Source organism: Streptomyces noursei, from assembly GCF_016917755.1.
Taxonomy (GTDB): domain Bacteria; phylum Actinomycetota; class Actinomycetes; order Streptomycetales; family Streptomycetaceae; genus Streptomyces; species Streptomyces yunnanensis.
The window spans coordinates 5,473,105-5,585,557 of record NZ_CP070326.1 but is presented as its reverse complement, the minus strand read 5'-3'; the positions used below and the strand labels follow the sequence as shown (position 1 = coordinate 5,585,557).

General features: G+C 71.6%; 111 protein-coding genes and 2 pseudogenes (2 of these 113 running past the window's edge). 34 read left to right on the top strand and 79 right to left on the bottom strand.

The window, feature by feature from the left end:
- Positions 1–702, bottom strand: a pseudogene (locus JNO44_RS24760) (class I SAM-dependent methyltransferase) (it extends 139 nt beyond the left edge of the window).
- Positions 703–939: 237 nt separating this feature from the next.
- Here JNO44_RS24760 and JNO44_RS24755 point away from each other — a divergent pair.
- Positions 940–1,911: a hypothetical protein gene (locus JNO44_RS24755; RefSeq protein ID WP_205366142.1), complete on the top strand. Its 972-nt coding sequence runs from the start codon at positions 940–942 to the stop codon at positions 1,909–1,911.
- Here JNO44_RS24755 and JNO44_RS24750 read toward each other — a convergent pair.
- Both JNO44_RS24750 and JNO44_RS24745 read right to left on the bottom strand, forming a co-directional pair.
- Positions 1,908–2,471, bottom strand: coding sequence for a hypothetical protein (locus JNO44_RS24750; protein ID WP_205366141.1), 564 nt, complete (start codon positions 2,469–2,471; stop codon positions 1,908–1,910). The genes JNO44_RS24755 and JNO44_RS24750 overlap by 4 nt on opposite strands.
- A 112-nt stretch (positions 2,472–2,583) precedes the next feature.
- The gene (locus JNO44_RS24745) at positions 2,584–2,991 is read right to left on the bottom strand and encodes an SH3 domain-containing protein (RefSeq protein ID WP_420882677.1); all 408 of its coding nucleotides are present in this window, start codon (positions 2,989–2,991) and stop codon (positions 2,584–2,586) included.
- Positions 2,992–3,201: 210 nt separating this feature from the next.
- Between JNO44_RS24745 and JNO44_RS24740 the strand changes: the two genes are divergently transcribed.
- Positions 3,202–5,523 (top strand): serine/threonine-protein kinase, encoded by a 2,322-nt coding sequence (locus JNO44_RS24740; RefSeq protein ID WP_205366140.1) that lies wholly within the window; start codon positions 3,202–3,204, stop codon positions 5,521–5,523.
- A gap of 411 nt (positions 5,524–5,934) precedes the next feature.
- On the opposite strand, the gene JNO44_RS24735 is transcribed toward JNO44_RS24740, so the two are convergent.
- The 5 genes from JNO44_RS24735 to JNO44_RS24715 all read right to left on the bottom strand — a co-directional run bounded on the left by JNO44_RS24735 (position 5,935) and on the right by JNO44_RS24715 (position 12,258).
- Positions 5,935–6,780 carry a DUF4097 family beta strand repeat-containing protein gene (locus JNO44_RS24735; protein ID WP_205366139.1) on the bottom strand — a complete coding sequence of 282 codons (846 nt, stop codon included), beginning with the start codon at positions 6,778–6,780 and terminating at the stop codon, positions 5,935–5,937.
- A gap of 83 nt (positions 6,781–6,863) precedes the next feature.
- Positions 6,864–7,382, bottom strand: coding sequence for a toxin-antitoxin system HicB family antitoxin (locus tag JNO44_RS24730; RefSeq protein WP_067348317.1), 519 nt, complete (start codon positions 7,380–7,382; stop codon positions 6,864–6,866).
- An 824-nt stretch (positions 7,383–8,206) separates the two neighbouring features.
- Positions 8,207–10,057: a dihydroxy-acid dehydratase gene (gene ilvD, locus JNO44_RS24725; RefSeq protein ID WP_205366138.1), complete on the bottom strand. Its 1,851-nt coding sequence runs from the start codon at positions 10,055–10,057 to the stop codon at positions 8,207–8,209.
- Between the two features lie 196 nt (positions 10,058–10,253).
- Positions 10,254–11,066 (bottom strand): sugar phosphate isomerase/epimerase family protein, encoded by an 813-nt coding sequence (locus JNO44_RS24720; protein ID WP_205370423.1) that lies wholly within the window; start codon positions 11,064–11,066, stop codon positions 10,254–10,256.
- Between the two features lie 265 nt (positions 11,067–11,331).
- Positions 11,332–12,258 (bottom strand): Ppx/GppA family phosphatase, encoded by a 927-nt coding sequence (locus tag JNO44_RS24715; RefSeq protein WP_205366137.1) that lies wholly within the window; start codon positions 12,256–12,258, stop codon positions 11,332–11,334.
- 57 nt (positions 12,259–12,315) lie between these two features.
- On the opposite strand from JNO44_RS24715, the gene JNO44_RS24710 reads away from it, so the two are divergent.
- Entirely contained in the window at positions 12,316–13,182 is an 867-nt protein-coding gene (locus JNO44_RS24710; RefSeq protein WP_039634085.1) for a DUF3109 family protein, read from the top strand.
- Between the two features lie 24 nt (positions 13,183–13,206).
- Here JNO44_RS24710 and JNO44_RS24705 read toward each other — a convergent pair whose 3' ends face one another.
- Positions 13,207–14,964 (bottom strand): sigma-70 family RNA polymerase sigma factor, encoded by a 1,758-nt coding sequence (locus JNO44_RS24705; protein ID WP_205366136.1) that lies wholly within the window; start codon positions 14,962–14,964, stop codon positions 13,207–13,209.
- Positions 14,965–15,191: 227 nt separating this feature from the next.
- Between JNO44_RS24705 and radA the strand changes: the two genes are divergently transcribed.
- Both radA and disA read left to right on the top strand, forming a co-directional pair.
- Positions 15,192–16,604: a DNA repair protein RadA gene (gene radA, locus JNO44_RS24700; protein WP_205366135.1), complete on the top strand. Its 1,413-nt coding sequence runs from the start codon at positions 15,192–15,194 to the stop codon at positions 16,602–16,604.
- A gap of 132 nt (positions 16,605–16,736) precedes the next feature.
- The gene (disA, locus tag JNO44_RS24695; RefSeq protein ID WP_205366134.1) at positions 16,737–17,858 is read left to right on the top strand and encodes a DNA integrity scanning diadenylate cyclase DisA; all 1,122 of its coding nucleotides are present in this window, start codon (positions 16,737–16,739) and stop codon (positions 17,856–17,858) included.
- A 43-nt stretch (positions 17,859–17,901) separates the two neighbouring features.
- Here the strand turns inward: disA and JNO44_RS24690 are convergent, their stop codons facing one another.
- The 3 genes from JNO44_RS24690 to JNO44_RS24680 form a co-directional block, all read right to left on the bottom strand.
- A complete protein-coding gene (locus JNO44_RS24690; RefSeq protein WP_205366133.1) occupies positions 17,902–18,900 on the bottom strand; it encodes an NAD-dependent epimerase/dehydratase family protein in 999 nt (332 codons plus the stop codon).
- Between the two features lie 128 nt (positions 18,901–19,028).
- Positions 19,029–19,841, bottom strand: coding sequence for a hypothetical protein (locus tag JNO44_RS24685; protein WP_205366132.1), 813 nt, complete (start codon positions 19,839–19,841; stop codon positions 19,029–19,031).
- Between the two features lie 311 nt (positions 19,842–20,152).
- Entirely contained in the window at positions 20,153–20,812 is a 660-nt protein-coding gene (locus tag JNO44_RS24680) for a pyridoxamine 5'-phosphate oxidase family protein (RefSeq protein WP_235094015.1), read from the bottom strand.
- Positions 20,813–20,992: 180 nt separating this feature from the next.
- On the opposite strand from JNO44_RS24680, the gene JNO44_RS24675 reads away from it, so the two are divergent.
- The 5 genes from JNO44_RS24675 to cseC all read left to right on the top strand — a co-directional run bounded on the left by JNO44_RS24675 (position 20,993) and on the right by cseC (position 26,017).
- A complete protein-coding gene (locus JNO44_RS24675) occupies positions 20,993–21,952 on the top strand; it encodes an HhH-GPD family protein (RefSeq protein WP_235094014.1) in 960 nt (319 codons plus the stop codon).
- Between the two features lie 628 nt (positions 21,953–22,580).
- Complete coding sequence (locus JNO44_RS24670) at positions 22,581–23,132, top strand: SigE family RNA polymerase sigma factor (protein ID WP_018540435.1); 552 nt, start codon at positions 22,581–22,583, stop codon at positions 23,130–23,132.
- Positions 23,133–23,298: 166 nt separating this feature from the next.
- A complete protein-coding gene (locus JNO44_RS24665; protein WP_420882676.1) occupies positions 23,299–23,970 on the top strand; it encodes a hypothetical protein in 672 nt (223 codons plus the stop codon).
- 20 nt (positions 23,971–23,990) lie between these two features.
- Positions 23,991–24,704, top strand: coding sequence for a two-component system response regulator CseB (cseB, locus tag JNO44_RS24660; RefSeq protein WP_205366131.1), 714 nt, complete (start codon positions 23,991–23,993; stop codon positions 24,702–24,704).
- 8 nt (positions 24,705–24,712) lie between these two features.
- The gene (gene cseC / locus JNO44_RS24655; RefSeq protein WP_039634101.1) at positions 24,713–26,017 is read left to right on the top strand and encodes a two-component system sensor histidine kinase CseC; all 1,305 of its coding nucleotides are present in this window, start codon (positions 24,713–24,715) and stop codon (positions 26,015–26,017) included.
- Between the two features lie 21 nt (positions 26,018–26,038).
- On the opposite strand, the gene JNO44_RS24650 is transcribed toward cseC, so the two are convergent.
- Together JNO44_RS24650 and JNO44_RS24645 are read right to left on the bottom strand one after the other, a co-directional pair.
- Positions 26,039–26,413, bottom strand: a complete 375-nt coding sequence (locus JNO44_RS24650) for an ATP-binding protein (RefSeq protein ID WP_205366130.1) — start codon at positions 26,411–26,413, stop codon at positions 26,039–26,041.
- Positions 26,413–26,607 carry a hypothetical protein gene (locus tag JNO44_RS24645; protein ID WP_039634104.1) on the bottom strand — a complete coding sequence of 65 codons (195 nt, stop codon included), beginning with the start codon at positions 26,605–26,607 and terminating at the stop codon, positions 26,413–26,415. Before JNO44_RS24645 ends, JNO44_RS24650 begins: the two co-directional genes overlap by 1 nt.
- A 116-nt stretch (positions 26,608–26,723) precedes the next feature.
- Between JNO44_RS24645 and JNO44_RS24640 the strand changes: the two genes are divergently transcribed.
- Positions 26,724–27,578, top strand: a complete 855-nt coding sequence (locus JNO44_RS24640) for a helix-turn-helix domain-containing protein (RefSeq protein WP_205366129.1) — start codon at positions 26,724–26,726, stop codon at positions 27,576–27,578.
- On the top strand, positions 27,556–27,855 hold the full coding sequence (locus JNO44_RS24635; protein ID WP_205366128.1) for a DUF397 domain-containing protein: 300 nt from the start codon (positions 27,556–27,558) through the stop codon (positions 27,853–27,855). Before JNO44_RS24640 ends, JNO44_RS24635 begins: the two co-directional genes overlap by 23 nt.
- A gap of 80 nt (positions 27,856–27,935) precedes the next feature.
- On the opposite strand, the gene JNO44_RS24630 is transcribed toward JNO44_RS24635, so the two are convergent.
- The gene (locus JNO44_RS24630) at positions 27,936–29,462 is read right to left on the bottom strand and encodes an MDR family MFS transporter (protein ID WP_205366127.1); all 1,527 of its coding nucleotides are present in this window, start codon (positions 29,460–29,462) and stop codon (positions 27,936–27,938) included.
- A 283-nt stretch (positions 29,463–29,745) separates the two neighbouring features.
- On the opposite strand from JNO44_RS24630, the gene JNO44_RS24625 reads away from it, so the two are divergent.
- Complete coding sequence (locus JNO44_RS24625) at positions 29,746–30,363, top strand: TetR/AcrR family transcriptional regulator (protein WP_205366126.1); 618 nt, start codon at positions 29,746–29,748, stop codon at positions 30,361–30,363.
- Here the strand turns inward: JNO44_RS24625 and JNO44_RS24620 are convergent.
- Positions 30,345–31,034 carry a M23 family metallopeptidase gene (locus tag JNO44_RS24620; protein ID WP_205366125.1) on the bottom strand — a complete coding sequence of 230 codons (690 nt, stop codon included), beginning with the start codon at positions 31,032–31,034 and terminating at the stop codon, positions 30,345–30,347. The two genes, JNO44_RS24625 and JNO44_RS24620, sit on opposite strands and share 19 nt — an antisense overlap.
- Positions 31,035–31,535: 501 nt before the next feature.
- On the opposite strand from JNO44_RS24620, the gene JNO44_RS24615 reads away from it, so the two are divergent.
- Positions 31,536–34,724 carry an NACHT domain-containing protein gene (locus JNO44_RS24615; protein ID WP_205366124.1) on the top strand — a complete coding sequence of 1,063 codons (3,189 nt, stop codon included), beginning with the start codon at positions 31,536–31,538 and terminating at the stop codon, positions 34,722–34,724.
- Positions 34,725–34,801: 77 nt separating this feature from the next.
- On the opposite strand, the gene JNO44_RS24610 is transcribed toward JNO44_RS24615, so the two are convergent.
- Positions 34,802–37,327 carry an ATP-dependent Clp protease ATP-binding subunit gene (locus JNO44_RS24610; RefSeq protein WP_205366123.1) on the bottom strand — a complete coding sequence of 842 codons (2,526 nt, stop codon included), beginning with the start codon at positions 37,325–37,327 and terminating at the stop codon, positions 34,802–34,804.
- A 497-nt stretch (positions 37,328–37,824) separates the two neighbouring features.
- On the opposite strand from JNO44_RS24610, the gene JNO44_RS43670 reads away from it, so the two are divergent.
- Positions 37,825–38,505, top strand: coding sequence for an SCO3374 family protein (locus JNO44_RS43670; protein ID WP_240167995.1), 681 nt, complete (start codon positions 37,825–37,827; stop codon positions 38,503–38,505).
- On the opposite strand, the gene JNO44_RS24605 is transcribed toward JNO44_RS43670, so the two are convergent.
- The 10 genes and pseudogenes from JNO44_RS24605 to JNO44_RS24560 all read right to left on the bottom strand — a co-directional run.
- A complete protein-coding gene (locus JNO44_RS24605; RefSeq protein WP_205366122.1) occupies positions 38,436–38,768 on the bottom strand; it encodes a histone-like nucleoid-structuring protein Lsr2 in 333 nt (110 codons plus the stop codon). The genes JNO44_RS43670 and JNO44_RS24605 overlap by 70 nt on opposite strands.
- Positions 38,769–38,925: 157 nt before the next feature.
- The gene (locus JNO44_RS24600; RefSeq protein ID WP_205366121.1) at positions 38,926–39,444 is read right to left on the bottom strand and encodes an amino-acid N-acetyltransferase; all 519 of its coding nucleotides are present in this window, start codon (positions 39,442–39,444) and stop codon (positions 38,926–38,928) included.
- Positions 39,445–39,453: 9 nt separating this feature from the next.
- Positions 39,454–39,924 carry a BlaI/MecI/CopY family transcriptional regulator gene (locus tag JNO44_RS24595; protein ID WP_235096068.1) on the bottom strand — a complete coding sequence of 157 codons (471 nt, stop codon included), beginning with the start codon at positions 39,922–39,924 and terminating at the stop codon, positions 39,454–39,456.
- A 169-nt stretch (positions 39,925–40,093) separates the two neighbouring features.
- Positions 40,094–40,273, bottom strand: coding sequence for a hypothetical protein (locus JNO44_RS24590; protein ID WP_073444463.1), 180 nt, complete (start codon positions 40,271–40,273; stop codon positions 40,094–40,096).
- Between the two features lie 59 nt (positions 40,274–40,332).
- On the bottom strand, positions 40,333–41,076 hold the full coding sequence (locus tag JNO44_RS24585; RefSeq protein WP_235094010.1) for a hypothetical protein: 744 nt from the start codon (positions 41,074–41,076) through the stop codon (positions 40,333–40,335).
- A 122-nt stretch (positions 41,077–41,198) separates the two neighbouring features.
- Positions 41,199–41,996 (bottom strand): type III pantothenate kinase, encoded by a 798-nt coding sequence (locus JNO44_RS24580; protein WP_073444461.1) that lies wholly within the window; start codon positions 41,994–41,996, stop codon positions 41,199–41,201.
- 5 nt (positions 41,997–42,001) lie between these two features.
- Positions 42,002–43,030 carry a carboxylating nicotinate-nucleotide diphosphorylase gene (gene nadC / locus JNO44_RS24575; RefSeq protein ID WP_205366119.1) on the bottom strand — a complete coding sequence of 343 codons (1,029 nt, stop codon included), beginning with the start codon at positions 43,028–43,030 and terminating at the stop codon, positions 42,002–42,004.
- Complete coding sequence (locus tag JNO44_RS24570) at positions 43,027–44,790, bottom strand: L-aspartate oxidase (protein ID WP_205366118.1); 1,764 nt, start codon at positions 44,788–44,790, stop codon at positions 43,027–43,029. The genes nadC and JNO44_RS24570 overlap by 4 nt, the downstream gene beginning before the upstream one ends.
- Entirely contained in the window at positions 44,787–45,974 is a 1,188-nt protein-coding gene (panC, locus tag JNO44_RS24565) for a pantoate--beta-alanine ligase (protein ID WP_205366117.1), read from the bottom strand. The genes JNO44_RS24570 and panC overlap by 4 nt, the downstream gene beginning before the upstream one ends.
- Positions 45,975–46,225: 251 nt before the next feature.
- Positions 46,226–47,185 (bottom strand): annotated as a pseudogene (locus tag JNO44_RS24560) (Rossmann-like and DUF2520 domain-containing protein); the annotation flags it as partial.
- Positions 47,186–47,492: 307 nt separating this feature from the next.
- Between JNO44_RS24560 and JNO44_RS24555 the strand changes: the two are divergent.
- Positions 47,493–48,656, top strand: coding sequence for a threonine aldolase family protein (locus JNO44_RS24555; protein ID WP_235096067.1), 1,164 nt, complete (start codon positions 47,493–47,495; stop codon positions 48,654–48,656).
- Between the two features lie 175 nt (positions 48,657–48,831).
- Here JNO44_RS24555 and JNO44_RS24550 read toward each other — a convergent pair whose 3' ends face one another.
- On the bottom strand, positions 48,832–49,149 hold the full coding sequence (locus tag JNO44_RS24550) for a hypothetical protein (RefSeq protein ID WP_205366114.1): 318 nt from the start codon (positions 49,147–49,149) through the stop codon (positions 48,832–48,834).
- A 100-nt stretch (positions 49,150–49,249) separates the two neighbouring features.
- On the opposite strand from JNO44_RS24550, the gene JNO44_RS24545 reads away from it, so the two are divergent.
- Positions 49,250–50,359, top strand: coding sequence for a DUF5937 family protein (locus tag JNO44_RS24545; protein WP_205366113.1), 1,110 nt, complete (start codon positions 49,250–49,252; stop codon positions 50,357–50,359).
- A gap of 39 nt (positions 50,360–50,398) precedes the next feature.
- Here JNO44_RS24545 and JNO44_RS24540 read toward each other — a convergent pair whose 3' ends face one another.
- From JNO44_RS24540 to JNO44_RS24530, 3 genes are all read right to left on the bottom strand, one after another.
- On the bottom strand, positions 50,399–51,106 hold the full coding sequence (locus tag JNO44_RS24540) for a glycoside hydrolase family 75 protein (RefSeq protein WP_205366112.1): 708 nt from the start codon (positions 51,104–51,106) through the stop codon (positions 50,399–50,401).
- A gap of 164 nt (positions 51,107–51,270) precedes the next feature.
- A complete protein-coding gene (locus JNO44_RS24535) occupies positions 51,271–51,954 on the bottom strand; it encodes a response regulator (RefSeq protein WP_205366111.1) in 684 nt (227 codons plus the stop codon).
- A gap of 187 nt (positions 51,955–52,141) precedes the next feature.
- The gene (locus tag JNO44_RS24530) at positions 52,142–53,347 is read right to left on the bottom strand and encodes a sensor histidine kinase (RefSeq protein ID WP_205366110.1); all 1,206 of its coding nucleotides are present in this window, start codon (positions 53,345–53,347) and stop codon (positions 52,142–52,144) included.
- A 276-nt stretch (positions 53,348–53,623) separates the two neighbouring features.
- Between JNO44_RS24530 and JNO44_RS24525 the strand changes: the two genes are divergently transcribed.
- The gene (locus tag JNO44_RS24525; RefSeq protein ID WP_205366109.1) at positions 53,624–54,802 is read left to right on the top strand and encodes an SAM-dependent methyltransferase; all 1,179 of its coding nucleotides are present in this window, start codon (positions 53,624–53,626) and stop codon (positions 54,800–54,802) included.
- 123 nt (positions 54,803–54,925) lie between these two features.
- The gene (locus JNO44_RS24520) at positions 54,926–56,068 is read left to right on the top strand and encodes an NADH-quinone oxidoreductase subunit D (protein ID WP_205366108.1); all 1,143 of its coding nucleotides are present in this window, start codon (positions 54,926–54,928) and stop codon (positions 56,066–56,068) included.
- A gap of 142 nt (positions 56,069–56,210) precedes the next feature.
- Here JNO44_RS24520 and JNO44_RS24515 read toward each other — a convergent pair whose 3' ends face one another.
- The 4 genes from JNO44_RS24515 to JNO44_RS24500 form a co-directional block, all read right to left on the bottom strand.
- On the bottom strand, positions 56,211–57,299 hold the full coding sequence (locus JNO44_RS24515; protein WP_205366107.1) for a hypothetical protein: 1,089 nt from the start codon (positions 57,297–57,299) through the stop codon (positions 56,211–56,213).
- Positions 57,300–57,489: 190 nt separating this feature from the next.
- Entirely contained in the window at positions 57,490–58,464 is a 975-nt protein-coding gene (locus JNO44_RS24510; protein WP_205366106.1) for an ABC transporter substrate-binding protein, read from the bottom strand.
- A 24-nt stretch (positions 58,465–58,488) separates the two neighbouring features.
- Entirely contained in the window at positions 58,489–59,247 is a 759-nt protein-coding gene (locus JNO44_RS24505) for an ABC transporter permease (protein ID WP_205366105.1), read from the bottom strand.
- 2 nt (positions 59,248–59,249) lie between these two features.
- The gene (locus tag JNO44_RS24500) at positions 59,250–59,978 is read right to left on the bottom strand and encodes an ABC transporter permease (RefSeq protein ID WP_073444545.1); all 729 of its coding nucleotides are present in this window, start codon (positions 59,976–59,978) and stop codon (positions 59,250–59,252) included.
- Between the two features lie 208 nt (positions 59,979–60,186).
- Between JNO44_RS24500 and JNO44_RS24495 the strand changes: the two genes are divergently transcribed.
- Entirely contained in the window at positions 60,187–61,356 is a 1,170-nt protein-coding gene (locus JNO44_RS24495; protein WP_205366104.1) for an ABC transporter ATP-binding protein, read from the top strand.
- A 65-nt stretch (positions 61,357–61,421) separates the two neighbouring features.
- Here the strand turns inward: JNO44_RS24495 and JNO44_RS24490 are convergent, their stop codons facing one another.
- The 6 genes from JNO44_RS24490 to JNO44_RS24465 form a co-directional block, all read right to left on the bottom strand.
- Positions 61,422–61,910 (bottom strand): DUF3180 domain-containing protein, encoded by a 489-nt coding sequence (locus JNO44_RS24490; RefSeq protein ID WP_205366103.1) that lies wholly within the window; start codon positions 61,908–61,910, stop codon positions 61,422–61,424.
- 212 nt (positions 61,911–62,122) lie between these two features.
- Complete coding sequence (gene folK, locus JNO44_RS24485) at positions 62,123–62,770, bottom strand: 2-amino-4-hydroxy-6-hydroxymethyldihydropteridine diphosphokinase (protein ID WP_039634152.1); 648 nt, start codon at positions 62,768–62,770, stop codon at positions 62,123–62,125.
- Positions 62,767–63,126 carry a dihydroneopterin aldolase gene (gene folB / locus JNO44_RS24480; RefSeq protein WP_016574864.1) on the bottom strand — a complete coding sequence of 120 codons (360 nt, stop codon included), beginning with the start codon at positions 63,124–63,126 and terminating at the stop codon, positions 62,767–62,769. The genes folK and folB overlap by 4 nt, the downstream gene beginning before the upstream one ends.
- Before the next feature lie 365 nt (positions 63,127–63,491).
- Entirely contained in the window at positions 63,492–63,974 is a 483-nt protein-coding gene (locus JNO44_RS24475; RefSeq protein WP_205370389.1) for a nuclear transport factor 2 family protein, read from the bottom strand.
- Between the two features lie 5 nt (positions 63,975–63,979).
- Entirely contained in the window at positions 63,980–64,903 is a 924-nt protein-coding gene (gene folP, locus JNO44_RS24470) for a dihydropteroate synthase (RefSeq protein ID WP_067348430.1), read from the bottom strand.
- A gap of 145 nt (positions 64,904–65,048) precedes the next feature.
- Entirely contained in the window at positions 65,049–66,890 is a 1,842-nt protein-coding gene (locus JNO44_RS24465) for a phosphatidylglycerol lysyltransferase domain-containing protein (RefSeq protein ID WP_205366102.1), read from the bottom strand.
- A 140-nt stretch (positions 66,891–67,030) separates the two neighbouring features.
- Between JNO44_RS24465 and JNO44_RS24460 the strand changes: the two genes are divergently transcribed.
- Positions 67,031–68,146, top strand: coding sequence for an alpha/beta hydrolase (locus JNO44_RS24460; RefSeq protein WP_205366101.1), 1,116 nt, complete (start codon positions 67,031–67,033; stop codon positions 68,144–68,146).
- A 149-nt stretch (positions 68,147–68,295) separates the two neighbouring features.
- On the opposite strand, the gene folE is transcribed toward JNO44_RS24460, so the two are convergent.
- From folE to dacB, 6 genes are all read right to left on the bottom strand, one after another.
- Positions 68,296–68,901, bottom strand: a complete 606-nt coding sequence (folE, locus tag JNO44_RS24455; protein ID WP_205366100.1) for a GTP cyclohydrolase I FolE — start codon at positions 68,899–68,901, stop codon at positions 68,296–68,298.
- Between the two features lie 106 nt (positions 68,902–69,007).
- A complete protein-coding gene (gene ftsH, locus JNO44_RS24450) occupies positions 69,008–71,014 on the bottom strand; it encodes an ATP-dependent zinc metalloprotease FtsH (RefSeq protein WP_205366099.1) in 2,007 nt (668 codons plus the stop codon).
- Positions 71,015–71,297: 283 nt separating this feature from the next.
- Complete coding sequence (gene hpt, locus JNO44_RS24445; RefSeq protein WP_039641113.1) at positions 71,298–71,837, bottom strand: hypoxanthine phosphoribosyltransferase; 540 nt, start codon at positions 71,835–71,837, stop codon at positions 71,298–71,300.
- A gap of 114 nt (positions 71,838–71,951) precedes the next feature.
- Positions 71,952–72,959 (bottom strand): tRNA lysidine(34) synthetase TilS, encoded by a 1,008-nt coding sequence (gene tilS, locus JNO44_RS24440; RefSeq protein WP_205366098.1) that lies wholly within the window; start codon positions 72,957–72,959, stop codon positions 71,952–71,954.
- Between the two features lie 193 nt (positions 72,960–73,152).
- Positions 73,153–74,298: a zinc-dependent metalloprotease gene (locus JNO44_RS24435; protein ID WP_205366097.1), complete on the bottom strand. Its 1,146-nt coding sequence runs from the start codon at positions 74,296–74,298 to the stop codon at positions 73,153–73,155.
- A 114-nt stretch (positions 74,299–74,412) separates the two neighbouring features.
- Complete coding sequence (gene dacB, locus JNO44_RS24430) at positions 74,413–76,029, bottom strand: D-alanyl-D-alanine carboxypeptidase/D-alanyl-D-alanine endopeptidase (protein WP_205366096.1); 1,617 nt, start codon at positions 76,027–76,029, stop codon at positions 74,413–74,415.
- 86 nt (positions 76,030–76,115) lie between these two features.
- On the opposite strand from dacB, the gene JNO44_RS24425 reads away from it, so the two are divergent.
- A complete protein-coding gene (locus JNO44_RS24425; protein ID WP_039634169.1) occupies positions 76,116–76,607 on the top strand; it encodes an inorganic diphosphatase in 492 nt (163 codons plus the stop codon).
- Between the two features lie 165 nt (positions 76,608–76,772).
- On the opposite strand, the gene JNO44_RS24420 is transcribed toward JNO44_RS24425, so the two are convergent.
- The 11 genes from JNO44_RS24420 to JNO44_RS24370 all read right to left on the bottom strand — a co-directional run bounded on the left by JNO44_RS24420 (position 76,773) and on the right by JNO44_RS24370 (position 88,715).
- The gene (locus tag JNO44_RS24420) at positions 76,773–77,099 is read right to left on the bottom strand and encodes a hypothetical protein (protein WP_205366095.1); all 327 of its coding nucleotides are present in this window, start codon (positions 77,097–77,099) and stop codon (positions 76,773–76,775) included.
- 152 nt (positions 77,100–77,251) lie between these two features.
- Positions 77,252–77,977: a hypothetical protein gene (locus JNO44_RS24415; protein WP_240167651.1), complete on the bottom strand. Its 726-nt coding sequence runs from the start codon at positions 77,975–77,977 to the stop codon at positions 77,252–77,254.
- Between the two features lie 286 nt (positions 77,978–78,263).
- Complete coding sequence (locus tag JNO44_RS24410; RefSeq protein ID WP_159030869.1) at positions 78,264–78,461, bottom strand: linaridin family RiPP; 198 nt, start codon at positions 78,459–78,461, stop codon at positions 78,264–78,266.
- Between the two features lie 128 nt (positions 78,462–78,589).
- Complete coding sequence (locus JNO44_RS24405) at positions 78,590–79,171, bottom strand: hypothetical protein (protein ID WP_235093994.1); 582 nt, start codon at positions 79,169–79,171, stop codon at positions 78,590–78,592.
- Positions 79,168–80,073, bottom strand: a complete 906-nt coding sequence (locus tag JNO44_RS24400; protein ID WP_240167650.1) for an alpha/beta fold hydrolase — start codon at positions 80,071–80,073, stop codon at positions 79,168–79,170. Before JNO44_RS24400 ends, JNO44_RS24405 begins: the two co-directional genes overlap by 4 nt.
- Before the next feature lie 189 nt (positions 80,074–80,262).
- Positions 80,263–80,610 carry a transposase gene (locus JNO44_RS24395; RefSeq protein ID WP_102926629.1) on the bottom strand — a complete coding sequence of 116 codons (348 nt, stop codon included), beginning with the start codon at positions 80,608–80,610 and terminating at the stop codon, positions 80,263–80,265.
- 38 nt (positions 80,611–80,648) lie between these two features.
- A complete protein-coding gene (locus JNO44_RS24390) occupies positions 80,649–81,407 on the bottom strand; it encodes a class I SAM-dependent methyltransferase (RefSeq protein ID WP_205366092.1) in 759 nt (252 codons plus the stop codon).
- A 464-nt stretch (positions 81,408–81,871) separates the two neighbouring features.
- Positions 81,872–83,356, bottom strand: a complete 1,485-nt coding sequence (locus JNO44_RS24385) for a phytoene desaturase family protein (RefSeq protein WP_205366091.1) — start codon at positions 83,354–83,356, stop codon at positions 81,872–81,874.
- Positions 83,353–85,290 (bottom strand): ABC transporter ATP-binding protein, encoded by a 1,938-nt coding sequence (locus JNO44_RS24380; protein ID WP_205366090.1) that lies wholly within the window; start codon positions 85,288–85,290, stop codon positions 83,353–83,355. Before JNO44_RS24380 ends, JNO44_RS24385 begins: the two co-directional genes overlap by 4 nt.
- A 372-nt stretch (positions 85,291–85,662) precedes the next feature.
- On the bottom strand, positions 85,663–87,375 hold the full coding sequence (locus tag JNO44_RS24375; RefSeq protein WP_420882675.1) for a threonine/serine exporter family protein: 1,713 nt from the start codon (positions 87,373–87,375) through the stop codon (positions 85,663–85,665).
- Positions 87,376–88,004: 629 nt separating this feature from the next.
- A complete protein-coding gene (locus tag JNO44_RS24370) occupies positions 88,005–88,715 on the bottom strand; it encodes a DedA family protein (RefSeq protein WP_205366089.1) in 711 nt (236 codons plus the stop codon).
- A gap of 260 nt (positions 88,716–88,975) precedes the next feature.
- Here JNO44_RS24370 and JNO44_RS24365 point away from each other — a divergent pair, with 260 nt between their 5' ends.
- The 4 genes from JNO44_RS24365 (at position 88,976) to gad (ending at position 92,349) form a co-directional block, all read left to right on the top strand.
- On the top strand, positions 88,976–89,344 hold the full coding sequence (locus JNO44_RS24365; RefSeq protein ID WP_067348468.1) for a YbjQ family protein: 369 nt from the start codon (positions 88,976–88,978) through the stop codon (positions 89,342–89,344).
- A 125-nt stretch (positions 89,345–89,469) separates the two neighbouring features.
- A complete protein-coding gene (leuE, locus tag JNO44_RS24360) occupies positions 89,470–90,183 on the top strand; it encodes a leucine efflux protein LeuE (protein WP_205366088.1) in 714 nt (237 codons plus the stop codon).
- A gap of 110 nt (positions 90,184–90,293) precedes the next feature.
- On the top strand, positions 90,294–90,917 hold the full coding sequence (gene wrbA / locus JNO44_RS24355; RefSeq protein WP_205366087.1) for an NAD(P)H:quinone oxidoreductase: 624 nt from the start codon (positions 90,294–90,296) through the stop codon (positions 90,915–90,917).
- 16 nt (positions 90,918–90,933) lie between these two features.
- On the top strand, positions 90,934–92,349 hold the full coding sequence (gad, locus tag JNO44_RS24350) for a glutamate decarboxylase (RefSeq protein ID WP_205366086.1): 1,416 nt from the start codon (positions 90,934–90,936) through the stop codon (positions 92,347–92,349).
- 35 nt (positions 92,350–92,384) lie between these two features.
- Here the strand turns inward: gad and JNO44_RS24345 are convergent, their stop codons facing one another.
- From JNO44_RS24345 to JNO44_RS24330, 4 genes are all read right to left on the bottom strand, one after another.
- Complete coding sequence (locus JNO44_RS24345; protein ID WP_039634194.1) at positions 92,385–93,059, bottom strand: PadR family transcriptional regulator; 675 nt, start codon at positions 93,057–93,059, stop codon at positions 92,385–92,387.
- A gap of 88 nt (positions 93,060–93,147) precedes the next feature.
- A complete protein-coding gene (locus JNO44_RS24340; RefSeq protein ID WP_205366085.1) occupies positions 93,148–93,696 on the bottom strand; it encodes a DinB family protein in 549 nt (182 codons plus the stop codon).
- 160 nt (positions 93,697–93,856) lie between these two features.
- Positions 93,857–95,314, bottom strand: coding sequence for an aldehyde dehydrogenase family protein (locus JNO44_RS24335; RefSeq protein ID WP_205366084.1), 1,458 nt, complete (start codon positions 95,312–95,314; stop codon positions 93,857–93,859).
- A gap of 64 nt (positions 95,315–95,378) precedes the next feature.
- Positions 95,379–96,242 carry a helix-turn-helix domain-containing protein gene (locus JNO44_RS24330; RefSeq protein WP_205366083.1) on the bottom strand — a complete coding sequence of 288 codons (864 nt, stop codon included), beginning with the start codon at positions 96,240–96,242 and terminating at the stop codon, positions 95,379–95,381.
- Positions 96,243–96,556: 314 nt separating this feature from the next.
- On the opposite strand from JNO44_RS24330, the gene JNO44_RS24325 reads away from it, so the two are divergent.
- The gene (locus JNO44_RS24325; protein WP_205366082.1) at positions 96,557–97,066 is read left to right on the top strand and encodes an ATP-binding protein; all 510 of its coding nucleotides are present in this window, start codon (positions 96,557–96,559) and stop codon (positions 97,064–97,066) included.
- A 110-nt stretch (positions 97,067–97,176) separates the two neighbouring features.
- On the opposite strand, the gene JNO44_RS24320 is transcribed toward JNO44_RS24325, so the two are convergent.
- The 7 genes from JNO44_RS24320 to rpmG form a co-directional block, all read right to left on the bottom strand.
- Positions 97,177–97,416, bottom strand: coding sequence for a DUF397 domain-containing protein (locus JNO44_RS24320; protein WP_039634203.1), 240 nt, complete (start codon positions 97,414–97,416; stop codon positions 97,177–97,179).
- 117 nt (positions 97,417–97,533) lie between these two features.
- Positions 97,534–98,016, bottom strand: a complete 483-nt coding sequence (locus JNO44_RS24315) for an SRPBCC family protein (RefSeq protein WP_205366081.1) — start codon at positions 98,014–98,016, stop codon at positions 97,534–97,536.
- The gene (locus JNO44_RS24310; protein WP_235093990.1) at positions 98,013–98,384 is read right to left on the bottom strand and encodes a metalloregulator ArsR/SmtB family transcription factor; all 372 of its coding nucleotides are present in this window, start codon (positions 98,382–98,384) and stop codon (positions 98,013–98,015) included. Before JNO44_RS24310 ends, JNO44_RS24315 begins: the two co-directional genes overlap by 4 nt.
- Before the next feature lie 99 nt (positions 98,385–98,483).
- A complete protein-coding gene (gene rpsR, locus JNO44_RS24305; RefSeq protein WP_039634206.1) occupies positions 98,484–98,720 on the bottom strand; it encodes a 30S ribosomal protein S18 in 237 nt (78 codons plus the stop codon).
- A 112-nt stretch (positions 98,721–98,832) separates the two neighbouring features.
- Complete coding sequence (locus JNO44_RS24300) at positions 98,833–99,981, bottom strand: CobW family GTP-binding protein (protein ID WP_205366080.1); 1,149 nt, start codon at positions 99,979–99,981, stop codon at positions 98,833–98,835.
- Positions 99,981–100,235, bottom strand: coding sequence for a type B 50S ribosomal protein L31 (locus JNO44_RS24295; RefSeq protein ID WP_039634210.1), 255 nt, complete (start codon positions 100,233–100,235; stop codon positions 99,981–99,983). The genes JNO44_RS24300 and JNO44_RS24295 overlap by 1 nt, the downstream gene beginning before the upstream one ends.
- Before the next feature lie 5 nt (positions 100,236–100,240).
- Complete coding sequence (gene rpmG / locus JNO44_RS24290; protein ID WP_205366079.1) at positions 100,241–100,405, bottom strand: 50S ribosomal protein L33; 165 nt, start codon at positions 100,403–100,405, stop codon at positions 100,241–100,243.
- 76 nt (positions 100,406–100,481) lie between these two features.
- Here rpmG and rpmB point away from each other — a divergent pair, with 76 nt between their 5' ends.
- The 3 genes from rpmB to tatA all read left to right on the top strand — a co-directional run bounded on the left by rpmB (position 100,482) and on the right by tatA (position 101,329).
- Positions 100,482–100,718, top strand: coding sequence for a 50S ribosomal protein L28 (rpmB, locus tag JNO44_RS24285; RefSeq protein WP_205366078.1), 237 nt, complete (start codon positions 100,482–100,484; stop codon positions 100,716–100,718).
- Positions 100,718–101,023 carry a 30S ribosomal protein S14 gene (rpsN, locus tag JNO44_RS24280; protein WP_039634217.1) on the top strand — a complete coding sequence of 102 codons (306 nt, stop codon included), beginning with the start codon at positions 100,718–100,720 and terminating at the stop codon, positions 101,021–101,023. Before rpmB ends, rpsN begins: the two co-directional genes overlap by 1 nt.
- A 108-nt stretch (positions 101,024–101,131) precedes the next feature.
- Positions 101,132–101,329 carry a Sec-independent protein translocase subunit TatA gene (gene tatA / locus JNO44_RS24275; protein ID WP_039634219.1) on the top strand — a complete coding sequence of 66 codons (198 nt, stop codon included), beginning with the start codon at positions 101,132–101,134 and terminating at the stop codon, positions 101,327–101,329.
- A 15-nt stretch (positions 101,330–101,344) separates the two neighbouring features.
- Here tatA and JNO44_RS24270 read toward each other — a convergent pair whose 3' ends face one another.
- The 8 genes from JNO44_RS24270 to JNO44_RS24235 all read right to left on the bottom strand — a co-directional run bounded on the left by JNO44_RS24270 (position 101,345) and on the right by JNO44_RS24235 (position 106,724).
- Positions 101,345–102,190, bottom strand: coding sequence for a nitrilase-related carbon-nitrogen hydrolase (locus tag JNO44_RS24270; RefSeq protein ID WP_205366077.1), 846 nt, complete (start codon positions 102,188–102,190; stop codon positions 101,345–101,347).
- A 322-nt stretch (positions 102,191–102,512) separates the two neighbouring features.
- On the bottom strand, positions 102,513–103,013 hold the full coding sequence (locus JNO44_RS43665) for a chaplin (RefSeq protein ID WP_235093987.1): 501 nt from the start codon (positions 103,011–103,013) through the stop codon (positions 102,513–102,515).
- A 141-nt stretch (positions 103,014–103,154) separates the two neighbouring features.
- Positions 103,155–103,610 (bottom strand): rodlin, encoded by a 456-nt coding sequence (locus JNO44_RS24260; RefSeq protein WP_205366076.1) that lies wholly within the window; start codon positions 103,608–103,610, stop codon positions 103,155–103,157.
- Between the two features lie 390 nt (positions 103,611–104,000).
- Positions 104,001–104,414 (bottom strand): rodlin, encoded by a 414-nt coding sequence (locus JNO44_RS24255; RefSeq protein ID WP_205366075.1) that lies wholly within the window; start codon positions 104,412–104,414, stop codon positions 104,001–104,003.
- A 290-nt stretch (positions 104,415–104,704) separates the two neighbouring features.
- Positions 104,705–105,007, bottom strand: coding sequence for a hypothetical protein (locus JNO44_RS24250; RefSeq protein ID WP_205366074.1), 303 nt, complete (start codon positions 105,005–105,007; stop codon positions 104,705–104,707).
- 270 nt (positions 105,008–105,277) lie between these two features.
- Positions 105,278–105,511, bottom strand: coding sequence for a chaplin (locus JNO44_RS24245; protein WP_205366073.1), 234 nt, complete (start codon positions 105,509–105,511; stop codon positions 105,278–105,280).
- A gap of 295 nt (positions 105,512–105,806) precedes the next feature.
- A complete protein-coding gene (locus tag JNO44_RS24240) occupies positions 105,807–106,223 on the bottom strand; it encodes a rodlin (protein WP_205366072.1) in 417 nt (138 codons plus the stop codon).
- A 249-nt stretch (positions 106,224–106,472) separates the two neighbouring features.
- The gene (locus JNO44_RS24235) at positions 106,473–106,724 is read right to left on the bottom strand and encodes a chaplin (protein WP_205366071.1); all 252 of its coding nucleotides are present in this window, start codon (positions 106,722–106,724) and stop codon (positions 106,473–106,475) included.
- Positions 106,725–107,112: 388 nt separating this feature from the next.
- Between JNO44_RS24235 and JNO44_RS24230 the strand changes: the two genes are divergently transcribed.
- From JNO44_RS24230 to JNO44_RS24215, 4 genes are all read left to right on the top strand, one after another.
- A complete protein-coding gene (locus tag JNO44_RS24230; RefSeq protein WP_205366070.1) occupies positions 107,113–108,792 on the top strand; it encodes a bifunctional 3'-5' exonuclease/DNA polymerase in 1,680 nt (559 codons plus the stop codon).
- Between the two features lie 120 nt (positions 108,793–108,912).
- Entirely contained in the window at positions 108,913–109,929 is a 1,017-nt protein-coding gene (locus JNO44_RS24225; protein ID WP_205366069.1) for an alpha/beta hydrolase, read from the top strand.
- Positions 109,930–110,076: 147 nt separating this feature from the next.
- On the top strand, positions 110,077–110,916 hold the full coding sequence (locus JNO44_RS24220) for a DeoR/GlpR family DNA-binding transcription regulator (protein WP_205366068.1): 840 nt from the start codon (positions 110,077–110,079) through the stop codon (positions 110,914–110,916).
- A complete protein-coding gene (locus tag JNO44_RS24215; protein WP_205366067.1) occupies positions 110,913–111,341 on the top strand; it encodes a RidA family protein in 429 nt (142 codons plus the stop codon). Before JNO44_RS24220 ends, JNO44_RS24215 begins: the two co-directional genes overlap by 4 nt.
- Before the next feature lie 10 nt (positions 111,342–111,351).
- On the opposite strand, the gene JNO44_RS24210 is transcribed toward JNO44_RS24215, so the two are convergent.
- A complete protein-coding gene (locus JNO44_RS24210; protein WP_205366066.1) occupies positions 111,352–112,179 on the bottom strand; it encodes an arylamine N-acetyltransferase family protein in 828 nt (275 codons plus the stop codon).
- Positions 112,180–112,280: 101 nt separating this feature from the next.
- On the bottom strand, positions 112,281–112,453 hold the final stretch of the coding sequence (locus JNO44_RS24205) for an acyltransferase family protein (RefSeq protein ID WP_240167649.1). Its footprint extends 1,111 nt past the window's final position; 173 of the gene's 1,284 nt are visible here — the last part of the coding sequence; its start codon lies beyond the right edge, outside the window — the gene reads right to left on this strand; its stop codon occupies positions 112,281–112,283.

Here is a 112,453-nt window from a genome sequence, read left to right as displayed (position 1 = left end):
GAACGGCTGCCGAGCATCGCGAGGTGGGTGGCGAGCGGGACGGTGCGCGTCCAGCGCAGCACCCGGGTCTCCAGGCGCAGCCCCAGCCCCAGGCCGCGGATCAGGCCGGCGGCCTGCGAGGTGATGCCATGGGCGTAGTAGCCGGGCAGCCGGCGGGCGATCCGGGCCTCCTGGGCGGCGGCCCACGGGACGTCCGGGTCGGGCACGTTCCACCACAGCGCCAGCGCACCGCCCGGCCGCAGCACCTCCCTCGAGCTCTTAAAGAGCAGGGGGGACCCCCACCGCCTCCGGGACCGAGCGGGCCGGGTCCGTCCAGTGCCACGCCTGGGCGTAGCCGACGAGGTCGAAGGCGGCCCGGTCGGCGAACGGCAGGGCGTCGCCGCTGGCCCGCACGAGCGGGATCCCGGGGTGCCCGGCGCGCAGTTCGGCGGCCATCGCCGCGCTCGGCTCCACGGCCGTGACCCGCGCGCCGCGCGCCCGGAGCAGCCCGCTGGCGATCCCCGTACCGGCGCCGACGTCCAACACCCGGGCCCCGGCGAGCGACCGCCCGGCCAGCTCCTCGACCGCGTCGAACAGGGCCGGCGGATAGCCGGGCCGGGCCGCCGCGTACTGCCCGGCGACCGCGCCGAAGGCCCGGGCGAGCGTGGTGTGCCCCGGAGATTGCGGAGGCTGTGGGGGCTGCGGGAGTTGCGGGGACGTCATGTCACGGATCCTGCCCGTGCCGCCCGTTGACCGAACGCCGACGCGGACGCGGCCGTCGACGCGGACCCCGACATGGCCCCCGGCATGGATGTGGACGTGGGCACCCGGGCGGGTGTGCCGATCCCGCCGTATATGCCTCCGCACGCACCGGTCCCGCCGTACGCACCGGAACCGGGCATTCCTCCCGGAGAATGTGCCGACAGGCACCACATCCGACGGGGGAAACGAGGAACAGCCATGCGCGCACGCGGCATCAACTACGACACCGGGTTCCTGCCGGCGGAGGACCTCTCGCGCAAGAGCTTCGACGAGGCGGTGGTGCGCCGCGACATGGGGGTGATCGCCCGGGAGCTGCACTGCAACGCGGTGCGGATCTCCGGCGGGCGGCCCGAGCGGCTGAGCACCGCGGCGGGGTGCGCGGCGGAGGCCGGGCTGGAGGTGTGGTTCGCGCCGTTCCCCGTGGACCTCACGCCCGAGGAGCTGCTGCCGTTCTTCGCGGAGTGCGCCGAGCGGGCGGAGCGGGTCCGGCGATCCGGGGCCGAGGTGGTCTTCGTCGCCGGGTGCGAGCTCAGCGCGTTCTGCAAGGGCTTCCTCCCCGGGGAGGGCTACGGCGACCGGCTCCGGGCGATGACCACCGCCGATGTGGACTGGTGGATGTCGCTGGGCCCGGTGGCGGAGCGGCTGAACGCCGTCCTCGCCCAGGTGGCCACGACCGTGCGGGCCCGCTTCGGTGGCCGGATCACCTACGCCTCCGGGCCCTGGGAGGCGGTCGACTGGACGCCGTTCGACCTGGTCGGGGTGGACGCGTACCGGGCCGCGTACAACGCCGACACCTTCCGGGAGGAGCTGCGCGGGCACGCGGCGCACGGCAAGCCGGTCGCGGTGACCGAGTTCGGGACGTGCCCCTACGCGGGCGCGGGCGAGCTGGGCGGCATCGCCTGGCAGCCACCGGCCGACGCGGTGCCGGACGAGGGCGAGCAGGTGCGGTACTTCCACGAACTCCTCGACGCCTTCGAGGCGGAGGGGGTGGACACCGCGCTGTGGTTCACCTTCGCCGGCTTCGGCAAGGTGGACCGGGATGCCGACCTCTCCTCCTACGGCGTGGTGCGGATGACCGACGAGGAGGCGCACTGGGAGCCACGGGAGGTGTTCCGGGCCATGGCCGAGCGCTACGCCGGCCGGGGCGGACCCGCCCGGAGCTTCTCCTAGCGGCGCTTCTTGCCCGCCTTCGTCCCTGATCCCGCGCCCGTCCCGTTCGGCTTCGGCTTCGGCTTCGACTTGCGCGCCGCCGGGTTCCCGGCGCGGGATCCCCGGCGCCGGGAGTACCGCTCCCGCGCCGCCTCGTACTCGGCCCGGCGCAGCTTCTCACCGGGCGCCTCGGCCAGGCTGCGGCAGAAGTAGGCGAGCAGGGTGCCGATGAAGCCGATCATCATCAGGCTCTGCATCGACCGCTCGGCACCGCTGTCGGCCGACGGGTCCGCGCGGCGCACGAACCCGTCCCAGGTGCGGCGGAAGGCCAGCGCGCTGCAGACGGCGAAGCCGGCCACCACGAGAACGTTGACGAACGAGCCGACGTCGGCGATCTCCAGTCCCTGGAAGGCGAACCGCAGCACCGCCGCCCCGGCCGCGGCGAGCAGCAGCGAGCCCACCGCGACGCCGACCCGGCGCAGGCCGTACCCGCCGTCGTGCTCGACCCAGGTGGTGCCGAAGAAACGGATCTCCTCCGGCTCCGGGCCGCCCTGGGCCGCCGTCCGCTGCGCATCGCTCATGGTGTCGATTATCCCCGGGGCCCGGCGGCCGGCCCGTAGAGCCCGCCGGGCCGCCGGGCCCCGGCCGCCATGGCGGGTCGGCTCACGCCCGGCCCGCCCAGGTCGGCCCGGGTCAGCTCATGCAGCTGGGCGCGACCATGCCGTCACTGCCCGTGTGGACGTAGGTGTCGGAGATGTACTCGCCGGGCGCGATGTTGTCCCAGATGTTGGAGGAGCCGTAGGGGCCGGCCACCCACTGGCCGCGCGTCTGGCAGCGGATCTGGACCTGGGCACCGGCCGGGAGCTGGCGGACCAGCGCGGTGTTGGTGCCGGCCCCCTGACGGACGTTGACGCGGTAGCCGGGCGCGAGGGGGTAGGTGGTCCGGCCGGCGAGCGCGGCGGCGAGCGGTGCGGCGCCGGCCGCCGCCTCGGTCGCCGCCCCCGCCGTCGCGTCCGTCACGGCGCCGTTCGCGGCCCCGTCGACGTCCGTGGCCGCCCCGGCGTCCGGCCCGGCGCTCCCGGCGAATTCCTGTGTGGTCATTTCTGCTTCCCCCCGTGTGGTCGATGCCTTGAGTGGCTGGTTTCGGTCGTCGGCTGCCCGCGGTTGCCGGGCAGCGCGTCTGCGGGCGCCTGTTCGACGCCCGCGACGCGCACGCTAGCAAGCCTCACCCGTCCCGGACGTGCCATGGACTAGGCTCCGCGCGTCGCACCTGCGACCGATTTGGCAAGGGGAAGACTCGGGGGTGGAACGATGCCGCCGCTGCGCGATTCCGGGCCCGGCCCGGAAGCGGAGCGTCCGGAATACGCCGGGCACTACCCTCTGGAGGCGCGGCTGGGCTCCGGGGGAATGGGCGTGGTCCACCTGGCCCGGTCCTCCTCCGGACTGCTGCTCGCGGTCAAGGTCATCCACGCCGAATTCGCCCAAGACCCGGAGTTCCGGGGGCGATTCCGACAGGAGGTGGCCGCCGCCCGACGGGTCAGCGGGGCCTTCACGGCACCCGTCGTCGATGCCGACCCGGACGCCGAACGGCCCTGGATGGCGACCCTCCACATCGCCGGCCCGACCCTCTCCGAACACGTCAAGCGGAACGGCCCGCTGACCCCCGGCGAGGTGCGCCAGCTGGGTGCGGGCCTCGCCGAGGCGCTGCGCGACATCCACCGCGCGGGAGTGGTGCACCGCGATCTCAAGCCCGGCAATGTGCTGCTCGCCGCCGACGGCCCGAAAGTCATCGACTTCGGCATCTCCCGGCCGTCGGACAGCGAGATGCGCACCGAGACCGGGAAGCTGATCGGCACCCCGCCGTTCATGGCCCCCGAGCAGTTCCAGCGCCCGCGCGAGGTCGGACCGGCGGCGGACGTCTTCGCCCTGGGGTCGGTGCTGGTGCACGCCGCCACCGGCCGCGGCCCGTTCGACTCGGAGAGCCCCTACCTCGTCGCGTACCAGGTGGTGCACGACGACGCGGATCTGTCGGGCGTGCCGGAGGAACTGGTGCCGCTCGTCGGGAGCTGCCTGGCCAAGGACCCGGCGGACCGCCCGACGCCGGACCGGCTGATGCAACTGCTGCACACGGACGCGCCGATGACGCTGCCGGCCACCCGTCCGGCCCCCGGCGAGGCGCTGCCGCAGACGGTGCAGGGCACCCGGATACCCGTCCAACGGCAGCCGATCCGTGCCGAGGCCACCCCGCCGCGCGCCGAGACCACCCATGTCCGCGCCCGCACCCCGGACGTGGCCCGCGCCCCCGACGTGCCGCACACGCCGGACGCGAACCGCGAGCCCGACGACCCGCCGCCCCCGCCACCCGCTCCCGAGGACGCCCCCGGCGCAGCCCCGGCCCCCCGAAGGGCACGCACCCGTCGCCGCCTCCTCTGGGCCGCCGCGGCCCTCGCCGTCGCCGCCGCCGCGATCGGCGGCACCTGGGCCCTCACCTCGGACGCGCCGGACGATCCGGCCCTCCAGACACACGCCCAGCGCACCCCTCGCGCCGCCTTCCATCCCTGGCGCACCACGATCGTCGAGCGCCCCGCCGGTCATGACGCCGAGATGCCGTACTGCACGGCCGGTGCCGGCGCGGTCTTCTGCGGCCAGTCCGGCCTGCCGGCCGCCCGCCTCGCCCCCGGCACGGGTGCGGTGACCTGGCGTCACACCGGTGCCCCGGCGGGCCCGGAGGCCGTCTCCCCCACCGCCCCGGTCCTCTCCGGCGGCCTCCTGTACGTCTTCACCGGCGACGGCAAGCGCCTGCTGGCCCTCGATCCGTCCCCGGACGGCAAGGGCGCCCTCCGCTGGAGCCTGGACGTCTCCCGCTACGAGGGCGGCGCCGCGGTCGTCGCCGACCGCATCCTCCTGACCGCCGCCGACGGCACGGTCACCGCCCTGGACACCACCACGCACGCCCAGCGGTGGAGCAAGCGCTTCCCCGGCCACCGGCTCCCCCACTTCACCAGCCACGGCGACCCGCACACCGCCTACGCCGCCGAGACCCTCACCACCGGCCCCGCCCCCGCCACCCAACTCACCGCCATCGACCCGGCCGACGGCTCGGTCCACTGGTCCCACCGGCTCCCCGGCACGCTCACCCTGGCCGGCCCCACCGCATCCGGCGCCCTCTTCCTCACCGTCGGCGACCCGACCTACGACGGTTACGTCTCCGGCGTGCTCCGCTACGACCCGGCCACCCGCCGGAGCCGGAAGTTCCCGCTGGCCGCGCCCCTGCCCGGGGTCTCGTCCGCCGTCCACGGCGAGACGGTGTACGTGTTGGCCGAGGGCGGCGCCCTCCAGGCCATCGGCGAACGCAGCTGGGACACCGAGACCTCCGTCAGCCGCGGCTCGACCCCCGTCGTCAGCGGCGACCGCCTCTACTTCACCGCCGCGGACGGCCGGCTGCTCGCCGTCGACACCACCACCGGCGCCCTCCTCGGCCAGACCCCGCCCCGGCTCGCCGCGTCCCGCCACAACGGCTTCCTCCAGGCCGTCCCCGCCCCGACCCTGGACGCCGCCCACGGCCGCGTCTACGCCGCCTCCCCCGACGGCACGGTCTTCGGTGTGAGCACGGAGAAACCGGAGCGTTGGTGAGCCGACGGGGGTGAGGGCACGAGGGTGAGGGCACGAGGGCCGGCGGCGGCCTCTCCCTCCCCCGGCGTCGGCATCGGCATCGACCTATTGCCCGCGGCATGGCCGGATGCGTTCGGTGCCCGGCCGGCCGCCGTCGTCCCAACTCCCCGGCCATCAAGGGTTCGTGAATTCCGCGGCCGGTACGCCCCATCCGTGGGGCCGGTCTGCCTAGCCTCCCTGGGCACATTGATCACACGCGACATCACCACGGGGGCCAGCTGTGCCGCACCAGCTCTTTTCCTTCCGTCCCGAACCGGTCACCGCGCTGGCCGAGGGCTTCACCGCCGCCGCCGACCATCTCGACGACCGGGCCCGCCCGGCAGACGCCTTGGCGTGATCATGACATCGCGGGTTCGGCGGGTTGGCGGACGCTCAGACCCGGGCGCGCAGGATGTCGATGTTGCCGTGCCGGGTCCGGGCGCGAACCTCGACGGTGTCCTCGGCCCCCTCCGGGGCCTCGGACGCGGCGAGCGTGTTGCGCACCTGGCCGGAGCCGGCGCTGACGTCGAGCCAGGCGGCCGTGCCCTCGCGGATGCCGACCTCGATGGCGCCGTAGGAGGTCTCCAACTGGACGGTGCCGCGGGCGACTTCGGCGACCCGCAGGGTGCCGTGGGCGGTGGTGGCGGCCACCGAGCCCTCGGCGCGCGCGATGTCGATGTCGCCGGTGGCGTTCTTCACCTTCAGGTCGCCGGTCACGGCACCGACGGTCGTCGTGCCGTGCGAGTTCTTCAGGACGGCGGGGCCGTCGACGGTGCCGACGCGCAGGCTGCCGGTGCTGGTGGTGATCTCGGCCAGGCCCTCGACCCGGTCCACCGCGATCGAGCCGTGCGACGCGGTCAGTTGCAGCGGTCCGGTCGCATCGAGGCGGACGTCACCGGACGAGGTCTTCACGCGGACCTCGCCGAGCCGGCCCTCACCGAGCACCTGCGCCCAGGCGCCGGTCATGTCGACGCGCGAGCCCGCGGGCAGTTCGACCGTCACATCGACGGTGCCGGGGCGACGCAGCGAATTGCGCAGCTTGGGGGTCCGGACGGTCAGGGTGCCGCTCGCGTAGGTGACCTCGGTCTGCTCGGCCGACCGCACGTCCCGGTCCTGCTCGGGGTCGCGGGGCCGCACCTCGACGACCGCGTCGGAGCGGTCGCCCGCGGTGAAGCGGATGGAGCCGGCCTCCACGTGGGCGGTGACGGCGATCGGTCCGGAGGTGTCGAAAGAAGGCATGGCTGTACCGTCCTCTTGGGTCCTGGGAGCGTCCCTGCTGGTGGGACGTGGTGTGAAAAGAAGTGGTGTGGGGGCGGGTGCGGCTAGCGCACCCAGCCCGTGAAGCTCTGCCCCATGGTCTGGGTCTGCTGCGTCGCACGCGGCTGCGTGCCGCCGGAGACCGCGGCCGAAACGGCCCGCACCAGCCATGCGTTGACCGACAGGCCCTCACGGCTCGCGGCCTCCTCGGCGCGCGCCTTGAGGTGGGCCGGCAGCCGCAGATTGACGCGGGCGGTGCCGCCCTCGTCGCCGTCGGCGGGCGCCTGCGCCCTGAGCGGTTCGACGGGCAGGGCGGCCGCTTCCGCGGGGCCGCCGCCGGTGGGCGGCGGCGTCACCACGAAGTCGGGGTCCAGCCCGCGCAGCCGTACGTCGACCGAGCCGGGGGCGAGCTCACGGGTGATCTCGTCCATCGCGGCGGAGAGCACGTTGAGCATGGTCAGGCGGGTCGCCGACTCCAAAGGAGCGGTGAGTCGCTCGGCCATCTCACGGGCGTCTTCCCCGCCGGCTTCGGCGGCCACCGCGAGTTCACGGCGGAGAGTGTCGACATACGGGGTGAGATCCATGACGCCATCATGGCACCATCATGGTGTCACAGGCAAGCCCAAGCGCTGCCGCACCTGGATTCCCCCTCAAGGGAACCGCCCTGACCTGGGAAAACATAAAGAAATCAGCCTGAGTCACCGCGACACCATGTGCGCCCACACGCGCTCGACAGCACGCAATGGCACCACGTGACACCACGTGACGCCACATGGCGCCACTCGGCACCACTCGGCACCACGGCAATGCCGTGACGATGTCACGCCCCGCCCCGACGCGTCTGCCGCATCCCCCGCCACCCCACCCACAACAACAAAACCCCCACGGTCCGGCGCTCCTCTTCGGAGCGGCGACCTGGGGGTCGTTCGTCACGGCCTTCACCCGGGGCGAGTTGGCGGGTCGATGGCCACAACGGCCGGGCGACGGCTCCCGTCTCGGCGGGCAACCGTCGCCGCTCTCACTTCCAGTCCGCGTAACCGGGCTCCGCCTGCCATCCTTGCGGCGGCTCCAGATACGGCGATACGCGCCCGCAGGCCGTGCACGCCCACCTGCCGTGCAGCCCTTCGACGACGGCACCGCACTCGCAGACGTGCGACGTCACCACTGCCAACGCGTCGGCAGGACCAGGCTCGGCAGGACCAGGTTCGTCAGCCATCATGCCCTCAGTATCTCACTGGGTATGGCCACAATTAGGGCACACGTTCTGTGAACCTCGACTCCGCATCATCGCGCCATATTCCGGACAGTTCACGCCTCCTGCTCCCCCCTCCTCGGGAGAGGGGAGACTATCGGGGGCGTTCGCCGCGGGGAAGGGCGCCGCGTGACGCTCCTGGCCGGTGGGCCGGGCTCAGCCCAGCTTGCTCACGTCGCGCACCGCGCCCTTGTCCGCGCTGGTGGCCATGGCCGCGTAGGCGCGCAGGGCCGCGGAGACCTTGCGGTCGCGGTTCTTCGGGGCGTAGACACCGCCGAGGGCCTCCCGGCGGGCGGCCAACTCCTCTTCGCCGACGAGGAGTTCGATCGAACGGTTCGGGATGTCGATGCGGATGCGGTCGCCGTCCTCGACGAGGGCGATGGTGCCGCCGGAGGCCGCCTCGGGGGAGGCGTGGCCGATGGAGAGGCCGGACGTGCCGCCGGAGAAGCGGCCGTCGGTGACCAGGGCGCACGTCTTGCCCAGGCCGCGGCCCTTCAGGAACGAGGTCGGGTAGAGCATCTCCTGCATGCCCGGGCCGCCCTTGGGGCCCTCGTAGCGGATGACGACGACGTCGCCCTCCTTGACCTGCTTGTTGAGGATCTTCTCGACGGCCTCGTCCTGGGACTCGCAGACGACGGCGGGACCCTCGAAGGTCCAGATGGACTCGTCGACGCCGGCGGTCTTCACCACGCACCCGTCGAGGGCGATGTTGCCCTTGAGGACGGCCAGGCCGCCGTCCTTGGAGTAGGCGTGCTCGACGGAGCGGATGCAGCCGCCGGCGGCGTCCACGTCCAGGGTCTCCCAGCGCTCGGACTGGGAGAAGGCGGTGGCCGAGCGCTTGCAGCCGGGGGCGGCGTGCCACAGCTCGACGGCCTCGGCGGACGGCGAACCTCCGCGCACGTCCCAGGTCTTGAGCCACTCGGCGAGGGTGGTGGCGTGGACGGAGTGGACGTCCTCGCTGAGCATGCCGCCGCGGTACAGCTCGCCGAGGATGGCCGGGATGCCGCCGGCGCGGTGCACGTCCTCCATGTAGTACGTGCCGCCGGGGGCGATGTTCGGGGCGACCTTGGCCAGGCACGGGACGCGGCGGGAGACCGCGTCGATGTCCCTGAGGTCGTAGTCCAGACCGGCCTCCTGGGCGGCGGCCAGCAGGTGCAGGATCGTGTTGGTCGAGCCGCCCATGGCGATGTCCAGGGCCATGGCGTTCTCGAAGGCGTCGCGGGTGGCGATGTTGCGCGGCAGGACGGACTCGTCGCCGTCCTCGTAGTAGCGCTTGGTGATCTCGACGACCGTGCGGCCGGCGTTCTCGTAGAGGGCGCGGCGGGCGGTGTGGGTGGCGAGGACCGAGCCGTTGCCGGGGAGGCTCAGGCCGATGGCCTCGGTCAGGCAGTTCATGGAGTTGGCGGTGAACATGCCGGAACAGGAGCCGCAGGTGGGGCAGGCGTTCTCCTCGATGCGGAGGACGTCCGCGTCGGAGACGCTGTCGTTGGAGGCGTCCACCATCGCGTCGATCAGGTCGAGCTTGCGGACCGTGCCGTCGACGAGGGTGGCCTGGCCGGCCTCCATCGGGCCGCCGGAGACGAAGACCACCGGGATGTTGAGGCGCAGCGCGGCCATCAGCATCCCGGGGGTGATCTTGTCGCAGTTGGAGATGCAGATCAGCGCGTCGGCGCAGTGCGCCTCGACCATGTACTCGACCGAGTCCGCGATCAGGTCGCGGGAGGGCAGGGAGTACAGCATGCCGCCGTGGCCCATCGCGATGCCGTCGTCGACCGCGATGGTGTTGAACTCGCGGGGGACGGCGCCGGCGGCGCGGATGGCGTCGGAGACGATCCGGCCGACCGGGGCGAGGTGGGTGTGGCCGGGCACGAACTCGGTGAAGGAGTTGGCGACCGCGACGATCGGCTTGCCGATGTCCTCGCTCGCTACGCCCGAGGCCCGCATAAGGGCGCGGGCGCCCGCCATGTTGCGGCCATGGGTAACGGTGCGGGACCTCAGCTCGGGCACGATGGTCACTCCCTCGGGATACGGACGTACGGCGCGGCGCCATACAACAGGCACAGCAGGTACGGCAGGCCATACAGCAGCTGATCCCGAGATTACGCTCTTGATCCAAGATCCGGACACCGACTCCGGTATGTGAGATGACCGACCGGAGTGCGGACGGGCGGTGCCACCGCGCGACACCCGGCGGGGCGGTCGGCTACTTGCCGGGGACCCAGGTCGGGGACGCCAGGTGGAGGCGGGTGAAGGCCAGCGCCTCGGCCAGGTCGGCCTCGCGTTCGGCGGCGGACATCGCCCGGCGGGTGTTGACCTCGACCACCACGTGACCGTCGAACCCGGTGGCGGCCAGCCGCTCCAGCAGCTCCGCGCAGGGCTGGCTGCCGCGGCCCGGCACCAGGTGCTCGTCCTTGGCGGAGCCGTTGCCGTCCGCGAGGTGGACGTGGGCCAGCCGGTCGCCCATCCGCTCCACCATCGCCAGCGCGTCGTGGCGGGCGGTGGCGGTGTGCGAGAGGTCGACGGTGAAGTGCCGGTAGTCGTCGTTGGTGGGGTCCCAGTCGGGGGCGTAGGCGAGCATCTCGCGGTCGCGGTAGCGCCAGGGGTACATGTTCTCCACCGCGAACCGGACGTCGGTCTCGCCCTCCATCCGCCAGATGCCGCGGACGAACTCCCGTGCGTAGTTGCGTTGCCAGCGGAACGGCGGGTGCACCACGACCGTGGAGGCGCCGAGCTTCTCGGCCGCGATGCGGGCGCGCTGGAGCTTGACCCACGGGTCGGTGGACCAGACCCGTTGGGTGATCAGCAGGCAGGGCGCGTGGACGGCCAGCACCGGCACGCCGTGGTAGTCCGAGAGCCGGCGCAGCGCCTCTATGTCCTGGCTGACCGGGTCGGTCCACACCATGACCTCGACGCCGTCGTAGCCCAGGCGCGCGGCGATCTCGAAGGCCGTCGCCGTCGACTCCGGATAGACCGAAGCCGTGGACAGCGCGACCTTCGCATCGGGGATGCGCACCACTGGCTCTGTCACGAGGGACAGCGTACGGGCCGGAAACCGGCACGGGGCAGGACGTGAGAACCGCCACGGCCACCCGACGGGACGCCTGTGACGCACGAGGCCCCGTGCAACGCCTGTGGCACCCCGGCTCCACGGCGCACGATGTGATCTCCACCGCATTCGGGCAGGCCGGGCGCACCCGCACGCTCCGGGGCGCGCCCGGCCGCGCCGCCGCGGGGGACGGGCCCCGCGCAGCCGTCCGCCGTCGCGCAGGCCGGGCAGCCGCCTACGGAAGGTGGTCCAACCGCCGCAGGATGACCCCTTCCCGCAGCGCCCAGGGGCAGATCTCCAAGGTCTCCACCCCGAACAGATCCATCGCCGCCTCGGCCACCAGCGCCCCCGCCAGCAGCTGCCGCGAGCGCCCCTCGGACACCCCCGGGAGCCCGGCCCGCTCCCGGGAGCTCATCTGGGCCAGCCTCGGCACCCACTCCTCCAGCTTCTTGCGGGACAGCTCGCGCTGGACGTACAGCCCTTCCGCCGAACGCGCCGCGCCCGCGATCCGGGCCAGCTGTTTGAAGGTCTTGGAGGTCCCGACGACCTGGTCGGGGGTGCCGTGCCGGGAGAAGTCGCTGACCGTGCGGGCGATCCCGGCACGCACCCGACGGCGCAGCGCCCGGATGTCCTCCGGGTCCGGCGGATCGGCCCGCAGGTCGGCGCCGGTCAGCCGGCCCGCGCCGTACGGCAGCGAGACCGCCACGTCCGGGTCCTCGTCAAGGCCGTAGGCGATCTCCAGCGAGCCGCCGCCGATGTCCAGGACGAGCAGCCGGCCGGCCGACCAGCCCAGCCAGCGGCGGGCGGCCAGGAAGGTCAGCCGCGCCTCGTCCTCGCCGGAGAGGACCTGGAGGGTGACCCCGGTCTCCTCGGTGAGGTGGCGCAGCACCTCCTCGCCGTTGGTGGCCTCGCGGATCGCGGAGGTGGCGAACGGGAGCACGTCCTCGACGCCCTTGTCCTCGGCGACCTGCATCGCCTCCCGGATGGTGAGCACCAGGCGGTGGACGCCGGCCTCGTTTATGGCGCCGCCCTCGTCGAGGAGTTCGGCCAGGCGCAGTTCCGCCTTGTGCGAGTAGGCGGGCAACGGGCGCGCGCCGGGGTGTGCGTCCACCACCAGGAGGTGGACGGTATTCGAACCCACATCGAGGACACCGAGTCTCATACGTGGAAACCTACTGCCGCGACAGGGCACACTCGGTGCCGGCCGTACGCTGGACCCGTGGCAAAGACGAAACAGGCGAAGCACGAAAAGGCCCTGAAGAAGGAAGAAAAGCGGCGTGCCAAGGCCGCCGCGGCCGCGCAGTCCGGCGACGGGGCCACGGCCGACGAGGTCGGCCTCGACTTCGCCCGCGCCTGGGTCACCTTCCCCGACCCGGGCGACGACGAGCAGCTCTTCCGCTGCGACCTGACCTGGCTGACCTCCCGCTGGACCTGCATCTTCGGCAGCGGCTGCCAGGGCATCCAGGCCGGCCGCGCGGACGACGGCTGCTGCACGCTGGGCGCGCACTTCTCCGACGAGGAGGACGAGGAGCGGGTCGCGCAGCACGTGGCGCGGCTCACCCCCGACCTGTGGCAGTTCCACGACGTCGGCACCGGCACCGGGTGGATCGAGGAGGACGAGGACGGCGAGCGGCAGACCCGCCGCTGGCAGGGCTCCTGCATCTTCCAGAACCGCCCCGGCTTCCAGGGCGGCGCCGGCTGCTCGCTGCACATCCTCGCGCTCCGCGAGGGCCGCGAGCCGCTGGAGACCAAGCCGGACGTCTGCTGGCAGCTGCCGGTCCGGCGCACCTACGACTGGATCGACCGGCCGGACGACACCCAGATCCTCCAGGTCACCATCGGCGAGTACGACCGCCGCGGCTGGGGCCCCGGCGGCCACGACCTGCACTGGTGGTGCACCTCCGCGACCTCCGCGCACGGCGCCGGCGACCCGGTCTACGTCACCTACAAGCCGGAGCTGACCGAGCTGATGGGCAAGGCCGGCTACGCCAAGCTCGTCGAGCTGTGCGAGCAGCGGCTGGCCTCGCAGCTGCCGCTGGCACCGCACCCGGCCGACCCGAAGCCGAGGGCCGCCGACGCGACGTAGTCGGCGGCGCGGCGGCCCGCCGAGTCAGTCCGGCGGGCGGGTGGTGTGCTTCGGCGTCGGCGGCGGGGTGGGTCCCGTGGTCGGCGCCGGGGTCCCGGTCGGGCCGGGGCGCGCGGGCGTCGGGGACGGCGCCGGTGGCGTCGGGGCGGGCCTGGTGGGCCGCGGCGACGGCTGCGGTGCCGGGTGGCTGGGCCGCGGGCGCGGAGTGCCGGACGAGGGCCGGACCGGCCCGGGAGCGGGCTCGGTCGCCCCGTGCCCCTTCAGGGTGACGACGCGGCCGCCGGGCTCGATGGCGATCGCGGACCGCCAGTTCCCGTCGGGCTCCCGGTCGTGGTCCACCGAGACCGTGATCCTCGCGACCTGCCCCGGCTCCAACTGCCCGGCGGTGTGGCTCAGTTGGAGCCAGGGCGCATCGGCCGCCGCCCGCCAGCGCACCGGGGTGCCGCCGGAGGCGCGGATCGTGACGACCGTGGTGTCCTCGACCGGCCGCGCGTCGATCGTCAGCCGGCCCGGGCTCTTCTCCTCCCGCCCGTCGGGCGGCGTCGGGCCGTCGTCCACGCCCAGCACCGCGACCGAGACGTCCGGTGCCTCGTCGTCGAGCGGGAGGTCCGGGCGCGGGTGCCGCGACCGGGTGTTGCCCGCGTTCTCGTAGGGACGGCCGTCGAGCCTGTCGCCCGGCATCGCCCCCACCTCGTTGGCCGCCACGGTCGGCATGACGTCCGTCTCGCCGGTCTCCGGGGCGCCTCGGTACGCCGCCCACAGCGCGAGCACCGGCGCCGCCAGCACGGTCGCCACGACGGTGGTGGTCAGCGCGCGGTTGCGCAGCCGCCGGCGACGGGCGGAGCGGTCCGTAGGGGCGACCGGGAAACCCTTGCGGTCATAGCGTGGAGAACCGTTTGCTCCACCGCTCCGGCCGGCCGTGGCGAGGGCGGCCCCCGGCACGCCCTCGGCCCGCCCCGACCGGGACGTCCGGGCCGCCACCAGCGCCGCGCAGACCGCCGCCCGGTCCGCGGTGACCAGCGGCAGCCCGCCCTGCTCGGCCGGTGCGGTGCCCGGCCAGGGCCCGGCGGCGGTGGCCCGCTCGGCCGTCCGGCGGCACTCCGCGCAGTCGTCGACGTGGCGCACCAACTCCCGGCGGAGCGCCGCGCCCAACAGCATCTGGCTGTCCCCGGCCAGCCGGGCCACGTCCGGACATCGCCCGAACTCGACCACCGCCAGCGCCGCCCGGGTCCGCTCCACCTCGCAGGAGGCGGCGGCCAGCCGCGTGCGGGTGGCCGCCGGGTCGGCCCCGGTCACCGCGGCGATCTCCTCCGGCGCCAGCCGGTGCCGGACCGACAGCTCCAGCACCTCGCGCTGCTCGGGCGTGGTGCCGGCCGCCTCCGGCCAGGCCAGTGCGGCCAGCTCCCGCTGCCGGGCCGGCGTGCGCCCGGAGTCGGGCGGGCCGATCGCGTCCGGGGCGGCCTGCTCGGCGAGCCGGCGCAGGCACGCCCAGCGGGCCAGGGCGTAGAGCCAGGGGCGGAAGAGTGCCGGGTCGCCGGGGCGGCGGCCGTACTGGCGCTCGGCGAGCGCCAGGGTCTCGCCGAGGACCACAGCTGCCGTGTCGTGCTCGCACAGCACGGACAGGCAGTAGGTGAACAACCCGTCCAGATGGGGCTCGTAGCGGTCCTGGTGCTCGGGGCGGGTGGGCCGCCCGTCGGTCTGCGTCCGGTGCCGGCGCGGCGCGGCGGTGCGCGACCGGAGTGCGCCGGTGGTGTGCGTAGGGTGCTCGGGCCTGCTGCTCATCACCCCGGCGACGGTAGGCGGATGATGCAGCCGCTCCTGTGTAGCGGGGTCACTTTTAACCCTTACGGGTGACCATCTCCCTCAAAAGGGGACACGGATCTGCTAAATGCCCGTCGTCTGCGCGCGGCGCACGCCACCCGGTCGGTGCAACGGCCGCCGGTGGGGGTCCCCGCTCGTCGAGAGCTCGGGGGACGCCCGCTGTCACACCCCGCCGCTACGGTGGCGGCATGGCAACTCGTAAAACGTCGGCCAAGGATCGCCCCTCGTACCGCTGCACCGAGTGCGGCTGGACCACCGCCAAGTGGCTCGGCCGCTGCCCGGAGTGCCAGGCGTGGGGCACGGTCGAGGAGTTCGGCGGCGCCCCCGCGGTGCGCACCACCGCGCCCGGCCGGGTCACCACCGCCGCCCTGCCCATCGGCCAGGTCGACGGCAAGCAGGCCACCGCCCGAACGACCGGCGTGCCCGAGCTGGACCGCGTCCTGGGCGGCGGGCTGGTCCCCGGCGCGGTCGTGCTGCTGGCCGGCGAGCCCGGCGTCGGCAAGTCCACCCTCCTGCTGGACGTCGCCGCCAAGGCCGCCTCCGCCGCCCACCGCACGCTCTATGTGACCGGCGAGGAGTCCGCCAGCCAGGTCCGGCTGCGCGCCGACCGCATCGGCGCCCTCGACGAGGATCTCTATCTGGCCGCCGAGACGGACCTGTCCGCCGTCCTCGGCCATCTGGACAGCGTCAAGCCCTCGCTGCTGATCCTGGACTCCGTGCAGACCGTCGCCTCCCCCGAGATCGACGGCGCCCCCGGCGGCATGGCCCAGGTCCGCGAGGTCGCCGGCGCCCTGATCCGGGCATCCAAGGAGCGCGGCATGTCCACCCTGCTGGTCGGCCACGTCACCAAGGACGGCGCCATCGCCGGCCCCCGCCTCCTGGAGCACCTGGTCGACGTCGTCCTCCACTTCGAGGGCGACCGGCACGCCCGCCTCCGCCTCGTCCGCGGCGTGAAGAACCGCTACGGCACCACCGACGAGGTCGGCTGCTTCGAACTGCACGACGAGGGCATCACCGGCCTCGCCGACCCCTCCGGCCTCTTCCTGACCCGCCGCGCCGAGCCGGTGCCCGGGACGTGCCTGACGGTCACCCTGGAGGGCCGCCGCCCGCTGGTCGCCGAGGTCCAGGCGCTGACCGTCGACTCCCAGATCCCCTCCCCCCGGCGCACCACCTCCGGCCTGGAGACCTCCCGGGTCTCGATGATGCTCGCCGTCCTGGAGCAGCGCGGCCGGATCAGCGCCCTGGGCAAGCGCGACATCTACAGCGCCACGGTCGGCGGGGTGAAGCTCAGCGAGCCGGCCGCCGACCTCGCCGTCGCCCTCGCGCTGGCCAGCGCCGCCAGCGACACCCCGCTGCCCAAGAACCTCGTCGCCATCGGCGAGGTCGGGCTGGCCGGGGAGGTCCGGAGGGTCACCGGCGTCCAGCGCCGCCTGTCGGAGGCCGCCCGGCTCGGCTTCACGCACGCCCTGGTCCCCACCGACCCCGGCAAGATCCCCGACGGAATGCGGGTCATGGAGGTCGCCGACGTCGGGCAGGCGTTGTCCGTGCTGCCCAAGCGGGTCCGCCGGGAGGCCCCGCGGGAGGAGGAAGTGCGCCGGTAGACTTTGCCCCGGTCTCGCCCGTCACCACCGTCCCGCCGCCGGCTGCGTAGCTCCTGGGTACTCTCCGTGTGGTACGCACCGCGGCACCGGCCGGGCGGCCCGGACCGACAGACCATGCGACGGAGGAGTGCAGTGGCAGCGAACGACCGGGCGTCGTCTCCCGGCAGGTCCGCAGGGACCGGCACCGAGAGCCTGATGCGCGCCTCGCTGAGCGCCGTCGCGCCCGGTACGGCCCTGCGGGACGGCCTGGAGCGCATCCTCCGCGGCAACACGGGCGGCCTGATCGTCCTCGGCTTCGACAAGACCGTCGAGTCCATGTGCACCGGCGGCTTCGTCCTCGACGTCGAGTTCACCGCGACCCGCCTGCGCGAGCTGTGCAAGCTCGACGGCGCGCTGGTCCTCGACAAGGACATCACCAAGATCCTCCGGGCCGGGGTCCAGCTGGTGCCGGACGCCTCGATCCCCACCGAGGAGACCGGCACCCGCCACCGCACCGCCCAGCGGGTCTCCATCCAGACCAACTTCCCGGTGGTCTCGGTCAGCCAGTCCATGCGCCTGATCGCGCTCTACGTGGACGGCGAGCGCCGCGTCCTGGAGGAGTCCGCCGCGATCCTCTCCCGCGCCAACCAGGCGCTGGCCACCCTGGAGCGCTACAAGCTCCGCCTCGACGAGGTCGCCGGCACCCTCTCCGCCCTGGAGATCGAGGACCTGGTCACGGTCCGCGACGTCTCCGCGGTCGCCCAGCGCCTGGAGATGGTCCGCCGGATCGCCACCGAGATCGCCGAGTACGTCGTCGAACTGGGCACCGACGGCCGCCTGCTGACCCTCCAGCTCGAAGAGCTGATCGCCGGGGTGGAGCCGGAGCGCGAGCTGGTCGCCCGGGACTACGTCCCCGAGCCCACCGCCAAGCGCTCCCGCACGGTCGCCGAGGCACTGGCCGAGCTGGACGCCCTCACCCACCCCGAGCTGCTCGAACTCCCCATAGTGGCCCGCGCGTTGGGCTACAGCGGCTCGCCCGAGACGCTGGACTCGGCGGTCTCGCCGCGCGGCTTCCGGCTGCTGGCGAAGGTCCCCCGCCTCCCCGGCGCCGTCATCGACCGCCTGGTCGACCACTTCGGCGGCCTCCAGAAGCTCCTCGCCGCCAGCGTCGACGACCTCCAGGCGGTCGAGGGTGTCGGCGAGACCCGCGCCCGCTCGGTCCGCGAGGGCCTCTCCCGCCTGGCGGAGTCGTCGATCCTGGAGCGGTACGTCTAGGAGGTTTCCGCCGTGGGGCCCCCGGGCCCCACGGCCCCGCCCCCTACGCCTCCCGCCCCAGCACCGCCGCCTCCTTCTCCGTCGGCAGCCCCAGGACCGGCCGGTCCGGGCGTTGTGGTGCCACCCCGCCGATGCCGCGCAGCCACTCCCAGGTGTCCGCCACCGTCTCGCCGACCGGCCGGCAACGCAGCCCCGCCGCCAGCGCCTTGGAGACGTCAGCGCCGTGCATCGCGTCGTGCAGCTCGCCCGGCGGCAGCCAGACCGGCAGCTCCGTCCACGGCTCGATGCCCGCCGCCAGCACGTCCTCCGGCGCCGTCCACCGCAGTTCGGCCGACGAGCCGGTGACCCGCGCACAGCTCTCCAGCAGCTCGCCCATGGTGGCGTGCCCCGACTCGCTCACCAGGCTGTACGCGCCGGACCGCCGGTCCCGTACGGCGTCCAGGGTCCACTCCGCGAGGTCGCGGGCGTCGATGTACTGCAACGGCAGGTCGCGCGGGCCGGGCGCCAGGACCGGTCCGCCGCGCGCGATCCGGTTCAGCCACCACGGCAACCGGCCGATGTTCTCGTACGGGCCGAGGATCAGCCCCGCGCGGACCAGCAGCGCCCGGTCCTCCCCGAACGCGTCGACAGCGGCGAGTTCACCGCCCCGCTTGGCGCGCGCGTAGTCGTCGGCGTCGGCCGCGGCCGGGTCGGCGCCCGCCACCACCGGCGCGGACTCGCTGATCCGCCCGGTGGGCGGGAAGGCGTAGACCGAGCCGCTGGAGAGGTACGCGTACACGCCCGCCCGGTCGGCCAGCAGGCGGGCCGCGTCCCGGACCGCCACCGGTGCGGCGCTCCAGGTGTCCACGACGGCGTCCCACGCGCCGCCCTCCAGGGCGGCCAGCCCGCCCTCCGCCAGCCGGTCGCCGTGCAGCACGGCGACCCCCTCGGGTGCCGTGTGCCGCCCCCGGTGGAAGACCGTGACGTCCCAGTTCCGGGCCAGCGCCGCCTCGGCCAGCGCCCGCCCCACGAACTCCGTACCGCCCAGAATCAGTAGCCTCATGGCGGCGACTGTGCCCCAGCGGCCGGACCGCCACCAGTGGTGCACGCTGTGAGCGGATCACCTACGGGCGGAACTTCCGGAGGCGGCTCTTCCGTGCACCGCCGCGCCGCACCGTCCCGCGCCGGGCGTCAGTCCTTGGCCAGGGCGAACGACGCGTGGACCGCGGTCAGTCCCGGCACCTTCGCCTGGACCAGGTACGTGCCGGCCGGCACCGCGGCCGCGCTCGGCGTCTGGCACTGGGGGCCGCTGGCCCGCCGGTCCCACTCGACGGTGCGGCTCACCGTGGCCTTGGCGGGCACCTGGAGCAGCGCCGGGCCCGCGCCGGTCGCGCAGTCGTCGGAGGCCCACACCCGGTCGTCGCCCGCGGTGTCGGTGATGGTGAGCACCGCCGCCTTGCGCCCGAGGTCCACCTTGCACGCCGCACCACCGGTGTTCTGCACGGCCAGCTGGAACTTCGGCTTGTCGTCGGGCGCGTAGGAGTCCTTGACGCTCTTCAGCGTCAACTTCACTGTCTCGGGGCGGCAGTTGGGGAGCGACGGGCCCGCCGCGACGATGTCGCCGCCCGCGGGCTGCCCGATCGGCGCACTGCCGGAGCCGGCACCGCCGCCGGAGCCCCCGCTCCCGCCGCCCGACCCCGCACCGCCCCCGGAGCTCGAACCGCCGCCCGATCCCGAACCACCGCCGGACCCCGACTCATCGCGGCCGCCCGGCTTTTGGCTGATCGCGGGGCCACTGGGCGCGGGCCCGGGCGTGATGGAGGCGGCGGGTCCGGATCCCGCTGCGCCCTTGCCCTCGTTGCCCGACTTCCCGTCGCTTCCGCCCATGGTGAGCACCCACACCACCAGGGCGGTGAGGAGGATGACGACGGCCAGCGCAATTGCCCTCCGCCGCCAGTAGATGGAGGAGGGAAGCGGCCCGATCGGATTGCGCAGTGATCCCACGCGAAAACTCTACGAGAGATCCGCACCGGCACCGGCCAGTACCCGCCGCATCAGGCTGCAACTTTTCCCATCATCAGCCCGGTGACCGTCCGTGGCCGTCCACCCCTGCGCCTTTCCGCCCGGACCACGGCGCGCACCGCGCGGCGCGCCGCTCGTCGCCAACCCCTCCCACATGCCTGACATTTCGTCAGATTCCGCCCCCGGTAGCCGACTCCGCCCTCCCCATCACCACGGAACGGCGCTCTCACCACGGAACGGCGCTGTTCCCCTCCGACCACGGGACGCCCACCGGCACACGCCCCACGCCGGCGTCACCGCTCTCCGGCCGAGCCCTCACCGGTCCGCCCGGCAGCACCGGCCCCGCCCTCAGAGGCGCGCTGCGACCGCCACTCCTCCTTGTGGCCAAATCCCTGCGCATTGTCGATCAGCCGTAGCCAGTCCGGGCGCAGTTCCCACAGCGCGGTCCGCTCCAGGGCCGCGCGCAGTCGCTCGTCGGCCGTGACGAAGGGGAAGCGCGCGGTGTAGGCACGCCATCCGGCGGCCCGTTCGTCGCCGTCCAACCGGCGGCAGCTCCCCCGCCCCTGGATCCCGGTCAGTCCGCTCCACTCCTGGCCGTCCCGCTGCACCGTGAACGCCGCCCGTGCGCCGGGCTCCCCCAGGGCCCGGCCGTGCCGGGTGCTCGCGGCGGTGACGAAGTACAGGACCGGCGCCCCGTCGGCGGCCTCCCCGGCGGCGTAGAGCACCGCGCACGCCTGCGGCCCGTCCTCGTCCGCATACGCCAGCGTCATCGTGGTGTGCCCGTCCAGCGCCCGCCGGATCCCGGCCGGACAGGCCGCGTCGCCGGCCGCCCCGCCGGCCGCCCTTCCTTCCGTTCCCACTGCCGCGCCGGCCTTCCCGACCGCCGTCCCGGCCGCGTCACCGGACTCCGCCGCCCGGCCCCCGACGCCCTGTGCACCGCTCGTCTCCTCCATATCTGCATCCTCGTACGCCACCGCCGCGCCCGGCGCACCGGCCCGTGGCCCGGTGGTGGTGCGACCGCCGGTAGCCCCCGCCCGCCGCCGGCCTGCCTTCCTGCGTGTGGGTGGGCGTGCGGCGGGGCGGGGCCGGTGCGTTTCCTGGGGGCGGGCGGGCGTGCCAGGATCGGCAGTGCCATGACTTCCACGCCTGCCATTTCCAGTGCCATGACCGCCGTCGCCGAGAACGCCTCCGCCGCCGCATCGGCCGCGGAGGCCACGGACGGGACCGGGCTGCACGGCCCGGTCACCGACTGGTTCGCCGAGCACGCTCGCGACCTGCCCTGGCGCCGCCCCGAGGCGGGCGCCTGGGGGGTGATGGTGAGCGAGTTCATGCTCCAGCAGACGCCGGTCAGCCGTGTGCTGCCGGTGTACGAGCAGTGGGTGGCCCGCTGGCCGCGGCCCGCCGACCTCGCCGCCGAGCCACCGGGCGAGGCGGTGCGCGCCTGGGGCCGGCTCGGCTATCCGCGGCGCGCGCTGCGGCTGCACGCCGCGGCCTCCGCCATACAGGAGCGCCACGGCGGCGACGTCCCCCGTGAACACGCCCAGCTGCTGGCGCTGCCCGGCGTCGGCGAGTACACCGCGGCGGCCGTCGCCTCCTTCGCCTACGGGCAGCGGCACGCGGTGCTGGACACCAACGTCCGGCGGGTCTTCGCCCGCTCCGTCACCGGCCGCCAGTACCCGCCGAACGCCACCACCGCCGCCGAACGCAAGCTCGCCCGTGCCCTGCTCCCCGACGACGAGGACCTCGCGGCGCGCTGGGCGGCGGCCACGATGGAGCTGGGCGCCCTGATCTGCACCGCCCGCGGTCCGGAGTGCCATCGCTGCCCGATCGCCGCCCAGTGCGCCTGGCGACTGGCGGGGGCGCCGGCCCACGACGGTCCGCCGCGCCGCACCCAGGCGTACGCCGGCACCGACCGCCAGGTGCGCGGCAAGCTGCTGGCCGTCCTGCGCGAGGCGGTGGCGCCGGTGCCGCAGGGCGCGCTGGACGCGGTGTGGGACGAGCCGGTGCAGCGGGCCCGCGCGCTCGACGGGCTGGTGTCGGACGGCCTGGTGGAGCCGTTGGGCGGTGGCCGCTACCGGCTTCCGCACTCCTGAGCGGTGGCCGGCAGCTCGCTCCGGTGGTCACCTGGGCGAGTGACCGGCGCGGCGGCGACATGGGTGCGGCGGCGGTGACCGCCCTCGGCGGCGCCCGCCGACCCGGGTCGTCGTCACGTCGCCGTCATCTATGTCACGGTGCCGTCATGTAACGCCCGCGCCGTTCCGCGCATCTTCACGGGCGCGATCCCTCTTTTCTGGGGTCGCGCCCGTCGGCTTGCCGGCGCCGCACGGCCACCGGATCGGCGACCGCGACGGCCCGCGCAACGGCGGTCGGGTGCGGTTGCCGACCGAAACCGAGCAATCGGCGATCTGGCCGAAAAGCGCCCCGATAAGGCGGGTTCTGTCCCTCCGTAGCGGTCTCGGGCTTCTCACGAGCCCTCCGCGGGACCTTCGTCCCTCCTGGTGGGGGCCGCTCATCCGCCGGGAGTATGACGCCGCTCCGGCCCCTGTCCGTCCGAGGTATGACCCCCAGCGGGCTGTTACACAACCGACGGTTTTCCGTGCACTCCCTGAGGGGCCGACGCACATTACGCCGCAACACCCCCTCCGTAGCGTCATTCCCGTGCTGGAGATGACCGCCGGCACGGACAACGTGGGGAAACGAAAGCGGATCGGAGGCGTCGGGATGGCGACCAGCGGCGGCAAGGTACTGGACTTTGAGGAGTACGTGCGGACCCGGCAGGATGCCCTGCTGCGCAGCGCCCGGCGCCTGGTGCCGGACCCGGTCGACGCCCAGGACCTGCTCCAGACGGCCCTCGTCCGCACCTACGGCCGCTGGGACGGCATCGCGGACAAGTCGCTGGCGGACGCCTACCTCCGCCGCGTCATGATCAACACCCGCACCGAGTGGTGGCGCGCCCGCAAGCTGGAAGAGGTGCCCACCGAGCAGCTCCCGGACGCCAGCGTCGACGACGGCACCGAGCAGCGCGCCGACCGCGCCCTGCTGATGGACATCCTCGGCGTGCTCGCCCCCAAGCAGCGCAGCGTCGTCGTGCTGCGGCACTGGGAGCAGATGAGCACCGAGGAGACCGCCGCCGCGCTCGGCATGTCGACCGGCACCGTCAAGAGCACCCTGCACCGGGCCCTCGCCCGGCTCCGCCAGGAGCTGGAGAACCGCGACATAGACGCCCGGATCCTGGAGCGCGGGGAGCAGGAGCGGGAGCGTTGCGCGGCCTGACCGGCGGCGCGACGGGGAGCACTTCCGCCGGCACGGCCGGCGACGTAACCAAGCCCACAGCCCGGCTCACGGCCCGGCGCGCGACAATCTCCTCAGGAGCAGCGGTCGAGCGCGCGGCGACAAGGGGAGCGGCGGCTGTGCGAGCGGCACGGTGAGCAGGAGCGGATTGTCCAGATACAGGCTGACCAGGGGCCTGGCCAGAAACGGTTGGACCAAGGGCGGCACGGCCACAGCGGGCGTGGCCGCCGTTGGTCTTCTGCTCGCCGGATGCACCCCTGGGGGCGAGGGCATACGCAAGGAGGGCACGGCCAGCAGCACTCCCGCGCCCCGGGGCGCAGTGAGTTCCACGCCGGCGCCCACGCCCAGCACGCACTACAAGAAGGTCAACGCGGTCAAGCTGCTCGCCGCGGACCCGAAGGTCAGCGCGGACGTGAAGCGGGCCGTCGCCAAGCCGTGCGCGGCGGACGAGTACCCGATCGAGGTGACCTACGCCTCACTGACCGGCAGCAAGTCCTCCGACATCATCGTCAACGTGATGACCTGCGCGGACTCCGTCGGCCTCGGCGCGTACGTCTACCGCGAGCGCGCCGGCTCCCAGGACGGGTATGACAACGTGTACGCGAACGAGCAGCCGTCGGTCTACGCCGGAGTGAGCAAGGGCGAGCTGGAGGTCTCCAAGCAGACCTATGACACGGGCGACAAGGTGTGCTGCCCCTCGGGGGAAGATGTGATGACGTACCGCTGGGCGAACGACCACTTCACCGAGTACGACCGGTACCACACCGACTACAGCAAGACCACCGTCGACGACGAAACCACCGTCGACGGAACCATGTGAGCGGAGGGCAAGAGAACCGCATGGCCGACACCCACGTGCTCTTCGTCGAGGACGACGACGTCATCCGTGAAGCCACCCAGCTCGCACTGGAGCGGGACGGCTTCGTGGTCACCGCGATGCCCGACGGGCTCGCGGGCCTGGAGGCGTTCCGCGCCAACCGTCCCGACATCGCCCTGCTCGACGTGATGGTCCCCGGGCTCGACGGCGTCAGCCTCTGCCGCCGCATCCGTGACGAGTCCACGGTCCCCGTGATCATGCTGTCGGCGCGCGCCGACTCGATCGACGTGGTGCTGGGCCTGGAGGCCGGCGCCGACGACTACGTCACCAAGCCGTTCGACGGCGCGGTGCTGGTCGCCCGGATCCGCGCCGTGCTGCGCCGCTTCGGCCACGCCAGCGGCCCGGACGACCGTGCCGGCGCCGGCACGGCGGACGGCGACGGCCTGGCGGAGGCGGTGCTGCGCTTCGGCGACCTGGAGGTCGACACCGAGGGCATGGAGGTCCGCAAGGGCGGCGAGACGGTCGCGCTGACGCCGACCGAGATGCGGCTGCTGCTGGAGTTCTCCACCGCCCCGAACACCGTCCTCTCCCGCGACCGGCTGCTGGAGCGGGTGTGGGACTACGGCTGGGGCGGCGACACCCGGGTCGTGGACGTCCATGTCCAGCGGCTGCGCGGCAAGATCGGCCAGGACCGGATCGAGACGGTCCGCGGCTTCGGATACAAGCTGAGAGGCTGACACCTCCGGTGGTCAGGCTGGCCCTGCGAACGGGTCTGAGATGGAAACTCAGCGCCGCGATCGCGCTCGTCGGGGCGCTGGTCGCGGTGGCGTTGAGCCTTGTCGTACACAACGCCGCCCGGGTCTCCATGCTCGACAACAGCCGTGACGTCCAGATAGAACGCCTCAACTTCACGCAGAAGATCTTCGAGTCCACCAACCGCCTCCAGTTCGGCGCGAAGATCGACGACCCGGCGCTGCCCAAGGCCCTCCGCAAGGAGGTCAAGGAGGGCGACCGGGCCACCTACCTGGAGGACACCGGCCAGACCGCCCCCGAGGTCTGGGCCGCCTCCCCCCTCAGCAACGGCCGTGTGCTCTCCCTCCACGACCGCTTCCCCGACCGCTTCGCCGTCCTCGACGACCTCGACCAGGCGCTGCTGATCGGCTCCACGGCCGTGGTGGTCGGCGGCTGCGCGCTGGGCGTCCTGGTCGGCGGCCGGCTCTCCCAGCGGCTGCGGAAGGCCGCCGCGGCCGCCGGGAAGCTCGCCGACGGCGACACCTCCGTCCGGGTCCGCGACGAGGTCGGCGGCGGCCGGGTCCGCGACGAGACGGACGACCTCGCCTGGGCGGTGGACGCCATGTCCGACGCCCTCCAGCAGCGCATCGAGGCCGAGCGGCGGGTGACCGCGGACATCGCGCACGAGCTCCGCACCCCGGTGACGGGCCTGCTGACCGCCGCCGAACTCCTTCCCCCCGGCCGCCCGTCCGAACTGGTCCGCGACCGCGCCCAGGCCATGCGCACCCTCGTCGAGGACGTGCTGGAGGTGGCCCGCCTCGACGGCCACGCCGAGCGCGCCGAGCTCCAGGACGTCGCCCTGGGCGAGTTCGTCACCCGCCGGGTGCGCGCCCTCGACTCCGGCGTCACCGTCGAGGTCATCCGCGACGCCGAGGTCTCCACCGACCCCCGCCGCCTCGAACGCATCCTGGGCAACCTCATCGCGAACGCCTCCCGGCACGGCAAGCCGCCCATCGAGGTCAGCGTCGAGGGCCGCGTCATCCGGGTCCGCGACCACGGCACCGGCTTCCCGGAGGCCCTGCTGCGCGAGGGCCCCAGCCGCTTCCGCACCGGCAGCAGCGACCGCGCCGGCGTCGGCCACGGCCTGGGCCTGACCATCGCGGTGGGGCAGGCGCGGGTGTTGGGTGCGCGGTTGACCTTCCGCAACGCCGACGAGCTCACGGACGGCTCGACCGGCGCGGTCTCGGTCCTCTGGCTCCCGGAGAACGCCCCGACCTCCACCGGCAGCTTCCCGGTCATCCAGCTGCCGGACCGCTGACGGGGCGGCGCGGCCCCCGACCTACGTCGTCGCCGGCTCCGCCGCCACCTCGCACCAGACCGTCTTGCTGGCCTCCTCCTGCCGTACGCCCCACCGCAGCGCGACGGCGTCCAGCAGCGCTATGCCACGCCCGTTCTCGTCGTCCACGGTGGCCCGGAGCAGGACGGGCAGGGCGCGCGGGTCGGGGTCGATGACTTCGATCCGCGTCCGCCCGTCCCCGATCCTGCGAACGTGCACGGTGACCGGCGCACCCTCCCCCACGTGCCGGATGACGTTGCCCACCAACTCGCTGACGCACAGCTCCACTTCGCAGGAAGCCGACGCGCCGAGATGGGCCCGCACCGCCTGCCGCAGCATCGGTACCTCCTTCGGCACGGCGAGCAGCCGGACCGTCATCACCGCGCCGCCGCCTTGTGCAGCACCTCGGCCAGCTTCCGGGCGGTGGCCATGTTGCAGTTGCCGAGCGCGACGAGCGGCGGCGGGTAGGCCCCCGCGAACGAGGGGAGTTCGACGCCGAGGGAGGGCAGCGTGATCCCGTTGGCCTTCAGCGCGGACCGCAGCCCCTCGGCACACTCGTGCACGTCATCCATGGTCGTTCACCTTCCTGTGCGCATTGTGATGAATCGCTCACAGCGTGGCGCCGGTCGCCCTACTTTGGAAGGGAATCGGGCCTGCAGACCCAACGAGCAAGTGGTGGTGGTGAGTCATGTCCCCTCGCAAGGACCCCGACCCGTCCGCGAGCGTCCCGTCCTTCTACGGCGCCGAGTTGCGCTTCTTGCGGGAGAGCGCGGGCCTCACGCTGGACCAGTTGGTGGAGGGCAGCTTCCGCGGCGCACCGTTACTCAGCCGGATCGAGCGCGGCGAACTGGGCATGCCGATGGATCTTGCCGTCCACATCGACAAGAGACTCAAGACGGGTGGCTTCTTCGAGCGCCACTACGAGGCAGTCCACAAGGCTCGACTGGCAGGGCATCCTCCGTATTTCGCGAAGATCCCGGACTTGGAGAAGTCCGCCACGACGATCGAGGACTGGGCGCCGTTCCTCATCCCTGGCCTGCTGCAAACGAAGGCGTACGCCCAAAGCATCGCTCAGTCCACAGCAGCCTGGGCGTCGCCTGAGACCGTCGAGGAACGTGTCCGCGCGAGACTGGCGCGCGCTGAATTCTGGAAGCACGACAACCGAGCCACGTACTGGGGGATTCTGCACGAGCCCCTGCTCCGTAAGCCGCTACTTCCGCCGAAGGAGATGGCCGAACAACTCGTGCACATCGCCGAGTTGATGAGGTGCAGTCGGACCGTTGTGCAGATCCTCCCGGAGTCGGAGACGGATCACTCACTCATGATGGGGCTGCTCAAGATTCTCACCTTCCCGGATGCCCCACCGCTGGCCTACACAGAGGGTGTTCACAGCAGCCAGATCATCGACTATCCACCGCTCGTGACGAACTACCGGAGGTCGTACGATCTGCTCAGGGCCGCCGCACTGTCACCCAAGGCGTCCCTGGCCATGATCGAGGAATCGGCAAGGGGCTACAGAGATGAAGCGCAGCAAGGGGATTGACCTAACGTCTGCCACTTGGCGCAAGAGCACCTACAGCAACGCTGAAGGCGGCGAATGCATCGAGGTCTCCGATGACTTCCTCACGACTGCCACCTGGCGCAAGAGCAGCTACAGCAACGGTGACGGCGCCGACTGCATCGAAGTCGTGGACACCCTCCCCGGCCTCGTCCCCGTCCGGGACAGCAAGGACCCGCACGGGCCGGCGCTCGTCTTCCCGGTCGCCGGCTGGTCGGCGTTCGTCGGTGCCGTCAAGAACGGCCAACTGCCCGGCGCCTGAGAGCGAAAACGGCCCCTGGTGTACGTGCGTCACGCACACCAGGGGCCGTTCGCTGTCCGCGGGCGGTCAGGCCGTCGGCGTCAGACCGCCTCGACGACCAGGGGCTTCTCGGCGGCCGCGTCGGCGTCAGCCGACTTCGCGGACGGGCCGCTGCCGCGCAGCGGGACCTCCTTGAGGAACCATGCCGCGACGAAGCCGACGACGCTGATGATCGCGCCCCACAGGAACACCTGGTGCGAACCGGACGCCACCGCGTGCGCGTACGCGTCCTTCACCGGGGCCGGCAGGCTGGGCAGCGTCTTCGGGTCCATCTGGGCGCCGCCGCCGGTCATCTTCGCGCCGGCCGCGGAGCCGAGCTTCTCGATCATCGTGTCCTTCACCTGGTTGGTGAAGACCGCACCCATGATCGCGACGCCGAACGAGCCGCCGATCGTCCGGAACAGGGTCGCGGACGAGGAGCCGACGCCCATGTCCTTCATCTCGACGCTGTTCTGCGCGATCAGCATCGTGGTCTGCATCAGGAAGCCCATGCCGGCGCCGAGCACCGCCATGTAGAGACCCGAGGTGAGGCGCGTGGTGCCGACGTCCATCAGGGCCAGCAGGCCCAGGCCGATGGTGATCAGGGCGCCGCCGCCGGTGACGAAGATCTTGTACCTGCCGGACTGGGTGGTGACCCGGCCCGCGATCAGCGACACCACCATCATCGCCAGCAGCATCGGCAGGAGCAGCAGGCCGGAGTTGGTCGCCGAGGCGCCCTGCACGGTCTGCTGGAACAGCGGCAGGAAGGTCATCGCGCCGAACATCACGAAGCCGACCAGGAAGCCGACAACCGTGACGAGCGAGAAGTTGGCGTTCCGGAAGATCCGGAGCGGGATGACCGGGTCGCTGACCTTGCGCTCGACGAGGACGAAGGCGACCAGCGCGACGACGGCCAGGATGCCCAGGCCCACGATCTGCTTCGACAGCCAGTCGTACTCGGTGCCGCCCCAGGTGGTCAGCAGCACCAGCGAGGTGATGCCGATGGTCAGCAGGGCCGCGCCCGCGTAGTCGATCCGGGTCTGCGACCGCTTCTTCGGCAGGTGCAGCACCGCGGTGACCATGATCAGCGCGATCGCGCCGAGCGGCAGGTTGATGTAGAAGCTCCAGCGCCAGCCGAGGTGGTCGGTGATGGTGCCGCCGACCAGCGGTCCGCCGATCATCGCGACGGCCATGACGCCGGCCATCATGCCCTGGAACTTGCCGCGCTCCCGCGGCGGGACCAGGTCGCCGATGATGGCCATGACGCCCACCATCAGACCGCCCGCGCCCAGGCCCTGTACGGCGCGGAAGCCGATCAGCTGGCCCATGTCCTGGGCCATGCCGGACAGCGCGGAGCCGATCAGGAAGATCACGATGGACGTCAGGAAGACGCCCTTCCGGCCGTACATGTCGCCGAGCTTGCCCCAGATCGGCGTGGACGCCGCGGTGGCCAGCGTGTAGGCGGTGACGACCCAGGACAGGTGCTCCAGCCCGCCCAGCTCACCGACGATCGTGGGCATCGCGGTGCCGACGATCATGTTGTCCAGCATCGCGAGGAGCATCGCGATCATGAGTGCGAAGACCACCATCCGCACGCTGGCCGGCCGTCTGCCCGTGCCCTGCGCCGGCTCCTGTATTTCCCCCGTCGGGGCCGCTGTCCGCGACATCCCCATCACTTCCCCATCGTTTCTTACTTACTTGCCGCCCGGCTAGTTTTGTACAGTGAGAAGGTAGAAGAGTTACTAGCCGGGCGTCAAGTAAGTTTTTGACGCCCGGGTGGGTAGGTCCGTGACCAGCGGGGCAGCAGATGATTGCCGGGACGCGGGCCGTGCCCGGCCCCGCACCGACACCGTCGTCACGCAGGAGAGCAGCATGAGCAGCGCACCACAGCCGCGCCGGGGGAACACCCGCCAGCGCATCCAGGACGTCGCCCTGGAGCTGTTCTCCGAACACGGCTACGAGAAGACCTCGCTGCGCGAGATCGCCGAGCGGCTGGACGTCACCAAGGCCGCCCTCTACTACCACTTCAAGACCAAGGAAGACATCGTCGTCAGCCTCTTCGAGGACCTGTGCCGGCCCATCGACGAGCTGATCGACTGGGCGCAGGAGCAGCCGCGCACCTTGGAGACCAAGCAGGAGGTGATCCGCCGCTACCACGAGTCGCTGCGGTCCTCCGAGGCCCTTTTCCGTTTCATGCAGGAAAACCAGGGCACCGTCCGCGACCTGACCGTCGGGCGGCGCTTCAAGGAACGGATGCTGACCCTCTACGACCTGCTGAAGGACGACGACGCCGAGCTGGTGGACCAGGTGCGCTGCATCACGGCACTGTTCGCCATGCACGCGGGCATGTTCGCGATGCAGAACGTGGAGGGCGACCCCGAGGAGAAGCGCAAGGCCATCCTCAGGGTCGCCACAGAACTGGTCACGGCGGCGAACCCGCCGGGCCGCCGGCCAGCCCGGCCGGATTCAGCTCAGACGGCGTCGCCGTGAGCCCGCAGGAATCCGGTCGGCTCGATGCCCGACCCGTAGTTGGGGCCGGTGCGGACCTCGAAGTGCAGGTGCGGGCCGGTGGAGTTGCCGGTGCTGCCGGACAGACCGATCTGCTGGCCGGTGGAGACCTGCTGACCCACGTGGACCTGGATCTGTGACAGGTGCGCGTACTGGGTGTACATGCCGTTCGCGTGCTTGATCACGATCGCGTTGCCGTAGGCCGGGCCGTCGCCGCCGCCCCACGGACCGGCCTTGACGACCGTGCCCTTGTGGACGGCGTGGACCGCGGTGCCGGTCGGCACGACGAAGTCCTGGCCGCTGTGCTTGTGGGCCCAGTGGCTGCCGGCGATGCCGAACGGCTCGCCCAGAACGTAGTTGTTGACCGGCTTCACCCAGGCGTTGGCCTTCTTCGCCGCGTCCACCTTGGCCTTCGCCGCGGTGACCTTGGCGTCCGTGGCGGCCTTGGCCTGCGCGTCGGCCTGCGCGGCGACGGCCTTGCTGACGCCCGCGGTCAGGTGCAGCAGCCCGCCGTCGGCGGCGGTGGCGACACCGGCGCCCAGCGCGGCGGTGATACCGGCGCCGGCGGCCACGACGGCCACCCGGTGACGCAGCGCGTACTTACCGGCCTTGGTGGAGTTCTTGGAATTGCGTATCGCGGCGAACTTCGACATGCGGGTTTCATCTCCAGGGAGGAAGTGAATGGGTTTTCCCGGCTGCGGCCCGGGATCGCCATTCCTTGGTAACCCGCCTCCGCCCTGGCGCCAAGGCCCCCTTTCTACTACCGGGACCCGTAATAGCCGGCACGCTCACCGACCGCCGCGAACCCACCCCAGACCACCCACCACACCCCCTCCCACCTGCCCGTTAACCCTCCCCTCCCACCATCCCCCCACTCCCCGAAATTCCCCTACTCCGACTAGTAGGACCCAAATCCCTGTGCGCCATGTCACGAGAATCCAAACCCTTCACGTGACCCGCATTACACAATCCCGGAAGGCAATGTGACCCGCGTTACGAGAAAGGATGTGACCCGCGTTACGTAATTCCTGATCCGCGGCCACCGGGAAATTCAAAAACGCCTGACCGGCCCCCGCCCGCCCCTCTAACCTGATCCGGACAACATCACAGCCAGCAGCCGACAGGCAGCACCGGCAGGGGGGAACGGACCGCACATGGACCCGTCAGCACTGGGCGCCCGGCTCGCGTCCGGCGTCGTCGCACCGCTCGTCAAGAAACTCTTCGTCCAGGAGGGCCCTGGCGCCGGCCTCGTCAACGCCCCGGTCCGCATCTCCGCCCTCGTCTCCTTCAGGGGCGAGCGGCGCAGCCTCGCCGACAAGGACCTGCACAAACTGGCCGCGGAGCTGGTCCGGCGCGCCGTGCGCTCCGCGGCACCCGGCGAACGCCCGATCCCCGAGGACGAGGAGGCCGCGGTGGCCGCGGCCCTGGCCGGCACCCTCGCCGCCCTCGGCACCGTGACCATGGACGACGTCCAGGCCGTCCGGCTGGGCCCGGCGGCCCTCGCGGAGTGCCTGACCACCGCGGCCCCTCAAGCCACCCGCGACCTCTCCCGGGACGCCGAACTCCTCCACCACACCCTTCTCACCACCGCCTGCCTGCACGTCATCCACTTCTTCACCCAGCGCTCCACCTTCATCGCGCGCACCCTCGTCCAGCAGAGCCACACTCTGGACACCCTGGTCACGAAGATCGACGACTTCCTCGCGCGGCACCCGTCCCCCCGCGCCGCCGACCTCGCCTTCGAGCGGACCTACCTCTCCCACCTCGCCCGCAAGCACGGCCGGCTCACCATCTACGGCATCGACCTGCACAACTCCCCGGACCGCTGGCCCCTGGACGCCGCGTACATGAGCCTGGAGGCGACCGGCCCGAGCCGCGCGGAAGGCCCCTTCGACGACCTCCCGCACCGCACCGCCGTCCCCGCCGACCAGGCCCTGGCCGGCCGGTCCCGTGTCCTCCTCCGCGGCGTCGCCGGCTCCGGCAAGAGCACCCTCGTCCAGTGGCTGGCCGTCTCCTGCACCAAACCCGTCGGCGACACCGCCCTCCCCCACCTCTACGGCCGCATCCCCTTCGTCCTGCCGTTGCGCACCCTCACCCGCGCCGGCGCCGCCCTCCCCACCCCGGACCGCTTCCTGGCCGCCACCGGCTCCCCGGTCTCCGGCGGGCAACCGCCCGGCTGGGCCGACCGCGTGCTGACCTCCGGCCGTGCCCTTCTCCTGATCGACGGCCTGGACGAGATCCCCGACCGCGAACGCGAGGCCACCCGCCGCTGGCTGCGCGACCTCCTCGACGCCTTCCCCGGCAACCTTTGGCTGGTCACCACCCGCCCCTCCGCGGTCCGCGACGACTGGCTGGCCCCCGACGGCTTCGACGAACTGACCCTCTCCCCCATGAGCCGCAACGAGGTCGCCGCCTTTCTCTCCCGCTGGCACCGCGCCGCCCGCCACGACGCCGACGACCCCGCGCTCCTGGACTCCTACGAGCAGTCCCTCCTGAACGCCGTCCGCACCAAGCCGGACCTCGGCCGCCTCGCGACCAACCCCCTCATGTGTGGCCTGATCTGCGCCCTCCACCGCGACCGCCGCGGCTACCTCCCGCACGGCCGCAAGGAGCTCTACGACGCTGCCCTGAGCATGCTGCTCTCCCGCCGCGACCGGGAACGCGACATGCGCGGCCCGGACGGCGTCGAGCTGGCCGACGAGCCGCAGATCCAGCTCCTCCAGCGCCTCGCCTACTGGCTGATCCGCAACGGCCGCACCGAACTCGACCGCGACCGCGCCGAACGCATCGTCGCCGACGCCCTCCCCGCCGTCCCGGTCGCCGCCGCCCAGGGCGACGCCCCGACCGTCTTCCGCCACCTCCTCCACCGCAGCGGCCTGCTCCGCGAACCGGCCCCCGGCACCGTCGACTTCGTCCACCGCACCTTCCAGGACTACCTGGGCGCCAAGGCCGCCGTGGAGGAGGGCGACTTCGGCCTGCTGCTGCAGCACGCCACGGACTCCCAGTGGGAGGACGTGATCCGGATGGCGGTCGCCCATGCCCGGCCGCGCGAACGGGCCGAACTGCTAAGGGGATTGCTCGTCAAGGGCACGCTCCGCACCGACCTGCTCGCGATGGCCTGCCTGGAACACGCGACGGAACTGGACCCGGCGGTGCGGGACGAGGTCAACGCGCGGGCACAGGTGATCCTGCCGCCGCGCACCCGCGAGGAATCGCACCTGCTCGTCGACGCGGGCCCGCTCGTCCTGGAACTGCTACCCGGCCCGGACGGGTTGGAGGATGATGAGGCCCAAGAGGTGATCTTCACCGCCGCATCCCTCGGCACCGACGCCGCCCTGGAATGCGTCAAGCCCTTCCGGAACCACCCCGCACGCACGGTCCACGCCCAACTGGGGCTCCACTGGCAGAAATTCGACACTGACCGGTATGCCGAAGAAGTCATCCAGCAGCTCGCCCCCGACGTGAGTGTCACCGTCTCCTCACCCGCCGAACTCCGTGTATTCAAGGCTCTGGGCGGCCGGCGCCATGCCACCGTATGCGGCGAGTTCACCGCTGGAGAACTCCTCGACGGCTTGCATCCGCACCAGGTCACGGATCTGCTGCTGGCCGACAACCCCAGCCTCAGCGACCTCACGTTCCTTCGCGACTTCCCCGCACTGGAATCCCTGACGCTACGGGACTGCCCGGCCGTCAAGACCGTCGCCCCGCTCGCCGACCTGCCCCTGCGCTACCTGGGAGTCACCGGCCGCGCCGACACCGGAGTACGCACCCCGCGGGAACTCGACCGCTTGAGCCGCTTGGAATCCCTGACGCTCTACGTCCCCCTCCCACCGGAGGGCCTGGCCGCCTTCCCCACGGACGCCCCCTTGACCACTCTCGTCCTCGGCCAGCGAATTCTCCCCGACTTCTCCCGGCTCACTTCCTGGCCGGGATTGAAAGTGATCCAGCTGCAACGGATGACGGACGCTTTCGCCACGGAACGATGGCGGGCGCTCTCCCTCCTCGACAGCCTGGAGACCTTCTCCTTCGGCCTGGCGGAAGGAGAAACCTCCCCCGGCATTCCCCCGGGCCTCCAACTCCCGCAGGTGAAGCGCCTCAGTCTCCTCAATACGGGACGCCGCTCCCTCACTGAATTCAGTGAGCTGCTGCGCTCTGCCCTCCCGGCTTTCCCCAACATCCGCACGCTCCAGCTCTTCGGCCTGATCGGCGGCCCCGCCGACCTCTCCCCCACAGCGTCCCTCGCTGCCCTTCAGGACCTCCACCTCTGCTGGGTCACGCCTTCCGCCGTCTACCCCCTCCCGCCCCACCTCGACGTCACGGTCTACCCCCGCCCCCGCACGTAAAGGCCCCGTGCAACACAAAACCGCCCCGGAACCGTCGATCGAACGGTTCCGGGGCGGCTGCGTATCTCAGGTAAGGACTACGCGTCCTTGCTCAGGTTGGGACCGGAGCCACCCGTCGCGGACTCCACCGGCGGGGCGCTGGGCACCGCCGACTTCTCCTCGCCGCGGAAGGTGAACTTGGCGGACTCGCCCTCGCCCTCCACGTCGACGACCACGATGTGGCCCGGACGCAGCTCGTTGAAGAGGATCTTCTCCGAGAGGGCGTCCTCGATCTCGCGCTGGATCGTGCGGCGCAGCGGACGGGCGCCGAGCACCGGGTCGTACCCGCGCTTGGCCAGCATCGACTTGGCCTCGCCGCTGAGCTCAATGCCCATGTCGCGGTCCTTGAGGCGCTCGTCCACCTTGTCGATCATCAGGTCGACGATCTGGATGATGTCGTCCTCGGTGAGCTGGTGGAAGACCACGGTGTCGTCGACACGGTTGAGGAACTCGGGCCGGAAGTGCTGCTTGAGCTCTTCGTTGACCTTCGCCTTCATCCGCTCGTAGCCGGTCTTGACGTCGCCCTGGGCGGCGAAGCCCAGGTTGAAGCCCTTGGAGATGTCCCGGGTGCCGAGGTTGGTGGTCATGATGATGACCGTGTTCTTGAAGTCCACGACCCGGCCCTGGGAGTCGGTCAGGCGACCGTCCTCCAGGATCTGCAGCAGCGAGTTGAAGATGTCCGGGTGGGCCTTCTCGACCTCGTCGAAGAGGACGACCGAGAACGGCTTGCGGCGCACCTTCTCGGTGAGCTGGCCGCCCTCTTCGTAGCCCACGTAGCCGGGGGGCGAACCGAAGAGCCGGGAGACCGTGTGCTTCTCGCTGAACTCCGACATGTCGAGGGAGATCAGGGCGTCCTCGTCGCCGAAGAGGAACTCGGCGAGCGTCTTGGAGAGCTCGGTCTTACCGACACCGGACGGGCCGGCGAAGATGAACGAGCCACCGGGACGCTTGGGGTCCTTCAGACCGGCACGGGTGCGGCGGATCGCCTGCGAGAGCGCCTTGATGGCGTCCTTCTGGCCGATGACGCGCTTGTGCAGCTCGTCTTCCATCCGCAGGAGCCGGCTGGACTCCTCCTCGGTGAGCTTGAAGACCGGGATGCCCGTGGCCGTGGCCAGGACCTCGGCGATCAGCTCCTCGTCCACCTCGGCGACGACGTCCATGTCGCCGGCCTTCCACTCCTTCTCCCGCTTCGCCTTCGCGGCCAGGAGCTGCTTCTCCTTGTCGCGCAGGCCGGCGGCCATCTCGAAGTCCTGCGAGTCGATCGCGGACTCCTTCTCGCGGCGGACGTCGGCGATCTTCTCGTCGAACTCGCGCAGGTCCGGCGGCGCGGTCATCCGGCGGATGCGCATCCGGGAGCCGGCCTCGTCGATCAGGTCGATCGCCTTGTCCGGCAGGAAGCGGTCGGAGATGTAGCGGTCGGCCAGGGTGGCCGCGGCGACCAGCGCGGCGTCCGTGATGGACACCCGGTGGTGCGCCTCGTAGCGGTCCCGCAGGCCCTTGAGGATCTCGATGGTGTGCGGCAGCGACGGCTCCGCGACCTGGATCGGCTGGAAGCGGCGCTCAAGGGCCGCGTCCTTCTCCAGGTGCTTGCGGTACTCGTCGAGCGTCGTGGCACCGATGGTCTGCAGCTCGCCGCGCGCCAGCATGGGCTTGAGGATGCTGGCCGCGTCGATGGCGCCCTCGGCGGCGCCCGCGCCGACCAGGGTGTGCAGCTCGTCGATGAACAGGATGATGTCGCCGCGGGTGCGGATCTCCTTGAGGACCTTCTTCAGGCGCTCTTCGAAGTCACCGCGGTAGCGGGAGCCGGCGACCAGCGCGCCCAGGTCGAGGGTGTAGAGGTGCTTGTCCTTGAGGGTCTCGGGCACCTCGCCCTTGACGATGGCCTGCGCCAGGCCCTCCACGACCGCCGTCTTGCCGACGCCGGGCTCGCCGATGAGGACCGGGTTGTTCTTGGTGCGGCGGGACAGCACCTGCATGACCCGCTCGATTTCCTTCTCGCGCCCGATGACCGGGTCGAGCTTGGTCTCCCGTGCGGCCTGCGTGAGGTTGCGGCCGAACTGGTCCAGGACCAGGGAGGTCGAGGGCGTGCCCTCGGCGGGGCCGCCGGCGGTGGCGGCCTCCTTGCCCTGGTAGCCGGAGAGCAGCTGGATGACCTGCTGGCGCACCCGGTTCAGGTCGGCGCCCAGCTTCACGAGGACCTGGGCGGCGACGCCCTCGCCCTCGCGGATCAGGCCGAGCAGGATGTGCTCGGTGCCGATGTAGTTGTGGCCGAGCTGGAGGGCCTCGCGGAGCGACAGCTCCAGGACCTTCTTGGCACGGGGCGTGAAGGGGATGTGACCGGACGGGGCCTGCTGGCCCTGGCCGATGATCTCCTCCACCTGCTGGCGGACCGCCTCGAGCGAAATGCCGAGGCTCTCCAGGGCCTTAGCGGCGACACCCTCACCCTCGTGGATCAGACCCAGGAGGATGTGTTCGGTGCCGATGTAGTTGTGGTTGAGCATCCGGGCTTCTTCCTGAGCCAGGACGACAACCCGCCGCGCACGGTCGGTGAACCTCTCGAACATCGTTAATCGCTCCTCAGAGCGGTCAGGCAGTAAGGGGTCGGTCCCCTCCCTGTCCTTCCGCATGCTAGTCCCGCAGGGCGGGACAGCTCATTCCAACTGCCGACACCCGTCCGGATCACCCCGCTCCGACGGGGAAATTTACTGCCGAACAGCTGACATCTGCTCCAACTCGATGGTGCGAGACGATGTTCCCGCAGGCCAGGCATATACGCATGCCGCCACTACGCCCGTGGCGAACGCGGGCCTCGCCGACACACCGTCCACCACCGGCCAAAGGCGGCGGCGAACTGCCGAGGGCGCCGGTCACAGCGTCTCTTCCCACTGAGACTGTCTTACCCGCTGCCACTGACACTCCATGCGGCGCGGGCCTTTTCCCTCCGCTACGGGCGAACACCCACACATCCCGGGATGCCCCCGTGCCCCCCTCCGCAATATACGGAATGCAACGCTCCATACACGCAACGTAACCTTCCGCGATGCCGGGAGTTGCACCGGACATGGCCTGCGCGCTTCCGCGACCCCGCTCCCCGCTCTCCACCGTCCGCCGGTGGTACGAGGAGGAGCTCGGTTGGCCGTCCACCGGCACGGATCCGGTGGAACTCCTCACGGGCCTGCGCTTCGACGTCCTGGAGATGCCCGCCGACGCGGGACGCGCCGTTCTGCAGCGGATGCCGCGTACCGGTCCGGTCGCCCTGTTGCGGCCCGGACCGGGCGAAAAGAGTGCGGCGGATCGACCGAAATTGCTCCTGCTCATCGCGGCCGGTGGCGCGGAGGAGCTCCCGGAAATCCTGGAATGGCTGGAGTGGGGCACGCTCGCGGCGGATCTCACCGCACGTGGGGCCGGGGGGCGGATGCCCGCACCGGCACCCCCCTCAGAGGGCCGGGCGCCGGATGACTGCGGCGCGCGGGAGGCCGCGGGGTGGGTGCGGCCTCCCCGGCCTGGGTACGAGGTGGAGAATTCTCTGCCCATCACGGGGATCGGGGCAGGAATCGGGGACGTTGGGGGCGCCCCCGACCTCGTACGGCTCGTGAGCGCGGCGGCAACGGAGTGCCACCGGGCCCGGTTGGTACGTGCTCGTAACGGTCAATCTGATCGCGCGTACGGCGATCAGCCGTTGGCCTTCTCGAATGCCTCGCGAATGTCGGCGGGGACACGGCCACGGTCATTCACGTTGTAGCCGTTCTCCTTCGCCCACGCACGGATCTTCGCGGTGTCCGGGGAGCCCGCGGAAGCCGCACGGGCCTTCCCGCGGCCAGCGGAACGGCCACCGGTCTTGCGGCCGGCCTTCACGAACTCGGCCAGCCCGTCGCGAAGCTTCTCCGCGTTGGCGTCGGAGAGGTCGATCTCGTAGGACTTGCCGTCGAGAGCGAACGTCACGGTCTCGTTGGCCTCGCCACCGTCGAGGTCGTCGACAAGAAGAACCTGAACCTTCTGTGCCACCAGGATTCCCTTTCATCGAATGTGGATTACGACGGAAAGCAAACCGCTTTTCCGGGAAAAACACAAACCCTTGGGTAGGGTTCACTTGCCCACAGAGCGGGGAACGCATGCTTCCGTAGCCATGAGATAGGGGAGCGATTCGGACATAGAACGCTGATCACAGGTGCAGAAGCATGCGGCTGTTGCCCAGGGTGTTGGGCTTCACTCGTTCGAGACCGAGGAACTCGGCAACGCCCTCGTCATAGGAACGCAGCAGTTCGCTGTAGACATCCCCGTCTACGGGAGTCTCGCCGATCTCCACGAAGCCGTGCTTGGCGAAGAAGTCGACTTCGAAGGTGAGACAGAAAATTCGCCGCACTCCCAGCCACCGCGCGGTGGCCAGCAGCTTGTCCAGGACCTGGTGGCCGACTCCGGTCCCCCGCTGTGACCGGTCCACCGCCAGGGTACGGACCTCGGCCAGGTCTTCCCACATGACGTGCAGTGCTCCGCAACCGACGACCTCGGCGTCTTCGTCCCGCTCGGCCACCCAGAACTCCTGGATGTCCTCGTAAAGCGTGACGGTCGCTTTGTCGAGCAGGATCCCCTCGTGCGCGTAGGCGTCGATGAGGCGGCGGACGGCCGGTACATCGCTGGTCCGGGCACGGCGGACGGTGAGCCCTTTTGAATGCGCTGGCATGCCCGGACGCTATCGCCCCTTGCCGCCGGCCTCCGCTCCGGGTTCATCTCCTTCGCCGGCCGGCGCTTCATCCGCGGCTTGCGGCTGTTCTTCCCGGGCCTGTTCCCCGGCGCCTTCGCGGGCCGTCGCCTGTTCTTCCTCTGCTTCGGGCCGATCGTCGACCTGCACCATCCGCACGGCATCGCGGAGGGCTTGCCGCTGTTCCGGCGACATCATGCCGAAGAAGGCCACTAGTGCGGCGGCGGGGTTGTCACTGGCGGACCATGCTTCGTTCATGAGTGCGGCCGAGTAGGCGGCGCGAGTGGAGACCGCCTCATATCGATAGGCGCGGCCTTCGGCTTCGCGGCGCACCCAGCCCTTCTGATGCAGGTTGTCCAATACGGTCATGACCGTGGTGTAGGCGATCGACCGTTCCTTCTGGAGATCCTCCAGAACTTCTCGAACAGTGACCGGGCGGTTCCACTCCCAGACCCGCGTCATCACCGCGTCTTCCAGATCACCCAAGCGTCTCGGCACACAAGAAGAATAGTGGGAGATGTCGCGAATGCCGGTTGATCTCGTTGCGTTTGGTCCGGAAAAAGGAAGTACGGCCCGGGACGGTCAATCCCGAGCCGTACTGAGCGGGCGGCCCGCCGGAAATGGCGGCAGTTCAGGCGCGGAACGCCTTGGGCTCCTGCCCGGCGGCCTCGGCACGGGCGAACGCCTCGTCGACGGCCGCGTCCTCCTTCGACTTGTTCTGCCCACCCTGGCTCTTGATCATCGTGACGATCAGGCAGGTGAAGGCGACTGCCATCACTACGGGCGGGAGCAGCGCGGCGACGTAATCCATGGCATGGGCCTCCTTCAAGGCGTAAGCCCGCGACAGTACCCAGCCAGAGTACGCAGCGCTCAGGCGGTGCGGGTCTCCGGGGGCGGGACAGGCTTCCGACGGGGCGGAAACACCTCACCGGGAGTGGGGATCGGCCGGTCGGGCCGCGGCGCCTTGGGGCGCGGGGCGGGCTTGGGCGGTTCCCGGCGGGGCTCCGGTCGCGGCTCCTGTTGGGGATCCCGATTGGGGTCCGCGCCGGAGTCCGGGCCGGGTTCCGCCACGCTCCTGGGCGCCGCGGCCGAGGGGCGCGGACGGCCGCCGGTGCGACCACCGGTGAGGGCGTCCGGGGAGGCACTCGAACGCCCGCCCGGCAGCGCGCGCAGGCGGACCCGGACGGTGTGCTCGGCCAGCCGCTCGCAGTGCCGCAGCAGTGCGGTGCGGCGCTTCCGCTCGGTCTCGGCGGCGGGCCGGGCGAGCAGCGAGCGCAGCGCGGCGAGGTCGTCGGGGCCGGGGACATGGCCGGCCGCCAGCGCCTCTTTGAGCCGCGTGAGATAGCCGGTGGCGGCACCGGGCAGGGCTTCGCGGTAGCGGGCGAGGTCGGCCAGCAGGAAGGCGCGCAGGCGGGCGCCCTCGCGGACCGCCTCGTCCACCGCCTCGGCCAGCCGGAGGTATTCCTGGACGTCCTGCGACCGGTCCGCGCCGAGGGCGCCCAGGGGCGCGGCGGGAGAGGTCGTCTGGAGGGCATGGGCGAGGGCGCGACGGAGTACACGCAACTCATCGGCGCCGAAGGCCATGCCGCCGCGGGATCCGTATGGCATTGGCATGGGGCGACTTTACGACCAATTCGGAAAAAAGCCGCTTAATTCGCATGCGGTGGCGCGGCAGCGGGGCGCGCGTCACACGGGCGCCCCAGTGGGGAACCGACCGCGCCCCTCCGCCGCCCCGGTTACCGCCGCCCGACGTTGCGCTCGTACACCAGCCGCAGGCCGATCAGGGTCAGCCAGGGCTCGTGCTCGTCGATCACCGAGGACTCGCCGAGCACCATCGGCGCCAGCCCGCCGGTGGCGATCACCGTCACGTCGTCCGGGTCGTCCGCCAGCTCCCGGGCCATCCGCTGCACCACGCCGTCCACCTGGCCGGCGAAGCCGTAGAGGATGCCGGACTGCATCGCCTCGACGGTGTTCTTCCCGATCACGCTGCGCGGCCGGGCCAGCTCGATCTTGCGGAGCTGGGCGCCCTTGACACCGAGCGCGTCCACGGAGATCTCGATACCCGGGGCGATCACGCCGCCCACGTATTCCCCGCGGGCGCTCACCGCGTCGAACGTGGTCGCGGTGCCGAAGTCGACGACGACGGCGGGGCCGCCGTACAGCTCGACGGCCGCGAGGGCGTTGATGATCCGGTCGGCGCCGACCTCCTTGGGGTTGTCCATGAGGATCGGCACGCCCGTCTTGACGCCCGGTTCCACCAGGACCGCCGGGACGTCCCCGTAATAGCGACGGGTCACCTCGCGCAGCTCGTGGAGCACCGAGGGGACCGTGGAGCAGATGGAGATGCCCTCGATGTTGTCGCCCAGGTCTTCCCCGAGCAGCGGGTGCATGCCCATCAGGCCCTGGAGGAGCACCGCCAGTTCGTCGGCGGTGCGGCGGGCGTCGGTCGAGATCCGCCAGTGCTCGACGATCTCGTCACCGTCGAACAGGCCCAACACGGTGTGGGTGTTGCCCACGTCGATGGTCAGCAGCATGGCGATCAGAGGCTCTCGTCGTCGCTCTCGCGCAGGTCCAGGCCGATGTCGAGGACCCGGGCGGAGTGGGTGAGCGCGCCCACGGCCAGGTAGTCGATGCCGGTCTCCGCGTACGAGCGGGCGTTGTCCAGGGTGAGGCGGCCCGAGGACTCCAGGATCGCGCGGCCGGCGACCAGTTCCACGGCCTCCCGGGTCTGCTCGGGCGTGAAGTTGTCCAGCAGGATCAGGTCGGCGCCCTCGGCGAGGATCGGCGGGATCTGGTCGAGCCGGTCGACCTCCACCTCGATCGGCACTCCGGGGAACTCGCGCCGCACGGCCGTGAACGCCTCCGCGACGCCGCCCGCCGCCACGACGTGGTTGTCCTTGATGAGCGCCGCGTCGGACAGCGACATCCGGTGGTTGACCCCACCACCGCAGCGCACCGCGTACTTCTCCAGGGCGCGCAGACCCGGCGTCGTCTTACGGGTGTCGCGGACCTTGGCCTCGGTGCCTTCGAGGACGTCCGCCCAGGCGCGGGTCAGGGTGGCGATCCCGGACAGTCGGCCCAGGAGGTTCAGCGCGCTGCGCTCGGCGGTGAGCAGGTCGCGGGTGCGGGTGGTGACGGACAGCAGCTTCTGCCCGGCCTCGACCCGCTCGCCGTCCTCCACGTGCCGCTCGACCGCGAACTCGTCGGTGCAGACGACGGAGAGCACCGCCTCGGCGATCCGCAGACCGGCGACCGTGCCGGGCTCCCGGGCCGTGAAGTCCCCGGTGGCGAAGGCGTCTTCGGGGACGGTGGCCACGGTGGTGACGTCCACGCCCTGGTCGAGGTCCTCCTCGATGGCCATGTGCGCGATGTCCTCGACCTGGACGGGGTCGAGGCCGGCGGTCACCAGGAGGGCGGCCAGGTCCGGGTCGAGCCCACAGGTCAGCGGGTCCAGCTCGTAGGCGTCGCCGTCACCGGCGCACCCACAGGCGTCGCCACAGCCTCCGCCTTCGGGGGTGGCGCCGAGCCGGCCGATCTGCAGGAGGGGGAGGTCGGGGGTGCTGCTCACGGGGTGGGCTCCGTATCGGGAAGAGGGGCGGACTGAGGGGCGGGGCCGACGGTCGGCGGAAAGCCGGCGGTCTGTGTGGTGTGGACGCTCAGGGTGCGGTCGGCACCGAGGGTGATGCGGAAGTGCCGGCGCCAGGAGGCATCGTCGCGGTCCGGGTGGTCCTCCCGCCAATGGCAGCCGCGGGTCTCCTCGCGCCGCCGCGCGGCGGCGACCAGGACCCGGCCGACACACAGCAGGTTGGTGGCCTCCCAGGCTTCCACACCGGGCTCGGGGGCCTTGACAGATGCGGGAGTGGGGTCCGACGCCGCCTCGACGGCCTCCTGGTGGAGCCGGTCGAGGTCCTCGGCGGCCCGGGCCAGGCTGGCCGCGCTGCGCAGCACACCGGCCCCGGCGGTCATGATCCGCTGGACGGCGACGTGCGCCTCGGGCTGGAGGAGGGGCAGCGGGGCGCGGGTCTCCACCGGGGCGGAGGCCGGGACCGCCGGCCCGTCGGCGGCGATGTCCGCGGCGATCCGCTCCGCGAACACCAGGCCCTCCAGAAGGGAGTTGGAGGCCAGCCGGTTGGCGCCGTGCACACCGGTGCAGGCCACCTCGCCGCACGCGTACAGGCCGGGGACGGTGGTCCGGCCGGACAGGTCCGTACGGACGCCGCCGGAGGCGTAGTGGGCTGCCGGGGCGACCGGGATCGGCTCGGTGACCGGATCGATGCCGTGCACGCGGCAGGCGGCCAGGATGGTCGGGAAACGGCGCTCCCACATCTCGGCGCCGAAGTGGCGGGCGTCCAGGTACATGTGCTCGACGCCCTGCTCCAGGGACCGGCGCAGGATCGCCTTGGCCACGATGTCGCGCGGGGCCAGCTCGGCGAGTTCGTGCTGTCCGACCATGAAACGGGTACCGTCCGCGTCGACCAGGTGGGCACCCTCGCCGCGTACGGCCTCGGAGATCAGCGGCTGTTGGCCCTCCGCCTCCGGTCCCAGGTAGAGCACGGTCGGGTGGAACTGGACGAATTCGAGGTCCGAGACCTCGGCACCGGCGCGCAGCGCCAGGGCCACCCCGTCGCCGGTGGAGACGGCCGGGTTGGTGGTCGCGGAGAACACCTGGCCCATGCCCCCGGTGGCGAGCACCACCGCCGGCGCGTGTACGGCACCGACGCCGTCGTGCTGGCCCTCCCCCATGACGTGCAGGGTGACGCCGGCCGTCCGGCCCTCGGCGTCCGTGAGGAGGTCCAGGACCAGCGCGTTCTCGATGGTGCGCAGTCCCGCGGAGCGGACCGCGGCGACCAGTGCACGGGAGATCTCCGCGCCGGTGGCGTCGCCGCCGGCGTGCGCGATCCGGTTGCGGTGGTGGCCGCCCTCCCTGGTGAGCGCGATCTCGTCGCTCCCGTGGGCGGTGTCGAAGCGGGCGCCCGCTTCGATCAGCCGGTGGACGGCGTCCGGGCCCTCGGTCACCAGGGCCCGCACGGCCTCCTCGTCGCACAGGCCGGCGCCCGCGACGAGGGTGTCGGCCAGGTGCTGCTCGGGGGTGTCGCCGTCCCCCAGGGCCGCGGCTATCCCGCCCTGCGCCCAACGGGTGGAGCCGTCGTCGAGGCGGGCCTTGGTGACGACGACGGTCCGGCGACCGGCGGCGGCGCAGCGCAGCGCGGCGGTCAGCCCGGCGACGCCGGAGCCCACGACGACGACGTCCGCCGTGATGGACCACCCGGGGGCGGGGGCGGTGAGTCGTATGCCGGTGGGTCCGGTGGCGGTTCCGGTAGCGGTCATCGGGTCGCTCCGAGGGGGCCTTGGGGTGGGGTGGACTTCCTGCTCTTGCGGGTGGCTCCGGAGACCGGCGCGGGCGCGGACTTCCCCTGGGGGCCGCCGTGCCGTCCCTGGGCGGCGGCCGGATACGGGGCGGCGCCCGCGGTGAACACGAGCCGGATGTTGTCGATGAGCCGGGTGGTGCCCACCTTGGCGGCCACCGCGAGGACCGCCTCGCCCTCGTAGTCGTCCGGGACCTCGGTGAAGTCGCGCGGGTCGATCAGGGCCAGGTAGTCCAGGTGGAGCGGCGGGTCCAGGTGGGCCGCGTCCTCCAGCACCGCGCCGGCGGCCGCGCGGGCCACCGACGGGCCGTGCGGCGGGCCCGAGGCGGCGTAGGCGACGGCGTGCGCGTCGGCGGCCGCCCGGTCCTCCCCGAGGGCGGCCAGCGCCGCGGAACGGTCCTGCACGGGGTGCCCGGTGGAGGCGGCGCGGGCGCGCAGCGCCTCTTCGGCGGTGAGCCGGTCGCGGGCCGCGAAGAGCGCCGCGGACAGCGCGAGCGCGGTGCACCGCTCCGGGCCGGACAGATAGCGGTTGCGGCTGGAACGGGCCAGCCCGTCGGCCTCCCGCACCGTCGGGACGCCGACGACCTCGACGGGGAAATTCAGGTCGGCCGCCATCCGCCTGATCACGGCGAGCTGCTGGGCGTCCTTCTCCCCGAAGAACGCCAGGTCCGGCGCGGTCAGATGGAGCAGCTTGGCGACGACGGTGAGCACCCCGTCGAAGTGCCCGGGGCGGCTGGCGCCCTCCAGGACGGTGCCCATGGGGCCGGCGGACACGCGGACCTGCGGTTCCCCGCCCGGGTAGACCTCGTCGACCGACGGCGCGAAGACGGCGTCCGCGCCCGCCCGGGCGGCCAGCAGCACGTCCTCGTCCAGGGTCCGCGGGTAGCGGTCCAGGTCCTCGCCCGCCCCGAACTGCAGCGGATTGACGAACACCGTGACGACGACCTGGCCCTGCGGCCCGACCCGCTCCCGGGCGGCCCGGACCAGGGCCGCGTGCCCCTCGTGCAGCGCCCCCATGGTCATGACGACGGCCCGTACACCGCTGCGGCGCGGCAGCGCGCGCAGGGCCGCGGCGGTGCGCACGAGTTGGGGTTCCGGCGCCGTGCGAGCGGCGTCCGGGGTCGGGCTGACGGGCGAGGAGGTCATGCGTCGCCTCCGTGGGGGCCGAGGTCGGGGGATGCGGAATCGGGCGAGTCGGGCCGGGTGGGCCGGGGGCCTTCAGACGGGCCAGTGGATTCCGGACGGATGGGACCGGAGGTGGGATCGGTGTCCACGGTCCGGTCGGGGTGATCGGCGTCCGTGGACCGCTCGGCCCTCTCGGCCCCCTCGGCACCCTCGGGACGGTCGCGATCACGATCCCGTTCGTCCTCGGCCTCGCCCTCGGTCCCGGACGGCGGGTCGGAGGGCGCCTGCCCTCCGGAAGACGCGGCCGGACCGGCAGTACCGCCATCGGGGGCCGGGCCCGCGAGCACGTCCAGCAGCTCCGCCGCCAGCTCCGGCTTGAGCAGACCGTGCGTCAGCGCCCGGTCGGCCGTCGTACGGGCCATGGCCAGATAGCCGGCGACGGCCTGCGGGGCGTGCTTGCGCAGCTCCGCCACATGGGCCGCAACGGTCCCCGCATCCCCCCGGGCGACCGGGCCCGTCAGGGCGGCGTCACCGGAGCGCAGCGCGTTGTCCAGGGCCGCGCCGAGCAACGGGCCGAGCATCCGGTCCGGGGCCCGCACACCGGCCTTCGTCAGCAGCTCCATGGCCTGCGCCACCAGCGTGACCAGGTAGTTCGCGCCGATGGCGAGCGCCGCGTGATACAGCGGACGGGCGGATTCCGCGATCCACTCTGGCTCTCCGCCCATCTCGATGACCAGTGCCTCGGCGGCCATCCGGAGTTCCTCGGGCGCGGTCACCCCGAAGGCGCAGCCGGCCAGCCGCTGCACGTCCACGGACGTGCCGGTGAACGTCATGGCCGGGTGCAGCGCCAGAGGCAGCGCGCCGGCCCGGGTCGCCGGCTCCAGCACCGCCGTGCCGAAGCGCCCGGAGGTGTGCACCAGCAGTTGGCCCGGCCGTACGGCGCCGGTCTCGGCGAGGCCGTGCACCAGGTCGGCCAGGGCGTCGTCGGGGACGGTCAGCAGCACGAGGTCCGCACGGGCGAGCACCTCGGCCGGGGGGACCAGCGGGACACCGGGCAGCAGGTCGGCGGCGCGCCGCACCGAGGCGTCGGAGACCCCCGAGACGGCCACCGGGCGATGCCCCGCGAGCTGCAGCGACGCGGCGAGCGCCGGCCCGACGCGGCCTGCCCCGACGACTCCGACGGTGAGCCGGGCGGGCCTGTCCTGGGCCTCGATGGAGGGATGTGGGTTCACGTGGCAACGGCCTTCCGTTCCAGTCCGCGAGGGGTACCGGACGATTCGTCGCCATGCTACGCGAGTGCCTCCCACCGCCCGGAGAGCTGTACCGAGGGTGAGACGAGGGTCTCCGAGCAGAAACGGAACGCCTCACTCCGCCCTGTTCGGAGAGTTATCCACAGGGCTCGCCGCGCCGGCGGCGCCCGCGCGATGATCGATACGACACCTCGCGCGGACGGCGCGGGACGAAGCAGAGGTGGGGGACATGATCGAGGGCGGAAAGCACCCGGCAGACGCCGGGAAGCACACCGGCGGGGACGGCGCGATGGAGGACACCGTGGTCGCCGCGGCCGACGACCGGGAGCGGCGGTTCGCCGCCTGCCGCGGCTCGGTGCGGACACTGTCCGGCGCCCGCCCGCCGGAGACGATCGCCGAGCGGCTGGCCCGTCTGACGGCCGACGCCCCCGGCGTCTACGGCCTCGACGACTGGACGGACTTCTACGGCAACGACGACGGCATCGTCGGGGAGTTGGAGCGTCGGACGGCCGACGCGCTGGGCACCGGGGCCGCCGTGTTCTTCCCGACCGGCACGATGGCGCAGCAGGTGGCGCTGCGCTGCTGGGCGGGCCGCACGGGCAGTACGACGGTCGCCGGTCACCCGCTGTCCCACCTGGAGGTGCATGAGCGCGACGCGTACGCGGTGGTCAGCGGGCTGCGCATGGTGCATCCGACGGGCGCCCCGCGCCTGCCGACCGCCGGCGAGATCTACGATCTCCAGGAACCCTTCGGCACCCTCGCCCTCGAACTCCCGCTGCGGGACGCCGGATACGTCCTGCCCAGCTGGGAGGAGCTGACGTCGGCGGTCGCCGCGGCGCGGGACCTGGACGCGGTGGTGCACTTCGACGGCGCCCGGCTGTGGCAGTGCGCACCGCACTTCGGCAGGGAGCTCCCGGAGATCGCCGCCCTCGCGGACAGCGTCTACGTCTCGTTCTACAAATCGCTGGGCGGGATAGCGGGCGCCGCCCTGGCCGGCACCGAGGAGTTCGTCGAGGAGGCCCGGGCCTGGCGGCACCGCTACGGCGGTCAGCTCTTCCAGCAGTGGCCGACCGCTCTCGCCGCGCTGGTCGGGTTGGAGCAGGAGCTTCCGCGGCTGCCGCGGTACGTGGCCCAGGCCAAGGTCGTCGCCCGGGCGCTGCGGGAGGGTCTGGCGGAGGCCGGCGTGCCCTGGTTCCGGATCCACCCCGAGGAGCCGCACACCCATGAATTCCAGGTATGGCTGCCGTATCCACCGGAGGTTCTGAACGAGGCGGGCACCCGTCAGGCGGAGGAGACCCGGACGACGCTGTTCGGCAGGTGGTTCGAGCCGGCTTCGGTCGGACCGCCGGGAGTGGCGATGACGGAGGTCACGGTCGCCTCCCCCGCGCTGGAGTGGACGGCGGAGGAGATACGCACGGCGGTGGGCGACTTCGTCCGGCGCATCGACGGCTGACGACGGCCGGCGCGGCCCCCCGGGCGCCCCGGCGACGCATCTCGCGCGGACCTCGGCGAGGACCACCGCGAAGCCCCCCACGAGCTCCCGGCAGGGCCGTTGGTGCTCGTGCGGGTCGTGCCCGGGCGTTTGCTGCGCGGACGGTTCACGCTCGTGCCGTGGCCGCCGGGGTGGTTCATGCCCGGGCCGTTCCCGCGCGGTGCCTGCCGTCGTGCTCGGCGGGGAGCCGTCCGGCGACGGGACGGGCCGGTCCGGCGGGGCCGCCGTCCAGCGGGCGGGGGCCGTGCGCCAGCAGTGCCGCGGTGGCGCGTGCCAGCCGTCCGCCGCGCCCCCACCAGCGCTCGGCGGGTTCGCTGACCACGGCTTGGAAGCGGCGCCACTGCCGGACCTCCCGGACGGTGCGGGCGGTTTCCGCGTACGGTGCGGGCGGGGTGGCCTCGCCTCGCTGGGCGGCGCGGTAGCTGTCGAGGAGATGCTGCTGCATGGCGTTCATGTCCCTCACTGTGGGACGGCCGAGCGGTCTCTGGCGCGTCGATTGACGAGAGCCGTCAATCGACGACACCGCAGGTCACGGCCTCGCGCATGATAGGTCCATGGCCAACGTCATCGACATCACCGGGCTGCCGCCGGAGCGCGTCGTCTTCACGCCCTCCCCGCTGGCCGAGCTGAGTGCGGCGCTGCACGCGCTGTCCGAGCCGGGCCACCATCCGGGGCTGCACGGCTGGGTCACCGCGACCAACGCCGGGCTGAAGACCGACCTGGCGGACCGGCTGTGCGAGGCGGACTTCCTGTGGCGGTCCTCCCGCTCCGACATCCTGCTGCCCGCCCACCCCAAGGCGACGCTGCGGGAGGAGCTGGACGCGCTGGACACGATCGACGACGAGCGGTTCGTGGCCGCCTTCTTCGAGATCAACTGCTCGGCCAGGTACACGCTTCCCACGCCGTCGCCCCTGGTCGACGCCGGTGAACGGGCGCGGGTACGGGAGATGGCGGCGGCCCGTGGCCCGCGGCAGGCGGCGTTCACGGATCGGATGCTGACCGACCCTGACGGGCTGCGGGTGTGGCTGCGCCGCCTGTTCGAGGACTGCGAGGACGCCTTCTTCGGGGACATCTGGCGGCGGGTGGGCATCCAACTCGCCGCCGACGCCCGGCACAAGACCGAGCTGCTGCGGCGCAAGGGCCTGGCCGAGACGCTGGCCGCGACCTCGCGGGCGTTGACGCTGGACGAGACGCAGGACGGCAGCGGCACCACCCGGATCCTGGTCGACAAGCTGGCCAGCGGGCGCACAACGGCGTTCGCCGACCCCGCCGATCCCGGGCTCACCCTGCTCCCGACCTCGTTCGGCTGGCCGCACCTGCTGTTCAGCCACGCGCCCGGCTGGCGCCCGGTGCTCCAATACCCGGTCGCCAGCCCGGAGTTGCCCGCCCCGGCCACGCTGGAGCTCGTCCAGCAACGGCTGGAGGCACTCGGCCACCCGATGCGGATGCAGCTGTGCCGCACCCTGTCGCGGGGGCCGCACACGACGGGGGAGCTGGCGACGGCGTTCGGCATCACGCCGCCGGAGGTGTCGCGGCACATCGCGGTGCTGAAGAAGGCGGGGCTGCTGCAGACCCGGCGCCGCGGGCGCTATGTGCTGCACCAGCTGGACCTCCAGGTGGTGGCCCGGCTGGGCAGCGACTTCCTTGAGGGCGTGCTGCGCTGAGGGCGGCGGTCCCGGCGCGGGCCGCCGCCCCACCGCCCGTCAGTTCTGTTGCAGGAACGCCTTCGCCAGGGCGTCGCCGCGAGCGACCGCATCGGCGTGGCTCTCGATCGGCGATGCCTGGGAGTCCTTGAACAGCAGGTAGGTGACGCCCGCATCCGCGCCGCCGGTCTCGGGGTTGGGGTCGATGCCCAGCCCCTTGGCGGCCGCGTAGGACGCCTCGCCGATGATCTTCTCCGGTCCGGTGTCGCCGACGGCGGCGTATTCGACCTGGTTGTTGTAGATGAGGGCGACCACGCCGCCGCCCTTGATGCCCGCGGACTCGTAGTTCCAGATGCCGCTGACGCTGGGCACCACGACATAGGGGAGCTTCGCGGCGTTCAACGGCTTGCCGTCGGACTGGCGGAAGCGGGTGTCGTCCTGGAACCAGGGGTCGGTGTCGGCGTTGCACTGCGCGGTGATCTGCCCGTCGCAGTCGATGTCCATGTCGGCCTTCCAGAAGACGGCGCCGTTCTTGCCGCAGACCGGGACGGTGGCCGAGGTCTCCTCGTCGGTCCGGTACTTGCCGTTGGATATCTGCTTGCAGTCCTTGAGTTTGGCGAGCAGTTGGGCCGCGGAGACCGAGCCCTCCTGGAGGGCGGCGTGCGGCGCGGCCCGGTGGGCGGCCGGCTGGGCGGCGGCGGGAAGGGCCGCTGCGGTGAGGAGGGCGGCGCCGGAGGCGGTGGCGAGGGCAAGCGTTCTGCTGCGCACGGGGAACCCTTCTGTTAGGAAAGTTTCCTTACCGCGCGCCAATCTGCTCCCGTTTACGTGTTCGCGTCAATACTCGTGCCGGACATCGCCCGTACCGCGACAACCGGGCCGGCCGGGCCTGCGCCCCACCAGCCCGGTCGGCCCGGTCGGCCCGGTCGGCCGCGCTACGCCCCGGCGCCCCCGGCCCGGACCAGCCCCGTCTCGTACGCGAGCACCACCGCCTGGACCCGGTCCCGCAGGCTCAACTTCGTCAGGATCCGGCCCACATGGGTCTTGACCGTGGCCTCCGACAGCACCAGCCGCGCCGCGATCTCGCCGTTCGACAGCCCCTGCGCGACGAGCAGCAGCACCTCCCGCTCGCGCTCGGTCAACCGCTCCAACTCGGGCCGCGCGGGCTCACCGGCGGTGGCGGGCAGCATCGGCGTGAAGCGGTCCAGCAGGCGGCGGGTGGTGGACGGGGCGACGACCGCGTCCCCGCTGTGCACCGACCGGATCGCGGCGAGGAGTTCGCTCGGCGGGACGTCCTTGAGCATGAAGCCGCTGGCCCCGGCCTTCAGCGCGGAGAAGGCGTACTCGTCCAGGTCGAAGGTGGTCAGGATGAGCACCTTCGGGGCGCCCTCGGGCTGTCCGCCCCCGCAGATCCGGCGGGTGGTCTCGACCCCGTCGAGATGCGGCATCCGGACGTCCATGAGGATCACGTCCACGTCGGTGGAGCGCAGCACCTCCAGGGCCTGCACCCCGTCGCCCGCCTCGGCGACGACCTCCATGTCGGGCTGTGCGGCCAGCACCATCCGGAAGCCGGTGCGCAGCAGCACCTGGTCGTCGACGAGCATCACGCGGATGGTCATGGCAGGGGGATCCCTTCACAGGTTGCCTGGGTCGGCTGGGTCGGCTGAGGCGAGTGGGACGGAAGCGAGCGGGGCGGCCCCGAACGGGACCACGGCGAGCGGCGCCGGGCCTCACGGGACCACATCGTCTTACGGGAGCGGCACCGTGGCGTGCCGGGCCGGTGCGGCGGCGGCGCGGACGGGCCCTTCACCGCTCCGCCTTGAGCGGCAGCACGGCGTTGACCCGGAAGCCGCCGCCGGGCCGAGGCCCGGCGTCGAGGATTCCACCGACCATGCCCACCCGCTCGCGCATACCGATCAGGCCGTGGCCGAGCCCGTCCTCGCCGCCCGACTCGTAGAGCTCGTGCTGCGCGCCGCGGCCGTCGTCCTCGACGAGCAGATCGAGGTCGTCGTCCCGGTAGGTGAGGCGGACGGTGGCGCTGACACTGGGGCCGCCGTGCTTGCGGGTGTTGGTCAGCGCCTCCTGGACGATGCGGTACGCGGTCAGTTCGACGCTGCTGGGCAACGGGCGCGGCTCGCCGACCACCCGGAAGTCGACCGGCAGCCCCGCGCCCCGGACCTGGTCTATGAGATCGGCGAGCTGCTCGACGCCGGGCTGCGGCACATACTCCCCGCCCTCGGCCTGCTCGCCGGTGCGCAGCACGCCCAGCAGCCGGCGCATCTCGGCCAGCGCCTGCCGGCCCGTGCCGGAGATCGTCTCCAGTGCCTGCCGGGCCTGCTCGGGCGCGGCATCGAGGACGTAGGCGGCGCCGTCGGCCTGGACGACCATCACCGAGACGTTGTGCGCGACGACGTCGTGCAGCTCGCGGGCGATCCGGGCGCGCTCGGCCGCGACCGCGATCCGGGACTGGGCCTCGCGCTCCTTCTCCAGGCGGGCGGCCTTCTCCTCCAGCTGCGCCCAGTACGCGCGGCGGGTGCGGATCGAGTCGCCCAGCACCCAGGCCAGTACGAACGGCACGGTGAGCAGCGCCGTGAAGAACGCCGCTGCCCACAACGGCGTTTCGACCGGGCTGTCCCGGAAGCGGAGCTGGGACAGGCCGGGGCCGATCAGCGCGGCGGCCAGTGCGAAGCGTGAGGCCCAGCGGCGGGCCGAGGTCTCCGAGGCAACGGTGTAGATGATCACCAGCATCGCGAAGTCGCCCGTATTGGGCGTCACGTTGAAGATCAGCTGGCCGACGCCGAGGGCGGCGGTCAACAGCAGCATCTTGACCGGGTACTTCCGGCGCAGGGCGATGACCAGGCACAGCCCGATGCTGAAGAACAGGCCGAGGAACTTGCCCTCGATGCCCGACTGGGAGATGACCCACAACCCGGTGAGCCCGAAGAGGAGGAAAGCCCAGAAGCTGTCCACTCCCGTCGGGTGCCTGCGGAGGAAGTCATAGAGGCGCTGCACGTAACCCAGCGTAGGCAGCGCAGAGGGGTAGCGGAGTCAACCGGAGGGGCGATCCTCTTCGGTGGGGCCTACTCCGCTAGGTGGAGGTCCCGTGCGCCCATTGTGTCGCCCCCGGGGGCGACACATGATCACAAAGCCCGGGCGTCCCCCGCCCCGCCCCGGAGAAACGCCCGCCACCAGCGGCTTTCCTCCCTACTCAGACTCATACCGCAGGCCGACCGTCACACCACGGGGCGACGCCCCTCGCCGCGCGCCACCCCCCGTACCGTGGTGCGTGTGACAACACAGGGACGCGGGCCGGCGGCGAACGAGCACCGGCAGGCCCGGCCGGCGACCGCCGAGGACCACCACCCCGCCGCGCCCTCCGGCCCCGGCACCGACGGCGCCGCCGACCCGGCCGCCGCCGACGGCACCTGGCGCGGCTGGCGGGAGGCGACCGAGCACGCGCTCTACGGCCCCGACGGCTTCTACACCCGCCCCGGCGGCCCCGGCCCCGCCGGCCACTTCCGCACCTCCGTCCACGCCTCCCCGCTGTACGCCGGCGCCGTCGCCACCCTCCTCCGCCGGGTCGACGCCGCACTCGGGCACCCGGACGAGCTGGCCCTGGTCGACGTCGGCGCGGGCCGCGGCGAGCTGCTCACCGGCGTGCTGGCCGCCCTGCCCGAGGACGTGCGCGCCCGGCTGCGCCCGTACGCCGTCGAACGCGCCGCGCGCCCCCAGGGCCTCGACCCCCGCATCACCTGGCGCGCCGAGCTGCCCGCCCCGGGCTCCCTCACCGGCCTGCTCTTCGCCAACGAGTGGCTGGACAACGTCCCGGTGGACGTCGTCGAGACGGACGCCGACGGCGTACCGCGCCGCGTCCTGGTCCGGGCCGACGGCACGGAACGGCTGGGTCCGCCCGTCGACGGCCCGGACGCGGAGTGGCTCGCCCGCTGGTGGCCGCCCGTCGCGCCGGAGGCCGACGCCGGCCCCGCCACCGGGTTGCGCGCCGAGATCGGCCGCCCCCGGGACGCCGCCTGGGCGCGCGCCGTCCGCGCCCTCCGCGCCGGGCTCGCGGTCGCCGTCGACTACGCCCACCACCGCGCCGACCGGCCCCCCTTCGGCACCCTCACCGGCTTCCGGGAGGGCCGCGAGGTCCACCCCGTCCCGGACGGCAGCTGCGACCTCACCGCGCACGTCGCGCTGGACGCCTGCGCCGGCCCGGCCGCCGAGCGACTGACCCAGCGCGCCGCGCTGCACTCCCTCGGCGTGGCCGGTCGCCGCCCGCCGCTGTCCCTGGCCGGCACCGACCCGGCCGGCTACCTACGGGCGCTCGGCGCGGCAGGGGACGCCGCGGAACTGACCGACCCGGCGGGCCTGGGCGGCTTCGGCTGGCTGCTGGAGCCGGTCGGTGGCACCGCCTGCGCCGGCCTGCTCGCCTCCGACGTCCCGGACCGACGGCACCCCACGGCCTGACCGCACGGCCGCACCGCGTGGCCGCGCCCCATGCCCCGACCCCGCCGCCCGGCCCTCGGTCGGGCCCGTTCCACACCACGGACCACCCGGCTCCGCTTCACCCCGCCCTGCGACACTGTCCCCATGACGGAGACGACGGTCGGCATCGGCGGCGCGGCGGAGAGCACCGACATGGTGCTGAACATCGGCCCACAGCACCCCTCCACGCACGGCGTGCTGCGGCTGCGCCTCGTCCTGGACGGCGAGCGCATCCGGCACGCCGAGCCGGTGATCGGCTACATGCACCGCGGCGCCGAGAAGCTCTTCGAGGCCCGCGACTACCGCCAGATCATCATGCTCGCCAACCGCCACGACTGGCTGTCGGCGTTCTCCAACGAGCTGGGCGTGGTGCTCGGCGTCGAGCGGATGCTCGGCATGGAGGTCCCCGAACGCGCGGTGTGGACCCGCACGCTGCTCGCCGAGCTGAACCGCGTCCTGAACCACCTGATGTTCCTCGGCTCGTACCCGCTGGAGCTCGGCGGCATCACCCCCGTCTTCTACGCGTTCCGGGAGCGCGAGGAGCTGCAGACCGTCATGGAGGAGATCTCCGGCGGCCGGATGCACTACATGTTCAACCGGGTCGGCGGCCTCAAGGAGGACCTGCCCGCCGGCTGGCTCGGCCGGGCCCGGCAGGCCGTCGCCGACGTCCGCTCCCGTATGGGCGTCTTCGACGACCTGGTGCTGGGCAACGAGATCTTCCGCGGTCGCACCCGCGGCGTGGGCGTGCTGACCCGTGAGGCGGTGCACGCCTATGGCGTCTCCGGGCCGATCGCCCGCGCGTCCGGCGTCGACTTCGACCTGCGGCGCGACGAGCCGTACCTCGCCTACGGGGACCTGCAGTCCACGCTCAAGGTCGTCACCAAGGAGGAGGGCGACTGCCTGGCCCGCTTCGAGTGCCTGCTGGAGCAGACGCACAACTCCCTCGACCTGGCCGACGCCTGCCTGGACCGGATCGCGGAGCTGCCGCCCGGTCCGATCAACCAGCGTCTGCCCAAGGTCCTCAAGGCCCCCGAGGGCGCGACCTACGCCTGGACCGAGAACCCGCTCGGCATCAACGGCTACTACCTGGTCTCCAAGGGCGAGAAGACCCCCTACCGCCTGAAGTTGCGCTCCGCGTCGTACAACAACATCCAGGCGCTGACGGAGCTGTTGCCGGGGACCCTGATCGCCGACATGGTCGCCATCCTGGGGTCGATGTTCTTCGTGGTCGGGGACATCGACAAGTAGCCGGACCGCCGGGGGCCTCGACGCGTCGCCGGCGCGCGACGGCCCGCGGCGGTCGCCCACGTACGACACGGCGGCGGGGAGCCCGTCCACAGGCTGTGGACGAGCTCCCCGCCGCTCGGTGCGTTCTGTCGCCTTCCGGCGCTCAGGAGATGGCGCTGCGCAGTTCGGCGAGATCGAGCTGCTCGGTCTCGTCGTGCGCGGTCAGGTCGATGACCTCGCCGGCGCCGTGCGTGGTCGCCCCGTCGGCGACCGTCTTGCCGGGCGCCTCTTCGCCGGACGCCTCGCCGTCGGCGCCGGCCGCGGTGTCGTGTTCCGCGGCCGCCGGTTCCGTGGCGTCGGACTCCATGGCCTCGGACTCCGTGGCCTCGGACTCCGGGTGCGCCGCGGCGGCGGTCGCACCGGTGGCCTGCGGAAGCGCCGCACGGGCCTCCGCCCGCGCCGACTGTTCGGCGACCGCCTCGTCGCCGACGACGTCCGCCAGGTCCTCCTCCAGCGGCGCGGTCAACTGCTGACGCGGCACGGTGGTGTTGCCGAAGAAGTCGAAGCCGCCCAGCGTGCGGGGCACGGGCGGGCGGGTCGGGGCGATGGCGGCGGCGGCCGGCACCGGGCGGAGCGCCGGTCCGCCCACCCCCTGCACGGCCGCCGCCCCGGTCTTCCCCTGGTCGGTCGCCTCGGGCTTCCCCTCGGCGCTGCTGCCGTCCGGGCCGGCGTGTTCTGCGGCGGCGCGCTGCCGGGCGGCGTTGCGGGCCAGCTCGCGCAGCGCCCGGTCCGCCTCCGCGAACGTGGCGGCCGGACGGGTCGGGGCCGCGCCCTCCGCATCCCGGGCGGCCGGCACCGGGCGACCGCCGCCGGTCGCCGGCTCGCGCCGGGCCGGGACGAGTTCGCCGCCGGAGGACGGCTGCCCGGCCTCGATGGCGAGCAGTCGGCGGCCCTCCAGGGCGCTGGCCCGCTCGGTCTCGGCGGTGGCGTAGCGGCGCAGCAGCGCGGCGTGCTCGCTGCGCAACCGGGCGAGTTCGGCGCGCTTGGCGCGGAGCTTGGCGTCCAGGCCGGCGCGGATCTCGCGCGCCTCCTCGACGTCCGTCTCCAGCTCCGCGACCCGCTCCTCGGTGCGCCACTCGTCGCGCACCCGGGCGCGCGTCAGCTCGGCGACCCGCTTACCGGCCTTGCGGTCCCATGAGCGCAACAGGACCGCACCGGTGACCGCGGCGGCCGCGGCACCGGCGGCGAGCACCCGTTGCACGAGGTCGTCGCCGACGAACCAGGCTCCCGTGGCGCAGGCAATTGACGCACCGGCGACCGTCGATGGAGGAAGCAGCCGGTGGAGGGGTGGGGAATGGCGGTGGCGTCCTCGTGGCATGGCCAGAAACTTACCGTGCGTTCGAGACCTATGGGGCCTCACATACGGATCCGTTCCCCGCTGGTTACTTCTTGACCAACCCCTTGGACTCCAAATACGCCTGCGCGACATCGGCGGGCTTCAAACGCTCGGCGTCGACCTTGCGGTTCAAGTTGATCAAGTCCTCGGTGGTGAGCACCTTCGTGATCTTGTTGAGGGCGGTCTCGATCTTCTTGTCATCGGCGCTCTTGGCATTCAGCACCGGCAGGACGTTGTCGGCGTTCTGCAGCTTCTTGTCGTCCTGCAGAAGCACCAGACCGAAGTTGTCGAGGGTGGCGTCCGTGGTCGTGGTGAGCACCAGCTGATCGGTGCCGTCCTTCACAGCCTGCTTGGCCTGGGGGGTCCCCACGCCCTTGGGGTCGATGCCCTCGACGGTGATGCCGTAGGTCTTCTCCAAGCCGGGCTTGCAGAAGACCCGGGTCTCGCACTCCTCCCCCGCGGCGAGTTTGATCTTCTGCTGGGAACGGCCCAGGTCGGAGAGCGTCTTGAGCGTGTGCTGGGCGGCGAATTCCTTGGTCACCGCGAACGCGTTCTGATCGGTGGCCGCGCCTGCCGGCAGCACCTTCAGTCCGCGCGGCTCGGCCAGCTTCTTCAGCTCCGCCACCGTCTTGCCGATGTCGCTGGACGCCACCGGCTTCGCCTTGGCGCCGTTCTTCTTCGCGTTGAGGAATTCCGCAAGCGTGGAGGCATATTCCGGAACGACATCGATCTGGCCCTTCTCAAGGGCCGGTTCATACAGCTCACGATTGGTCAGCGTCTGAACCCGCGGGCGGTAACCGGCATCGGCGAGGACCCGCGAATAGATCTCGGCGAGCACCTTCGACTCGGTGAAACCCGCCGAGCCGATGACGATCTCGCCCTTCCCGCCGCCCTTGCCCTGGCCGCCCTTCTCCTCCAGGCTCTGCCCGCCGCACGCGGCCAGCCCGGCCGCCAGCGCCACCACCGTCCCCGCGACGAGCGCGGTACGCGCCGTGCGGGCCGTGCGTGCTGTGCTGCTCATGGAATTCCACTCCGTCCGTTCGGATCAGGTCGGTTGACCGGTTGAGACGTCTCGGGTCGGGGCCGGAGCGGGCGGGACTTCCTCGACCGGGCCCTGCCCCCTCTTGCGCGGCCCGCGCCGCCGTCCGCGCATCGGGTCGCAGGCCCGGTCCAGCAGCACCAGCGCCCCCTCCACCACCAGGGCCAGCAGCGCCACCAGCACCGCACCGGCGACCACCTGCGCGGTGTCGTAGTTGCCGAAGCCGGCGGTGATGATCCGGCCCAGGCCCCCGCCGCCGGCCAGCGCGGCCAGCGTCGCGGTGGCCACCACCTGGACCGCGGCCGAGCGCAGGCCCGTCATGATCAGCGGGTAGGCGAGGGGTATTTCCACCCGCCGCAGCAGCTGCGGACCCGACATGCCCATCCCGCGCGCCGCCTCGACCACATCGCGGTCCGCCTCGCGTATGCCCAGATAGACGTTGGTCAGCAGCGGCGGCACCGCGAACAGCACCAGCGCGATGATCGTCGGCCAGTCGCCGTGCTTCCCCAACGGGCTCAGCGTCAGCAGCACCAGCACCGCGAAGGTCGGCACCGCGCGCCCCACGTTGGAGACATTGACCGCCAGCGTCCCGCCCTTGCCGATGTGCCCGAGCCACAGCGCCAGCGGCAGTGCGATCAGACAGGACAGCAGCAGGCACAGCCCGCTCAGCCAGAGGTGCTCGCCGAGGCGGTGCCACACGCCCTTCTCGCCGGCCCAGTTGGCGGCCGTGCCCAGCCACCGCCAGGCCCCCGTGATCGCGTCCACGCTCACCCCACCGCCTTCGCCACGGCCGCCCCGCGGCGCACCCGGCGGCCCCCGGAGCCCGCCCGCGTCCACGGCGTCAGCAGCCGCTGCAGCCCGAGCAGGAGCAGATCCGCCACCAGCGCCAGCACCACGCACAGCACCGACGCGGTCAGCACCTCCGCCTTGAAGAAGCCCTCCATGCCACTGGCTATGAGATTGCCCAGCCCGCCGTAGCCGACGACCGAGCCGATCGTCGTCATCGCCACCGTCGAGACCGTGGCGATCCGCACACCGGCCACCAACGCCGGTAGCGCGAGCGGGAGTTCCACCTCGAACAGCAGCCGGGCGGGCCCGTACCCCATCCCGCGGGCGGCCTCCCGCACCTCGGCGGGCACCCCGTCCAGCCCCGCGAGGATGTTGCGCACCAGGATCGTCAGCGAATACAGCACCAGGCCCGTGACGACGACCGACGGCGACACCCCGAAGACCGGCGTCAGCAGCGCGAACATCGCCAGCGACGGCACCGTGTACAACACCGTCGTCAGCCCCAGGACCGGGCCCGCGACGCCCCGCCGGTGCCGCGCCAGCAGCGCCAGCGGAAAGGCGACCAGCAGCCCGAGGAGCACCGACACCACCGTGATGCCGACGTGCTGGAGCGTGGCGTCCAGCAACTCCTGGCTCCGGGTGCGGAGGTACTCCCCGCATATCCAGTCGTTCCGCTCCAGGCAGCCGGGCCCGCCGCCCTGCGCCATGAACTGACTGCCCGTCAGCATCTCCGCCGCACGCACCGGTGCCTCCACCGCCGTCACCTCCCCCGCTCGCCGATACCGTGGTGACTGTCTGCGACCCTAACCCCCACCACTGACAATCACCTCGGCCCACCCTCCACTCGCAACATCGCGTTCATGCCACCCACGCACGACGCGTACACAATGGGGCCCGTCCACACAGGGGGAATTCATGATCCGCTTCGAGCACGTCACCAAGCGCTACGCCGACGGCACCACGGCCGTCGACGACCTCTCCTTCGAGGTCGCCAAGGGTGAACTCATCACCCTCGTAGGCCCCTCGGGCTGTGGCAAGACGACCACGATGAAGATGGTGAACCGGCTCATCGAACCCACCGACGGCCGGATCCTCCTCGACGGCGAGGACATCGCCGACGCCGACCCGGTCGAACTCCGCCGCCGCATCGGCTACGTCATCCAGCAGGTCGGGCTGTTCCCCCACAAGACCATCCTGGACAACACCGCCACCGTCCCCCACCTCCTCGGCCGGCCGCGCAAAGCGGCCCGGGCCCGCGCCGCCGAACTCCTGGACCTGGTCGGCCTGGACCCGTCCGTCTACGGCGACCGCTACCCCGACCAGCTCTCCGGCGGCCAGCGGCAGCGCGTGGGCGTGGCCCGTGCACTCGCCGCCGACCCGCCCGTGCTGCTGATGGACGAGCCCTTCGGCGCGGTCGACCCGGTCGTCCGCGAGCACCTCCAGAACGAGTTCCTGCGGCTCCAGTCCACGCTCCACAAGACGGTGCTCTTCGTCACCCACGACATCGAGGAGGCGGTCCGGCTCGGCGACCGCATCGCCGTCTACGGCGCCGGACGGATCGAGCAACTGGACACCCCGGCGACGGTCCTGGGCGCCCCGGCGACCCCGTACACCGCCGAGTTCGTGGGCGCCGACCGGGGTCTGAAGCGGCTCGCGGTCACCCCCGTCGAGGCCGCCGACCTCGACGAGCCGCCGGTGGTCCGCCTGGACGACCCGGCCTCCCGGGCCGCCGACGCGCTCTCCGCCGCCGACGCCCCCTGGGCCGTCGTCCTGGACACCGACGGATCGCCCTACGGCTGGGTGGCGGCCGACGCGCTCACCGGCCCCGCCGCGGACCGCACCGCAGGCGTCCGCGACCTGGCCCGCCCGATGACCGCCGCGGTGCCGCTCGGCACCCCGCTCCGGCAGGCGCTGAGCACGCTGCTCCAGCACGACGCGGGCTGGCTCGCGGTCCTCGACGGCGACCGCTACCGGGGCGTCCTCACGCCCGCCGCCCTGCACGGCGCACTGCGCCGCGCCACCACCGCGGACGCCGCCGACCTCCCCCGCGACGAGGTCGCCCTGGACACCGTCCCGCGGGCCTGAAGCGCACCGGAGCCCCGGCCGGACCGCGTCGGTCCGGCCGGGGCTCCGTCACACCCGCGTCGCGGTCACACCCGCGTCGCCCCGGGGCCGTCGTCGCCGTCCTCGCCCTCGGGCAGCTTGCAGACCCGCTCCAAGAAGATCGCCGCGGCGATCACGCCGGCCCCGGCGACCACCGAGAGCCCGGCGTACACCGCCTGGCTGCTGCGCGCGTCGTCCACCCCCGACGTCAGCAGGAAGGCCCCGACGCCGCCGTACAACCCGGCGACCAGCGACGCCACCAGGGCGCTCGCCTGGCCGAAGACCACCGCCCGGGCGGCCACCAGCGGTTCGACGCCCTTCGCCCCGGGCCGCCGCTCGCGCTGTGCCCGCAGCCGGGACCGCAGCGAGAAGGCCGTGGCCGCCAGCACCGCGGCGATCAGCGCCAACACGATCGGCGCCGCCACCGGCACGCTGGGAAGGGTCCCGAACGAGTCCCACAACCGGGCGCCCGCCCAGGCCAGGATCCCCACCACCAGGAACAGCCCGACCAGGACCTTGATCCGTAGCTGCTTCACCGCGCGATCGCCCCTCGCACCGTCCCGGTCACCCCTGCCGCGATGACCGAGTCCGCTCTCATGGCCGCACCCACCGGTGCCGCCGCCGTATCCGTCCGGCCGCCTGCGTACGCGCGAGCGCGCCACCACCGACGTCCATACGCCAGTACATCAGCGCACCCGGCGTCCCGAACGCATCGCCACCGTACGCGACCGGCCCGCAACCCTAACGACTACTCGGGCAGCCGCAGTTCCAGGTCCGCCCGGAGATTCACACCCTCGGCGCCGACCCCCGACAGCAGGGCGGCCACCGCGCCGCGCCCCGGAACCTCCGCCTCCGGGTCGATGTCGTGCCACGGCACCAGGACGAACGCCCGCTCGTGGGCGCGCGGGTGCGGCAGCGTCAGCCGCGGGTCGTCGGAGACCACGTCCTGGTAGGCGAGGATGTCCACGTCGATGGTGCGCGGGCCCCAGCGCTCGTCCCGCACCCGCTCGAAGGCTTCCTCGATGGCGTGCCCGCGCTCCAGCAGGGACTCCGGCGGCAGCGTCGTCTTGATCAGCACCACGGCGTTGAAATACGAGGGCTGCGAGTCGGGGGCGACGCCCCACGGCTCGGTCTCGTACACCGGGGAGACCGCCTTGACCCGGACACCGGGGGTGTCCTCCAGCGCGTCGACGGCGCCCTGGAGGGTCTCCAGGCGGTTGCCGAGGTTGCTCCCCAGCGAGATCACCGCGCGCTTGGGGTTGGAGAGCGTGACGTCCGCCGCGTCCACCTGCTCCACCACGGAAGCGGGGACCGGCTGGACGGTCGGGTCGTTGACGGGGTTGACGTGGGAGGAGCGGGAGGGGGTGGCGGGGGCCGGCTGCTGGGTGGTTTTCATACTCGGCTCCGAGTGATGGTGATGGTCACGTCATCGAAGGGGACGGTGATCGGTGCGTCCGGCTTGTGGACCACCACTTCCACCTCCTGCACCCCCTCGTGCTTCAGGCACTGGTCGGCGATGCGCTCCGCCAGGGTCTCGATGAGGTCGACGGGCTCGCCTTCGACGACGGCCACCACCTCCTCGGCGACGATGCCGTAGTGGACGGTCTTCGCGAGATCGTCGGAGGCCGCCGCCGGGCGGGTGTCCAGGCCGAGGACCAGGTCGACGATGAAGGTCTGGCCTTCCTCGCGCTCCCGGGGGAACACTCCGTGGTGGCCTCTGGCCTTCAGCCCACGCAGCGCGACACGATCCACGCGAATCACTCCCACTGGTCCGGCGGCACCCTTGGCGCCATGTGTTCGTCGGATTCGGGCAGGCGCCAGAGTCGGCCGGCGACGCTGCCCCATTCGAATCTACCTGCGAGCACCGACAGCGCTCGCCCATGGGGGCTATGGACAAGGCCCCGTCCCGCTGCTAGGCCACGTCGCGCAGGCAGCCTTGCAGAGCACGGGAGATCGCCCGCGCGGCCTCTTACCCGCGCACACCCGCCCCACCCCTACCCATGCCGCACTTGGCTCGAACGGGTGCGCCCCGCCCGGGCCGCTGACGCCGGGCGCGCCGGCGCACTCCCCCGGGACGGGCACGCTTGTGAAGCCACTCACATGTCCGCGGAGTGGGACTACAACCGGCCGGCGGGCCCGCTCTCCTCGTCCTCGTCCGCGTCGTCGTCCCCTTCGTCGTCCTCGCGGTCCGCGAGGACCGGCGAGCCGTGGTGCGACCAGACCCGCCAGCCGTCCTCGGTCCGTTTGAAGACATTGGTCGCCACGACCAACTGGCCGATCAGCGGCCCCACCGAGCCGTCGTCCTCGGCGGGCCCCCCGCTGAGGATGTTCTCCGTACAGGTCACCAGCGCGGTGTCGCCGATGACGTCGATCTCCACATCGGTCAGGAAGAACTGGATGTACTCGGTGTTCGCCATGATCAGCGCGTACGAGCGGAGCACCTCCCCGCGCCCGCGCAGCACCGGCCACCCCGGGTGCACCACGCTCACCTGGCCGTCCAACCACAGCTCGGACAGCGCCTCGTGGTCGCCGCGCTCGATGGTCTCGTACAGCGCGGTGTTCGCCTGCTCGACCAGCTCGATGTCCGTCTGCGGGCCCAAGCCGCTCACTTCGTCCCCGTCGTCGTCGCCGTACCGCTCACCCGGCCCGCACCGGACGCCCCGGCGCTCCCGGCCACCGCGCCCTCGACGGCGCGGGCCACCCGCACCGCGTCCGCGCTCGCCCTGACCTCATGCACCCGCACCGCCCAGGCCCCCTCTCGCGCCACGATCGCCGACACCGCCGCCGTCGCGGCATCCCGCTCCCGGGCCGGCGGTGGAGCGGCACCCTCGCCGCCTGCCAGCACCCTGCCCAGGAACCGTTTCCTCGAAGCGGCCACCAGCAGCGGTCGGCCAAGCGCCCGCAGCCGGTTCAGCTGGGCGACCAACGCCAGGTCGTGCCCGGCCTCCTTGGCGAAGCCCAGCCCGGGATCGATGACGATCCGCTCCGGGTCCACCCCGCCGGCGACCGCGCGCTCCACGCTGGCCGCCAGCTCGTCGACCACCTCACCGACGACGTCCGCGTAGACCGCCCGGTTGTTCATGTCGATCGACTGGCCCCGCCAGTGCATCACCACGAACGGGACGTGGTGGGCGGCGACCACCGGCACCATCGCCGGGTCGGCCAGCCCGCCGCTGACGTCGTTGACCAGCCACGCGCCGGCCTCCACGGCCTGCTCGGCCACCGCGGCGCGCATGGTGTCGACGGAGACCACGACCCCCGCCGAGGCCAGTTCCCGGACCACCGGGACGACCCGGCGCAGCTCCTCGGCCTCGTCCACCCGGGCCGCGCCGGGGCGCGTCGACTCGCCGCCGACGTCCACTATGTCGGCGCCCTGGGCCACCAGGTCCAGACCGTGTTTGACGGCGAGCTCGGTGTCGAACCACTCGCCGCCGTCGGAGAACGAATCGGGCGTCACATTCACGACGCCCATCACCGCGCAGCGGTCCCAGTCCGGCAGTCCGGCCACCCGGCCGCGCAAGGTACTCATGGCACCAGCGTAGGCCGTGTGCCGACCGGCCGGATTGCCCCCGCCGACCTGCGCGGCCCGACGTCCGACGGGCCGCCCGCGCGCCCCGTGCGGGGCGCCCGAACGGCCCGATCGTCGCGGTTGCGGACGCGGCCCAGGCGACGTTCTAGGCGACCTTCTCCAGCGTCCCGGCCGCCAGCACCGACTCCTCCGGATGCGCGCAGGGCAGCGGCTCGGCGGCCCTCCGGCGGCGCAGCACCCGCGGCAGCTCCAGATACCCCTCCGCCTGCATGGTCGCCAGGCCGATCCGCGGGATGTCCCGGCTGGTGCGGAAGACCACGAACCGCGGCTCCCAGCGCGGCTGGAACTTGTCGTTGAACTTGTACAGCGACTCGATCTGGTACCAGCGCGACAGGAAGAGCAGCGTCCCGCGCGTGATGCGCATCACCGGGCCCGCGCCCAGCTTCTCGCCCCGCTCCAGGTAGGAGCGGAAGACCGCGAAGTTCAGCGAGAGCTGCTTGATCTTCAGCTCCGGCGCGGTGTGCAGGGCGGCGACGATCAGCAGCTCGTTCATACCGGGGTCGGCGCTGCGGTCGCGCCGCATCCGCTCCAGCGACATCCCGTCCGGCCCCCAGGGCACGAAGTACTGCAACGCCTTCAGGTCACCGAACGGGCCGGCCTCCTCGCCCTCCGCCGGGGCCAGATGCGCGGTCGCGATCACCGCGTCGCCGTCCTTGTCCGCGTCGATGCGGCCGAGCGCCATGGAGAAGCCGCGCTCGTCGTCGGTGTCGCGCCAGGCGTCGGCGGCCTTCTGTACCCGCTCCAGCTCCTCCGGCTCCAGGTCGCGCACCCGGCGCACCCGAGTGGTGTACCCGTTGCGCTCGATGCGCTTGACCATCTGCCGCACGTTGCGCATCGACCGGCCGGACAGGGTGAAGTCGGCGACGTCCACGATCGCCTCGTCGCCCAGCTCCAGCGCGTCCATCCCGGTCTCCCGGGTCCAGACCTGGCCGCCGGTCTCGCTGCAACCGTGCACCGCGGGGGTCCAGGAGTGCGCCCGCGCCTCCTCCATGAAGCGCTCGATGGCGCCCGGCCACGCCTCGACGTCCCCTATCGGGTCGCCGCTGGCGAGCATCACCCCGGAGATCACCCGGTAGCAGACCGCGGCCTTGCCGGACGGCGAGAACACCGCGCCCTTGTCCCGGCGCAGCGCGAAGTAGCCCAGCGAGTCCCGCCCGCCGTGCTTGGCCAGCAGCTCCCGCAGCCGCTGCTCGTCCTCGTCCGTCAGCCGGGCCGCGGGGTGCTCGGGCCGGAAGGCGAGGTACGCGGTGGTGGCCACGGTCAGCAGGCCCAGCGCACCGAGTGAGTAGCCCACGGTGTAGTCCACGCCGTGGGTGTAGGCGACCGGCCCCTCGAAGCCGAAGAGCCCCCACAGCACGTGCTCGGCGCGCGCACCGAACGACGGCGAGCCGACGATCTTGTGCGGGTGGGAGCTGACGATCACCATCCCGAGGGCGAAGCTGACCCCACCGAGGACGACGAAGTTGGCCACCGCCCGCCAGCGGCTGCGCGGGTCCGGCAGCGCCGCGAACTCCCGCCGGTGCCGGATCAGGAACCCCAGCAGCAGCAACGACAGCACGGCCCCGAAGATCGAGTGCCGGTACACCACCTGGGCGGCGATCCCCACCGGCAGCAGCGCCACCGCCGCCACCCAGGCCCGCCGCTTGCGCCGCTTGAGCCCGTGGGCCAGGAGCAGCAGCAGGATCCCGACGACGAGCGAGGCGGAGGCCGCCAGCGGGCTCACCGCGCCCGGCAGCACCTCGGCCACCGCGTGCACCCGGCTGTGCCGGAAGCGCGGGAAGAGTCCGGACATGAGATTCAGCACACCGACCACGGCGCCTGCCGTGCCGATCAGCCCGGGTACCGCCGCGGGCCGCGGGCCGCGGAGCCAGCGTGGCGCAGACCACGCAACCTTCTCCGACTTTTCCCCATCTAGCCTGTCAGACATCACTTTCCCGTCGCCCCGGTCGAGAGAACGTGCGAGCCTAGTCGCAGCATCTGGACTTTTGCGCCCTGTATGACGGCGTCTCAGGGCTCGGGGTTCCACTTGCGGTCCGGATGGCCCGGCCGCCCGGAAGAAAGCACCACATGGGTCTCACCAGCAAGAAAGTGTTGCTGCTCGCCGTACTCCTCGCGGTGGCACTGTTCGTTCTCACGATCTGGCTCTGGCCGCGACTCTCCAAGGGCAACTGGCGCGCCGTGCTCGGCCGCATCGGCCTGCTCTTCGCCACCCAGCTCTCGCTCTTCGCGGCGATCGGCCTGTTCGCCAACAACACCTTCGGCTTCTACGCCTCCTGGGCCGACCTCTTCGGCCAGGAGCAGGAACCGGGCGTGGTCACCAACTACAAGTCCGGCCCGAACGGCACCAACCTCAAGATGCTGGGCACCGAGCGCCTGAGCATCCAGGGCGCCTCGGTCCCGACGACCGCCGGCCGGCTGGACAAGGTCCTGATCCGCGGCGAGAAGTCCAAGATCGCCAGCCCGGCGTACGTCTACCTGCCGCCGCAGTACTTCCAGAAGAAGTACGCGCACAAGAAGTTCCCCGCGGCGGTGGTCCTGACCGGCTACCCCGGCACCGCCGAGGCGCTCTACAAGAAGCTGCACTACCCGCAGACCCAGTACGACCTGCTCCAGGACAACCGCATCCAGCCGACCGTCCTGGTGATGATGCGCCCGACGGTCGCCCCGCCCCGTGACACCGAGTGCGTGGACATACCCAACGGCCCCCAGACCGAGACGTTCTTCGCCCACGACCTGCGGCACGACATCAGCGGCCAGTACCGCGTCGGCAAGGACGCCAAGAGCTGGGGCATCATGGGCGACTCCACCGGCGGCTACTGCGCGCTGAAGCTGACCATGCGCAACCCGCAGTCGTACTCCACCGCGGTCTCCCTCTCCGGCGACTACAAGGCGCCGATCGACGCCACCACCGGCGCCCTGTTCGGCGGGAGCAAGCAGCTGGAGCGGGAGAACGACCTGCACTGGCGGCAGAAGCACATGCCCGCTCCCCCGGTGAACCTGCTGGTCACCAGCAGCAAGCACGGCGAGAGCAACTACAAGCCCACCCTGAAGTTCATCGAGGGCACCAAGTCGCCGTCCAAGGTCGCGTCGATCATCCTGGACAGCGGCGGCCACAACTTCAACACCTGGCGCCGCGAGATCCCCGCCGCGCTGGCGTGGATGGGCGGCCACCTGAAGGTCTGACCAGACCCCTTGGCGACCCGGCAGCGGCCCGGGGTCCCGGCGATACCGCCGCGGACCCCGGGCCGCTCTCCGTTGCGGGCCGTGGCACGCCGCACAGGGCGCCGACGACCGCCTTTCCCGTCTTCTCCCGGCCGCCCGGCCGTCCGGCCTCAGCGGGCCAGTATCAGGCTCATCGCCTCGGCCCGCGTCGCGGGATCGCGCAGCTGCCCGCGCACCGCGGAGGTCGTCGTCTTCGCCCCCGGCTTGCGCACCCCGCGCATGGTCATGCACATGTGCTCGCACTCGATGACCACGATCACCCCGCGCGGCTCCAGAATCTGCATCAGCGATTCGGCGATCTGGGTGGTCAGCCGCTCCTGCACCTGGGGGCGCCGGGCGAACACGTCGACCAGCCGGGCCAGCTTGGACAGCCCGGTGATCTTGCCGTCGGTGGACGGGATGTAGCCGACGTGGGCCACACCGACGAACGGCACCAGGTGGTGCTCGCAGTTCGAGACCACCTCGATGTCCTTGACCAGCACCATTTCGTCATGGCCGAGGTCGAAGGTGGTGGTCAGCACGTCTTCGGGCTTCTGCCACAAGCCGGCGAAGAGCTCCTTGTACGCCCGCGCCACCCGCGCCGGCGTCTCCAGCAGGCCCTCGCGGTCCGGATCCTCGCCCACCGCGATGAGCAGCTCGCGCACGGCGTTCTGGGCACGCTTCTCGTCAAACGTGCCGATCGCGCCCTCGACGTCCAGCGTCACAGGGTCCGTCATTGGTGCCTCGTTCCTTCTGGGCCCGCTCGAAACGCGGAAAGCCGCGCCCCCCAGGCTAAAACCTCGGGAGGCGCGGCGCGTATTCCGGGGCCCGGGGGCCCCTGGATCAGCTCTCCGAGCGCGGTTCCTCGGAGGTGTCCGTCTTCTCCATGGAGACCGACGATGCCGCGGAGCCGTTGGCCGGGGCCAGCTCCTTGGGCGTCAGCACCGGCGGACGGGTCGAGGGCGTACGGCGCGAGGAGCCGGTCCACGCCGGGCGGGCCGGGCGCTTCACGATGTGCTTGAAGACCTCGGCGATCTGCTCCTTGTTCAGGGTCTCCTTCTCCAGGAGCTCCAGAACGAGGTTGTCGAGCACGTCGCGGTTCTCGACCAGGATCTCCCACGCCTCGTTGTGCGCGGTCTCGATGAGCTTCTTGACTTCCTCGTCGACCAGCGCGGCGACCTCCTCGGAGTAGTCGCGCTGGTGCGCCATCTCACGACCCAGGAACGGCTCGGAGTTGTCCGTGCCGAACTTGATCGCGCCGAGCCGCTCGGTCATGCCGTACTGCGTGACCATCGCGCGGGCGGTGGCGGTCGCCTTCTCGATGTCGTTGGCGGCACCGGTGGTCGGGTCGTGGAAGACCAGCTCCTCCGCCGCACGCCCGCCCAGCATGTACGCCAGCTGGTCGAGCATCTCGTTGCGGGTGGTGGAGTACTTGTCCTCGTCGGGCAGGACCATGGTGTAGCCCAGAGCCCGACCGCGGGACAGGATCGTGATCTTGTGGACCGGGTCGGAGTTCGGCGAAGCCGCCGCGACCAGGGCGTGCCCGCCCTCGTGGTACGCGGTGATCTTCTTCTCCTTCTCGGACATGATCCGGGTCCGCTTCTGCGGACCGGCCACGACGCGGTCGATCGCCTCGTCCAGGAAGTGGTTGTCGATCAGCTTCTTGTCGCTGCGGGCCGTCAGCAGGGCGGCCTCGTTCAGGACGTTGGACAGATCGGCACCGGTGAAGCCGGGGGTGCGCTTGGCGACGGCCGAGAGGTCGACGTCCGGCGCGACCGGCTTGCCCTTCTGGTGGACCTTGAGGATCTCCAGCCGGCCCTGCAGGTCCGGACGGTCGACGGCGATCTGCCGGTCGAAACGGCCGGGGCGCAGCAGCGCCGGGTCGAGGATGTCCGGGCGGTTGGTGGCGGCGATCAGGATCACGCCGCCCTTCACGTCGAAGCCGTCCATCTCGACGAGCAGCTGGTTGAGCGTCTGCTCGCGCTCGTCGTGGCCACCGCCGAGACCCGCACCGCGGTGCCGGCCGACGGCGTCGATCTCGTCGACGAAGACGATCGCCGGGGCGTTCGCCTTGGCCTGCTCGAAGAGGTCACGGACCCGGGAGGCACCGACACCGACGAACATCTCGACGAAGTCGGAGCCGGAGATCGAGTAGAACGGGACGCCGGCCTCGCCCGCCACGGCGCGCGCGAGCAGCGTCTTGCCCGTACCGGGCGGGCCGTACAGCAGCACGCCCTTGGGGATCTTGGCGCCGACGGCCTGGAACTTCGCCGGCTCCTGGAGGAACTCCTTGATCTCGTGGAGCTCCTCGACGGCCTCATCGGCACCCGCGACGTCCGCGAAGGTCGTCTTGGGGGTGTCCTTGGTGATCAGCTTCGCCTTCGACTTGCCGAAGTTCATCACCCTGGACCCGCCGCCCTGCATCTGGTTCATCAGGATCAGGAAGATGACCGGGATGAGGATGAAGGGGAGCAGCGTGATGATCACGCTGACGAACGGGTTCTGCTTCGACGGGGAGACGGTGTAGCCGTCCTTGATCTCGCCCGTCTGGTACTTGGCCTGCAGGTTCTTCGCCAGGTCAACGCCCTGGTCGCCGATGTAGCTGGCCTGAATCTTGTTGGAGCCGGCGATCTTGTTGTCGCCCGACAGCTCGATCTTGATCTTGTTCTCGTCGCCGGTGGTCAGCTCGGCGGACTTCACCTTGTTGTCAGCAATCGCCTTGACGACCTGACCGGTGTCCACCGTCTTATAGCCGCCGGACGAGCCGACGACCTGCATCAACACGACCACGGCGAGGACGGCCAGCACGATCCACATGACCGGCCCACGGAAGTATCGCTTCACGTCCATCCACACGGAGCCACCTAAGGCCCCGTCCCTCCTGCCACAGTGAGGCACAACGCCCTCTGGAGGGCTGGTCGTGCGTACGGTGTGTATTACTGGCCCGAAAACCGACTGCCTTCGGACGGTACCCCAGCATTGTCACCCGGCGCCTGTGCCGGTGCGGAACAATGAAGCCCGGGATTCCCCTCTCCCTGCTCCAACGGCGGGAATCCCCGAAGGGTTCCCGCCGCCCGCCACGGGCCATCCGGGTCCCCGTCCGACGCGGCGGCCGGGAGACGCGGGGGTGCTCTCAGCCGCCGTACACGTGGGGCGAGAGGGTACCGACGAACGGCAGATTGCGGTACTTCTCCGCAAAGTCCAGGCCGTAACCCACGACGAATTCGTTGGGGATGTCGAAGCCGATCCACTTCACGTCGATGGCGACCTTGGCCGCGTCCGGCTTGCGCAGCAGCGTGCAGACCTCCAGCGAGGCGGGCTCGCGCGAGCCGAGGTTCGACAGCAGCCACGACAGCGTCAGACCCGAGTCGATGATGTCCTCGACGATCAGGACGTGCTTGCCCTTGATGTCGGTGTCCAGGTCCTTGAGGATGCGGACCACACCGGAGGACTGGGTGCCCGCGCCGTAGGAGGACACGGCCATCCAGTCCATCGTGACGGGGTTGGACAGCGCACGCGCCAGGTCCGCCATCACCATCACCGCGCCCTTGAGGACACCGACGATGAGCAGGTCCTTGCCCGCGTACTCCGCGTCGATCTTCGCAGCCAGCTCAGCCAGCTTGGCGTCGATCTCTTCCTTAGTGATGAGCACCGACTGAAGGTCGGCGCCCATGTCCTTGTCGTCCACCCGTGCCACTCTCGTTCGGTTACGTGTGCAGATCGGTCGTGGAGCTCACGAAGCGGGAACCGGTCGTGAGATCACAGGGCAGGGCGCGATCTCTGCCGCTCAGCCCTGCCGAATGACCAGTCTGCCACCCTGCCGTCGCACACCCACGCGCCCGGGGAGGTTGATGGCACCCTGCCCCCTCCAGGCCGTGATCAGCCGGTCCACTTCCTCGATGTGGCGGGCGAAGAGCGAACCGGCCGGCGAACCGGCCGCGATGACCGCCCGGCGCAGCACCCGACGGCGCACCGCGGCCGGCAGCGCGAAGAGTCCGGCCACGTCGAGGGTGCCGGCCTCGTCGAGCACCGTCACCTCTGCGTCTGCGGCCCAGCCGTCCAGTGCGTCGGCGTCGTCGCGGGAGAGCTGGGCGGTCCGCGCCAGCGCCTCGACGACGCCCTTGCCCAGGCACTTCTCCAGGGCGGGCAGCCCCTCGTGCCGCAGCCGTGAGCGGGTGTAGGCGGGGTCGGTGTTGTGGGGATCGTCCCAGACGGGCAGCGCCTGGATGAGGCATGCCGTACGGGCGGTCTGTCGGTCCACGTCCAGGAAGGGGCGGCGGTAGCGGCCGTTCGTCCCGGTGGCCGCGGCCATCCCGGAGAGCGAGCGGATCCCGGAGCCGCGGGCCAGCCCGAGGAGCACGGTCTCCGCCTGGTCGTCGCGGGTGTGGCCGAGGAGGATCGCGCTGGCGCCGTAGCGGTCGGCGGTGGCGTCCAGGGCGGCGTAGCGGGCATCGCGGGCGGCCGCTTCGGGACCGCCGACCCGGCCCACCTCGACGCTGACGATGTCGACGGGGTCGAGCTTGAGGGCCCGCAGCCGCAGGGCGACCTCGGCGGCGCGGAGGTCGGAGCCCTCCTGTAGGCCGTGGTCGATGGTCACGCCCCCGGCGCGGACGCCCAGTTTGGGGGCTTCGAAGGCGAGGGCGGAGGCGAGCGCCATGGAGTCGGCGCCGCCGGAGCAGGCGACGAGCACGAGCGGTGCCTCGCGCCGGTCCTGCGCGCAGTGGTGGGTGAGCACGTCGTGGAGTACGCGGCGGACCGCCAGGCGTATCGCGGCGACCGCTGGATGGGGACCCATGTCCGTTTCCAATCGTTCAGCTGGGGGCGAGCCTCAAGCATGGACGGCACTTCGTAACAGAGAGTGCCTAGATGGTGACAGAGGCGAGCAGTTCCCCGAGCATTGCACGCCTATCCATCGGTCACGGTCCCTCAGACGGGTGATTGAAGGGGCGCTCTACTGCCGCATGGCGTGCCCGGCTCACATCCTGGGCTTACTGTGCTCCATCGGCCTTCCGGTGCACCCGCGCGACCCAGTCCGCCGGTTTGGCGATCTCCTGTTTGGTGGGGAGGGTGTTGGGCGACGTCCAGACGCGGTTGAAGCCGTCCATGCCGACCTCCTCGACGACGGACCGCACGAACCGCTCACCGTCACGGTACTGCCGCAGTTTCGCGTCCAGCCCCAGCAGCTTCCGCAGCGCCTGGTCCAGCCGGCCGGCGCCGCTGGCCCGCCGCTTCTGGAACTTCTCCCGGATCTCCGCCACCGAGGGCACCACCTCGGGCCCCACCCCGTCCATGACGTAGTCGGCGTGCCCCTCCAGCAGCGACATCACCGCGGTCAGCCGCCCGAGGATCTCCCGCTGCACGGGCGTCTGCACCACGTCCACCAGCGACCGGCCCTCCTCGCCCTCCTCGCCCTCCGGCTTGGCGCCGGCCAGCGACTGGGCGGCCTCCCGCAGCCGCTCCAGCAGCGTCCCCGGGTCGATGTCGGTCTCGCTGAGGAACGACTGGATCTCGCCCTCGATGTGGTCCCGCAGCCAGGGCACGGCGCTGAACTGGGTCCGGTGGGTCTCCTCGTGCAGGCACACCCACAGCCGGAAGTCGTGCGGCGCCACGTCGAGCTCCCGCTCCACATGGACGATGTTCGGCGCCACCAACAGCAGCCGGCCGCCCTGCGTCCCGGCCGGCAGGTCCCGCGAGGCCGGGGCGAACGTCTCGTACTGGCCCAGCACCCGCGACGCCAGGAACGACAGCAGCATGCCCAGTTCCACGCCGGTCACCTTGCCGCCGACCGCGCCGAGCACCGCACCGCCGGGCGTTGAGGACCGTCGGTCCTCCATCTTGGCGAGCAGCGGTTTGAGCACCGCCCGGAAACCGGCGACGTTGGCCCGGATCCAGCCGGGCCGGTCCACCACCAGGACCGGCGTGTCGTGCGACACCGCCCCGCCCTCCGCGCCGGGTTGCGCCATTCGGGTGAACCCCCGGACGTGCTCCTCGGACGACTTGGCGTGCCGGCGCAGCTCGGCGACGATCGCCCGCGCCTCGTCCCGGCTCACCTCCGGACCGGGCCGTACGAATCGGGTCGCGGTCGCGACCGCGAGATTCCAGTCGACCATCTCGACACCACCGATGCTCGTCATGGGTTCACGGTACGGGGACGCCGCGCCGGCTGGTAGCCGACGGGGGTGGTCGGCCCCGCGTGGCCGCTGCGCGGGTGAAGAGGACGGTGGGTGGGCGCCCGGAGGGTGGGTCGTTCAGCGGCAGCCGCAGTTGGCCACCGTGGAGGCCATGCGGTCCAGGGCCTTCTGGGCGGCCTGGGGGTCGGTGGTGCCGGTGGTCATGAAGGCGAAGGCCAGGAGGCGGCCGTCGGCGTCGACGACGGTGCCGGCGAGGCTGTTGACGCCGGTGAGGGTGCCGGTCTTGGCGCGCACGGTGCCGGCGCCGGCGGTGTCGCCCACGTAGCGCCCCCTGAGGGTGCCGGTGAAGGCGGCCACCGGGAGGCCGGTGAGGACCGGGCGGAGTTCGGGCTTGTCGGGTGCGGCGGCGGCCAGCAGGAGGCGGGAGAGCAGGTTCGCGGAGACCTTGTCGTCCCGGTCCAGGCCGCTGCCGTCCTCGAAGACGGCGTCGGTCAGCGGGAGGTGCTGGGCGGCCAGCGCGTCCCGCACGGCCTTGGCGGCGCCGTCGAAGCTGGCCGGCTGGTGGGCGGCGAGGGCGGTCTGCCGGGCCAGCGCCTCGGCGATGTCGTTGTCGCTGTAGGTCAGCATCCGCTCGACGAGGGCGGAGAGCGGCAGGGAACGGACGACGGCGATCCGGTCGGGGCTTTTCGGGGCGCGGGCCTCGGCGGGGTCGCCGGTGACGGTGATGCCGCGTTCCTTGAGGAGGCCGGCGAAGGTGCGGGCGGCGTCGCCGGCGGGGTCGGTGGAGCGCGGTGCGGTGCCGTGGTCGCTGTCGTCGAGGCGGGCCTCGTCGGTCATCAGGGCGGCGACCGGGGCGATGTTCTCGTTGGGGCCGATGGGGTGCTCGGCGGGGCCCGTGTAGGCGGAGGCGTCGTAGCCGAGGCCGACGGTGGTCAGCTTGCGCTGCTGGAGGGCGTGGGCGGTGGCGTCGGCGAGGTCGCGCAGGCTGGCCGGCCGTTCGTCGGGCCCCGGGCCGGCCGCACGGGCGGTCAGAGTCGGGTCGCCGCCGCCGACCAGGACGATCCGGTCCTTGCCGGCCAGCACGACGCCGGTGTCGATGCGGTGGTCGGCACCGAGCCGGGAGAGCGCGGCCACGGCGGTGGCGAGCTTGACCGTGGAGGCGGGGGTGGCCGCCTCGTCCTGCTTCTCGCCGAAGACCTGCCGGCCGGCCGCGACGTCCACCACGGACGCGGTCCGCAGCGGGCCGAGCGCGGGGTCCGACAGGAGCGGGGACAGGGCGTCGGCCAGTCCGGCGTCGGTGGGCGCCGGCGCCGCGCCGCCGCGGCCCACCGCGCCGCGCGCGGGCCCGCCGAGCGCGGTCAGCACGGCCGGCGCGCTGGGCGCAGGGCCGGGCGCCCGGCCGTCATCGTGATGCTCGCCACCTGTTGCCGGAGCGGGGACCGCCGCCGCCCGCTCGGCCGTACGCTGACCGGAGTCCCACGGCCCGGCCGCCGCCACCGCGACGACCGCGACCGCCAGACCTGTGGCGGCGGACGCCGCTGTCAGCTGCCAGGTCTGCCGCGTTTGCCGCGGTGCGGCCTGCCATGCGTGCTGTGCGGCGCCCGTTGTCGCATGCGCGGCGCGCTGTGCGGTCCGTGCCGCGGTGCGTGCGGAACGCCCCGCCCGGCGTGCCGCCACCCGCGCGGAACGCTGCGCCGACTGCCATGTGACCTGCCATGTTCGGGTCTCGGGCACTTCGGACCAGCCCCTTTCGCCACCACACACCTGCGTGGGGGACACTTAATCACCAGACGTATGTGTTGATCATGGAGGAGCCACCCGTGGAGTTCGACGTCACCATCGAGATCCCGAAGGGTTCGCGGAACAAGTACGAGGTGGACCACGAGACCGGTCGGATCCGCCTGGACCGTCGACTCTTCACCTCGACCAGCTACCCGGCCGACTACGGCTTCGTCGAGAACACCCTCGGCGAGGACGGCGACCCGCTGGACGCGCTGGTCATCCTGGACGAGCCGACCTTCCCCGGTTGCCTGATCAAGTGCCGTGCCATCGGCATGTTCCGGATGACGGACGAGGCCGGCGGCGACGACAAGCTGCTGTGCGTGCCCGCCTCGGACCCGCGCGTGGAGCACCTCCGCGACATCCACCACGTCTCGGAGTTCGACCGCCTGGAGATCCAGCACTTCTTCGAGGTCTACAAGGACCTGGAGCCCGGCAAGTCCGTCGAGGGCGCCAACTGGGTCGGCCGTACCGACGCCGAGGCCGAGATCGAGCGCTCGTACAAGCGCTTCGAGGCGCACGGCGGGCACTGACCCGACCGGCGGAGCGGATCCGGCGGCGGACGGGGTTCTCAGGGGCCCCGCACGCCCGTCGGCGCGCTCTGATTTTCGTACGCGAACGGGCGGCACCCATCTGGGGGCCGCCCGTCGTACGTGTCGCGGGGTCCGCGCCCCGCCTCTTCTCCTTCTTCTCTTCCTCTACTTCTTGACGTAGAGGAACTGGAAGAGCATCCAGGTGTCGGTGAGCTTCATCATCTGCTCGTGACAGACGTATTGATGCCACTTCCCCGCGGCCACCCCCGCGTCCCCTTCCTTACTGCAGGAGGCGCTGTCGCCCAGGAACGAGCGCTCCAGGGTGTAGCCGGCCGGCGGGTTCCAGTCGCCCTGCGCCGCCGAGGGCGTGACGGCCGCGGCGTCCGCCACGGTCGTCCGCGGCAGCGGCGCGGCCTGCGCGCCGGCCTGGGCGGACACGGCGAGCAAGGCGCCCGCCACCGCGACGCCCGCGGCCATGGTGATGCGCTTCATGATTGCGTCTCCTTTGAAAGTCGGGACCCTGCAGGGGAATTCATCGCCCTGTCCGGGAATGCATCCGGCCACTGCGGGGATGTGCTTCGCGAACGGCAAAGGGAGCCCGTCGGGCGGGCATGCCTCATGCCGATGGCTGTACCTGTGCTCGCTCAGGCGGCCGCGGGGGCCGACGTCACGGCCGCGGAGGTCCTCCCCGTCAGCGCCGCACGCCCCTCGCTCTGGTCGAGGACATAGAGGATCGCCGGGTGCGTGGCGCCGAAGGCCAGCACAAAGCGGTTGAGGCCCATGAACTGCCCGATGCCCAGGTGGAAGAGGCTCATCGAGCCGAGCCATGCCCTGGCCGCCGGCTTGGGCAGCACGAAGACCAGCGGGAAGCCGACCTCCGCGGCGACCGTTCCCCAGGTGATGAGCTTCCCCAACAGCGGGTATTTGTGCACGAGTTGAAAGAGGTGCGGGTCCCCGTAGTTGTGCGTACGGATGACCCCGCTGAACGCCTCGCCGCTGAGCCACACCGGGGAGACGAGCTTGACCACACCGGATGCGACGTAGGAGATGGTCGTCTCCAGGGCCAGCGCGCGCATGGCCACGTCGCGGGCCTTCTCGCCGTCCTTGAAGGTGCCGGTCGAGGCGAGGACGACGTTGACCACCTGCTGGAGCTGGTCGGCACCGTCGCCGCCGAAGGGGGTGTGCAGCCGACCGGCGGCGCCCGTCACCGCCAGGACCGCGCTGCCCGTCGTGCGGACCGCGCGCTTGTGCCCCCAGATCAGCGTGGCGGCAGAAGCACCCGCCTGCACTCCGTACAGGGCGACCGCCGCCTTCTTGGAACTCAGGACGCGGGTCAGGCGGGGAAATCGCTTGGCGAACTTGGGTCGCATGTTCGCGAGCTGGCCGCTCAGCAATTCACCGTCTTCGAACTTACGCGTCTGGCTGAGCATTTCCAGTGCGGAGACAAGCGTACCCAGCGAAGCCACTCGGCGTGCCGTGACCTCGGGCGGAGCGCTGAGGAACATGGATGGGTGCTCCTGATGATGTGATGCGAGTACGGTGGATAGTGGATATGGGAAACGGCGGCACGGTATGCGTATCGGGCGTACCGTGCCGCCGCGTCTTTCATCGGCCGGGGTTATCGATGCCGGTCAGCACCGCCCCGCAGCCGAACGCTCAGCCGTGCTGGACGTTGTGGGTGACCATGTTCAGCGCGGCCGCGGTCGCGGAGGTCACCGCGATGCCGGCGGACACGGCCTCGGGGGTCGCGACGGTGGCCAGCGGGGTCATCATGGTCGGCGCGGCGTCGGAACCGATACGGCCCGGCTTCACGTCCACCAGCTGCGTGTTGGCGAATTCAGCCACAACAGACATTTCTGTCCTCTTTCTCGTAGACATCTCACAGCGAGTTCTCCAGCCGTTCGGCGGGAGGGCGCGAACTCACGCGGCACAGGGGAACCGAGTGAGCTCGCAGCTTCCGGCCGAGAAGGTTGATCGGCTCGCTACGCGGCCAGCGGGAATGCGGCCGCGTCAGGCGTGGCGTCTTCGGTCAGCGGGAATTCCACGGAGACGAAGACGGGGTTGATCTGCCGGTCGCCGGGGGCGTTGAGGTACGACTGCATCAGCATGAACTGGCTGTGCGAGGCGCCCTCGGCGTGCGGCAGGTGGCGCTGGATGTAGCGGGAGAGCAGCTGGTATCCGGAGCCCAGTGTCACCAGGCGGAGTTCCGGCCCGAAGGCCACCGAGCGGGAGATGGTGTCCTGGCTCGCGTCGAACAGGGCCTTGGGGCAACGGTTGCGGGCGTTCCAGACCAGGGCGTACCAGGGCCGGTCGCGGGTGATCTCCACCTCCGTCCAGTCGCCGGGCCTGCCGTCGGTGATGTCCCGGTAGAGCAGGTGGTTGTCCTTGACCCCGGGGTTCGGGCCGAAGAAGCGCCAGTTGGGGACCGGGATCTGCCACCGCCCGCGCCGCAGGAGGTTGTCGAAGCGGTTCTCGGGCAGCTGCCCGGCCGCCGTCGCCACCAGCCAGGCGGCGATCGAGGCCGTGACGACGGCCGTTTTCAGGCGTTCCGTGTTCACATTCACGTCAGTTCCTCCTCCCGCTCCGTGTCGCGCACCGCGGCCGGCCGGTCCTTCGTGGCGGTCTGCCGCCGCTCCGGGTCGGTCCGCCCGGTGGGCGGTTCGCCCGCGATCACCTCCGCCACCTGTCGGGCGTGGTCCGGCACGGCGAGCGCGGATTCGTGGTCCGAGCCCTCGATGAAGTGGTGCCGGGACCGCTTCGAGATGGCGGCCAAGCGGGCCTGGACGGCGTGGTGCATGGTGTTGTCGCCGACGTTGTTCTCCGCCGTGACCACGGTCAACGGGCAGTCCAGGTCGGTCAGTTCCGGGTACGTCATGGCGTCCCGGTACTCCCGGTGGGCCGTGGCCCAGGAGCAGGGGTTCGTCAGGAACGCGGTGTAGCTGCGGTTGATCTCCGGACGGTACTGCTGGTTCACGTTCTTGGCCGGGCGGAAGGCCGACAGGCCCGCCCAGGCGTACGCCTGCTCCATCACCAGCGACTGGCGCGCCCACCGGTCGATGTCGGTGCGGCGCGAGTGGCGCAGGCTGGTCACCTCGGTGGCGTCGATCATGACCACCGCGCTCACGCCCTCCAGCGCGCCCGGATGGCGCGAGGCATAGGCCGCGACGAAGTACCCGCCCAGGGAATGGCCGGCCAGGACGACCGGGAGACCGGGGACATAGGTGTCACGCAATTCCTGCAACAGCGCGTAGTGCCGGTGCAGACCGTACTGGGCGACGGGTGTGCTGAGTCCGTAGCCGGGGCGGTTGAACCGCACGTACCCCATGTCCGCGGGAAGCGCGTCGCACACCCAGTCCCAGTATTCGTGCGGCGCGCCCAGCCCGTTGTCGAGCAGGACGACGCGCCGGGCCTGAGAAGGAATGCTGACGTCGACCTCCACGAGGCTGCCGTCCGGCCTCTCGTGCATCAGGTAGCGACGCGCACGTTCGCGTTTCCCCGTGAATCGCATTACCGCACCGGTCAGCAGGCTCGCACCGGCCAAACCAGCTATGCCCACGGCGAATTGGCGCTCCAAAGACGCCACAATCCCTCCCCCGTGATTTCAAGTGGCTGATATCCCCGACACTAACACCGGATGCCGGGGTCAAATAATGAGTTAGTTGACCCGCCGGGCCGGGCGTGTCTTCCCGCAGGGCTGCGGAACGCGGCCGGGTGTGCCCCGCCCGGACTTCCGGAGCTCCATATACAGCTCGCCTATTGTGGCCTTGAGCATCGCGTTTTCCTGAGTGAGCTCGGCGATCCTGGACGCCTCCTCGGAGTCCTTTCCACTCTCGCCGGCCAGGCCGTTACGGGCTCCCTCAATAAACTGTCTGCGCCAGTTCGATACGGATTGCTCGGAGACTCCGACTTCCCGTGCCGCTTCGGCCGCGGTCAGTTGACCACTCATCACTCTCACCAGGAGCCCGAGTTTCTTGTCTGCCGGCAAAATCGGCGGTCGTCCCACCTGTGGCCCCCTTCTGTGTTCCGCTTTCCTGTGTGCGCTCAGGACTTGACGTAGCAGCAGACGAACATGGGTGACTGTTCGTTATAGGGGGTGCCGTCCCACCGAGAAAGGTGGGTCTCGGGCTCCAAGCCGGCCGCGCGGGCGTATGCGTCGATCTCTTCGGGGGTGGTCAGCCGGGTGAGTTCGCTGCCCACCCGGGTGGTGCCGTCGGCCTGGTACAGAATGTGCGAGCAGTGCCAGAGGTCGCCGTCGAGCAGCGTCGAATGGGTCTGCACGCCCGTGCCGGGCTCCGGATAGGGGACGAAATACGTGGTGCGCTTGCGCCCCTCGTGGAGCTCCAGGATCGGCGGCTTGTTGTGCGTCTCGATCACCAGCCTGCCGCCGGGGGCGAGAAGGTCGGCCGCGCGCCGGACGGCCAGTAGCTGGTCCTCGGGGGTGTGCAGCAGCGATAGCGTCGCACAGACGCAATACACCAGCCCGTAACGGGAATCCGAGGTATAGCTGCGGATGTCACCGTGGACGGGGGTGACGTCTCCACGCTCCTTCAGTTTGACGCGCATCGCGTCCAGCATCTCCGGTGAGGAGTCCACACCGGTCACCCTGCCGACGCTCTCGGAAAGCGGGACAGCGATCCGCCCCGTGCCGACGCCGAGTTCGATCGTCCCCGCCTCAGGGGCGGGATGGAGGGCCAGTAGCCCCTTCACCGCCTCGGCGGTGACTTCGTCGTCCGGTATCAGCCTGTCGTACCAGCCGGCGAACTGTCGCCCATAGCCGATGTCTTCAACCCCGTTAGTCACCGAACTCCCTCACTTTGTCCCCACATTCGATCCCTAGGGGGCCGCCGTGAAGCCGAAGAGCCGGAGCAAGGAAGGACGTCATAGGCCAACACGACCGCAGGTGAAACCGCAGTCGTTGCGCATGGTTGGTCAGACCAGCAGCGCCTGTCGATCCAGTGGAAACGCCTCAACGAAGTGTGGGGAACTTCAGGTTATGTCGTGTGAGTCCATCATATACATCGCGATGGGCGCCAGTGAATACGTGCGATACCACAAGGAGGCAAAGCTTCCGGGCCGGACGATTGCTGTCCGACGCACGTCTGGATTGCCCCGCACCACGGGCCCGGATGCCTCCAACCACCCTGGTCTATACCGCCGTTCCGGGCCATACCCCGTCCTGCCTTGTCCCGCGCCGTCGTGCACGACTCGGGAAGACCCGAAGAGTTGGGCATTGATTGACGGCGGAAGTGAAAGTTGTCGCCGCTTTAACGCGGACATGCACCCGTCAATAGCGCGGACTTCGGACCCACGTCGGGTATGTCATATGTCCTGAAACAATGCCGCAATGCGGAAACAGCCGCCAGATAACCGGACATGCCGTGCACACTGGGCCCCGGAGGGGTGGCCGAGGAACACAGGAAGACCCCGGGCAGCGGGGTGCGGTAGGGGTCGAAGCGGGGGACGGGCCGTGCCAGGCTCTGGTACAGCGTCATCGCGCCCGAACCGATGTCGCCGCCGACGTAGTTGGGGTTGTACGTCTCGTACGAGGCGGCGGGCACCGAGCGGTGGGCGAGGACCGTGTCCCCGAACCCCGGGGCGTAGCGCTCGATGCGCGCGCGTACCAACGCGTGGGGATCGGTGGGATCACCGTTCGGCACGTGCGCGTACGCCCACACCGGGCGCTTCCCGGGCAGCGCGCGCCCCGGATCGGCCACCGCGGGGTCCACCAGGAGGACGAACGGTTCCCGGGTCCGCACCCGGCGCGCGTTCTTCGTCTCCTGCCGGACCATCTCGGCGTGGGTACCGCCCAGATGGACCGTCCCGGCGCGGCCCACGGCGGGATCGGACCAGGGGATCGGCTCGGAGACCAGGAAGTCGACCTTGGCCGCGCCTGGACCGTAGCGGAAGCGCGCGAGGCCGCGCGCGTAGGACCGCGGCAGCCGGTCGCCCGCGAGGGCCAGGAAGCCCTTGGGGCTGGTGTCGAGCAACACCGCCCGCGCGCCGCGGAGTTCCGCCAGGTCCGTCACCGGGTGACCGGTGTGGAAGACGCCGCCGTGCGCGGCGATGTCCCGGGCCATCGCCTCCGCGATCCGGCCGCTGCCCCCGCGCGGCAGCGGCCACCCCGTCCCGTGTGCGAGGTGTCCCAGCAGCATGGCCACCGCGCCGCCCGCGAAACTGGGCAGCTTGCCGACCGCGTGCGCGGCGACACCGGTGAGCAGGGCCGCCGCCTCCTCGCCCTGGAAGTACGCCGCGCCGAGCCGGGTGCCGTGGACCGCCACCCGGCCGGCCAGCAGCAGGGCGGCGGCGGGGTCCCGCGGCAGGCTGCGCTGCCCGGAGAGGATCAGGTCGACGACGGCCTCGCTGTGCTCCAGCAGCGGGCCCATCAGCCGCCGCCAGCGCGGGCCGTCGGGGCCCAGGTGCGCGCAGGTGTCCGCCAGCGAGCGGTACGCCAGGGCGGCACGGCCCCCGTCCAGCGGATGGGCGTAGCTGATCTCGGGGTGCAGCAGCTCGACCCCACGGGCCGCCAGGTCGAACGCCCGGAAGAACGGGGAGGCGGCGGCCATCGGATGGACGGCGGAGCAGATGTCGTGCACGACGCCGGTGTCGAAGAGCGACGCGGTGCGCAGCCCGCCGCCGATGGTCTCGGCCGCTTCGTAGAGCTCCACCCTCAGGCCGGCCCGGGCCAGGACCACGCCGGCCGCCAGGCCGTTGGGGCCGGTGCCGACGATCGCCACATCGGTGCTGTTCACCACTGCTCCTCGATCCCGATGGGCCGAAGCCGCACCGTCTGCTCGTTGAGGCCGCCCCACGGGGGCCGGCCGACCGCGGACGGGAGCGGTCCCGCCCCCGGTTCCCCGCGCGCCCGGTCGCCCGCCGTGGCGGCGGGGCCGGACTCGGCGTGCAGTTGTGAGCCGGCCAGCCGCCGGTACAGCGCGTCGTTCTCCATCAGGTCCCGGTGCACGCCGGTGGCCCGGACCCGGCCGTCCTCCAGCACCACGATCTTCTCGGCGTCGATCACCGTGGAGATGCGGTGGGCGATGGCGATCACCGCGCACTGCCGGGAGACCCGGCGCAGCACGTCGCGGAAGGCCCGCTCCGAGTCGGAGTCGAGGTGGGAGGTGGCCTCGTCCAGCAGCATGACCGCGGGCTTCTGCAGCAGCGTGCGGGCGATGCACAGGCGCTGGCGCTGGCCGCCGGACAATCCGCTGCCCTGGTCGCCGAGTTCGGTCTCCAGCCCCTGGGGGAGCCCGGCGACCACGGCGCCGAGACCGGCCATCTCCAGCGCTTCTCGGATGTCGTCCTCGCTGGCGTGCGGTTGGGCGTAGGTGAGGTTCTCCCGGACGGTGCCCCGCATGGCGGCGCTGTCCTGCTGGACGTAGCCCACCAGCCCGCGCAGCGTCTCCAGCGGCAGCCCCTCGACGTCCCGCCCTCCGAGCAGCACGCGACCGCCGTCCACCCGGTAGAAGCGTTCGATCAGTTGGAACAGGGTGGTCTTGCCGGCGCCCGAGGGCCCGACCACCGCCGTCAGCCCGCGCGCCGGCACGCTGAGCGAGACGCCGTGCAGCACCTGCGTCACGGCCGCCGGCTCTCCGCGCCGGTAGCCGAAGCGCACGTCGTGGAACTCGATCGCGGGGTGGTGCGCGGGCAGCGGCCCGGTCGGTGCGAGGCCCTGTCCCGCGTCCGCCGCCCCGCCGCCCTCCTGGGGCAGGCCGGCGAGCTTGTCGACCCGCTCGATGGCGGCCCGGCCCTGGACGAACTGGCCGATGGCCATGAAGACCATCACCAGGGGGGAGACCAGCTGGAACAGGTACATGACGAACGTGGTCAGGTCGGCCATGCTCATCTCGCCCCGCGCGACCCAGGCCATGCCCGCGCCGACGACGACGGCGAGTGCCCCCTGGGTGCCGACGTTCATCGAGGGGACCAGCAGGGCGTTGTAGGCATTGACCCGGATCCCCGAGCGCCGCGCCCGCTCGGCCAGCGCGCCGATCCGGGCGGTCTCGCGCGGCTCGGCCCGGGACGCCTTGACCGTGGGCAGTGCGGAGAGCACGCGCTGGACGCCGCTGCCGAACGCGCCGGTGTCGTCACGGTTCTGCAGGGCCGCTCCGCGGAGCTTGCGCGCGAGCACGATGGCGAGGGTGCTGGCGACGCCGAGGCTGGCCAGGGTGATGAGCATCAGCGACAGGTCGATGGTGCACATCAGCACGACGCAGCCGATTGTCGTGGCGCCGCTGATGACCAGCTGCGCGAGGCTCTGCGAGAGGGCGATCTTTACCAGCGAGGTATCGGTGACCGTGCGCGTGACGATGTCGCCCTGCGGCCATTTACCGAATTCCGCGAGATCGGCCCGCAACAATCTTCCGACAAGGCCGTGCCGGACGTCATAGACGATATTTTCCCCGGCCCGCCCTATTACGTAGGACTGGAGCGCGGAAAAGAAAGCACCCAGGCAGAAAAGGGCGGCGACCGTGATGATGGAACCGGTCAGCGACGCTCCCGCGGACACCGCCCCGATCAGTTTTCCGATGGCCCACGGCTGGGCGAGCGTGGCTCCGACCCCCAGCAGCCCCAGTGCCACTCCCGTACCGAGCAGCGCGGTCTGCCGCTTGGCGACACTCCCCACCCGGCCGGCGCCGGGCGCGGCCCCGCTCCTCTGGTTCGTGTTGGCGACGCGCCTCGCCATGAGCACACCCCCCCGTTTTGACAACGGTCACGGCGATGCGCGACCAAGATAACGGCCCCGACCTCAGAGTTTCGTCGTCAAGATGGCCGAAACTAGCACACCCGCCGGCGTCAAATTTCTCGTAAGTTGATTCGCCGGAACGCCCTGCCCGGTCGAATGACCCGCAGGCCCGGCCGGCGTAAGTAAACGCGTTTGTTGTCCACTCGGCGCGGTGCCCGAAAGGAACACCACGGTCCCCTCACGGGTGAGCAGGACGAAGCCCCCGGCGCACTGCGCACCAGGGGCGATCGACTCACCCAACACAGCGGACGCGGCCCTGGTGCATCGGACGGGCCCTGGGGGTCCGTCCGGTGCACCAGGGCCGGACAGGTCCTAGAAGCCGCGGGTCCGCTTGGCGGCCCGCCGCTCGCCGCCCGGCTCGACGGCGAGCGGCGCCCGCAGGAACAGCCGGGCGACCTCGCCACCGAGGTTCACGCCGACCGCGATCGCCAGCGCCAGCGAGGCGGCCTTGATCAGCGACGAGAAGCCCTCCAGCAGATTGCCCTGGGCGAAGTTCAACAGCCCGAAGTAGGTCGCGCTACCAGGGAGCAACGGGCCGATCGCCGCCGTCACATAGGGCAGCGCGGAGGCGTAGCGGTACCGGGAGAGCAACTGCCCGAAGAGGCCGACGAGCCCGGCGGCGATGGCCGTGGAGGGCACCGCGTTGAAGCCGGCGGTGGCGGTCAGCGCCCCGTACACCACCCAGGCGACCCCGCCGTTGAGCGTCGCGAACGCCACCGTGTGCCGCTCCTGCTGGAGCAGGACGCAGAACGCCAGCGCCAGCAGCATCGACGCTATGGTCTGCACCACCGGCTCGTTGTACAGCTGCAGCGCCTGCTCGGGGTTGAGCCGCTTCAGACCGGGATCGGCCTGCAGCCCGAGGTAGAGCACGGACAGCACGCCGACGACGATGCCGACGATCAGATAGCCGACCTCCAGCAGTCGCGCGGAGGCGGTGATGTAGTAACCGGTCAGCCCGTCCTGCACGCTGGCGACCAGCGCCCGCCCCGGGATCAGGGCGAACAGCCCACCGGTGATCACCGCGGAGGACTGCACATTGGAATGGGCCAGGGCGAAGGCCAGCCCCATCCCGGCGGGCGGCATCGCCGCGACCACGAACTGGTAGAACTCCGGCAGCCCGCGCGCCGACGCCAACCAGGCCAGCCGGTCGCCGAGCATCGAGCCGATCGCCGCCGCGATGAACACCAGCACCCCGCCGCCGACCAACATGCTCGCCGCGCCGGAGAGCAGCCCGGAGGACACCGTCAGCGCCCAGCTCGGGTACGGGTGCCGGTTACGGCGGATCTCCGCCAGCCCGCGGTACGCCTCTTCGAGGCTGATCCCCTCCGAGGTGATGTCGTCCACCAGCCGGAAAACGGCCGACAGCCGGGTGTAGTCCACGCCGCGCCGCCGCACCGTCCGACTGGCGGTGAGCGGGTCCTCCACCAGGGACGGCTGGTACGAGATCGACAGCAGGGTGAAGGTGACGGTCGGCTCGACCCGCTCCAGCCCGTAGGCGTGCGCCACACCGAACATCGCCGCCTCGACGTCCTCGGCACCCTCGCCACCGGCCAGCAGGATCTCGCCGATACGCAGCGTCAGGTCCAGGACGCGGGGCACGGCGGGGCCGCCGCCCTCCTCCTCGGTGCGCTCCGCGCGCTCGGGCACCGGTCGCTCGTGGATCGGCATCCGCAGCATGGTGCGCATCCGGTCCTGCCACGGCGCTTCCTTGGTCAGGCTGAGGACCGGTATGCCGTGCGGCGGCGTGAACGTCGGCAGCGGGGTCTGCCCGGTGGCGCCCCCCGGCCGGGCGAACGCCGACCCCTCGGGCTCGGCCGGCGCCTCCGCCCGGAGCCCCTCGGGCAACGCGAACTCCGAGGTCGGGTGCTCCTCTTCGGGCGTCGGCGGCAACGGCACACCCAACGGCGGCGTGAAGGCGCTGTGCGCCTCGTCCGACTGCGGCTTGCGGTCCTCGGGAAGACCGGCCGGCTCCGAGATGCCGCTGCCCTTGCCCTTGCCCTTACCGCGTGGTGGATCCGACGCCACGTCTCTCCGCTCCTCGTGCCTGTGCCTCCTGCCGACTGGTCATGCACACGATGCCGCATGGCTGCGGACGGCGCTCCTTCGGGGGCCGGTCCGCTGCGCTTGGCGCGCTGCCCACGTTGTCGGCTGCCCCGCCGTAGGGGTTCGCCTTGCGCGCCCGCGGCGCGGGGCCGCCTGACGGCGGGGGGCCGCTGCCGGTCCGCTGCGCGGGGCTGTCGGGTGCGGTGCCGGGTCTGCGGGGTGGGGGTGTCCGGACTGCTGCGCTTTACGTCCGGACACCCCCCACCCCGCAGAACCGGCACCTCCCGTGGGTGGGTGGGAAAGACGGTGAGTGGGGGCCTACGCGAGTGGTCCCCTGACGGTCGCCACCGCTCCACGACGAACCCGCAGGGGACCACCCAGGCGTACCCCTACGGCCTGAAACCCACCCACCAACGGGAGGGGACGGTTCTGTGGGGTGGGGGATGTGCGGACGTAAAGCGCAGCAGTCCGCACATCCCCCACCCCACAGAACCGGCACCGCGGCCGAAAAGCCCCGCGCAGCGGACCCGCGCCGCAGGCGCAAGAAAGGCGAACCCCTACGACGGGGGAGCCGACGACGTGGGATGCACGCCAAGCGCCAGCGCCAAGCGCTAGCGCTTGGCGTGGCGCCCCCGCCCCTGCGGACGGGCCTGGGCCGCGGCCAGCGGGGCGTCCATCGCCGCGTCGGTCGCCGGCTCCTTCTTGGCCTTGGAGCGCGCCCGCAGGAACTCGATGACGACCGGCACCACGGAGATGAGCACGATCGCCACGAGGATCAGCTCGATGTGCTTGTGCACGAAGTCGACGTTGCCCAGCGCGGCGCCCAGCAGCGTCACGCCGGCGCCCCACAGCGTCCCGCCGATGATGTTGAAGATGATGAAGGAGCGGTACTGCATCCGGCTCACGCCCGCGATGATCGGCGTGAACGTCCGCACAATCGGGACGAATCGGGCCAGGATCAGCGACTTCGGACCGTGCTTCTCGAAGAAGGCATGCGCCTTCTCGACGTTCTCCTGCTTGAAGAGGCGGGAGTCGGGCCGCTTGAAGAGCGAGGGGCCGACCTTGCGCCCGAAGAGGTATCCGGCCTGGTCACCCAGGACGGCCGCCAGCACCACCAGCGCACACACCAGCCACAGCGGCTTGTCGATCTTGTTCGTCGTCACCATCAGGCCGGTGGTGAACAGCAGCGAGTCCCCGGGCAGGAAGAAACCGATCAGCAGCCCCGACTCCGCGAACACAATGAGCAGGACGCCGATCAGGCCGAATGTCGTGATCAAGTAGTCCGAGTTCAGCCACTGGGGGCCGAGCGCGAGAGTATTCACGGGGTGAAGGCTCCTGGGTCGAGGGCGCCCGGCTCGCGCGGCGCGGCGAGCGGAAGCGAGGGGTGCAGGCGCAGTGTGCGGCCCAAAGCTATCAACGGACTATGACGTCCCGTGGTTCCAGGAGCACCCCCGGCCACGGCCTCCCGGGCCGCCCCGCCCCGCCTCGACGCCGGCCGCCGACCCCCACCCGACCGCCCCCGAGCGCTGGCCGCTCCGGCCGCCCCGGGTGATCCTGACCGCAAGGACAGGAGGTGCGGACCATGGGCATCGAGGAGTACGGCGGCGGACAGCACGAGCAGTCCGACGTCCTGGTGGTGACGACCAACGACGTGCCGGGGTTTCACGTGAAACAAGTGATCGGCGAGGTCTTCGGCCTCACCGTGCGCTCCCGGCACCTCGGCAGCCAGATCGGCGCGGGCCTGAAGTCGATGATCGGCGGTGAGCTGCGCGGTCTGACCAAGACCCTCGTCCAGACCCGTAACCAGGCCATGGAACGCCTGGTGGAGCAGGCCCGCTCGCGCGGCGCCAACGCCGTGCTGATGTTCCGCTTCGACGTCACCGAGGCCGCCGACGTCGGCACCGAGGTCTGCGCCTACGGCACGGCCGTGGTGCTGGAACCCCAGGGCTGACCCGCAACCGCTCCCTCGTCGGTCATCGGTACGCGCTTCACGGCGACTCCTCACGCCGCGTGAGGTGCACGTCCGGATTCTGAAAAGCGGTGAGGCGGTGGGTCCGCGGGTGAGATCCTCCGCGCATGCTCGGAATAACGGATCTGTCCACGTACCTGGCGGGCCTCGCTCTGATCATCCTGCTGCCGGGGCCGAATTCGCTGTATGTCGTCTCGGTCGCCGCCCGGCGGGGCCGTCGGGTCGCGTACCGGGCGGCGGCGGGCGTGCTGTGCGGCGACACGGTGCTGATGACGCTGTCCGCGGGCGGAGTGGCCTCGCTGCTGAAGGCCAGCCCGCTGCTGTTCGGCATCGTGAAGTTCGCCGGCGCGGGCTATCTGACGTGGCTGGCCGTCGGGATGCTGCGCGGCGCCTGGTCCCTGTGGCGCGGCGGCCGGGCATCCGGCAAGGCCCTGCGGAGCGCGACGCCGGAGCAGGCGGCCGGGGCGGCTCCGGCGGCTGCAGCGACTCCGGCGGAGAACGGGGCCGCCCCGAAGGCCGAGCGGCCGTTCCGCCGCGCGTTCGTGGTCAGCCTGCTCAACCCGAAGGCGATCTTGTTCTTCATCTCCTTCTTCGTGCAGTTCGTGGACCCCTCCTACGCCCACCCGGTGCTGTCGTTCGTGGCGCTCGGCGCCTGGGCGCAACTCTTCAGCTTCAGCTACCTCTCGCTGCTGATCTTCAGCGGGACGTTCCTGGCGGCGACCTTCCGCCGCCGCAAGCGCCTGACCGCCGGCCTGTCCGCCGGCGCCGGCGCCGCCTTCCTCGGCTTCGCCGCCAAGCTGTCGCTGGCCAGCGCGAGCTGACCGGTACGGGCCGGGTCCACCGGGCCCGGCCCGGCCGCGCTTCCGCTGGGGGAACCCTGGAGGCCGTTCGCACCTTATGCCCTTATCGTCGGGTTCCAGGAGGTGCGTCCATGCCGCTGCACGACGTCAACGTCGCCGTCATCTACTACTCGTCGACCGGCACCGTCGCCGAGATGGCCCGGCTGATCGCCGACGCCGCCGAGCACGCGGGCGCCGACGTACGGCTGCGCCGGGTCGCCGAGCTCGCCCCGCAGCCCGCCATCGACTCCAACCCCGCCTGGGCCGCCAACCTCGCCGCCACCGCCGACATCCTGGAGGCGACCCACGACGACATCCTCTGGGCGGACGCGGTGCTCTTCGGCACCCCCACCCGCTTCGGCAATGTGACGTCCCAGCTCAAGCAGTTCATCGACACCCTGGGCGGTCTCTGGCAGCAGGGCCGGCTGGCCGACAAGGTCTACAGCGGCTTCACCGCCACCCAGTCCAAGCACGGCGGCCAGGAGTCCACCCTCCTCGCGCTCTACCACACCGTCCACCACTTCGGCGGCATCCTCATCGCCCCCGGTTACACGGACCCGGCGAAGTTCGCCGACGGCAACCCCTACGGGACCTCGCACGTCGGCGGCCCGGAAACTCCGGTCGACGCCGACGCCCGCACCGCCACCCGCATTCAGGCGGAACGGGTGGTGAAGTTCACCAAGGCCATCAAGGCCGGCCTGGCCGCGACGAGTTGAGAGAAGGCCGCAGCCGATGACCCTGCACAAAGGCGGCTCCGAACGGGACCGACGGCGCCGCACCCACCCGGTCAACCCCTTCTACGGCGAGGCCGACCCGGTCGCCGGGATGGAGACCTCTCCCCCGCGGCACACCCTCCCCGCCGGCCCCATCTCCCCGCACACCGCCTATCAGTTCGTCCACGACGAACTGATGCTGGACGGCAACGCCCGGCTCAACCTCGCCACCTTCGTCACCACCTGGATGGAACCGCAGGCCGACGTCCTGATGTCGGAGTGCCAGGCCAAGAACATGATCGACAAGGACGAGTACCCGCGCACCGCCGAACTGGAACGGCGCTGCGTGGCGATGCTCGCCCACCTCTGGCACGCACCCGACCCGTCCGCCGCCATGGGCTGCTCCACCACCGGCTCCAGCGAAGCCTGCATGCTCGCCGGCATGGCCCTCAAGCGCCGCTGGGCCCGGCGCAACCCCGACCGCTATCCCGGCACCGCCCGCCCCAACCTCGTCATGGGCGCCAACGTCCAGGTCTGCTGGGAGAAGTTCTGCAACTTCTGGGAGGTCCAGGCCCGCCAGGTCCCCATGGAGGGCGACCGCTTCCACCTGGACGCGGACTCCGCCACCGCGCTCTGCGACGAGAACACCATCGGCGTCGTCGCCGTCCTGGGCTCGACCTTCGACGGCTCCTACGAGCCGGTGGCGGAGATCTGCACCGCCCTCGACGCGCTCCAGGAGCGCACCGGCCTGGACGTCCCCGTCCACGTGGACGGCGCGTCCGGCGGCATGATCGCACCGTTCCTCGACCCCGACCTGCTGTGGGACTTCCGCCTCCCCCGGGTCGCCTCCATCAACACCTCCGGCCACAAGTACGGCCTGGTCTACCCCGGCGTCGGCTGGGCGATCTGGCGCGACCAGGACGCACTCCCCGAGGAGCTGGTCTTCCGCGTCAACTACCTGGGCGGCGACATGCCGACCTTCGCCCTCAACTTCTCCCGCCCCGGCGCCCAGGTCGCCGCCCAGTACTACACCTTCCTGCGGCTGGGCCGGGAGGGCTTCCGCGCCGTCCAGCAGGCCACCCGCGACGTGGCCGGCTCGATGGCCGAACGGATCGGCGCGCTGGACGACTTCCGTCTGCTCACCCAGGGCGACCAGCTGCCGGTCTTCGCCTTCACCACCACTGACGACGTCACGTCCTTCGACGTCTTCGACGTGTCCCGGCGGCTGCGGGAGCGCGGCTGGCTGGTCCCCGCCTACACCTTCCCGCCCAACCGCCAGGACCTCTCCGTCCTGCGGGTGGTCTGCCGCAACGGCTTCTCGCTGGACCTGGCCGACAGCTTCCTGGCCGACCTGGAGCAGCTGCTCCCCGAACTCCGCCGGCAGCCCGCCCCGTTGGACCGCCCGGAGAACATCGCCACCGCCTTCCACCACTGACCGGCCGCGGCCCGCCGCACCGCCGCCCGCGGCCCTCAGTCGGCGTCGTCGGGCCCGTCCTCGCCGTCGGCGGCCTCCGGCGCCCGGGCGGCGTCCCGCGGCGCGTAGGGGTTCTCCTGGCCGTCCGCGAGCACCCCCACGAACGGCTCCCCCTCGCCGGCGAAGACATACGCCCCGCCCTCGATCCGCTCGATCAGCCCGCGGGTCCACTCCGCGCCGCTGTCCGCCGCGTGCACCCACATGTGCATGATCTCCCCGATGTGGCCGAGCTGCCCGGGCCCGCCCTCGGGCGTGTAGTACGAGGTGACCGTGGTCCGCCACTCCGCGAGCGCCCGCACCCGCTCCTTGAGCAGTGCCACCGCCTCGTCCCGCGGCAGATCGACGATGAAGCCGATCCCGGCGCTGAGCAGGTCCGTCTTCGGGTCGCGCTGCGCCAGCGCCGCCCGCAGCAGCCGGAAGTACTCCTCCTCGCCCGCCGGCGTCAGCTCGTACTCGGTGCGCGGCGGACCGCCGGCGGTGCTCGGCGCGATGTCGTGGGCGCGCAGCAGCCCTTGCTTGTCCATCTGCTTGAGCGCGTGGTAGATCGACCCCGGCTTGGCGTTGGACCACTCGTGCGCGCCCCAGAACTCCAGGTCGTTGCGGACCTGATAGCCGTGTGCCCGACCGTGCTGCCGCACGGCCCCCAGCACCAGCAGCCGGATCGCCGACATCGCCACCCCAATCCCGGCACGCATCCCGCACGCGGCCTGCCGCCAGACTAAGGGTTGTCCGACGGGCCACGGCCAGGCCCGCCGCCGGCTACCCCTGCGACCCCTTGCGCTCCTCGTCCGCCAGGGCGAAGGCCGTCTTGCCGTCGAGGGACTCCCGGACGATGTCGGCATGGCCGGCGTGCCGGGCGAACTCCTCGATCAGGTGCAGCACCAGCCACCGCATCGACTGCCGGGCGTCCTTCGGGAACCACGGGGCCGGCGGCAGCGGGAAGGTGTCGTCCAGGCTCGGCACCGAGCGGATGAACTTCTCCGTCTCGGCCGCGGCCTCCTCCCAGAGCTCCAGCATCCCCGCGGCGGTCTCGCCGTCCTGTAGCTGGAAGCCCAGGAGCCACTCGCTCTCGCTGGGCCGCTCGCCGAGATCCCGCTGCTGCGCGATGGCCAGCCAGTTCCGTTCGACCTGCGCGGCGTGCTTGAGCAGCCCGCCCAGCGACAGCTCGCTGGCGCTGGGCCGCTGCTTGGTCTGCTCGTCGGTCAGCCCCAGGACGGCCCGGCGCAGCCCGCCGCGCTGCGCCTCCAGGAAGGCCAGCAGCGCACCGCGCTCGTCGCCGTGGGCCTCGGCCAGAACATGAGCGGGCATGGGTTCCACCTTTCTTCACGCCGGCGGCAGGACACCGCGGGCCGGCCGGTACCGAGCCGTCCGGCCCCTTCGGCTCCACCCACGCTACGGATCACCTAGGACGACAGGTGTCCTAGATCGGGACGGGCTTCCCGTCCGCCGCACCGGATGACGGGAAGCCTCACAGCGCGAACGGCGACCGCTCGTGCTGGATGGACACCCACTTCTGGGTCGTGAACGCCTCGACCGTGGACTCGCCGTTCAGCCGCCCGGTCCCGGAGAACTTCTCCCCGCCGAACGCCACCTGCGGCTCGTCGTGGACCGTTCCGTCGTTGACGTGGATCATGCCGGTCACGATCCGTTGGGCGATCCGCACCCCGCGCTCCACATTGGCGGTGTGCACCGCCCCGCTGAGTCCGTACGGGGTGTCATTGGCGATCCGCACCGCCTCTTCCTCGCCGTCGAACGGCACCAACAGGGCCACCGGCCCGAACAGTTCCTGGCCGTGCAGCGCGGAGTCCGCCGGCAGCCCGGCCAGCACGCTGGGCTCGACGAGGTTGCCCTCCGTACGGCCGCGGAGCAGCGGCGTGGCCCCCTCGGCTATCGCCCGGTCGACCACCGAGGTCAGCGCCTCCGCCTGGAAGGTGTTGATCAGCGGCCCGATCTGGGTACGCGGATCGCGCGGGTCACCGGTCCGCAGCGCCGCCACCTTGGCCACGAACTTCTCGGTGAACTCGGCCTCCACCGCGCGGTCCAGCAGCACCCTGTTGGCCGCCATGCAGACCTGCCCCTGATAGACGAACCGGCTGAAGACCGCGGCCTCCACCGCGTAGTCCACGTCCGCGTCGTCCATCACGATCAGCGCGCTGTTGCCGCTGAGTTCGAGGATCACCCGCTTGAAGTGCCCGGCGCTGACCGCCGCGACGTGCCGGCCGACCTTGTCAGAACCGGCGAACGAGATCACCCGCGGCACCGGGTGCTCGATCAGCGCGTCCCCGATCTCCGCGATGTCGGTGATCAGCACGTTGAGCAGCCCGGCCGGCAGCCCCGCGTCCTGGAACAGCTTGGCGATCAGCCCGCCGCCGGTGATGGGGGCGTTCTGGTTGGGCTTGATGACCACCGCGTTGCCCAGCGCCAGCGCCGGCGCCACGGACTTCATCGAGATCAGGAACGGGAAGTTGAACGGGCTGATCACCCCGATGACCCCGGCCGGCTGGGTGTAGACGCGGTTCTCCTTGCCGTCCACCGGCGACGGCAGTATCCGCCCCTGCGGACGCAGCGCCAGCTGGATCGCCTCGCGGACGAACTCCTTGGCGAGCCGGACCTCGTACGCGGCCTTGATCCGGGTGCCGCCCAATTCGAGGACGAGCGCCTCGACGATCTCCTCCTCGCGCTCCTCGATCAGCCGCAGCAGGCGCTCGGTGACCTGCCGCCGGTCGTAGGGGTTCCGCAGCGCCCAGTCCCGCTGTGCCCGCTCGGCGGCGCGGTAGGCCGCATCGACCTGGTCCACGCCGGCGACCGTGATCGACGCCAGCTTCTCCTGGTCGTAGGGGTTGAAATCGATGATGTCCCACGAGCCGCTGCCGGCCCGCCACTCACCGTCGATGAACTGGCAGGCCAGGTCTGCGAAGATGGACATGGCATCCCTACTCTGTGCGGCACTGCTCTGCGGGGGGCTGATCCAGCGTCATCCTACTGCTGGGTCATGTGAGTTGGAGCAGACCACGCAAGAGATCCCGGGTTTCCGCAGGGTCCGGACTGTCCTCCTGCAACCGCTCCATCGCCCGCTCGTACTGCGCGACCTCCTCCGGCTTGTCCACGTAGAGGGCGCTGGTGAGCTGCTCCAGATAGACGACGTCGGAGAGGTCCGACTCCGGGAAGCGCAGCATGGTGAACGCACCGCTCTCCCCCGCGTGCCCGCCGAAGTTGAACGGCATCACCTGGAGCCGCACATGGGGCCGCTCCGAGATGTCGATCAGATGCTTCAACTGCCCGCGCATCACGGACCGTCCGCCATAGGGGCGGCGCAGCGCGGCCTCGTCCAGGACGCAGTGCAGCTGCGGTGCCCGTTCCGATATCAGCAGCTTCTGCCGCTCCTGGCGCAGCGCGACCCGTCGCTGGATCTCGGCGGCCGGCGCACCCGGCATGCCGCGGGAGACGACGGCGTGCGCGTACTCCTCCGTCTGCAACAGACCGTGGACGAACTGGACTTCGTAGACCCTCAGGAGAGAGGCGGCCCCCTCCAGACCCACATACGTCTGGAACCAACCGGGGAGCACATCGCTGTAACTGTGCCACCAGCCCGCGACGTTCGCCTCCTTGGCCAGCCCGAGCAACGCCTCGCGCTCCTGCTCGTCGCTCACGCCGTAGAGCGTGAGCAGATCTGCGACATCGCGTGCCTTGAAGCTCACCCTGCCCAACTCCATGCGGCTGATCTTCGATTCGGACGCACGGATCGAGTAGCCGGCCGCTTCACGGGTTATCCCGCGCGACTCACGCAGCCGACGGAGCTGGGATCCGAGCAGGATCCGCCGCACCACCGACCCGCCCGACTCACTTGCGGACACCTCTCTGACCCTCCTGTGACCCCACCCCGTCCAACAGTGGAAGCGCAGTCTGCCATGTTCAGGCTTCGTTGAGTGCTCATCTGGTTACTGATATGTGCGGCCCCCGCAAGCCCTCCACAAGAAATCACAGGAAGAATACGGCGCTTTTGCGTCCACCCCTACGCAATCACGTCAGCTGCACGTGCATCTGCCCTTGCATCTGCCCTACGCATTGGGAACCATAGGCATCGCACGCATGCACGCTCGTGAAAGATCCGCCAGATCCGGCTGACCGGCCTGGGTCATGACGTCCGCGAACGCCAGGAGTGCCTCGCATGGGGACCAAGGTTTCGACCATGCTCGACTTCGAGCCGTTATGGCAGGGCTTTCCTCCCGTCGACCCCTTGGCCGTCTCCGGATCCGTTTCCTGCCCGCTCCCGCCGCGCTACGAATCGGTCGGCGGCGCCCGGAAGTTCACCCGCGAGACGCTCACCGGTTGGGGCCTGGAGGAACTCTTCGACGGCGTCGGCCTGGTGGTCTCCGAACTCGTCACCAACGCCCTGCGGCACGCGGTCCTGGCCGCCCCGGAACACCCGGAATTCGGCGCGGACTTCATCGACGGCTGCCTGCCCGCCCGACTCCATCTGATGCGCTGGTCCTCCCGCCTGGTCTGCGCGGTTCGGGACCCCAGCGACGCCTCACCGGAGGCCGGCGAGGCGGACTCCGTCGCCGAATCGGGCCGCGGGCTCTATCTGGTGGAGTCCTTCAGCGACAGCTGGGGCTGGCACCGGCTGCCCGGTGGCCGGCACGGCAAGATCGTGTGGGCCCTCTTCCGGCTGCCGTGACGGCCCGCCCGTCGTGGCCACCCGCCCCCTGCGCCGGGCGCCCGCTCTTCGCGGGCGCCCGTTCTTTCGTCTGCGGGCCCGCCGGGCCGGAGCCCGGGGCCGCGGTGCGCTCAGTCGCGCACCAGGTGGTCGAACTCCCCGTCCTTGACGCCCAGCAGCATCGCCTCGACCTCGGCCGGCGTGTAGACCAGCGCCGGGCCGTCCGGGAAACGGGAGTTGCGGACCGCGATGTCACCGCCGGGCAGCTTCGCGAACTCCACGCAGGACCCCTGGGAATTGCTGTGCCGGCTCTTCTGCCATGTCACATCACGGAGATCCGTTGCGGCCATGCCGTTGTATGCGTGGGGCACAGGGCTCTCCCGGTGGTGAACGCGGTGATAAACGGTGTCAACTGCCCGGGATCATAGCTGCGTTCACATGCGGGTGCATGCGCAGATGCACGTGCACGACAGGGGGTGCCGGGCCGGTCACATTTTGTTGAGCACCTTCCCCAAACGTTCCGTCACAATCGACCGCCAGCCGCCGCCCATGATGCGGTGCGCCTGCACCTGGTACGGGTCGTCCGGGTCGAAGCCCTCGTGGACGAGGAAGAGACGCGTGCCGCGCCCTTCGGGTTCCAGGATCCAGGTGATGGTCCAGTCGGCGCGGTTGCCCTGGCCCTCGTCGGCATCCTGCCAGCGCAGCCGCAGCCTCCGCTCCGCCTCGAAGTCGACGACCTCGGCGACGACCGTGCCGGAGAAGTTGCTGTTCGGCCGGGGCAGCGTCCGCATCTCGTAGCGGTGGCCGACCTCCAGCCGGAAGTCGCCGGGCATCATCCACTGGGCGATCAGTTCCGGCTCGGTCAGCGCCCGCCAGACCCTGGCCGGGGGATGCGGCAGGAAGTGGTCGAGGCGGATCGTCGTCGCGTCCGCCGGGTCGTCGTCGAGCGCCGGGAAGTCGTCGGTGTTCATTGCGCCTCTTCGTGGGGGATGCGGTCGAGCAGTGCGCCCAGGCTCGCGAGCTTCGCGCGCCAGAACCGCTCGTAGGGTCCGAGCCAGTCCTGCACCTCGCTGAGCGGGGCCGCCTCCAGGCGGTAGATCCGCTGCCGACCGGCCCGCTGCTCGCTCACCAGACCGGCCTGGCGCAGCACCTTCAGATGCTCGGACAGGCTCGGCCGGCTCATCGCGAAGTGGTCGGCCAGCCGCTGCACGGGCTGCGGCCCGTCGTCCCGCAGCAGGCGGAGCACCTCGCGCCGGGTGGCGTTGGCGAGCGCCGCGAAGACCCGGTCCTGGTCCGGTGCGGACAGGGCGGTGCGCGGCGGTACAGGAGTGGCGTTCACACCCCCAAAATACGTAGGAGATTCCCTACTCGTCAAACGTAGGGAATCTCCTACTGGTCGCGGATGCGGTCGCGACCGGGGCCCGCTCGCGCGGCGTCGTCACCGCGCGGCGTACGGCAGCAGCGCCATCTCCCGGGCGTTCTTGATCGCACGGGCCAGCTGCCGCTGCTGCTGGGCGGTGACCCGGGTGACCCGGCGGCTGCGGATCTTGCCGCGGTCCGAGAGGAACTTCCGCAGCAGATCGGTGTCCTTGTAGTCGATGTATGTGATGCCCGCCGCGTCCAGCGGGTTGGGGCGGGGGGCGGCCTTACGCCGCGCGTCGTTCCGTCGGGGCATGACAGAGGTTCCTTACTGGGGGCGGAGGGTCCGGTTCCGGGCGGAGAAACGGCCGGTTCGCGGCGGTGAGCGGTACGGACCGCGGATCACGGCACCGGCGTGCGGCGCGGCGTCACGACACCGGGTCGAGCAGTTCGTCGAAGGCCGGCAGCAGGCCCTTCCAGGCCGTCGGACCGCCCGCGTACTCGGCGTCGGTGAGCAGGCAGGACTCCAACAGGGCGCGCAGCCCGTCGCGGTCCAGGCCCGGCGAGGTGAAGACCAGGTGCTGGCCCCGGTCGCCGTGTTCGGGGTGCCAGTCCAGCGCGGCGGCGGCCCGGCGCAGGGGCGGCACCATCTCCCAGGCGGCGTCCGGCAGCGCGGCCAGCCACGGCCCGGCGTTCTCCACGCACAGTGCGCCGCCCGCGGCGTCCCAGGACAGCAGCGTGTCCGGCCGGTCGGCCAGCCAGAACCGGCCCCGGCTGCGCGCCGCCGCGCACGAGAGGTCCTCCAGCGCCGCGTACAGCCGCTCGGGGTGGAAGGGCCGGGCGCCGCGCCAGACGAGCGTGGCCACGCCGGCCGCCTCGGCCTCCTGCGGCAGCAGCGCGCACGCCGGGTGCTGCCGGCCCGCGGCGGCCGCCACGTCGAAGCCGGCCAGCGCGGCGGCGGCCAACTCGTCCGATTCCACGGCCACCTGACGGGCCATCGGGTGCAGCTGCGCCAGCAGCGCGTGGTCGGCGTCGTCGGCGGGCTCCTCCCCCGTGGCCAGCGCCAGCACCGGCGCGTACTCCAGCTGCCGTGCCCAGGTGTCGGCGACCGTCCGCTGGTCGGAGGCGGCGGCCGCCAGCCCCGCCTCGGCCAGGTCGTCGCCGCAGCCGAGGTAGGGCAGCAGGAGCGCCGGGTCGACCGCGGTGATCACACCGGTCAGCTCCAGGTGGTCACCCCCGTGCGAGGCGACCACCTCGGCCATCGCCTTCGGCTCGACCGAGTCCCACAGCTCGACGATCGCCAGCCGGCAGGTCCGTCCCGCGGCCAGCCGCGCCAGCTCGGGCACCAGGTCCTCGCGCAGTGCGCAACAGGCGCAGTCGTTGACCAGCGGCGCCTCGCCGGTGTCCAGCGTGCCACCGGCGTCGCGGACGGTGCGCCGCACCGTGCCGTCGGCCGCGGAGGCCAGGTCGTGGTGGAGGGCGACGCTGCCGGGGACGGTCTCCAGCAGCCGCTCGACGGTGGTCCGCCGGGCGTCCGCGTGCAGCCCGCCCACCAGCACGACGCTCAGCCGCTGCATCAGCGGGCCCCGCGCCTGCCGTAGCGGCGCTCGAACCGCTCGACCCGGCCGGCGGTGTCCAGCACCCGGGCGGTGCCCGTGTAGAAGGGGTGGCTCGCCGAGGAGATCTCGACGTCGACGACGGGATAGGTGTTCCCGTCCTCCCATTCCACCGTCTTGTCGCTGGTCATGGTCGAGCGGGTCAGGAAGGCGAAGTCGCCGGCCCGGTCGCGGAAGACGACCGGCCCGTAGGCGGGGTGGATTCCGGGCTTCATCGGGCTCAGCGCTCCTCTCGGAAGGTGACGTGCCGACTGGCGACCGGGTCGTACTTGCGCAGTTCCAGGCGGTCGGGGTCGTTACGGCGGTTCTTGCGGGTGACGTAGGTGAACCCGGTGCCGGCGGTGGACCGGAGCTTGATGACCGGGCGGAGTTCGTTGCGAGCCATACCGGTAGTATACGCAAATGGTTTCCATTTTCAATAAGCCCTTGGAGGGCTCGACCACCGCCGGAGGGACCGCACCATGTCCGCCCACTGCCAGCTGACCGGCCGCACGCCGGGCTTCGGCAAGACCGTCTCCCACTCGCACCGCCGCACCTCCCGACGCTTCGACCCGAACATCCAGCGCAAGCGCTACTGGCTGGAGAGCGAGGGGAGGCACGTCCGGCTGACCCTGAGCGCCAAGGGGATCAAGACCGTCGACACGATCGGCATCGAAGCCGCCGTCGCCCGCATCCGCGCCCGAGGAGGAAAGGTCTGATGGCCAAGAAGAGCAAGATCGCCAAGAACGAGCGGCGGCGCGCCACGGTGGCCCGCTACGCCGCCCGCCGAGCCCTCCTGAAGGCCGTGATCCGCAACCCGCGCACCTCCGACGAGGAGCGCGGCGCGGCCCGCCGGGAGCTCTCCCGCCAGCCACGGGACGCCAGCGCCACCCGCGTCCGCAACCGCGACAGCATCGACGGCCGCCCGCGCGGCTACCTCGGCGCCTTCGGCCTCTCCCGGATCAACCTCCGCGAGCAGGCGCACAAGGGCCACCTGCCGGGGGTCACCAAGTCCAGCTGGTGACCCCCGACCCGGCCGCCCGTCCCGGGTACGTCCCCTGGACCGGGCGGCCGGGCCGTTCGGGTCATACTGGACGGACCTCCGCAGGCACCCCGACGAAATCGAGACCCCATGCTGCGCAACGCCCTGGAGCCCTGGCACCTGATCCTGATCGTGGCCGTCCTCGTGCTGGTCTTCGGATCCAAGAAGCTCCCCGACATGGCGCGCGGCCTGGGCCGCTCCATGCGGATCCTGAAGTCGGAGGCCAAGGCCCTCAAGGACGAGCGCGCCACCGAGTCCACCGGCGCGGAGCAGCCCGCCGGCCGCTGACCCGGCCCGGTGCGGTCAGTGGTCGCCGCCCTCGTCGATCAACCGCCGCACCTCGCGGTCGATCAGCCCCAGCCGGGCCTCCGCGACCAGCGGCACCGCCCGCCGCTGCCGCCGCGCCTCGGACGGATCGATCTCCACCGTGACCAGCGAGGGCTCCCACTTGGGCGCCTGGGCCACCACCGCCCCCCGCGGGTCCACCACCCGCGAGCCGCCCCAGAACGACGCCCCGTGCTCGTTGCCGACCCGGTTGACGAAGACCACCCAGCACTGGAGCATCCGCGCCGTGTAGGACAGCAGCGTGTCCCAGTACAGCCCGGTGTCCATCGCCTCCGGGTCCAGGCTCGCCGCGCTGTTGGTCGGCACGAACAGCACCTCGGCCCCGTCCTGCACCGCCAGCCACGGCAGCACGGGCTGCCAGGCGTCGTTGCACACCAACGTCGCCGCCCGCCCCCCGTTCTCGGACTTCGCCAGCTCGTAGGCGCGCAGCGACTGCCCCGGACTGACGTGCTTGCGCTCCTCCCAGGCCAGATAGTTCGGCAGGTAGAGCTTGCGGTGCGCATGCGCCAGCGCACCGTCCACGTAATACGCGGACGTGTTGTACGCCCGCAGACTGGTGTGCTCGTGGAACCCGACCAGCACGGCCGGCCCCAGGGTGCTCAGCTCCCGCAGCCGCGGATCGGCCGCCGCGACGGACTCGTCCCGCTTGAGCGCCCCCAAGTGGTAGCCGTGCAGGCTGAGTTCGGGAAAGACGACGAGATCCGCCCCCTGTGCCGCCGCCTGCTCGATCTGCTCCCGTGCGACCCGCAGGTTCTCCGGCACGTCCCCCAGCACGCAGTCCGTCTGCGCCAGCGCGATAAGCATGCCCCATTCCCCCTCGATTAATTGCCGTTAATACCTTTTATTGCCTTTCACCCGATTCTTCCCCAAACATCCGGTTAAGACGCATCCCTCCAACGAGCGAAAGAACGATCCTTCCCGTGCCGGGCGTCGCCATCGCGCGTTGATCCGCACGATCCGTCGTACCCCGGGCGACTTCCAGCCGCAGCGCCGCCCGACACCAGCGGTACGACGGCCGCGGTCGGGACGTCCGGCGCCCCGGGCGCCGCCCCGACCGGGCGGCCCCGGTCGAGCGGCCCGCCGCACCCGCTCGGCCGGCCGCCGAGCCCCTCGGACGCCGCCCGGCTCAGCCCCGGCGCCTACGGGCCCGGCGCAGCAGCACCGCCCCGGCGGCCAGCAGCCCGCCACCGGCTCCGGCCACCAGCCCCAGCCGCTCCGTCCCGGTGGACGCCAGCAGCGCCTCCCCCGCCGACTTCCCGGCCCGCGCCACCGCACCCACCCGGCGGTCGTGGTCACCGCGCGGCACCGACCGCCGCACCGGTCGCCCCCGGTGCCCCGCCGGCCGCGGCCCGCCCGCCGGCGCCTGCCGCAGCACCGGCCCGGGCGCCGCGCCGGTCCCGCACCGGTTCCCCTTTGCCGGGCTCAACAGCCCCACCACGAGCACCGAGTTGCCGCACACATCGGCCGGCGCGTTCACCTCCATCCGGACCGCGTTCCCGGACAGCACGCCCGGCGCGTCCGCGACGCCGCCCTGCGCACCGGCATCCGCGAACACCGGCCCGGCACCCGCCCCCAGCACCCCCGACGCCGCCGCAACGAGCAGGCACATCCTCAGGCCCTGTCGCATTTCCCCTCTCCTCACTCCGCAGCTCACGTACGGGCGCCCCGCCCGCACCCCCGTGGTGCACACACGACCGGGCGGCCGGCGGCGCACACGCCCGCCGACCGCCCGGTGTCACAAACGGTGGCCCGGCCGAAGCCGAGGCCGTCAGCGACGCTTGCCGTGGTGCTTGTCGTGGTGCTTGCCGTAGTGCTTGGCACCGTTGCCCACGCCGTTGCCCGAGAAGATCGGGATGTCGTCCACGAGGTGGGACAGCGCCTCGTCGCCCTTGGCCTGGGTGGAGTTCTCGGTGCACTGCTGGTTCTGCGGCGACGACAGCACGTTGATGTCCTGCACCGTGACCGGGATGAACCCGACCAGCGAGCCGAAGTTCCCCTTGGCCGGCAGACCGATGCACAGGTCGTTCAGGCTGCCCTGGACCAGTCCGAGCTGGGTGCTGAGCTTCCCGTGCGTCCGGGAGTTGCCGTACACCGACTTGGCGCCGTTGCCGTTGACGGTGCTGGTGCCGTGGCGGTTGCCGTCCGCCAGGGCCTCTGGAGCCGCCGCGGCCGAGATTCCGACGAGCGATGCCGCGATCGTCGCGGCCGCCATCATTTTCTTCATCGCGCTAAACCCTTCAGGAGAAGGAACTCCCGGCACGGGAGCCCTGTTTCAAACAACCGACCACGGGCGCCCGAGTTCCGCGCCATCACCCAAATAGATGGCAATCATTATCCCGAAAAGACCTACTGCAGACCATCGGGCCCACAAAACCACGAGGGTATTTCCCGGGTACTACGCCGCATTTCCACCGGCACGCCAATGCCCTGGCAGCCCCATCATCTCGCGAGGGCATTGGCATGCATCCCTCCACACGCCATTCCCAACGAGTCGACCGCACCACATAGGGTCACGAGCAAATAACAATTCCCGGACCGGTCGGGCGATAAAAATGAAAAATCCGGGCCGCCCAGACTCGGGAGATCTGGGCGGCCCGGTTGCTCCTCGGCCCGATCAGCGACGGTTGTGCTTGCCGTTCCCGGAGAGGATCGGGATGTCGTCCAGGATGTGCGACAGCGGCTCGTCACCCTTGGCCTGGGTGGAGTTCTCGGTGCACTGCTGGTTCTGCGGCGACGACAGGACGTTGATGTCCTGCACCGTGACCGGGATGCCACCGACCAGCGAGCCGAGGTTCAGCTTGGCCGGCAGACCGACGCAGGGCTTGTTCAGCGAGCCCTGGATCAGGCCGATCTGCGGGCTCATGTAGCCGTACGTCGTCGAGTTGCCGAAGAACTGCTTCGCGCCGTTGCCGTTGACGGTCGACGTCCCGTGCCGGTTGCCCGCGGCCATCGCGTGGGGAGCGGCGGCTGCGGCCACCCCGACAATGGACGCAGCCGCGGCTGCGGTTGCCAGCGTCTTTTTGATCATTGTTGGTCCTTCGTGTTTCGGGATGCCCTTGAGCCGAGCGATCCGGCCCACTCGCAAGGGCGCATTCGGTTGTGCTCATTAGCGCGCAATGAGCTGGATACGCCGATCCGTCCTGCCGATCGGGTACCCCAGCCGGAATTCCGCGACCGTGCTCCACCATCCGGATCAGCCCGCCGACCGTCGAATCCGATCGGCGCCTAGCTGCCTGATCCGGCGGCTGAGGCTTCACACGGCCACTGCCGATTCCCCGGGCAATCCCGCGGAACAGTGAAATCCGGTTCGCCGGCCCGTCACTTGGCGAGCGGCAATCCGCCCAGCAGCGGAACGTCCTTGGTGGCCCCCGTGGCACCACCGAGGAGCTGCCTGGGATGCTTGGCCGTCTTTTCCGCACCCCGGACCGTGTCGACCAGCGGCTTGATCTGGCGACTGTCCAATTGGCCACTGCCGTTCAGCAGGTCCATCAGCCCGCCGTTGAGGCTCATGGAGGGCGAGGTCGGGTTCGGCGCACCGGATTCGGCAGCGAAAGCGGGCACCGCCGCACCCAGCGCCATGACGGAGCCGGCAACAGCCGCGGCAGACTTCGCGTACTTCACTTCCCACTGTCCCTTCTGGTGCGGTGCTCGATGGAATCGCGACATCGCTGCCGCGCGAGCAATCGCTTCGCTGCTCGGATCACCGCTTTCCCGTGCCTAACGAGTGCCATCGCCCGGAGAAACCGTGCAGTTCCGATTCTTCAGGTACGCCACCCGAAAGATTCCAGGCCGCCCGGCACGCCGCCGTAATGCCGTCGAAAACCACCGGCCCCGACACGCGGCGACGGCGGGCCGGGGCCGGTTACCACGACACGGCTCGGATTTCTGCAGTCAGCGGTTGATGCAGCGGTTGCCGAACGCCGGGTTGAGGATCCCGATGATGTCAACGGTGTTGCCGCACACGTTGATCGGCACGTGGATCGGCACCTGGATGACGTTTCCGGAGAGAACACCCGGGGAGCGCTTGGCAACACCACCGGCATGTGCGTCGGCGAAAGCCGGCGCAGCAGCGCCCACTGCCATCAGCGTGCCGGCAGTGACGGCTGCAACCTTTGCGTACTTCACTTTCAGCCCTTCCCGCAGCGGGATCCGTAGCGCACACGACCATCGTGTCGCACGGGCGCGGATCTGGCCGCCCGTAACTCCGCTGTCGATATTGGTAACGATTTGTCCGGGTCGGCGAAACTCCCATGGGGAAGTTTTCGGAGGAATCGCCCGAATGGCACAGGCAATTCTGAATATACCCGCACATAAAAACCGCAAAAAAACACCGTCATTCGAGCGGACGGTGCGCCCGCCGAATAGAAATTCCCGCCGACCGGGGAATCAGGAGCTCCGGGCCCGCGGGCCGACTGCCGACTCAGCGGATGCGGTTCCGGACGCCGTTGCCGGAGACGATCGGGATGTCGTCCAGGATGTGCGACAGCGCCTCGTCGCCCTTGGCCTGGGTGGAGTTCTCGGTGCACTGCTGGTTCTGCGGCGACGACAGGACGTTGATGTCCTGCACCGTGACCGGGAAGATCCCGAACAGCGAGCCGAAGTTCCCCTTGAGCGGCAGGCCGATGCAGGGCTTGTTCAGCGAACCCTGGACGAGTTCCAGCTGCGGGCTCATCCTGCCGTGCGTGGTGGAGTTGCCGAACGCGGAAACGGCGCGGTTTCCGTTGACCGTGGCGGCGCCGCGGTGCTTGCCGCCCGCCATCGCCTGGGGGGCCACCGTCGCCGAGACGCCGACCAGGGAAGCGGCTACTGCCGTCGTGGCCAGGACCTTCTTGATCACTGTTTACCCTTCTGGGAGCGGAGTGCCCGTATCCGGAGCGCACTGGTCAACTCACTTCCCAGAATGCGGTTTCGCGGATTCACTCGGATGCCGCGGAACCATAGACACATATCACCGCACCCACCTGCCGAGACGTCGGTCCGTCGCGGCAGGGCGGCACGTTGCTGTGCAACTCCCTTGCCCGGCCGGGTAATTACGCATACGAAAGGCCCGCCCCGAGCGGGACGGGCCTCAATCGCCTTACGGGGATCAGTCGTTGACGCAGATGTTTCCGAAGGCCGGGTTGAGCACCCCGACCAGGCTGGCGGTGTTGCCGCACACGTTGATCGGGACGTGGATCGGCACCTGGATAAGATTTCCGGAGAGCACACCGGGCGAACCCACCGCCTTACCCGCGGCGTGGGCACCACCGTGCCCGGAGGCGCTGGCGATTCCGGCCCCGCCCACCACGGCGATGCCCGCGGCGGCGGACAGGACGACGGCCTTGGAGACAAACTTCACGGCGTACCTCTTCACTGAGCTGCATTCAGGATTTCTGTGCGCGCCGCCTGGAGCGACAAGAAGTTCAACGCAACAAAGCCGGGAAAAGTAGTGGGGCCAAATGGGTGATGGTAGGCGGGAGTTACGCCATAGGCCCCCAAGGATGGCGCGGCTCGGCGGCCCTGCGGCGCTGCGTCGTTCCGGCGCGGGCCCCGTCGTCGGGTCGCGCCTCGGCGGGCGAGCGGCGGCGCTCCACACGGGGCGGGTGGCCGGGGTGTGGGCGTTCGGGGAGGGGACGGCGCGGGGACGGGCGGGCGCGGCAGTGGCTCGGTGCAGGGGTGCAGGGGTGCAGGGGTGCCGGGAGTGCCGGTCGGGGCCGTTGTCAGACCCTGGTGCAAGACTCGGGGCCATGAGATGGGCGATGGCGGAGACGGGCGACGGGGGTGCTCGTCTCTGCCCGCTTGCTCCGGACGGCCGGCCGGCCGGACCGGTGGTGTCGGAGCCCTCGCTCGTCGAGGCGGTGCGGTCGCGCCCCGAGGTCGAGCGGTGGGTGTGGCGGTCCACGGCGGAGATCTACCGGCGGCTGCTGGACGCCGGAGTGCGGGTCGAGCGCTGCTACGACGTCGAGGCCGCGGAGGCGCTGCTGATCGGCCACGAGGAGGGCCAGTCCGGTCAGCCGCGCTCGCTGGCCGCCGCCTGGGCACGGCTGCACGGCCTGCCGGTACCGGCGGACGCGCCGGTGCGCGCCGCCGAGACCCAGCCCTCCCTGTTCGAGCCGGGGCCGGTGCCGCTGCCGCCCGGCACCGACGAGCTCACCGCGCTGCTGGAGATCTACGCCCACCAGGTGGCCCGTGCCGCGCGGGCCGAGCATCCGGACCGGATGCGGCTGCTGTTGGCGTCGGAGTCGGCGGGCATGCTGGTCGCCGCGGAGATGTCGCGGACGGGGATCCCCTGGCGCGCGGACGTGCACCGCGAGGTGCTGGACGGCCTGCTGGGCGAGCGCTTTCCGGGCGGGCTGGAGCCGCGGCGGATGGCGGAGCTGGCCGACGAGGTGTCGCGGGCCTTCGGGGAGGGCGCGCGGGTCCGCCCCGACCTGCCCCACGACATCATCAGGGCCTTCGCCCGCGCCGGCATCGTCCTCTCCTCGACCCGCAAGTGGGAGCTCCAGCAGATCGACCACCCCGCGGTGGCGCCGCTGCTGGCGTACAAGTCGCTGTACCGCCTGCACACCGCCCACGGCTGGTCCTGGCTCCAGCAGTGGGTGCACGAGGGCCGGTTCCGCCCCGAGTACCTGCCCGGCGGCACAGTCTCCGGCCGGTGGACGACCAACGGCGGCGGCGCCCTGCAGATCCCCAAGGTGATCCGGCAGGCGGTGCGCGCCGATCCGGGGTGGCGGCTGGTGGTCGCCGACGTCGACCAGATGGAGCCGCGGGTGCTGGCCGCGGTCTCCCGCGACCGGGGCCTGATGGAGGTGGCCGGCACCGGCGAGGACCTCTACGCGGATCTGGCGGCCCGCGCCTTCGGCGGCGACCGCGACCAGGCCAAACTCGCCCTGCTGGGCGCCATTTACGGGCAGACGTCGGGCGACGCCCTCAAGCACATGGCCGACCTGCGCCGGCGCTATCCGGCCGCGGTGGCGTACGTCGACGACGCGGCCCGGGCGGGTGAGGAGGGCCGCCTGGTGCGCACCTGGATGGGCCGCACCTGCCCGCCCGCCTCGATGGCGGCGCCCGACGAGGCGGGCCTGCCCCAGGAGGAGGAGCAGTCCGGCGGCTACGGCAGCAGTTCGGCGGCCCGCGCCCGCGGCCGCTTCACCCGCAACTTCGTGGTGCAGGGCAGCGCCGCCGACTGGGCCCTGCTGGTGCTGGCCGCCCTGCGCCATGCGCTGGCCCGCGGCGGGCTCCGCGCCGAGCTGGTCTTCTTCCAGCACGACGAGGTGATCGTGCACTGCCCGGCGGACGAGGCCGCAACGGTCGCCGAGGCCATCACGGCGGCGGCGGCCACCGCGGGGCGGATCGCCTTCGGCCCCACCCCGGTGCGGTTCCCGTTCACCACGGCGGTGGCGGAGTGCTACGGGGACGCGAAGTGAGCGCGCCGCGCACCGCGATGTGCCGGAACTCCCCTGGCGCGCCGAGTGCCCGCCGTTCCATCGTTGACCGCCCGTGAGGTCCCGCGGCGTCCCGCCGCACGAGCAGAGAAGAGGCAGCCGATGCCCGTCCCGCCCGGCTTAGCGGTCCACCCCGAACTCCTGCCGTATGTCGGCCCGTTGGGGTCCTTCTCCGACCCGTACGAGGACATCGTGGCCACCCGTGCGCGGTTCGACGCGATGCTGGCCGCGCACCCCGCCGACCGCTCGGGCGTGCGCAGCGAGCGCCACGACATCCCGCGGCCGGACGGCAGCGCGCTGGTCGTCGAGGTCTACCACCCGGAGCCCGCGGCGGGCCCCGCGCCCACCGGGCCGCTGCCCGCCGTGCTGAACCTCCACGGCGGTGGCTTCGCCGTCGGCCGCTCCCTCCCCGGGCAGGACCGGACCGCGCTCGCGCTCTGCCGCGAACTGCGCACCGTCGCGATCGCCGTCGAGTACCGGCTGGCGCCCGAGCACCGCTATCCGGCCGGTGTGGAGGACTGCTACCGCGCCCTGGAGTGGACGGCCTCGCACGCCGCCGACCTGGGCATCGATCCGCAGCGGATCGCCGTCCACGGCACGTCGGCGGGCGGCGGACTCGCCGCGGCGGTCGCGCTGATCGCCCGGGACCGCGGCGGCCCGGCGATCGCCTACCAGTCGATGTGCGTCCCTGACGTGGACGACCGGATCGCCGACGAGCCGATCCCGGCGGACGCCGACGGGCCGGGCGGGGACGCCGGGCCGCAGCTGCGCCTGCACATCCTGCGCATGGTCCGGCTGGCGTGGCGGCACTACCTCCCGGAGGGCGCGTTCGCGGCGGAGCGGCGGACCGCGCCGGACGCGTACGCCTCGCCGGGCCGCGCCACCGACCTGTCGGGCCTGCCGCCGGCGTACATCCTGGTCTGCGGCCTCGACGCGCTGCGCGAACCGGCCCTGGCGTACGCCCGGCGTCTGATGGACGCGGGGGTGGGCGTGACGGTCCACCAGGTGCCCGGTGCCTGGCACGGCTTCGAGTCCAGCGCCCCCGGCACCCGGCTGGCACGGGAGATGACGGCCCACTGGAAGGGGCACTTGCGGGCGGCGCTGCACGGGACGTTCTAGGGTCGGTGTCCGCCCCCGGCGCCAGGGCGCGTCGGGCCTCGGCGCGCCGGACGGGCGCCGGCCGCTCCCCCGTCACGTCCTAAACTCGCCGGCTAGGGGACCGCCGGCAGGCGAACGCCGGCCGTCCGAGCCGCGAAGGGATCAGCGTTGACCGACACCGAAGGGGCAGCCGACGCCCCGGACGCCAGCCAGGCGCCGGTCACCAAGCTGAGCCCCAAGGACCGCCGCAAGCGGATCAGCGACCGGGTGCTGGCCGAGGGGCAGGTGACCATCGAGGAACTGGTCCAGGAGCTCGGCGTCAGCCAGATGACGGTCCATCGCGATCTGGACACCCTTGAGCACCAGGGCTGGCTGCGCAAGGTGCGCGGCGGCGCCACGGCAGCCCCCAGCGCGCTGTTCGAGTCCACGGCGCGCTGGCGGGGCAACGAGCAGGTGGCGGCGAAGGAGGCCATCTGCGAGGCCGCGCTGGCCCTGGCCGAGCCGGGCCAGGCCCTGATCATCGACGACTCCAGTACGGCGCTGCCGCTGGCCCGTTCGCTCGCCTCGCGCGGCGCGTTCACCGTGATCACCAACTCCCTCCAGGTCATCAACGAGCTGGCGGAGGAGCCCGATATCCGGGTGATCGCGCTGGGCGGCGAGTACCACGCGGCGTTCAACGCCTTCCTCGGCATGTCCACCGCCGACATCGCCCGCAGCTTCCGCGCGGACATCGCCTTCCTGTCCACCTCCGCGGTCGACAACGGTCACTGCTACCACCAGGCGCAGGAGAACGTCCTGGTCAAGCGCGCGCTGATGGCCGCAGCCCGGCGCAAGGTGCTGCTCGTGGACCACTCCAAGTTCGGCCGTCAGGCGCTGTACGAGCTGGCGCCGCTGGCCGACTTCGATCTCGTCATCTCCGATGAGCACCTTCCCCAGGAGGAGCAGGAGGCGCTTCAATCCCTGGGAGTGCGTTACGAGTTGGCGACGGAGGGGAGTCGGCGGGGATGAGCGGCAGCAACGACGACAGCGGCGACGGCCTGGAGCGCATCAACCCGCCCCACCTCGCGCCGCCGACCGGCTTCAGCCACGCCGTGCGCGTCACCGCCCCCGGCACCCTGGTCTTCCTCGCCGGGCAGACCGCGCTCGACGGCGCGGGCCGGATCGTCGGGAACGGCATCGTCGAGCAGTTCGAGCGGGCGCTGGGCAACCTCCTGGAGGCGGCGGCCGCCGCCGGGGCGGCCCCTGCCGACCTGGCCAAGCTGACCGTCTTCGCGGTCGACGTCGTCGACTACCGCCGTCACGCCAAGGAGCTCGGCCGGGTGTGGAAGCGGCTGGTCGGCAGCGACTTCCCGGCCATGGCCGTGATCGGCGCCGGCCGCCTGTGGGACGAGGCCGCCCTGGTCGAGATCGAGGGCATCGCGGTGGTGCGGTAGCCCGCCCCGCTCACTGCCGGTACGTCGCCACCAGCGCCTCGGCGTCCGCCGCGGAGAGCGTGATCCCGAACTCGGTGTCCAGCAGGCCCGGGATCTCCTCCGGGGCGACCTCGCGCACCTCGCGCGACCAGTCCGGCCGGGTGCGGACCAGTTCCCGGCCGACCAGCGTGCTGCGCAGTTCGGGCCCGGGCTTCTGCACCACGATCCGGCCGGTGAACGGCGACCGCGGGTGGGTCGATATGTAGTGGTTGAAGATGGTGTAGTCGACCGGGAAGCACCGCTCGGTGCCGAAGGCGTAGAGGTCGAACCACCCGTCCGCATGGCGCGAGCGCAGCACCCACGCCTCGGTCTCCTTCTCGTGGACCACGCCGAAGGTCCAGGCGCCCTGCCGTTCCTCGACGCCGTCCCGCAGCGGGATCGGGGCGAGCAGCGCCTCGCCGCCGAAGCCGACGTCGGTGATCCAGTCCGTGCCGTCCAGCTCCACCTTCAACAGGGCGTGGGTGACCGGGCGCACCTTGTCCTCGCCCATCCGGATCCGGGCGCCGAGCCCGCGGACGCGGAAGCCGAGGCGCTCCAGGGCGGCGGCGTAGAGGAGGTTCTGCTCGTAGCAGTAGCCGCCGCGCCGCTGCCGGACCATCTTGGCCTGGAGCGCCTCCAGGTCGAGCAGGATCGGGCGGCCCAGCACGATCTCGATGTTCTCGAAGCCGAGGGAGTCGCTGTGCGCGGCGTGCAGTGCGCGCAGCGTCTCCAGGGTCGGCCGGCGGTCGCCCTGGTAGCCGATGCGCGCCAGGTAGGCGTCCAGGTCGAGCCGGTCGCCGCCCCAGGTGGATCCGGTCATGGTGTCTCCCCCTTCGTCGTGGCGTCCCCCTCTCGGGGAAGCCGCAACGGAGCCTATGAGACGGCGGCACCGCAACGGATCGGCCGACGGTACGACGCCGCTCACCTGCGCCCGTGCGCCGTCCCCACCGGATCGGGCCTGAACGCCCAGGCCATCCTGGGCTCCACGGCGAACCGGAAGATCCGCTGCACCGGTGGCGTGCACAGCAGGGTGACGAGGGTGCCCGCGAGCAGGGTCAGCAGCACCAGACCCCACGGCGTGTGCAGCCAGGCGT

Bases quoted from the DNA above. Each gene is read 5' to 3' on its own strand.
- JNO44_RS24635 (WP_205366128.1), top strand. From the start codon at position 27,556: ATGAAGCGCAGCAAGGGGATTGACCTAACGTCTGCCACTTGGCGCAAG.
- JNO44_RS24535 (WP_205366111.1), bottom strand. From the start codon at position 51,954: ATGACCATCCGCGTGATGCTCGTCGACGACCAGGTGCTGCTGCGCACC.
- JNO44_RS24595 (WP_235096068.1), bottom strand. From the start codon at position 39,924: ATGACGCGGGTCTGGGAGTGGAACCGCCCGGTCACTGTTCGAGAAGTT.
- JNO44_RS24325 (WP_205366082.1), top strand. From the start codon at position 96,557: ATGGGGACCAAGGTTTCGACCATGCTCGACTTCGAGCCGTTATGGCAG.
- JNO44_RS24415 (WP_240167651.1), bottom strand. From the start codon at position 77,977: ATGCGACCCAAGTTCGCCAAGCGATTTCCCCGCCTGACCCGCGTCCTG.
- JNO44_RS24680 (WP_235094015.1), bottom strand. From the start codon at position 20,812: ATGGAGGAGACGAGCGGTGCACAGGGCGTCGGGGGCCGGGCGGCGGAG.
- JNO44_RS24690 (WP_205366133.1), bottom strand. From the start codon at position 18,900: ATGAGGCTACTGATTCTGGGCGGTACGGAGTTCGTGGGGCGGGCGCTG.
- JNO44_RS24335 (WP_205366084.1), bottom strand. From the start codon at position 95,314: ATGTCCATCTTCGCAGACCTGGCCTGCCAGTTCATCGACGGTGAGTGG.
- cseB (WP_205366131.1), top strand. From the start codon at position 23,991: ATGGCCGACACCCACGTGCTCTTCGTCGAGGACGACGACGTCATCCGT.
- JNO44_RS24585 (WP_235094010.1), bottom strand. From the start codon at position 41,076: ATGCCAATGCCATACGGATCCCGCGGCGGCATGGCCTTCGGCGCCGAT.
- JNO44_RS24570 (WP_205366118.1), bottom strand. From the start codon at position 44,790: ATGACCGCTACCGGAACCGCCACCGGACCCACCGGCATACGACTCACC.
- JNO44_RS24495 (WP_205366104.1), top strand. From the start codon at position 60,187: ATGATCCGCTTCGAGCACGTCACCAAGCGCTACGCCGACGGCACCACG.
- JNO44_RS24500 (WP_073444545.1), bottom strand. From the start codon at position 59,978: ATGGCGCAGGGCGGCGGGCCCGGCTGCCTGGAGCGGAACGACTGGATA.
- JNO44_RS24550 (WP_205366114.1), bottom strand. From the start codon at position 49,149: ATGAACGCCATGCAGCAGCATCTCCTCGACAGCTACCGCGCCGCCCAG.
- rpmG (WP_205366079.1), bottom strand. From the start codon at position 100,405: ATGGCTCGCAACGAACTCCGCCCGGTCATCAAGCTCCGGTCCACCGCC.
- folE (WP_205366100.1), bottom strand. From the start codon at position 68,901: ATGACGGACCCTGTGACGCTGGACGTCGAGGGCGCGATCGGCACGTTT.
- JNO44_RS24510 (WP_205366106.1), bottom strand. From the start codon at position 58,464: ATGAGCAGCACAGCACGCACGGCCCGCACGGCGCGTACCGCGCTCGTC.
- JNO44_RS24740 (WP_205366140.1), top strand. From the start codon at position 3,202: ATGCCGCCGCTGCGCGATTCCGGGCCCGGCCCGGAAGCGGAGCGTCCG.
- JNO44_RS24365 (WP_067348468.1), top strand. From the start codon at position 88,976: ATGGGCATCGAGGAGTACGGCGGCGGACAGCACGAGCAGTCCGACGTC.
- JNO44_RS24295 (WP_039634210.1), bottom strand. From the start codon at position 100,235: ATGAAGCCCGGAATCCACCCCGCCTACGGGCCGGTCGTCTTCCGCGAC.
- rpmB (WP_205366078.1), top strand. From the start codon at position 100,482: ATGTCCGCCCACTGCCAGCTGACCGGCCGCACGCCGGGCTTCGGCAAG.
- JNO44_RS24640 (WP_205366129.1), top strand. From the start codon at position 26,724: ATGTCCCCTCGCAAGGACCCCGACCCGTCCGCGAGCGTCCCGTCCTTC.
- wrbA (WP_205366087.1), top strand. From the start codon at position 90,294: ATGCCGCTGCACGACGTCAACGTCGCCGTCATCTACTACTCGTCGACC.
- JNO44_RS24255 (WP_205366075.1), bottom strand. From the start codon at position 104,414: ATGATCAAAAAGACGCTGGCAACCGCAGCCGCGGCTGCGTCCATTGTC.
- JNO44_RS24400 (WP_240167650.1), bottom strand. From the start codon at position 80,073: ATGCACGAGAGGCCGGACGGCAGCCTCGTGGAGGTCGACGTCAGCATT.
- tatA (WP_039634219.1), top strand. From the start codon at position 101,132: ATGCTGCGCAACGCCCTGGAGCCCTGGCACCTGATCCTGATCGTGGCC.
- JNO44_RS24410 (WP_159030869.1), bottom strand. From the start codon at position 78,461: ATGTCTGTTGTGGCTGAATTCGCCAACACGCAGCTGGTGGACGTGAAG.
- JNO44_RS24650 (WP_205366130.1), bottom strand. From the start codon at position 26,413: ATGACGGTCCGGCTGCTCGCCGTGCCGAAGGAGGTACCGATGCTGCGG.
- JNO44_RS24620 (WP_205366125.1), bottom strand. From the start codon at position 31,034: ATGTCGAAGTTCGCCGCGATACGCAATTCCAAGAACTCCACCAAGGCC.
- tilS (WP_205366098.1), bottom strand. From the start codon at position 72,959: ATGGGTCCCCATCCAGCGGTCGCCGCGATACGCCTGGCGGTCCGCCGC.
- folP (WP_067348430.1), bottom strand. From the start codon at position 64,903: ATGAGTACCTTGCGCGGCCGGGTGGCCGGACTGCCGGACTGGGACCGC.
- JNO44_RS24615 (WP_205366124.1), top strand. From the start codon at position 31,536: ATGGACCCGTCAGCACTGGGCGCCCGGCTCGCGTCCGGCGTCGTCGCA.
- JNO44_RS24600 (WP_205366121.1), bottom strand. From the start codon at position 39,444: ATGCCAGCGCATTCAAAAGGGCTCACCGTCCGCCGTGCCCGGACCAGC.
- rpsR (WP_039634206.1), bottom strand. From the start codon at position 98,720: ATGCCCCGACGGAACGACGCGCGGCGTAAGGCCGCCCCCCGCCCCAAC.
- JNO44_RS24675 (WP_235094014.1), top strand. From the start codon at position 20,993: ATGACTTCCACGCCTGCCATTTCCAGTGCCATGACCGCCGTCGCCGAG.
- JNO44_RS24590 (WP_073444463.1), bottom strand. From the start codon at position 40,273: ATGGATTACGTCGCCGCGCTGCTCCCGCCCGTAGTGATGGCAGTCGCC.
- JNO44_RS24225 (WP_205366069.1), top strand. From the start codon at position 108,913: ATGCCCGTCCCGCCCGGCTTAGCGGTCCACCCCGAACTCCTGCCGTAT.
- JNO44_RS24345 (WP_039634194.1), bottom strand. From the start codon at position 93,059: ATGTCGGCGATCCGGCTGCTGGTGCTGGGGGCCGTGCGGCAGCACGGT.
- JNO44_RS24670 (WP_018540435.1), top strand. From the start codon at position 22,581: ATGGCGACCAGCGGCGGCAAGGTACTGGACTTTGAGGAGTACGTGCGG.
- panC (WP_205366117.1), bottom strand. From the start codon at position 45,974: ATGACCTCCTCGCCCGTCAGCCCGACCCCGGACGCCGCTCGCACGGCG.
- rpsN (WP_039634217.1), top strand. From the start codon at position 100,718: ATGGCCAAGAAGAGCAAGATCGCCAAGAACGAGCGGCGGCGCGCCACG.
- JNO44_RS24580 (WP_073444461.1), bottom strand. From the start codon at position 41,996: ATGCTGCTGACCATCGACGTGGGCAACACCCACACCGTGTTGGGCCTG.
- folK (WP_039634152.1), bottom strand. From the start codon at position 62,770: ATGAAAACCACCCAGCAGCCGGCCCCCGCCACCCCCTCCCGCTCCTCC.
- JNO44_RS24230 (WP_205366070.1), top strand. From the start codon at position 107,113: ATGAGATGGGCGATGGCGGAGACGGGCGACGGGGGTGCTCGTCTCTGC.
- JNO44_RS24520 (WP_205366108.1), top strand. From the start codon at position 54,926: ATGACGGAGACGACGGTCGGCATCGGCGGCGCGGCGGAGAGCACCGAC.
- JNO44_RS24260 (WP_205366076.1), bottom strand. From the start codon at position 103,610: ATGAAGAAAATGATGGCGGCCGCGACGATCGCGGCATCGCTCGTCGGA.
- JNO44_RS24340 (WP_205366085.1), bottom strand. From the start codon at position 93,696: ATGCCCGCTCATGTTCTGGCCGAGGCCCACGGCGACGAGCGCGGTGCG.
- JNO44_RS24715 (WP_205366137.1), bottom strand. From the start codon at position 12,258: ATGAGACTCGGTGTCCTCGATGTGGGTTCGAATACCGTCCACCTCCTG.
- JNO44_RS24545 (WP_205366113.1), top strand. From the start codon at position 49,250: ATGGCCAACGTCATCGACATCACCGGGCTGCCGCCGGAGCGCGTCGTC.
- JNO44_RS24460 (WP_205366101.1), top strand. From the start codon at position 67,031: ATGGGTCTCACCAGCAAGAAAGTGTTGCTGCTCGCCGTACTCCTCGCG.
- leuE (WP_205366088.1), top strand. From the start codon at position 89,470: ATGCTCGGAATAACGGATCTGTCCACGTACCTGGCGGGCCTCGCTCTG.
- ftsH (WP_205366099.1), bottom strand. From the start codon at position 71,014: ATGGACGTGAAGCGATACTTCCGTGGGCCGGTCATGTGGATCGTGCTG.
- JNO44_RS24215 (WP_205366067.1), top strand. From the start codon at position 110,913: ATGAGCGGCAGCAACGACGACAGCGGCGACGGCCTGGAGCGCATCAAC.
- JNO44_RS24735 (WP_205366139.1), bottom strand. From the start codon at position 6,780: ATGCCTTCTTTCGACACCTCCGGACCGATCGCCGTCACCGCCCACGTG.
- JNO44_RS24705 (WP_205366136.1), bottom strand. From the start codon at position 14,964: ATGAGCAGCAGGCCCGAGCACCCTACGCACACCACCGGCGCACTCCGG.
- JNO44_RS24380 (WP_205366090.1), bottom strand. From the start codon at position 85,290: ATGGCGAGGCGCGTCGCCAACACGAACCAGAGGAGCGGGGCCGCGCCC.
- JNO44_RS24645 (WP_039634104.1), bottom strand. From the start codon at position 26,607: ATGGATGACGTGCACGAGTGTGCCGAGGGGCTGCGGTCCGCGCTGAAG.
- JNO44_RS24625 (WP_205366126.1), top strand. From the start codon at position 29,746: ATGAGCAGCGCACCACAGCCGCGCCGGGGGAACACCCGCCAGCGCATC.
- JNO44_RS24465 (WP_205366102.1), bottom strand. From the start codon at position 66,890: ATGTCTGACAGGCTAGATGGGGAAAAGTCGGAGAAGGTTGCGTGGTCT.
- JNO44_RS43665 (WP_235093987.1), bottom strand. From the start codon at position 103,013: ATGCGACAGGGCCTGAGGATGTGCCTGCTCGTTGCGGCGGCGTCGGGG.
- JNO44_RS24745 (WP_420882677.1), bottom strand. From the start codon at position 2,991: ATGACCACACAGGAATTCGCCGGGAGCGCCGGGCCGGACGCCGGGGCG.
- JNO44_RS24755 (WP_205366142.1), top strand. From the start codon at position 940: ATGCGCGCACGCGGCATCAACTACGACACCGGGTTCCTGCCGGCGGAG.
- gad (WP_205366086.1), top strand. From the start codon at position 90,934: ATGACCCTGCACAAAGGCGGCTCCGAACGGGACCGACGGCGCCGCACC.
- JNO44_RS24300 (WP_205366080.1), bottom strand. From the start codon at position 99,981: ATGCAGCGGCTGAGCGTCGTGCTGGTGGGCGGGCTGCACGCGGACGCC.
- JNO44_RS24555 (WP_235096067.1), top strand. From the start codon at position 47,493: ATGGAGGACACCGTGGTCGCCGCGGCCGACGACCGGGAGCGGCGGTTC.
- radA (WP_205366135.1), top strand. From the start codon at position 15,192: ATGGCAACTCGTAAAACGTCGGCCAAGGATCGCCCCTCGTACCGCTGC.
- JNO44_RS24610 (WP_205366123.1), bottom strand. From the start codon at position 37,327: ATGTTCGAGAGGTTCACCGACCGTGCGCGGCGGGTTGTCGTCCTGGCT.
- hpt (WP_039641113.1), bottom strand. From the start codon at position 71,837: ATGGGCGCCGACCTTCAGTCGGTGCTCATCACTAAGGAAGAGATCGAC.
- JNO44_RS24630 (WP_205366127.1), bottom strand. From the start codon at position 29,462: ATGGTGGTCTTCGCACTCATGATCGCGATGCTCCTCGCGATGCTGGAC.
- JNO44_RS43670 (WP_240167995.1), top strand. From the start codon at position 37,825: ATGGCCTGCGCGCTTCCGCGACCCCGCTCCCCGCTCTCCACCGTCCGC.
- JNO44_RS24730 (WP_067348317.1), bottom strand. From the start codon at position 7,382: ATGGATCTCACCCCGTATGTCGACACTCTCCGCCGTGAACTCGCGGTG.
- JNO44_RS24435 (WP_205366097.1), bottom strand. From the start codon at position 74,298: ATGACGAGCATCGGTGGTGTCGAGATGGTCGACTGGAATCTCGCGGTC.
- JNO44_RS24315 (WP_205366081.1), bottom strand. From the start codon at position 98,016: ATGAACACCGACGACTTCCCGGCGCTCGACGACGACCCGGCGGACGCG.
- JNO44_RS24420 (WP_205366095.1), bottom strand. From the start codon at position 77,099: ATGAAGCGCATCACCATGGCCGCGGGCGTCGCGGTGGCGGGCGCCTTG.
- JNO44_RS24270 (WP_205366077.1), bottom strand. From the start codon at position 102,190: ATGCTTATCGCGCTGGCGCAGACGGACTGCGTGCTGGGGGACGTGCCG.
- JNO44_RS24750 (WP_205366141.1), bottom strand. From the start codon at position 2,471: ATGAGCGATGCGCAGCGGACGGCGGCCCAGGGCGGCCCGGAGCCGGAG.
- JNO44_RS24210 (WP_205366066.1), bottom strand. From the start codon at position 112,179: ATGACCGGATCCACCTGGGGCGGCGACCGGCTCGACCTGGACGCCTAC.